The organism is Faecalimonas sp., assembly GCA_029264305.1.
Classification (GTDB): domain Bacteria; phylum Bacillota; class Clostridia; order Lachnospirales; family Lachnospiraceae; genus Faecalimonas.
Genome location: JARICA010000013.1, coordinates 1 through 105,549 on the forward strand (window position 1 = coordinate 1; position 105,549 = coordinate 105,549).

General features: G+C 34.4%; 101 protein-coding genes, 2 pseudogenes and 1 other annotated feature. Of the genes and pseudogenes, 85 read left to right on the plus strand and 18 right to left on the minus strand.

All coding sequences use genetic code 11. The annotated features are described in order from the left end of the window. The 3 genes and pseudogenes from ACY2U7_RS03475 to fucO form a co-directional block, all read left to right on the plus strand. A pseudogene (locus ACY2U7_RS03475) lies at positions 1-401 on the plus strand (hypothetical protein); the annotation flags it as partial. Positions 402-499: 98 nt separating this feature from the next. Continuing rightward, positions 500-1,570 (plus strand): substrate-binding domain-containing protein, encoded by a 1,071-nt coding sequence (locus ACY2U7_RS03480; RefSeq protein WP_461815882.1) that lies wholly within the window; start codon positions 500-502, stop codon positions 1,568-1,570. 137 nt (positions 1,571-1,707) lie between these two features. Further along, a complete protein-coding gene (gene fucO, locus ACY2U7_RS03485; RefSeq protein WP_461815883.1) occupies positions 1,708-2,856 on the plus strand; it encodes a lactaldehyde reductase in 1,149 nt (382 codons plus the stop codon). A 190-nt stretch (positions 2,857-3,046) separates the two neighbouring features. On the opposite strand, the pseudogene ACY2U7_RS03490 reads toward fucO, so the two are convergent. The 3 genes and pseudogenes from ACY2U7_RS03490 to ACY2U7_RS03500 form a co-directional block, all read right to left on the minus strand. After that, a pseudogene (locus ACY2U7_RS03490) lies at positions 3,047-3,293 on the minus strand (DUF5720 family protein). 12 nt (positions 3,294-3,305) lie between these two features. Beyond that, complete coding sequence (locus tag ACY2U7_RS03495; RefSeq protein ID WP_461815884.1) at positions 3,306-4,241, minus strand: ParB/RepB/Spo0J family partition protein; 936 nt, start codon at positions 4,239-4,241, stop codon at positions 3,306-3,308. Continuing rightward, a complete protein-coding gene (locus ACY2U7_RS03500) occupies positions 4,198-5,019 on the minus strand; it encodes a ParA family protein (RefSeq protein WP_461815885.1) in 822 nt (273 codons plus the stop codon). Before ACY2U7_RS03500 ends, ACY2U7_RS03495 begins: the two co-directional genes overlap by 44 nt. A 158-nt stretch (positions 5,020-5,177) precedes the next feature. Here ACY2U7_RS03500 and ACY2U7_RS03505 point away from each other — a divergent pair, with 158 nt between their 5' ends. From ACY2U7_RS03505 to ACY2U7_RS03550, 10 genes are all read left to right on the plus strand, one after another. Continuing rightward, on the plus strand, positions 5,178-6,692 hold the full coding sequence (locus ACY2U7_RS03505; RefSeq protein WP_461815886.1) for a recombinase family protein: 1,515 nt from the start codon (positions 5,178-5,180) through the stop codon (positions 6,690-6,692). A gap of 22 nt (positions 6,693-6,714) precedes the next feature. Beyond that, positions 6,715-7,008, plus strand: coding sequence for a hypothetical protein (locus ACY2U7_RS03510; protein ID WP_461815887.1), 294 nt, complete (start codon positions 6,715-6,717; stop codon positions 7,006-7,008). A gap of 291 nt (positions 7,009-7,299) precedes the next feature. After that, positions 7,300-7,506 (plus strand): helix-turn-helix domain-containing protein, encoded by a 207-nt coding sequence (locus ACY2U7_RS03515; protein WP_461815888.1) that lies wholly within the window; start codon positions 7,300-7,302, stop codon positions 7,504-7,506. Positions 7,507-7,549: 43 nt separating this feature from the next. Continuing rightward, the gene (locus tag ACY2U7_RS03520) at positions 7,550-8,161 is read left to right on the plus strand and encodes an ApaLI family restriction endonuclease (protein ID WP_461815889.1); all 612 of its coding nucleotides are present in this window, start codon (positions 7,550-7,552) and stop codon (positions 8,159-8,161) included. Then, the gene (locus tag ACY2U7_RS03525; protein WP_461815890.1) at positions 8,161-9,360 is read left to right on the plus strand and encodes a DNA-methyltransferase; all 1,200 of its coding nucleotides are present in this window, start codon (positions 8,161-8,163) and stop codon (positions 9,358-9,360) included. The genes ACY2U7_RS03520 and ACY2U7_RS03525 overlap by 1 nt, the downstream gene beginning before the upstream one ends. Before the next feature lie 369 nt (positions 9,361-9,729). Continuing rightward, positions 9,730-11,103, plus strand: a complete 1,374-nt coding sequence (locus ACY2U7_RS03530; protein WP_461815891.1) for a serine/arginine repetitive matrix protein 2 — start codon at positions 9,730-9,732, stop codon at positions 11,101-11,103. A gap of 69 nt (positions 11,104-11,172) precedes the next feature. Further along, on the plus strand, positions 11,173-11,808 hold the full coding sequence (locus ACY2U7_RS03535) for a CHC2 zinc finger domain-containing protein (protein ID WP_461815892.1): 636 nt from the start codon (positions 11,173-11,175) through the stop codon (positions 11,806-11,808). Further along, positions 11,738-13,162, plus strand: a complete 1,425-nt coding sequence (locus ACY2U7_RS03540) for a DNA primase family protein (protein WP_461815893.1) — start codon at positions 11,738-11,740, stop codon at positions 13,160-13,162. The genes ACY2U7_RS03535 and ACY2U7_RS03540 overlap by 71 nt, the downstream gene beginning before the upstream one ends. A 319-nt stretch (positions 13,163-13,481) precedes the next feature. After that, positions 13,482-13,649 (plus strand): TnpW family protein, encoded by a 168-nt coding sequence (locus tag ACY2U7_RS03545; RefSeq protein ID WP_461815894.1) that lies wholly within the window; start codon positions 13,482-13,484, stop codon positions 13,647-13,649. Between the two features lie 694 nt (positions 13,650-14,343). Continuing rightward, positions 14,344-14,631: a hypothetical protein gene (locus ACY2U7_RS03550; RefSeq protein ID WP_461815895.1), complete on the plus strand. Its 288-nt coding sequence runs from the start codon at positions 14,344-14,346 to the stop codon at positions 14,629-14,631. Between the two features lie 155 nt (positions 14,632-14,786). Here the strand turns inward: ACY2U7_RS03550 and hcp are convergent, their stop codons facing one another. Beyond that, positions 14,787-16,418 carry a hydroxylamine reductase gene (gene hcp, locus ACY2U7_RS03555; protein WP_461815896.1) on the minus strand — a complete coding sequence of 544 codons (1,632 nt, stop codon included), beginning with the start codon at positions 16,416-16,418 and terminating at the stop codon, positions 14,787-14,789. A gap of 50 nt (positions 16,419-16,468) precedes the next feature. Next, the gene (locus ACY2U7_RS03560) at positions 16,469-17,098 is read right to left on the minus strand and encodes an ATP-binding protein (RefSeq protein ID WP_461815897.1); all 630 of its coding nucleotides are present in this window, start codon (positions 17,096-17,098) and stop codon (positions 16,469-16,471) included. A gap of 90 nt (positions 17,099-17,188) precedes the next feature. On the opposite strand from ACY2U7_RS03560, the gene ACY2U7_RS03565 reads away from it, so the two are divergent. From ACY2U7_RS03565 to ACY2U7_RS03645, 17 genes are all read left to right on the plus strand, one after another. Further along, positions 17,189-17,836 (plus strand): Crp/Fnr family transcriptional regulator, encoded by a 648-nt coding sequence (locus ACY2U7_RS03565; protein WP_461812862.1) that lies wholly within the window; start codon positions 17,189-17,191, stop codon positions 17,834-17,836. Between the two features lie 134 nt (positions 17,837-17,970). Next, positions 17,971-18,969, plus strand: a complete 999-nt coding sequence (locus ACY2U7_RS03570) for a helix-turn-helix domain-containing protein (RefSeq protein WP_461815898.1) — start codon at positions 17,971-17,973, stop codon at positions 18,967-18,969. 188 nt (positions 18,970-19,157) lie between these two features. Next, on the plus strand, positions 19,158-19,652 hold the full coding sequence (locus tag ACY2U7_RS03575; protein WP_461815899.1) for an RNA polymerase sigma factor: 495 nt from the start codon (positions 19,158-19,160) through the stop codon (positions 19,650-19,652). Next, positions 19,649-20,659 carry a sigma factor regulator N-terminal domain-containing protein gene (locus ACY2U7_RS03580; protein ID WP_461812954.1) on the plus strand — a complete coding sequence of 337 codons (1,011 nt, stop codon included), beginning with the start codon at positions 19,649-19,651 and terminating at the stop codon, positions 20,657-20,659. The genes ACY2U7_RS03575 and ACY2U7_RS03580 overlap by 4 nt, the downstream gene beginning before the upstream one ends. Before the next feature lie 137 nt (positions 20,660-20,796). Beyond that, positions 20,797-21,390, plus strand: a complete 594-nt coding sequence (locus ACY2U7_RS03585; protein ID WP_461815900.1) for an L-2-amino-thiazoline-4-carboxylic acid hydrolase — start codon at positions 20,797-20,799, stop codon at positions 21,388-21,390. Positions 21,391-21,474: 84 nt separating this feature from the next. Continuing rightward, on the plus strand, positions 21,475-22,788 hold the full coding sequence (locus ACY2U7_RS03590; protein WP_461815901.1) for a hemolysin family protein: 1,314 nt from the start codon (positions 21,475-21,477) through the stop codon (positions 22,786-22,788). A gap of 57 nt (positions 22,789-22,845) precedes the next feature. Continuing rightward, positions 22,846-23,682, plus strand: a complete 837-nt coding sequence (locus ACY2U7_RS03595) for a hypothetical protein (RefSeq protein WP_461815902.1) — start codon at positions 22,846-22,848, stop codon at positions 23,680-23,682. A 210-nt stretch (positions 23,683-23,892) separates the two neighbouring features. Beyond that, positions 23,893-24,696: a zinc transporter ZupT gene (zupT, locus tag ACY2U7_RS03600; RefSeq protein WP_461813080.1), complete on the plus strand. Its 804-nt coding sequence runs from the start codon at positions 23,893-23,895 to the stop codon at positions 24,694-24,696. Positions 24,697-24,916: 220 nt separating this feature from the next. Further along, positions 24,917-26,689 carry an ABC transporter ATP-binding protein gene (locus ACY2U7_RS03605; protein WP_461815903.1) on the plus strand — a complete coding sequence of 591 codons (1,773 nt, stop codon included), beginning with the start codon at positions 24,917-24,919 and terminating at the stop codon, positions 26,687-26,689. Beyond that, a complete protein-coding gene (locus ACY2U7_RS03610) occupies positions 26,690-28,420 on the plus strand; it encodes an ABC transporter ATP-binding protein (protein WP_461815904.1) in 1,731 nt (576 codons plus the stop codon). A 147-nt stretch (positions 28,421-28,567) separates the two neighbouring features. Beyond that, the gene (locus ACY2U7_RS03615) at positions 28,568-29,059 is read left to right on the plus strand and encodes a methyltransferase family protein (protein ID WP_461815905.1); all 492 of its coding nucleotides are present in this window, start codon (positions 28,568-28,570) and stop codon (positions 29,057-29,059) included. Between the two features lie 99 nt (positions 29,060-29,158). Then, the gene (locus tag ACY2U7_RS03620; RefSeq protein WP_461815906.1) at positions 29,159-31,555 is read left to right on the plus strand and encodes a DUF7601 domain-containing protein; all 2,397 of its coding nucleotides are present in this window, start codon (positions 29,159-29,161) and stop codon (positions 31,553-31,555) included. Then, positions 31,552-32,049, plus strand: a complete 498-nt coding sequence (gene lepB, locus ACY2U7_RS03625; RefSeq protein ID WP_461815907.1) for a signal peptidase I — start codon at positions 31,552-31,554, stop codon at positions 32,047-32,049. The genes ACY2U7_RS03620 and lepB overlap by 4 nt, the downstream gene beginning before the upstream one ends. 50 nt (positions 32,050-32,099) lie before the next feature. Further along, positions 32,100-33,167: a DUF7601 domain-containing protein gene (locus ACY2U7_RS03630; protein WP_461815908.1), complete on the plus strand. Its 1,068-nt coding sequence runs from the start codon at positions 32,100-32,102 to the stop codon at positions 33,165-33,167. Then, positions 33,167-33,925, plus strand: coding sequence for a class B sortase (gene srtB / locus ACY2U7_RS03635; RefSeq protein WP_461815909.1), 759 nt, complete (start codon positions 33,167-33,169; stop codon positions 33,923-33,925). Before ACY2U7_RS03630 ends, srtB begins: the two co-directional genes overlap by 1 nt. Before the next feature lie 4 nt (positions 33,926-33,929). Further along, the gene (locus ACY2U7_RS03640) at positions 33,930-34,571 is read left to right on the plus strand and encodes a streptococcal pilin isopeptide linkage domain-containing protein (RefSeq protein WP_461815910.1); all 642 of its coding nucleotides are present in this window, start codon (positions 33,930-33,932) and stop codon (positions 34,569-34,571) included. Positions 34,572-34,583: 12 nt separating this feature from the next. After that, positions 34,584-35,006, plus strand: coding sequence for a hypothetical protein (locus tag ACY2U7_RS03645; protein ID WP_461813089.1), 423 nt, complete (start codon positions 34,584-34,586; stop codon positions 35,004-35,006). 417 nt (positions 35,007-35,423) lie between these two features. Here the strand turns inward: ACY2U7_RS03645 and ACY2U7_RS03650 are convergent, their stop codons facing one another. From ACY2U7_RS03650 to brnQ, 3 genes are all read right to left on the minus strand, one after another. Next, positions 35,424-35,840, minus strand: a complete 417-nt coding sequence (locus ACY2U7_RS03650) for a hypothetical protein (protein WP_461815911.1) — start codon at positions 35,838-35,840, stop codon at positions 35,424-35,426. Positions 35,841-35,909: 69 nt separating this feature from the next. Next, complete coding sequence (locus ACY2U7_RS03655) at positions 35,910-36,470, minus strand: TetR/AcrR family transcriptional regulator (protein ID WP_461813091.1); 561 nt, start codon at positions 36,468-36,470, stop codon at positions 35,910-35,912. Between the two features lie 113 nt (positions 36,471-36,583). Beyond that, a complete protein-coding gene (brnQ, locus tag ACY2U7_RS03660; protein ID WP_461813092.1) occupies positions 36,584-37,918 on the minus strand; it encodes a branched-chain amino acid transport system II carrier protein in 1,335 nt (444 codons plus the stop codon). 113 nt (positions 37,919-38,031) lie between these two features. Beyond that, positions 38,032-38,263: a binding site (T-box leader), on the minus strand. A gap of 184 nt (positions 38,264-38,447) precedes the next feature. On the opposite strand from brnQ, the gene ACY2U7_RS03665 reads away from it, so the two are divergent. Beyond that, a complete protein-coding gene (locus tag ACY2U7_RS03665) occupies positions 38,448-38,642 on the plus strand; it encodes a DUF6472 family protein (RefSeq protein ID WP_461813093.1) in 195 nt (64 codons plus the stop codon). A gap of 52 nt (positions 38,643-38,694) precedes the next feature. Here ACY2U7_RS03665 and ACY2U7_RS03670 read toward each other — a convergent pair whose 3' ends face one another. Genes ACY2U7_RS03670 through ACY2U7_RS03685 form a run of 4 tightly spaced genes read right to left on the minus strand, consistent with a single transcriptional unit; the run spans position 38,695 to position 42,726 of the window. Beyond that, positions 38,695-39,921 carry an NAD(P)/FAD-dependent oxidoreductase gene (locus ACY2U7_RS03670; RefSeq protein WP_461815912.1) on the minus strand — a complete coding sequence of 409 codons (1,227 nt, stop codon included), beginning with the start codon at positions 39,919-39,921 and terminating at the stop codon, positions 38,695-38,697. Next, positions 39,918-40,370 carry a 4Fe-4S dicluster domain-containing protein gene (locus tag ACY2U7_RS03675; protein WP_461813095.1) on the minus strand — a complete coding sequence of 151 codons (453 nt, stop codon included), beginning with the start codon at positions 40,368-40,370 and terminating at the stop codon, positions 39,918-39,920. The genes ACY2U7_RS03670 and ACY2U7_RS03675 overlap by 4 nt, the downstream gene beginning before the upstream one ends. Before the next feature lie 11 nt (positions 40,371-40,381). Then, positions 40,382-42,265, minus strand: coding sequence for an anaerobic carbon-monoxide dehydrogenase catalytic subunit (gene cooS / locus ACY2U7_RS03680; RefSeq protein ID WP_461813096.1), 1,884 nt, complete (start codon positions 42,263-42,265; stop codon positions 40,382-40,384). Between the two features lie 59 nt (positions 42,266-42,324). Further along, positions 42,325-42,726, minus strand: a complete 402-nt coding sequence (locus ACY2U7_RS03685; protein WP_461813097.1) for an RrF2 family transcriptional regulator — start codon at positions 42,724-42,726, stop codon at positions 42,325-42,327. Between the two features lie 161 nt (positions 42,727-42,887). Here ACY2U7_RS03685 and ACY2U7_RS03690 point away from each other — a divergent pair, with 161 nt between their 5' ends. The 4 genes from ACY2U7_RS03690 (at position 42,888) to ACY2U7_RS03705 (ending at position 45,841) form a co-directional block, all read left to right on the plus strand. After that, the gene (locus tag ACY2U7_RS03690) at positions 42,888-43,283 is read left to right on the plus strand and encodes a NifB/NifX family molybdenum-iron cluster-binding protein (RefSeq protein WP_461813098.1); all 396 of its coding nucleotides are present in this window, start codon (positions 42,888-42,890) and stop codon (positions 43,281-43,283) included. Then, the gene (locus tag ACY2U7_RS03695; protein WP_461815913.1) at positions 43,234-44,481 is read left to right on the plus strand and encodes a glycosyltransferase family 4 protein; all 1,248 of its coding nucleotides are present in this window, start codon (positions 43,234-43,236) and stop codon (positions 44,479-44,481) included. Before ACY2U7_RS03690 ends, ACY2U7_RS03695 begins: the two co-directional genes overlap by 50 nt. 12 nt (positions 44,482-44,493) lie before the next feature. Beyond that, positions 44,494-45,153 carry a PHP domain-containing protein gene (locus tag ACY2U7_RS03700; RefSeq protein WP_461815914.1) on the plus strand — a complete coding sequence of 220 codons (660 nt, stop codon included), beginning with the start codon at positions 44,494-44,496 and terminating at the stop codon, positions 45,151-45,153. Positions 45,154-45,490: 337 nt separating this feature from the next. Further along, entirely contained in the window at positions 45,491-45,841 is a 351-nt protein-coding gene (locus tag ACY2U7_RS03705; protein WP_461813100.1) for a hypothetical protein, read from the plus strand. 9 nt (positions 45,842-45,850) lie between these two features. On the opposite strand, the gene msrC is transcribed toward ACY2U7_RS03705, so the two are convergent. Continuing rightward, positions 45,851-46,333, minus strand: a complete 483-nt coding sequence (gene msrC, locus ACY2U7_RS03710; protein WP_461815915.1) for a free L-methionine (R)-S-oxide reductase MsrC — start codon at positions 46,331-46,333, stop codon at positions 45,851-45,853. Positions 46,334-46,493: 160 nt separating this feature from the next. On the opposite strand from msrC, the gene ACY2U7_RS03715 reads away from it, so the two are divergent. The 5 genes from ACY2U7_RS03715 to glyA all read left to right on the plus strand — a co-directional run bounded on the left by ACY2U7_RS03715 (position 46,494) and on the right by glyA (position 51,076). Then, positions 46,494-47,126: an endonuclease III domain-containing protein gene (locus ACY2U7_RS03715; RefSeq protein ID WP_461813102.1), complete on the plus strand. Its 633-nt coding sequence runs from the start codon at positions 46,494-46,496 to the stop codon at positions 47,124-47,126. A gap of 26 nt (positions 47,127-47,152) precedes the next feature. After that, complete coding sequence (locus tag ACY2U7_RS03720) at positions 47,153-47,893, plus strand: peptidylprolyl isomerase (RefSeq protein ID WP_461813103.1); 741 nt, start codon at positions 47,153-47,155, stop codon at positions 47,891-47,893. Between the two features lie 13 nt (positions 47,894-47,906). After that, positions 47,907-48,293 carry a DUF3783 domain-containing protein gene (locus ACY2U7_RS03725; protein WP_461813104.1) on the plus strand — a complete coding sequence of 129 codons (387 nt, stop codon included), beginning with the start codon at positions 47,907-47,909 and terminating at the stop codon, positions 48,291-48,293. A gap of 73 nt (positions 48,294-48,366) precedes the next feature. Beyond that, positions 48,367-49,557 (plus strand): coenzyme F420-0:L-glutamate ligase, encoded by a 1,191-nt coding sequence (locus tag ACY2U7_RS03730; protein ID WP_461813105.1) that lies wholly within the window; start codon positions 48,367-48,369, stop codon positions 49,555-49,557. Positions 49,558-49,828: 271 nt separating this feature from the next. After that, positions 49,829-51,076 carry a serine hydroxymethyltransferase gene (glyA, locus tag ACY2U7_RS03735; RefSeq protein ID WP_461813106.1) on the plus strand — a complete coding sequence of 416 codons (1,248 nt, stop codon included), beginning with the start codon at positions 49,829-49,831 and terminating at the stop codon, positions 51,074-51,076. Between the two features lie 23 nt (positions 51,077-51,099). Here glyA and ACY2U7_RS03740 read toward each other — a convergent pair whose 3' ends face one another. Next, positions 51,100-51,309, minus strand: a complete 210-nt coding sequence (locus ACY2U7_RS03740) for a hypothetical protein (RefSeq protein ID WP_461815916.1) — start codon at positions 51,307-51,309, stop codon at positions 51,100-51,102. Positions 51,310-51,342: 33 nt separating this feature from the next. Continuing rightward, positions 51,343-51,816, minus strand: coding sequence for an NADH-quinone oxidoreductase subunit NuoE family protein (locus ACY2U7_RS03745; RefSeq protein WP_461813108.1), 474 nt, complete (start codon positions 51,814-51,816; stop codon positions 51,343-51,345). Positions 51,817-51,919: 103 nt separating this feature from the next. On the opposite strand from ACY2U7_RS03745, the gene ACY2U7_RS03750 reads away from it, so the two are divergent. Continuing rightward, positions 51,920-53,299, plus strand: a complete 1,380-nt coding sequence (locus ACY2U7_RS03750) for an MATE family efflux transporter (RefSeq protein ID WP_461815917.1) — start codon at positions 51,920-51,922, stop codon at positions 53,297-53,299. A gap of 21 nt (positions 53,300-53,320) precedes the next feature. Here ACY2U7_RS03750 and ACY2U7_RS03755 read toward each other — a convergent pair whose 3' ends face one another. Further along, a complete protein-coding gene (locus ACY2U7_RS03755; RefSeq protein WP_461815918.1) occupies positions 53,321-54,193 on the minus strand; it encodes a shikimate dehydrogenase in 873 nt (290 codons plus the stop codon). A 122-nt stretch (positions 54,194-54,315) separates the two neighbouring features. Between ACY2U7_RS03755 and aroD the strand changes: the two genes are divergently transcribed. The 40 genes from aroD to purD all read left to right on the plus strand — a co-directional run bounded on the left by aroD (position 54,316) and on the right by purD (position 99,240). Then, entirely contained in the window at positions 54,316-55,077 is a 762-nt protein-coding gene (gene aroD / locus ACY2U7_RS03760; protein WP_461813111.1) for a type I 3-dehydroquinate dehydratase, read from the plus strand. A 19-nt stretch (positions 55,078-55,096) separates the two neighbouring features. Further along, the gene (gene aroB / locus ACY2U7_RS03765; protein ID WP_461813112.1) at positions 55,097-56,101 is read left to right on the plus strand and encodes a 3-dehydroquinate synthase; all 1,005 of its coding nucleotides are present in this window, start codon (positions 55,097-55,099) and stop codon (positions 56,099-56,101) included. Then, positions 56,098-57,114 (plus strand): 3-deoxy-7-phosphoheptulonate synthase, encoded by a 1,017-nt coding sequence (gene aroF / locus ACY2U7_RS03770; protein ID WP_461815919.1) that lies wholly within the window; start codon positions 56,098-56,100, stop codon positions 57,112-57,114. The genes aroB and aroF overlap by 4 nt, the downstream gene beginning before the upstream one ends. 139 nt (positions 57,115-57,253) lie before the next feature. Further along, positions 57,254-58,138 (plus strand): ComEC/Rec2 family competence protein, encoded by an 885-nt coding sequence (locus ACY2U7_RS03775; protein ID WP_461813114.1) that lies wholly within the window; start codon positions 57,254-57,256, stop codon positions 58,136-58,138. Positions 58,139-58,210: 72 nt separating this feature from the next. Continuing rightward, positions 58,211-58,888, plus strand: coding sequence for a response regulator transcription factor (locus ACY2U7_RS03780; protein ID WP_461813115.1), 678 nt, complete (start codon positions 58,211-58,213; stop codon positions 58,886-58,888). After that, complete coding sequence (locus ACY2U7_RS03785) at positions 58,888-60,363, plus strand: HAMP domain-containing sensor histidine kinase (RefSeq protein ID WP_461813116.1); 1,476 nt, start codon at positions 58,888-58,890, stop codon at positions 60,361-60,363. The genes ACY2U7_RS03780 and ACY2U7_RS03785 overlap by 1 nt, the downstream gene beginning before the upstream one ends. A gap of 24 nt (positions 60,364-60,387) precedes the next feature. Further along, positions 60,388-61,062, plus strand: a complete 675-nt coding sequence (locus ACY2U7_RS03790) for a uracil-DNA glycosylase (protein ID WP_461815920.1) — start codon at positions 60,388-60,390, stop codon at positions 61,060-61,062. 117 nt (positions 61,063-61,179) lie between these two features. After that, complete coding sequence (locus ACY2U7_RS03795; protein WP_461815921.1) at positions 61,180-63,372, plus strand: heavy metal translocating P-type ATPase; 2,193 nt, start codon at positions 61,180-61,182, stop codon at positions 63,370-63,372. Positions 63,373-63,564: 192 nt separating this feature from the next. Further along, a complete protein-coding gene (locus tag ACY2U7_RS03800) occupies positions 63,565-63,924 on the plus strand; it encodes an ArsR/SmtB family transcription factor (RefSeq protein WP_461813119.1) in 360 nt (119 codons plus the stop codon). Positions 63,925-63,935: 11 nt separating this feature from the next. Further along, positions 63,936-64,457, plus strand: coding sequence for a tetratricopeptide repeat protein (locus tag ACY2U7_RS03805; protein WP_461815922.1), 522 nt, complete (start codon positions 63,936-63,938; stop codon positions 64,455-64,457). A 4-nt stretch (positions 64,458-64,461) separates the two neighbouring features. Continuing rightward, entirely contained in the window at positions 64,462-65,709 is a 1,248-nt protein-coding gene (hflX, locus tag ACY2U7_RS03810) for a GTPase HflX (RefSeq protein ID WP_461813121.1), read from the plus strand. A gap of 60 nt (positions 65,710-65,769) precedes the next feature. Continuing rightward, a complete protein-coding gene (mnmM, locus tag ACY2U7_RS03815) occupies positions 65,770-66,330 on the plus strand; it encodes a tRNA 5-(aminomethyl)-2-thiouridylate-methyltransferase MnmM (RefSeq protein WP_461815923.1) in 561 nt (186 codons plus the stop codon). A gap of 10 nt (positions 66,331-66,340) precedes the next feature. Beyond that, entirely contained in the window at positions 66,341-69,673 is a 3,333-nt protein-coding gene (locus ACY2U7_RS03820; RefSeq protein ID WP_461815924.1) for a PD-(D/E)XK nuclease family protein, read from the plus strand. A 2-nt stretch (positions 69,674-69,675) separates the two neighbouring features. Further along, the gene (gene addA / locus ACY2U7_RS03825; protein WP_461815925.1) at positions 69,676-73,269 is read left to right on the plus strand and encodes a helicase-exonuclease AddAB subunit AddA; all 3,594 of its coding nucleotides are present in this window, start codon (positions 69,676-69,678) and stop codon (positions 73,267-73,269) included. A 114-nt stretch (positions 73,270-73,383) separates the two neighbouring features. After that, positions 73,384-73,707: a PadR family transcriptional regulator gene (locus ACY2U7_RS03830; protein ID WP_461813125.1), complete on the plus strand. Its 324-nt coding sequence runs from the start codon at positions 73,384-73,386 to the stop codon at positions 73,705-73,707. Next, positions 73,704-74,369 carry a DUF1700 domain-containing protein gene (locus tag ACY2U7_RS03835; protein WP_461813126.1) on the plus strand — a complete coding sequence of 222 codons (666 nt, stop codon included), beginning with the start codon at positions 73,704-73,706 and terminating at the stop codon, positions 74,367-74,369. The genes ACY2U7_RS03830 and ACY2U7_RS03835 overlap by 4 nt, the downstream gene beginning before the upstream one ends. Next, a complete protein-coding gene (locus ACY2U7_RS03840) occupies positions 74,369-75,187 on the plus strand; it encodes a DUF4097 family beta strand repeat-containing protein (RefSeq protein WP_461815926.1) in 819 nt (272 codons plus the stop codon). Before ACY2U7_RS03835 ends, ACY2U7_RS03840 begins: the two co-directional genes overlap by 1 nt. A gap of 17 nt (positions 75,188-75,204) precedes the next feature. Continuing rightward, complete coding sequence (locus ACY2U7_RS03845; protein ID WP_461813128.1) at positions 75,205-75,387, plus strand: PspC domain-containing protein; 183 nt, start codon at positions 75,205-75,207, stop codon at positions 75,385-75,387. 171 nt (positions 75,388-75,558) lie between these two features. Beyond that, complete coding sequence (locus ACY2U7_RS03850; RefSeq protein ID WP_461813129.1) at positions 75,559-75,780, plus strand: alpha/beta-type small acid-soluble spore protein; 222 nt, start codon at positions 75,559-75,561, stop codon at positions 75,778-75,780. 66 nt (positions 75,781-75,846) lie between these two features. Then, positions 75,847-76,530 (plus strand): WecB/TagA/CpsF family glycosyltransferase, encoded by a 684-nt coding sequence (locus ACY2U7_RS03855; protein WP_461813130.1) that lies wholly within the window; start codon positions 75,847-75,849, stop codon positions 76,528-76,530. Between the two features lie 113 nt (positions 76,531-76,643). After that, complete coding sequence (locus tag ACY2U7_RS03860; RefSeq protein ID WP_461815927.1) at positions 76,644-77,729, plus strand: PucR family transcriptional regulator; 1,086 nt, start codon at positions 76,644-76,646, stop codon at positions 77,727-77,729. Positions 77,730-77,750: 21 nt separating this feature from the next. Beyond that, on the plus strand, positions 77,751-78,422 hold the full coding sequence (gene ftsE, locus ACY2U7_RS03865; protein WP_461813132.1) for a cell division ATP-binding protein FtsE: 672 nt from the start codon (positions 77,751-77,753) through the stop codon (positions 78,420-78,422). A gap of 4 nt (positions 78,423-78,426) precedes the next feature. Next, positions 78,427-79,332: a permease-like cell division protein FtsX gene (gene ftsX, locus ACY2U7_RS03870; protein ID WP_461813133.1), complete on the plus strand. Its 906-nt coding sequence runs from the start codon at positions 78,427-78,429 to the stop codon at positions 79,330-79,332. Positions 79,333-79,348: 16 nt separating this feature from the next. After that, complete coding sequence (locus ACY2U7_RS03875) at positions 79,349-80,482, plus strand: murein hydrolase activator EnvC family protein (RefSeq protein WP_461813134.1); 1,134 nt, start codon at positions 79,349-79,351, stop codon at positions 80,480-80,482. Between the two features lie 13 nt (positions 80,483-80,495). After that, positions 80,496-81,671: a S41 family peptidase gene (locus ACY2U7_RS03880; RefSeq protein WP_461813135.1), complete on the plus strand. Its 1,176-nt coding sequence runs from the start codon at positions 80,496-80,498 to the stop codon at positions 81,669-81,671. Positions 81,672-81,764: 93 nt separating this feature from the next. Next, the gene (locus ACY2U7_RS03885) at positions 81,765-83,054 is read left to right on the plus strand and encodes a dihydroorotase (RefSeq protein ID WP_461813136.1); all 1,290 of its coding nucleotides are present in this window, start codon (positions 81,765-81,767) and stop codon (positions 83,052-83,054) included. Positions 83,055-83,066: 12 nt separating this feature from the next. Next, positions 83,067-83,993: an orotidine-5'-phosphate decarboxylase gene (gene pyrF, locus ACY2U7_RS03890; protein WP_461813137.1), complete on the plus strand. Its 927-nt coding sequence runs from the start codon at positions 83,067-83,069 to the stop codon at positions 83,991-83,993. Positions 83,994-84,005: 12 nt separating this feature from the next. Continuing rightward, positions 84,006-84,776, plus strand: a complete 771-nt coding sequence (locus ACY2U7_RS03895) for a dihydroorotate dehydrogenase electron transfer subunit (RefSeq protein WP_461813138.1) — start codon at positions 84,006-84,008, stop codon at positions 84,774-84,776. Continuing rightward, the gene (locus ACY2U7_RS03900) at positions 84,776-85,678 is read left to right on the plus strand and encodes a dihydroorotate dehydrogenase (RefSeq protein ID WP_461813139.1); all 903 of its coding nucleotides are present in this window, start codon (positions 84,776-84,778) and stop codon (positions 85,676-85,678) included. Before ACY2U7_RS03895 ends, ACY2U7_RS03900 begins: the two co-directional genes overlap by 1 nt. A 244-nt stretch (positions 85,679-85,922) precedes the next feature. Next, on the plus strand, positions 85,923-90,962 hold the full coding sequence (locus tag ACY2U7_RS03905) for a discoidin domain-containing protein (RefSeq protein ID WP_461815928.1): 5,040 nt from the start codon (positions 85,923-85,925) through the stop codon (positions 90,960-90,962). 399 nt (positions 90,963-91,361) lie between these two features. Further along, positions 91,362-91,715, plus strand: coding sequence for a hypothetical protein (locus ACY2U7_RS03910; protein ID WP_461813142.1), 354 nt, complete (start codon positions 91,362-91,364; stop codon positions 91,713-91,715). A gap of 154 nt (positions 91,716-91,869) precedes the next feature. After that, entirely contained in the window at positions 91,870-92,550 is a 681-nt protein-coding gene (gene pyrE, locus ACY2U7_RS03915; protein WP_461815929.1) for an orotate phosphoribosyltransferase, read from the plus strand. A 17-nt stretch (positions 92,551-92,567) separates the two neighbouring features. After that, a complete protein-coding gene (locus ACY2U7_RS03920; protein ID WP_461815930.1) occupies positions 92,568-92,717 on the plus strand; it encodes a hypothetical protein in 150 nt (49 codons plus the stop codon). 15 nt (positions 92,718-92,732) lie between these two features. Beyond that, complete coding sequence (locus ACY2U7_RS03925; protein WP_461813145.1) at positions 92,733-93,197, plus strand: VanZ family protein; 465 nt, start codon at positions 92,733-92,735, stop codon at positions 93,195-93,197. Next, positions 93,184-93,567, plus strand: a complete 384-nt coding sequence (locus tag ACY2U7_RS03930; RefSeq protein WP_461813146.1) for a DUF6142 family protein — start codon at positions 93,184-93,186, stop codon at positions 93,565-93,567. The genes ACY2U7_RS03925 and ACY2U7_RS03930 overlap by 14 nt, the downstream gene beginning before the upstream one ends. Position 93,568: 1 nt before the next feature. Then, positions 93,569-95,620 (plus strand): aminopeptidase, encoded by a 2,052-nt coding sequence (locus ACY2U7_RS03935; protein WP_461813147.1) that lies wholly within the window; start codon positions 93,569-93,571, stop codon positions 95,618-95,620. Between the two features lie 139 nt (positions 95,621-95,759). Next, positions 95,760-96,272, plus strand: a complete 513-nt coding sequence (purE, locus tag ACY2U7_RS03940) for a 5-(carboxyamino)imidazole ribonucleotide mutase (protein WP_461813148.1) — start codon at positions 95,760-95,762, stop codon at positions 96,270-96,272. 40 nt (positions 96,273-96,312) lie between these two features. Further along, positions 96,313-97,338, plus strand: coding sequence for a phosphoribosylformylglycinamidine cyclo-ligase (gene purM / locus ACY2U7_RS03945; RefSeq protein ID WP_461815931.1), 1,026 nt, complete (start codon positions 96,313-96,315; stop codon positions 97,336-97,338). Further along, entirely contained in the window at positions 97,332-97,958 is a 627-nt protein-coding gene (gene purN, locus ACY2U7_RS03950; protein ID WP_461813150.1) for a phosphoribosylglycinamide formyltransferase, read from the plus strand. The genes purM and purN overlap by 7 nt, the downstream gene beginning before the upstream one ends. Positions 97,959-97,968: 10 nt before the next feature. After that, on the plus strand, positions 97,969-99,240 hold the full coding sequence (purD, locus tag ACY2U7_RS03955) for a phosphoribosylamine--glycine ligase (RefSeq protein WP_461815932.1): 1,272 nt from the start codon (positions 97,969-97,971) through the stop codon (positions 99,238-99,240). A gap of 49 nt (positions 99,241-99,289) precedes the next feature. On the opposite strand, the gene ACY2U7_RS03960 is transcribed toward purD, so the two are convergent. Further along, positions 99,290-99,979 carry a hypothetical protein gene (locus ACY2U7_RS03960; RefSeq protein WP_461815933.1) on the minus strand — a complete coding sequence of 230 codons (690 nt, stop codon included), beginning with the start codon at positions 99,977-99,979 and terminating at the stop codon, positions 99,290-99,292. 2 nt (positions 99,980-99,981) lie between these two features. Further along, positions 99,982-100,314 carry a PadR family transcriptional regulator gene (locus tag ACY2U7_RS03965; protein WP_461813153.1) on the minus strand — a complete coding sequence of 111 codons (333 nt, stop codon included), beginning with the start codon at positions 100,312-100,314 and terminating at the stop codon, positions 99,982-99,984. 162 nt (positions 100,315-100,476) lie between these two features. On the opposite strand from ACY2U7_RS03965, the gene ACY2U7_RS03970 reads away from it, so the two are divergent. The 4 genes from ACY2U7_RS03970 to radA all read left to right on the plus strand — a co-directional run bounded on the left by ACY2U7_RS03970 (position 100,477) and on the right by radA (position 105,214). Then, complete coding sequence (locus ACY2U7_RS03970) at positions 100,477-100,845, plus strand: GntR family transcriptional regulator (protein WP_461811054.1); 369 nt, start codon at positions 100,477-100,479, stop codon at positions 100,843-100,845. A gap of 27 nt (positions 100,846-100,872) precedes the next feature. Then, positions 100,873-103,326, plus strand: a complete 2,454-nt coding sequence (locus ACY2U7_RS03975; protein ID WP_461813155.1) for an ATP-dependent Clp protease ATP-binding subunit — start codon at positions 100,873-100,875, stop codon at positions 103,324-103,326. Positions 103,327-103,379: 53 nt separating this feature from the next. Then, complete coding sequence (locus ACY2U7_RS03980; RefSeq protein ID WP_461813156.1) at positions 103,380-103,793, plus strand: endosialidase; 414 nt, start codon at positions 103,380-103,382, stop codon at positions 103,791-103,793. Positions 103,794-103,861: 68 nt separating this feature from the next. Then, positions 103,862-105,214 (plus strand): DNA repair protein RadA, encoded by a 1,353-nt coding sequence (gene radA / locus ACY2U7_RS03985; protein WP_461815934.1) that lies wholly within the window; start codon positions 103,862-103,864, stop codon positions 105,212-105,214. The last annotated feature ends 335 nt before the right edge of the window (positions 105,215-105,549 follow it).

Below are 105,549 nucleotides of genomic sequence, written 5' to 3' on the forward strand. Positions count from 1 at the left end.
GCACAAGTGCTGCCGGCGGTGTTGCTTCCGTTATGGGTACCCTCATCGGTGCCATCATGCTGGTCGTGATCCGAAGCGGCTTGAACTTTGTTTTGGCACGCTTCAACCTCAACCTCAATGCGACCTATGTGACCTATGTGCTGACGGGCATCATCGTTGTGGGTGCGGTGTTTATGGACGTCATCAAGAACCGCAATGCCAGCCGCGTCACACCGCGCAGCATGAAGAAAAATATCAAGCAGGAATTTTGGGAGAAGCGCGAGGTACTGGAAAGCCAGATCGACGAGGTTTATGCAGATACCGGACTGAGCGCGAGCGAAAAACAACAGCGGCTGTCACAGCTTGAGACGCAGATCAAGACGCTGAAAGCCGAGCGTGCAGCGGCTCTGCAAGGGAAATAAATTGTTCCTTTGTACAAGAGCATAGACAGAGCATAATTGCTTTATACGGCAATCGATCATGTGTAAAAATCAATGATGAGTAAAGGTAGGAGATTCTGATGAAAAAGATACTTTCTGTTTTGTTGGCAACCGCACTTAGCACATCTTTATTGGCTGCATGTGGTGGAGGATCCCCCGATCAAGGCGGCGGAGGAGAGCAGTCGGCCTCTGGCGGAGATAAGGTCATCGGTGTTGTGGCAAAGGGCGAAAGCCATGCGTTCTGGCAGGCTGTTAAGTCCGGTGCAGAGGCTGCAGGCGAGAAATATGGCTATAAGATCACCTTCCGTGGGCCGGCATCGGAGAGCGCAAAGGATCTGCCGTCTCAGATGGAGATGGTACAGACCGCACTGTCTAACAATGTAAATGGCTTGGTACTTGCAACCATCGGCGAAGGATTTGCAGATATGCTGGGACAGGCAAAGGAGAGAGGGGTACCGGTCGTTCAGTTCGACAGCGGTATCTGGGAAAAGGACGTCGAGGCACTGAATGCAGGCAACAAGAACCCGATCGTTGCTTCCGTTGCAACCAGCAACCGTGCAGCTGCTGCCATTGCTGCCGAAAACTTGTTTGCATCTCTCAAAGAGGACATTGCAAAGGCGGATAAGTATGTTGTAGGTGTCATTCAGCATGACCAGACCCAGACAGGTATAGACCGTGCAGAGGGATTCATCGAGAAGTTTACGGAGCTCGCAGATGCAGAGGCCTCCACCAAGGGAAAATATGAGATCGTGCTGGAAGTCAAGGACGGCGACGCAAACAATGCGTATGTGACCGCTTTGGAGGCATTGTTCGAGAAGAAGGCACAGGCGATCTTCATGTGCAATGAGGGCGTTGTCAAGCAGGTTTCCGATGCGATCGCAGCATCCGGCGGCAAGTATGATGCGCTCAAGTTCTGCGGCTTTGACGCAGGCACCAAGCAGATCGAGTGGATCCGTGCACAGAGCGGCGCAAAGCTGATCGGTTCGGTTGCGCAGGATTCCTACAGCATCGGCTATAATGCAGTGGAACAGTGTGTCAAGGCAATCGAGGACAGTGCAAATGTTGAAGAAAAGGTAGACATCGCAGGTGTTTGGTATGATGCTTCCAACATCGACGAGATGATCAGCAAGAATCTGGTATATGAGGGCTGATGCCTCCCTTTTATGGTAAATATCCAAAATCATAAGTGATTATTATCTGTTTTGAGAGATCGTTCCTATCGACGATCGCCCCCCAATTCTAAAGTCTGCAAAATCAAAAATACTGTAAATCAGAAGGAGTAATTGCAATGGCAAATCGTATCATCTTGAATACCGTATCCTATCATGGAAAAGGTGCGATCGAAAATATCGTTCCCGAACTGACCGCACGCGGCTATAAAAAAGCATTCGTATGCTCGGATCCAGACCTTATCAAATTTGGCGTAAGCAAGAAAGTGACCGATCTGTTGGACGCAGCAGGTTTTGTATACGAGATGTATAGTGATATCAAGCCGAATCCCACGATTGCAAATGTGCAGTCCGGCGTCGCTGCTTTTCAGGCAAGTGGCGCAGACAGCATCATCACGATTGGCGGAGGATCTTCCATAGACACCGCAAAGGCAATCGGTATTATCATCAATAACCCAGAGTTTGCAGATGTGCGCAGTCTGGAAGGAGTTGCCCCCACCAAGAAGCATGCAGTCTTCACCATTGCAGTGCCGACCACTGCGGGCACAGCGGCTGAGGTCACCATCAACTATGTTATCACCGACGTGGAGAAAAAGCGTAAGTTTGTCTGTGTGGATGCAAATGATATCCCAGAAGTTGCGGTTGTAGATCCGGATATGATGAGCAGCATGCCGAAGGGACTCACGGCAGCCACGGGTATGGATGCACTGACCCACGCCATTGAGGGATACATCACAAAGGGCGCATGGGAAATGACAGACATGTTCCATATCAAGGCGATCGAGCTGATCGCCAAGCATCTGCGCGGCGCAGTGGAGAATACACCAGAAGGCCGTGAGGGAATGGCACTGGCACAGTATATTGCAGGTCAGGGCTTCTCTAACGTCGGTCTGGGTATCGTACATAGCATGGCGCATAGCCTGGGTGCTGTATATGATACGCCCCACGGTGTCGCAAATGCGATTTTACTGCCGACCATCATGGAGTATAATGCGCCCTGCACAGGGGAAAAATACCGCGATATTGCAAAGGCAATGGGGGTAGAAGGCGTAGATGCAATGAGCCTTGAAGATGCGCGTGCAGCTGCTTGTGCAGCGGTAAAGCAGCTCAGCATGGATGTAGGCATTCCGGCTGACCTGAAGCAGATCGTAAAGGAAGAGGATCTCCAGTTCCTCGCTGAGAGTGCATTTGCAGATGCCTGCCGTCCGGGAAATCCGCGTGATACCAGTGTAGAAGAGATCATTGATCTTTACAAAAAGCTGCTGTAATGCAGAACCGAAAGTGCTTGTGTGACAGCGGAAGGCAGTGCTCCCAGTAAAACAATGCCAGATCCCCTGGCTCCCTGTTTGTACAAGAAGCGTAAATGTAAAACCTGACAGGTCACAAGTCCGGCGTGGCTCCCAGTGGGGGCACGCCGGACTTGTTTTGTCCTGTAATTCAGCCGGAATGTTTCAGATCCTATAACAGATGGAATGGGGATCCCTGCACCAAATGCGATGCACGGTAGAAAAGGCTGGAATTTGGACTGTTCGGATAGCTCCTTGTATTTTGGTATTCCAGTGCATCATGATACACATCGTTTGTCAAAAAGAGACGCATTTCATCACCCATCTGGTGATCCCGCAATTCGATCCGTGTTATTGCTGAAACGCTCCACTGCTAAAATGTTATGTCCTTTCAGCTCTCTGGCTGAGCGATCTCTCATAGGCGGCTCCTTTCAACGCTCCTGATCTCTCTGACGTTTTTTCTGCCATGCCTCCAGCAGCTTGATGATGGTTTCCTGCATCCGCTGGGGCGTGTAACTCTTGGGAAAATACTTCCGCAGGGTATCCGAGGACAGCGTGACCTTATCCAGTTCACTTTTCTTTTCCTCACCCATGATGGCTCGCATCACATCAATGGACAGATGCCCCTCCTGACTGAATTTCTTGAGCCGCTGTGCTTGAGATAGAGAAGGGGTAGACTGTTCGCTCTCCATCGCATCCAAAAGCTGAATCTGTTCCTCTGGCTTGAGGAAGGACAGCTCATAGGCTGGATTGAAGGCAATCTTCCTCTCATCCACCATATCCAGCAGTTCGGGAATCAGCTCTGTCAGGCGGATATACCGAGAAATTTGATTGCGGCTTTGACCAACTTGTTCTGCAAGAAGTTCTCTGGATTCTTTACCCTCAAAATTCCGCCCAACTTGGGCGGAATTTCTTGAAGGTCTGCCAGCCTGCCTTTTCATGGCATCCAGTTTCATCTTGTAGGCAAAGGCTCGTTCGCTGGGGAGAAGGCTCTCACGCTGTAAGTTACTGTCAACCATAATGATGGTGGCGGCGTCATCGTCCAGATCACGGACAATAACAGGCATGGTTTCCATGTCAGCCAGTTCACTGGCTCTGTGCCGTCTGTGTCCTGCTACCATCTCATAGCCGCCATTGGGGTCAGGTCTTGCAATCGCAGGAACCAGCACACCATATTGCTTGATGCTTTCGGCGGTGTCCATCATTGCTTCGTCATCCTTGACTTTGAAAGGGTGGTTTTTGAAGGGGTGCAGCTCCGAAAGAGGGATTTCCTGCACTCGCTCTCTCTGGTCATCCGCACGGCTTTCCTCAGTGGAAAACAAATCATCTACCGATGCCAGCTCTATTTTTTTCACGCTGCTTTTCAAGTTTCAACACCTCCTTTGTCAGAGATTGATATGCTTCTGCCACCTTGCCATTAGGGTCATGGGCAAAGATACTTTTGCCTTCGGCACTGATTTCCTTTGCCCGAACAGAATGGGGGATCTCCGCACCAAACACTTTGATTTTGCTGCCATAGGTATCTCTGAGTAATGTGCTGATGTCTTTGGCAAAGTTGGTACGGTTGTCTACCATTGTCAGCAGGATACCATCAATCTGGAGCTTTGGATTGATCTGCCGCTTTACTTTACTGACAGTGGTAAGCAGCTGCTCCAGACCTTTGGCGGGCAGATATTCTGCCTGTACAGGGATTAAAACCCTGTTTGCAGCAGCCAGAGCGTTGACGGTGAGCATACCCAAGGACGGCTGGCAGTCGATCAGGATATGGGAGTATTGTTCCTTCAGCGTGTCCAGATACTGCCGCAAGATGGTTTCACGGCTCATGGCGTTTACCAAGGATACCTCCATGCCGGAAAGCTCAATGTTGGCTGGCAGCAAATCCACACCTTCCGGGTGATGCAAGATGCCTTCTCCGGGAATGATAGGCTGATCGGTGAGGATTTTCGCCATTGCATCGGATAAGGTGAAGGACAGCTTATCCGGCTGTGGATTGCCTAAGCTGATGGACAGGCTCCCTTGTGGGTCGCTGTCAATCAGCAGGACTTTCTTTCCTGCCTGTGCCAAACCAATCCCCAAGTTGGCACAAGTCGTTGTCTTGCCAACGCCGCCTTTCTGGTTGGCGATGGCAATAATTTGCGTGTTCATAACAATCACCTCTGTTCTGAAATAGAAAAAGGGAGAATGTGACATAAATCAACATTCTCCCAGAGAAACAATATGTGATTGTGAGTTTTTACGCTGTTTCAGAGATTTTTTGTTGAGAGCCATCTCGTCGCAAACCCGCATGAATACTGGATTTATGCTTGTTTGTTTTTCCCTTTCCCGAACAAACTCTGTTCAATGAATGGTATGCAAAAGATACTAGTAAAAAGATTAAATCAGTCTTTCAAGCAAAAGGGAAAACAGGAAAACATGTTACAAGCAATCCACCTTATGGCTATCTGAAAGACAAAGATGATCCACAGCAATGGATTATTGATGAAGAAGCTGCGAAAGTAATTAGACGCATTTTTCAAATGACAATAGAGGGCAGAGGTCCTTTTCAAATCTGCCAAGCATTGAAAGAGGATAAGGTGGATATGCCTGCTGTTCATCAGCAAAAGTTGGGGATTGGATTATATAGGACACGCAAAATCCCAGATCCATATAATTGGACCAGTTCAACAGTTGCGAGTATTCTGGAACGTAAAGAATATCTAGGGCATACAGTGAATTTTAAAACTAAAAAGCACTTTAAAGATTCTCATAGTCGATATGTTGATGATGATTTATGGGTTGTTTTTGAAAATACGCAAGAGCCTATCATAGATCAAGAAACTTTCGATATTGTTCAGAAAATTAGAACTAACGTGAAACGTTGGCCGAATGGTTGGGGGCCAGTTCATCCATTAACAGGATTGGTCTATTGTCCAGATTGTGGTGGTAAATTGTATTGCCACAGAACCGATAATGGGGTAAATAGAGAAGTCTTTTGTTGTGGTAACTATCCCTTAAAGAAATGTGAAACAGGGCATAGAATCAATGCTGATGACCTTGTAGAGCTTGTTTTAAAAAGTTTAAAGGCTATCAGAGATTATATCCAAGTGGATGCAGATAAATTCATAAATACAGTTCAAGAAGCTGTAGATTCTCAGCAATCGGTGGATGAAAAGGCAAGCATCAGACGATTAGAAGAATGTCAAACTCGAAATGATGAGTTAGAGAAGTTACTCTGTAAAATCTATGAGGATAATATTCTCGGAAAACTTCCAGACAAACGATATGAATATCTTAGCAATCAGTATGAATCAGAATTAGCTGAGATTGGAAAGGAAATAGATAAGTTACAAGAAACAATTGCAAGTTATAAGGTGGAAACAAAAAATGCTCGTAAATTTATGAGTCTGATTGCAAAGTATAAAGACTTTGATGTCTTAACAAATGCGATGGCAAATGAATTGATTGATAAAATCCTAGTATTCAATCGAGATCGAAAGGGTAGTATTCAATCAACTCAAAGGGTTGATATTTATTTCAACTTTATTGGAAAATTTCAAGTACCAACAGAACCTATTGATCCAGAGGTACAGAAAGCTTTGGAAGAAGAAAGAGCGAAAATAGAAGCAAAAAGAGACAAACTTCATCAGAATTACTTGCGACGAAAAGCAAATGGTAAACAGGCTGAATATGAAGCACGATATGAGCCAAAACGTAAGAAGCGTATGGCAGAAAAAAGGGCACAACTTCCCCAATATGGACTCGTAAAAACAGAGTATGAGGAATATCGCAAGGAAATACGAACTGAGCAAGATATACCAGATGCATTACTTGTAAAATAAGTGATAGATAGGGGGCAGAACAATGATTGTAGTGAAATTAAAAATAGTGTTCATACCGATTGTTCTTATACTATCTTTTATAAAATGGTTTGGAGTTTTTATAACAACTATGTCCAGTATTGTTTTTTATCTATTAGCGGGAATTATTTTCGTAACAGGTATTTTAGGTTATGGATTTGGATTGGAAACAGGAAGGGAGTGCTTAAGAATTTTGTTGTGTGGTTTTATCGTATTTATGTTACCAGTAATAGTAACAGGAGTTATTAGTGGTATTGCTTGTATTCAAACTATATTGATAGATTTTATCTGGTCATGAACTGGATATTTCTAAAAAAATTAATAGTAACTATTTAATCTAAAACGATGTTTTATCCGTAATAAGTGATAGACATCGTTTTTTTCGTCAAAAAGGACAGAAGATGCAAGTGAACATGTGAAAAAGCATGGTCTGAATCATATAATAAGCATGTCATAGGAAATGGATAAAATCATGAATTTTCACATGCTATTTTATATCTAAATTCATTTATATACTTAATTATTGTGACCGATAGTCCGTTGACTTATAAGAAACATTTTCTGATAATTAACATGGAGGTTAGATGCTATGATTACAGAAAAAGTGGGATTAAGAATTAAGCAACTTCGTTCACAACAAGGTATTAGTCAAGAGAAGCTAGCACTTAAAGCGGAAATTGATAGGACATATCTTGCAGGTGTGGAGCAAGGAAGAAGAAATCCTTCAATTAAAAGTCTTGAAAAAATCATAAATGCTTTAGAAATATCATTTTCAGATTTTTTTAAAGGAATATAATTGTTGACTATGAGTAACATTTTTTGTATGATGGAGGTACACAATGAATAGAGATGAACGTTTATTGAATTTGATTTTAAAATACAGAGAGGAATTAAAAGAAAAGATTGAATTAAGAGAAGAAGAGATGCAGAGCGACAATAATGAACATTATATTTTGTACAATGCATTAGGTTTTACAAATGAAGAAGGTTATCAAGTTGATTATCAACAAAATGTGGGACGATTTTTATATAAGTATTCAGGTTCTTTAATTGAAGAATTAGCTATTAATTGCTTTAAATTGGCATATCCTAATGCTGAGGAGAAAGTAAAATTAAGGAATACTATTGATCAGAGTCCTAAAACTGTGGAAATTGATTGTTTGATAGGAAATAACGCATATGAAATTAAATGGAAGGATGCAACTACAGATGGTGACCATATAAAAAAAGAACATAAGAGAGTCAAAATAATTAAAGATGCAGGCTACAAGCCCATCAGAATTATGTTTTTTGAACCCAATAGAAGTCAAGCAATGCGAATTCAAGCTAGATTAAAAGATTTATATGAAGAAATCGGTGGAGAATATTATTCTGGTCAGGATGCATGGGATTACTTGGAATCCAAAACAGGAATTAATTTAAAAAATATTTTAGAAAGAGCAGCAAAATAATGTTAAATATAAATGACATAATACTAGGCGATTGTTTGGAAGAATTAAAACATTTAGAAGAAGAATCTGTCGATATGGTTTATTTGGATCCGCCTTTTTTTACACAATATACACAAGTGTTATCAGATAAGGAAGGTAACACATATGAGTTTGAGGATTCTTGGAAATGTATCGATGAATATCTTGAATATATATCCGAAAGGTTAATTGAATGTAGACGAGTACTAAAAAAAACAGGAAGTATATTCGTACATTGTGATAGAAATGCATCACACTACTTAAAAGTAGAAATGGATAAAGTGTTTGGGATGAATAATTTTCAAAGTGAAATTGTTTGGAGTTATAAAAGATGGTCAAATTCAAAAAAAGGATTGTTGAATAATCATCAAATTATCTTATTTTATAGTAAGACAAAAGATTTTCAGTTTAACACTTTGTATACTGATTATTCTGAAACAACAAATGTAGACCAAATTATGCAAGATAGGATAAGAGATAAAGACGGAAAAGCAAAATACAAGTTGGACGAAAATGGCAATACTATAATGGGACAAGCTAAAAAGGGAGTTCCACTATCAGATGTTTGGGAAATACCATATCTTAATCCTAAAGCCAAGGAGCGTGTTGGATATCCTACACAAAAACCAATAATTCTTCTTGAACAGATTATAAAGTTATCTACAAAAAAAGGAGATATTGTTTTAGATCCTTTTGCAGGTTCCGGTACAACATTGGTTGCCGCAAAAATATTAGATAGAAATTATATAGGAATAGACAGATCAAAAGATGCGGTTGAGTTGGCAAAAAAGAGGATAACAGAACAGATAAAAACCGAATCTGGTTTGTTGAAAAAGGGAAAAAAAGCTTATCAAAATCTTGATGAAAAAAGCCTTTCAATTATTAAAAGTATCAATGCGATACCAGTTCAACGTAATTCTGGTATAGATGGATTTTTAAAAGAGTATATTGAAGACGGAATGATTGCGATTAGAGTTCAACGAGATGAAGAAACTTTAAATGAAACTATTCAGAAGATTGAAAAAGCATGTAGAAGAAAACCATGTCCTTATAGGGTTGTAATAAGAACACATTCTGATTTTATAGATACGGTTAATTCTAGTAATTTAGATTCAAAATTAATAATAATAGACCAGTATGATTTACAGATAATGAATAAAATAAGTGAAAGTAAGAACTAAATATAAATTTCATAATGATTAAGTTAAAAGCTCTCAACCGTGAAAATGTTGGGAGCTTTTGTTTTGCTCATTTGCAAAATTTTGATTTATGCATAAATGGAAAAAAACAGCTGAAGCCGTTGTGATTGATTGAAGGATAAAATCAATTACTTCGGCTTCGGATGTCAAGGAGTGCAGAGGACAGAATGTCCTTTGATGGGGTTAAGGGGCAAAGCCCATTATCGGGTTAAGGGTGAAACGCCTTGCCCAGTTAAGAGGCGTTTCGCCACTTAGTACTGGGTACTATTCGTAACGGTAATCCCGAAATAATGCCCTCGCTTCGCTCAGATTCCCTTCGGGAAAATTTCAAAGAAAGGAAAAAGATAGCCTATGAGAGGAACAAGACACAACGGAAGATCTGGAAAATATGGAGTTTACGATCCTAAGCATAATGACAGAAGATTTAATGTTGAGAACAGTGATCATATTCGTCAAAAGGAAGTTTGGAAAAATATTTATTGGGATTATAGCCAAGGATATACGCAAGATCCACAATTAGAAAGAAACGTAGAATGTCACTCTTTTAATGAAATTGAATTGGATTTTTATAAAAAATATTTTGGTGGTTATGTAAAAGCACAAAACGAAAGACATATAAAAGCAAGGCATCCAGACAGATGTAAGACGGTTGAAGATGTGCTAAAAAATAAAAAGACCTGTCCAGAAGAAACAATTTTTCAGTTGGGCACAATGGATAATCATGCATCATCGGATTTGCTTGTTAAGGTTTTTGAAGAATTTAAAGATGAGTTTGCATTGAGATTTGGTAGTCATATTCAAATTTTGGATTGGGCCTTGCATATGGATGAAGGTACTCCTCATATTCATGAAAGACATGTATTTTTTGCAGAGAACAGATATGGAGAGCTTGAACCAAAACAAGAAGAAGCATTAAAGCAATTAGGTTTTGAATTGCCAGAACCAAACCAGAAACGATCTAGAAATAATAATCGAAAAATGGTTTTTGATTCTGCTTGTAGAGTTATGTTTCTTGATATTTGCAAAAAACATGGATTGCAATTAGAAGAAGAACCCACGTATGGCGGGAGAGCATATTTAGAAAAACAAGATTATATCCGAATGAATCAAAAATTGGAGATTCAAGACAACAAAGAAATAATGGAGGTCCAAGAATATGGAATTAAAAAAAGAAGTGAGATAATGACCAAGCAAGATGAAGAGATTGAAGAAAAAAAGGATCAAATTGAAAGACAAGGAGCAATCATTGAATTTCAAAATAACAAAATCTTAAATGCATCCAAGGAATTAGAGGAATTAACTCTTGAAATTGATGATGTAGAAGCAATGCTACAAGATGTTACAGATATCGCATATGAAACAGCAGTAGAAGAAGTTACGAAAGAGGTGATGATAAAAACCAGACAAGATGATATTCGACTAATTGAAGGAACTAAGAATTGGATTGATCAGCCAGAACGCAAAGCATCAAGGAAGGAAAAGAGTTATGCGAAAGATCGTTTGGATGGTGTCATTAAAAAAATTAAAAATGCAATGTCATCTATTCAAGTAATCACAGATTCTTTGATGCAACCAAAAACAAAAGCTAGAGTGGTTGAAGAGATTAAGGATAAGACAAGACCTTCGATTTTAAATCGTTTGACACAAAAGAAAAATGCATTGGCTGAAAGAGAACGAAGTAAAAAGAAAGATTTGAAAAAATCATGGAATAGAGATGACAGATAATGAGCATTCCGTTGTATTCACTATTGAATCAATGAGAATGCTTTTTTATTTTCTCAGAAAGGAGCAAGTATGAAATTATTTGAAGCAGTAAAAGAAGCTATCACGACAAGAAGTGCAGCTGAATTTTATGGAATTAAGGTTGGAAGAAATGGGATGGCTCTCTGCCCGTTTCATCCAGACAAAAATCCAAGCATGAAACTTGATAAAAGATATCATTGCTTTGCCTGTCAAGCAGATGGAGATGTGATCGACTTTGTAGCTAAGTATTTTCATCTTTCTGCAAAGGAATCAGCAGAGAAGCTGGCAAAAGATTTTTCAATACCTTATGAAAAATATCAAGGGCATTATAAGGCGAGAGATCGTCCTAAAACCAAGGAGCGGAAACAGACATTAGATCAATTCTTTCACGAACAACAGACTCGTTTTTTTAGAGCCTATAGTGAATATTTTCATCTTTTAGACAAGTGGAAAGTAGAGTATGCACCAAGAATTGAAGATGATGATTGGCATCCATTGTTTGTTGAAGCAATGGAGAAATACTCGCTGATTCAATACAAGATGGATATTCTTCTTAGTGGTTCTTTGGAAGATCGTGCAAGGTTGATCTTGGATTGCCAAGAGGAGGTGAATCATATTGAGCAACGAATTAAGGAAGAATCTTCCAGAGGATTTAGTTGCTTGTCTGGAAGCTCTCCAGAAAAGTGAAGAAGTAGCCAAGGAAGATAAGGATGAGAAAAAAGTCCCAACAATGGAATTGCCGATCTGGTTCGATGGCAAGAATATCAATGAAATTCTATTGTATCAGACGATCTTGCAACACCATGAAATCAAATGCATCAATGGAAAATTATATGATATAGATCGAGAAATTCCAGATGATGAAATGGAAAAGGAAATCTTAGATATCATTAAACTTTATTGGACTAGAAATATTTCATCCAAAATAACAGCGATTTTAAATGGATTCAAGATATATACAAGATCAGCTCCATTTCCTATGAAAGAGGACAGGATTCATTTCATGAATGGAACGTATTTTGTAAATAAAGGGTTTACAAACCAGAAAGAATGGATCAGAAATCGTTTGACCGTCAATTACAACGAGGATGCACTGAAGCCTGAGAAATGGTTGGCATTTTTGGATGGTCTACTAGAGAAAGATGATATTGCTTGTTTGCAAGAATTTATGGGATATTGTTTCATCCCCAGCAATAGAGGGCAAAAGATGTTGCTGATCATTGGGAAAGGTGGCGAAGGTAAAAGTCGAATTGGAAGAGTCTTAAAAAGAATATTTGGTTACAACATGAACTCTGGAAGTCTTCAGAAATTAGAAAATGATAGGTTTGCTAGAGCCGATCAAGAAGGCAAGCTGTTGTATTTGGATGATGATATGAAAACAGAAGCATTACCATCAACAAATATGATTAAGACCATTGTTACTGCTGAAGAAGAAATGGATCTGGAAAGGAAAGGGAAACAAAGTTACCAAGGAAAGCTTGTTTGTAGGATATTGGCATTTGGGAATGGAACATTAAAGTCACTCTTTGACAGGAGCAAAGGATTCTATAGAAGGCAAATTATTCATGAAACAAAGGACATTCCCCCAGATAGAGTTAATGATCCTTTTTTAGCTGACAAGATGATTGAAGAAGTGGAAGGTATCGTTTTATGGTGCATTGAAGGATTGGAAAGATTACTTCAAAACAATTATCAGTTTACTATTAGTGATAAATCTCATTTATTGATGGATGAGATGCAAAAGGATGATGACAATATCATATCGTTTCTGGAATCGACAGGATATATCAGACTTGAAAAAGGCACTCATGCCACTTCAAAGAGTTTATATGTTGCCTACTGCAAATGGTGTAACGACAACTTAGATACTCCAGTAAGCGAGAGATCATTTTCAAAACGCTTCAAAGACCGATCTGCTGATTATGGAATGACCTATGACAAGAATATTCCAGTTGGCAATGGTAAATTTTGTCGAGGATTTCGAGGAGTCCATGTCAAAGTGAGGACAGATGATTTCAATTATCAATCCTATAAAAAGTAGCAACAGGCACTAAGAGTGCCCAGATTTTATTCTCTGGAAATATATGTGTTTTATATGTATATATTTTTTCCTTATTAAATTAAAGAATAAAGTGCCTTAGTGCCTAAAGTATGATAAATAAAGGAAAATTTGATGTTTCTAAATGCCTACGGAGTGCCAGAAAACTGCCGATAAATCGGATCTAAGTGCCTTCTCCTTGTCGGGCATACCTTAAAAAGGCAAGATGATGTTGCTGTTGTCATCGTCATTATGCCAGACAGGGAAGAATGGTAGGCATTAAGAAACAATCAGCATCAAAAATTTTGAAGGAGGTTCGCCTATGTGTGAAATTAAAAATAAATCGCAATCAACTATGAACATTCAGCTTGGAAAGAACACTTATATTGTTGGCATCAATTTCAAACAGGATGCCAAGGAAACATTGGATGAAAAGTTGAATCGGTTGATAAAAAGAGATGTGATGGAGAGTTTATATGAAGAAAACTAAAAAAATTTAAAGAAATGTTTAGGATGTACTTGACAAGTGGCTACTGGGTGAGCCAGTAAAACGTAACAAGTAAAACAAGCCCTTTAGGGCTTAGTAGGTAAATGATGTTGCAATTGGCGATACTGATTCGATGGGTCTTTAGACTCCAGAGCCGGTAATAGACCCTTATAGGGTCAAAGCAAGCCACCGGCTAAGCCGGTGGTCTTGACTTTCCAACTGTCAAAGATGGGAATATAATTCATATGTAACACATTTTCAACTTTATGATGCAACAAAAAGTAGAATAAAGTCATTGAAGATACTTGTGCCAATGTTCAAGTCTCTTACAAAAAAATGGGATGTCAATAAATCTCCACTATATCGTTATATATAGACAAAAGAAGTCGATAAAACATTTGGTCCAAAACTTCAAAAAGCTCTTCTTCAATCCATTAAGAGTGATGAAGAAATCACATATTTAAAAGAAAATCAAGAACTACAAGATTTAATAAAACAGATAGATATTGAATAGTTAGTAGAATAGTAATATATTTAGAAAAGGAATTTTTCTAGTTGTTTTACTATGTTGGGATATGTATTTGACTCTAAGTCAATAGTGGGGGTGGGATTTTCTTTTTATTAAGAGTGAACGTGTCTTTGGAAGATTATAATGTGGTTGTGGAATATGTCAAATTATTAAAAGGGGAGTAGAGAAATGAATGACATGAAAACTTTTATAAAAATAGTAAAGGAAGAGAACCGAAAAAGAAAAGCAAAACCAAAAACGAAAGCGGAAGAATTAAAATGTAGAATGTTACAAAGAACAACAAATGACGAATACTTAAAATTGCAGCAGGAAGTAAAAAAATTTTTTGAATCAGACGCATCAGAAGAAGAAAAGGAGATGCTTTCAGGATATACAGAGTCTTTAAATATGATTTGTTCAGCTATAAAAGAGAATAGATTGTTAGAAAATGCAGTATATGAGGAAATTATAAAATAAGTTATTTTATCCGACAATTTTTCATAAATCAGAGGAGGAATGATAAAATGTTTATAAATGAAAGCAGTTGTATAGATACCACCCATTCGTAAGAGTGAGTGGTATCTTTATAAAACAACTCCCAACTTTTTGGAGGGAACTTATATTATATCATCTTACATAAAAAACAGTTTTAAATCATCTTCTACCGTACCTATTCCTGCAATACCGAAGTTTTCAATCAAAACATTAGCTACGTTTGGGCTTAAGAAAGCAGGAAGTGTAGGACCAAGGTGAATATTTTTGACGCCAAGATACAAAAGCGAAAGTAAAACGATAACTGCTTTTTGCTCGTACCATGCGATGTTATAAATAATTGGAAGATCATTGATATCGTCAAGACCAAAGACTTCTTTGAGTTTCAATGCAATTACGGCTAGAGAATAGGAATCATTGCATTGACCGGCATCTAATACACGGGGGATGCCATTGATATCACCTAAAGGTAATTTATTATATTTATATTTTGCACAGCCTGCAGTTAGAATTACAGTATCTTTTGGAAGGGCTTTGGCAAATTCTGTATAATAATCACGGCTCTTTGCACGTCCATCACAGCCTGCCATAACTACAAATTTTTTGATTGCGCCAGTTTTTACTGCATCTACGATTTGATCTGCCAAAGCAAGTACTTGTTCATGGGCGAATCCACCAATAATTTCCCCGGTTTCAAGTTCTTTTGGAGAAGTAGATTTTTTAGCATGTGCGATAATTGCAGAAAAATCTTTTGGTTCACCTATTTTTCCTGAAATATGGGTACAACCCGGATATCCAGCTGCACCAGTTGTATATAATCTCTCTTTGTAACTTTCCTTTGGTGGTACGATGCAGTTAGTTGTCATTAATATTGGTCCGTTAAAGGATTCAAACTCTTCTTTTTGCTTCCACCATGCATTTCCGTAATTCCCAACAAAATTTGGATATTTTTTGAATGCAGGATAATAGTGGGCAGGAAGCATTTCAGAATGTGTGTATACATCTATTCCAGTACCTTGTGTTTGCTCAAGTAGGAGTTCTAAATCGTGCAAATCGTGACCGGATACTAAAATACCAGGGTTCTTTCTCACACCAATATTCACTTTTGTCATTTCTGGATTTCCATAGTTTTCTGTATTTGCTTTATCCAACATTTCCATACCAGCTACTCCGTATTTTCCAGTTTCCATTGTAAGTGCAATTAAATCATCTATGCTAAGAGTATCATCAGTTGTAGCTGCCAATGCCCGTTGAAGAAATGCATCAACATCATCATTATTATGAAGAAGAGCATTTGCATGTTTAGAATAAGCAGAAAGTCCTTTTAGTCCATAAGTAATAAGTTCTCGCAACGAACGAATATCCTCGTTTTCAGTAGAAAGTACTCCGACTGTCTTAGCCTTTTTTTCCCAGTCGCCAGTTCCATCCCATATCGCTGCATCTGGTAGAGAAGAAATGTTTTTTATTTGAAGAAGCAAAGAATCTTTTGCTTTTAAAGTAGTGCGAATTCTTTCTTCAATGCTTTCTTTATCGAAATTTGCATTGGTAATTGTGATAAATAGGTTCAAGGTAATTAAATGATTGATATCAGCAGATACTTCCTTTCCTTCTTGGCGAAGAAGAGTTGTAATAGCTGAAATTCCTTTTGTGACATATACAAGCAGATCCTGCATAGCTGCTACATCTGGTTTTTTCCCACAGACGCCAGATATAGTACAACCTTTACATCCTGCAGTTTCTTGACATTGATAGCAAAACATTTTTTGTTCCATAATCTTTACCTCCTAAAATTTAAATATATAAAACGTTTTGAAATTTTCTTTTATTCTAAAAGTCTTCCATCCATAGAAATGGTAACTACTTGCCATGGAATAAATTTTCCACTTATTTGCAATGCTTTTTTTGTTGCGAATTCTAACCCACCACAACAAGGAACTTCCATTCGTACAATAGTTACACTTTGAATAGCATTATTTTGAATGATTTGTGTTAATTTCTCACTGTAATCTACTTGATCAAGTTTAGGGCAACCGATAAGTGTAATTTTGCCACGCATAAAATCATCATGCATTTTAGCGTAGGCATATGCACTGCAATCAGCTGCAATGAGCAGTTTAGCGTCATCAAAATATGGAGCATTGACAGGAACTAGTTTTATTTGACAAGGCCACTGACCAAGTTGTGAATCTGTAGAAATAGGAGTCGATTTTTCCTTTTTCTGCATATGTTCTAGTACAGCTTTTTCATCATAGGCTATCGCTTCTCGTTCTACAAATGAGATGGCTTTAGTTGGACAGGTTGGAAGACAATCTCCTAAACCATCACAATAGTCATCACGTAGTAGTTTGGCCTTACCATTTATCATGCCAATTGCCCCTTCGTGACAGGCAGAAGCACATATTCCACAGCCATTACATTTTTCTTCGTCTATTTGAATAATTCTTCGAATCATTTTCATATCATCCTTTCTATTGTGTTTCTAAAATAAATATATTATAATTAAAAATGAAAGTCTATTGTTATAACAACAAAAGGAGAAAAAATGAATTTATCAAATACACAGTTGTTTTATGGAATAAAAGAAGATGAAATCACATCACTTTTAAGTTGTTTAAATGCTGAGAAACGTAGTTATAAAAAGGGAGATATCATTCTTTCAGAAGGAAGTATTACGGAAAATTTAGGAATTGTACTGTCGGGGATGGCGATGATATCTTTTTGTGATATTTGGGGAAATAATAGTATATTGGGAAATGTTGCTCCTGGATCGATATTTGCTGAAGTATATGCTTGTATTCCGGGGCAACCAATGTTAGTTACGGTGACAGCTGCAGAAGATACTTCTATATTATTTATAAATGTGGGACATATTTTGACAACCTGCACCCATGCTTGTCCTTTTCATACTAGACTAGCTAGAAATTTATTGAATGTTTGCGCCCATAAAAATCTTCAACTTTCTCAAAGAATGCAACATACCAGTTCTAAATCTGTGAGAGGGAGATTGATGTCATATTTTTCAGAATGTGCAAAACATGAGGGGAGTAATTTATTTTTCATTCCGTATAATCGTCAACAGTTGGCAGATTATTTAAATGTGGATCGTAGCGCTATGTGCAATGAACTTTCTAAAATGCAAAAAGACGGTATAATTAAGTATGAGAGAAATCGTATTCTATTGAAAGAGTGATAAAATCTCATAAAAAACAGAATGTAAACTGTTGGTTGACACATTTCAAGGTGTAAATGCTTGTTTGCAACCGTTAAATTTGCTATGTTTAAGATGCTTAAGAGAGTGAAGAAGTGTATGAAGGAGGGAGAAGCATGATTTTAGCAGATAAAATTGCAGATTTACGAAAGAAGAATGGTTGGTCACAAGAAGAACTTTCAAATCAGTTAGGAGTTTCAAGGCAAGCTGTTTCAAAATGGGAAAGTGCATCGACGATTCCAGATTTGGATAAGATCATTAAGATGAGCAATATTTTTGGTGTGAGTACAGATTATCTTTTAAAGGACTCTTTTGGAGATGAAAAAGAGGAGGAAGTTATAATAGAAAACAGTTTAGAAGATAGTATAGAAGAAAATATACAGACAGTGTCTATAGAAACTGCGAATGAATATTTGAATCTTTTGAAAAATGTTACTTCTAAAATTGCATTGGGTGTGTCCATTTGTATTTTATCACCAGTGCTTTTGATTGGGCTTGCAGGATTATCAGATGAGGCGGGCGGATATGCCATTTCCGAAACATTTGCAGTGGGAGTTGGTGTAACAGTACTGTTAGTAATGGTTTCAGTGGCAGTTGCTATTTTTCTGACGTATGGAAGAAAGTTGGGAATGTATGAGTACCTTGAACGTGAACCTATAGAACTTGCTTATGGTGTAAGGGGAATGGTGGAAAAAGAAAAATACAAATATGAGGGCACACATAGTCGAAAACTTGCGATTGGTATTGTTCTTTGTATTCTCAGTGCAGTTCCTATTATGGTGTTAGGAATATCGAGTAAAAGAGAAATGTTAGTAATAATTGGTGTTGACCTTTGCTTAATTTTAGTTGCAGTAGGAGTATTCTTAATCGTTTCTACAGGAATAATCTATGGTGGTTTTCAGAAACTTTTAGAAGAGGGCGATTATACAAGAAGAAAGAAACAAGAAAACAAGAAAAATGATGTATTGGCTACAATTTACTGGTGTACCGTGACTGCAATCTACTTAGGATGGAGTTTTATTACTAGAGCTTGGGAAAAAACATGGATTATTTGGCCAGTTGCAGCAGTATTTTATGGTGCAGTTATTGGAATCAGTTCAGTGTTTCGAAAATGATTTTTAAATAGAGTTAAATAAGGTTAAAAGAATAACATCCAAAGAGCATATACAGCCCTTTGGATGTTGCTGTATAATCGGAAATATACATATTTTTTATAAAATGATAAAAAACTGTCACAAAATGTTAATGTAAGCGTTTTATTAGTAAAAGACGTATAAATAAAAAATAAAAGGGGGGAAAGTGTATGGATCAAAGAGAATGGAAGCGAATTTACAAGTTATATTACAAACCAATGTTTTTATATGCACTTTCTCTTACGACCAATGTGCAAGATGCGGAGGATCTTCTTCAGGAGACTTTTGTTAAATTTTTTCTTTCATATGAAAACACAGGAAGTTTAAAAGCTTGGTTAATTAAAGTATTAAGAAATGAATTGATTAGTATGTTGAGAAAACGGAAGAAGGAATCTCTATTAGGAGATGAACAACCATTTTTAGAGAAAAAAAGTGAAGATGATGAAATTTTGGAACAGATTATTCAAGAGGAAGAACGAAGAAATCTATTTTTGGCAATACAAAAACTACCTATAAAACAAAAAGTCATATTGATGGAGAGCGTTTATTTTCACTTGTCTGATGAAGAGATTGCGCAGGAACATTGCCTGACAAAAGAAAATGTACGTCAGATTCGATTCAGAGCAAAGAAACAGTTACTTCAAATAATAAAGGAGGAATTATGATGATCGAAAAAAATAAAAATAATTTAACAGAAAAATTACTTGATCAAGAATTAGAAATGCTTGTAGAATCTGTTCCAGAACAAGAGATGGATTTTGAAAAAAAGATAGAGAAATGCATTAATAAAAAAATCAGAAGGATTACAGCCAAAACGGTGGCGGCTATAGTTGGTGTCTTAGTGATTCTATTTTTGTTAATTAGTCCGTGTATGAATACTTTTTATTTGAATCCTCAAAAATTGCAAAAAGATCAAACTTTTCTTTCCGTTATGCGAGACTATTATGATATTACTAGACCTTATATTGAAATCAATAATATTCAAGTGGAGAAAAAAGGTTTTGGAAGATATAGATTGGGAATTTCTGCCACAGATAATTTTAAAAAACGTGAAATTGGAGTTGAAAATGTGTGGGTGGATTTGGAACAGGGAAAATATAAAAATTGGCAAGATCCAGAAAGGCTTTTGATTACTAGATTAGGTGAGTTTGAGAATGTTAAAACAAAAGAAGAGATAGAACAATTGATTCAAGAGATAGAAAAATTACCAAAATCAGCAGAGATTAGTCTTGCTATCTCAGAAAATAGGGAAAGAGATGTGGAAGAATTGAGGAAAGAAAAGGTTAGATTAGATTGGATTGAAGTATATCATCCGAATAAGAAAGGATTTCAAGGTGGGTTAAATCTTTGGAGAACAGCAATGTTTGAAGCATCTGATGATCGAGAAAAGATGGATGAGGAGAAACTTTTGAAAGTTTATGTGAAAAATCTAAAGAATCTTGTGAATCATCCAGATATATGGAATTCACTTGAACTTCCATATCGTTCTACAGTTTGGGCAGATGGAACTGAGGAAATAAAAGCGTGTTATGAAGATGCTAAAACACTTAAAAAGTTGCAAACAAAAGCATACTATATTTCAGGGCAGAAAGATGACATTTTAGAATATATAAAAAAGACAACGATCAAAACAGTATCGGTATATAGTGTGAAATCGAATGTTTGGGAATAAAGATATACACAGAACTAGGAATGAATTGAAAAATGTGGGATTATATGATACGATGCAGTTAGGTTTTACTAACTACATCGTATTTTTTATATTCGATAATATAGGGAGTTAAATTTAGAAAATAGGAGGAAAAGTAAATGAAACAAAATTTATCCACACAACTTATGGGAAAATTTTTCTTTCAGATAGGGAAGGAGAAGCTGACACGTCCATGTAGACTAGAAATTTTGTCAGAATATAAACGTATTTTGGCTAATGCAAAAGATATCGGGAAAAAGAATACTTTATTAAGTGTTTATGTATTAGCAGTATGGTTTATTGCTATGAATCGGGTGGATAAGCTTTCGCCAGAGGAAAATATTGCCATTTTAATTGAAGGATTGCGTAATAGTCGAATATTTTGCATCATTATGGGAGATGCAGACCACTATCTTTCTCCTAAGAGAATTGAAAAACAAAAAAAGTGGGCAGAGAGCACCAAAGAACGTCACTATGAAAATGATTGGGTAGTAGAATTACTTCCTGGAAATGATGAATATGATTTGGGGTATGATTATTTAGAATGTGGGATTTGTAAACTTTGCCAAGATGAAGGTTGCCCACAATTTGCAAAATATCTTTGCAGATTGGATTATATGTTTGCAGAGACTATGGGGCTGCGTTTGGAGAGAACATCTACTTTAGCTGAAGGTGGAAATAAATGTGATTTTCGATTTTCCAGAGAGAAATAAAGTTTATAAAAAATATATTGAATATTCTAAAAGGGAATGCTATAATCCATCTTAAAAATTATTTAATTTAGGAGGAAATATTCAATGGACACAGACCCTGACGGGACACAAATTTTCACACAATTAATTATCTTAGTAATTCTAACGTTAGTAAATGCTTTTTTTGCAGGAGCTGAATTAGCGGTTGTTTCAGTGAATAAGAATAAGATTCACCGATTGGCTGAAGAAGGGAATAAGAAAGCATTACTAATCCAGTCACTATTTACGGATTCTACAAAATTTTTATCTACAATTCAAGTTGCTATTACATGTGCAGGTTTCTTTTCTAGTGCGTCAGCAGCAACAGGAATTTCGAAAGTATTGGGCGAACGGTTGCAGCAGATACAAGTACCGTATGCCGATACAATTTCTTTTTTTGGTGTTACAATTATATTAATGTATTTCAATTTAGTTTTTGGAGAACTTGTTCCTAAGCGAATTGCGTTACAAAAGGCGGAAGCATTTTGCTTTCTAACAGTAAAACCGATATATTATATATCTAATATTCTATCTCCATTTATATCATTACTTTCAGTATCTACAAATGGATTTATGAGACTGATAGGTATGAAAACGGAGGAGGAAGAAGAAAATATTTCAGAAGATGAAATTAAGTCTTTAATAGAAAAAGGTCGAATGACAGGAGTTATTGAAGAACATGAAAGTGAAATGTTAAAATCCGTCTTTTCTTTCGATGATAAATGTGCAAGAGATATTATGACTCCAAGAAGAGAAGTATATGCAATTGATCTTAAAGAATCTATTGAAGAGCAAGTTGTTGAAATATTAGAATCTAGACACTCTAGAATTCCAATCTATGAGGGAAATATTGATAATATAATCGGGATTTTACATATAAATGATTATATGATTGCAAAGGAAACAGGAAACTCTGAGAAGGATATATGTGCTCTTTTACAAAAACCTTACTTTGTTCCAGATAGTAAAGCGGCAGATGAGTTGTTTATAGAAATGCAGAAAAATCAAAAGAGAATGGCTCTTTTACTAGATGAATATGGGGGATTATCTGGGATTATTACAATTGAAGATCTTGTAGAAGAAATTGTTGGAGATATCAATGAAGAGAATGATTGTGTACAGCCTGAAGTGATTGAAGTAGAAAAAAATCATTATTTAGTTGATGGTAAAATGTTAGTGGAAGATTTGAATAATAAAATGAATTTAAATCTTCAAACAGAAAACTATGATACAGTATCGGGATTTTTGATTGAAAGATTCGGATATATTCCAGATGAGTCGGCTAAAGACAAAATAGTTATTGAGAATATATCTTTTCAAATATGTGAAATGAAGCAGAAAAGGATAGAAAAGATTTTATTAGTGCTGGGAGAAGAATAGGATTTAGAATCTTTAGTTGCAAAAAATATTTTGGATTTTCTTTCTTCAAACGAGCTTATGACAATTTTTACGGAACGTTCACGCCAAGAAGAACCAGATATTATGGCTCTTGATCAGTATGGAGATTTGTATATTTTTGAACTGAAAAGATGGAGTGGAAAACAAGAAAATCTTTTACAAGTACTTCGATATGGACAATTATTTGGGAGAAGTAACTATGATGATTTGAATGGTTTTTATCAAAAATTTCAAAAATCATCTCAAGCAAATTTGCTAGAAGATTTTAAGTGTTATTTTGCAAAAGAAATATCGGAGGAAATGTTTAATCGAAAGCAACATTTTTTGATTTTGACAAATGGGCTTGATCAAGCAACGGTGGAATCTATTGTTTATTGGAAAAAGTGTGGACTTAATATTGATGCGATTATTTATTGGATTTTTGAAATTCATGGGGAACCCTATATTGAATTTCAAACATATTCTAAGACAGAAGATTATCTTGAATATGAAAATAATTGCTATGTATTAAATACTAATCTTAGGAAAAGTGAAAAATATACTAAAGAGATGTTAGAGGAACGCAAGGCAGCTGCGTATTATCCAGGGTGGAGAGAAAAAATTCAAAAATTTCAAAAAGGAGATATTGTTTTCTTATATAAAAGTGGAACTGGTATTATTGCTTATGGGTATGCGAGTGGTACATTAAATAAAAAAACTTGTGATGGATACCCAGAGTATGAATATAATATGCCTCTTGATAATTTTGTTGAATTAAAAGAACCTATTTCAGCTTCAAGAATGAAAGAAATTACAGGATATGGATTTAATTTTAGGCAAACCTTGTTTTCTATTTCTGAAGAGGCTGCGAATAAAATTATCGAAGTTGCAAAATAAATTATTTTTTAGGTAGGCAGAAGGTTTTTAAAACTTTCTGTCTTTTCTTTCTTGAAGAATAGTAAATAGTGTGATATACTGCACAAAAAGAGTTAGTTAAAACTAACTAACGATTATATGATTACAAATAAGGAGAATAATTTAGAGGGGAGGAAAGAAAACGTTTTATCATAATATATAATAATTATTAAATATTGTAGGAGGTGTAATTTGGATCATACAGTTTATTGGGCGTTCTTTTTAACGCTTTTAGCAGGAATAAGTACGGGGATAGGAAGTTGTATTGCTTTTATATGTCGTCACACAAATCGAAAATTTCTTTCAGTTTCACTTGGGTTTTCAGCGGGTGTTATGATATATGTATCTATGATTGAAATATTTTTTAAAGCAAAAGAATCGCTGGTTGCTCAGATGGGAAATAAATTAGGCAGTTGGGCTACGGTAGGCGCCTTTTTTGGTGGAATATTGTTTATTGCAATTATTGATAAATTAATTCCTTCAGCAGAGAATCCACACGAAATAAAAACGATCGAATCATCAGAAGAGGACCATGTGCAACCGAATCGTTTAATGCGAATGGGAATATTTACTGCTTTAGCCATTGCAATTCACAATTTTCCAGAGGGACTTGCAACTTTTGTTTCGGCTTTGCAGGAACCAAGTGTAGCTATTCCTATTGTAGTAGCCATTGCAATTCATAATATTCCAGAAGGAATTGCTGTTTCTGTGCCAATTTATCAAGCAACTGGTTCTCGTCAAAAAGCATTTTTATATTCCTTTCTTTCAGGTTTAGCCGAACCAGCAGGAGCATTGCTAGGTTGGCTAGTGTTAAGACCGATTATGAATGATGTCGTATTTGGATTACTTTTTGGTGGAGTAGCGGGAATTATGGTATTTATTTCATTTGATGAATTACTTCCAGCAGCAAGGGAGTATGGTGAACATCATTTATCTATTTATGGATTGATTTCAGGTATGGCCGTAATGGCAATAAGTTTATTGCTGTTTTTATAAAAGTTTTCTAAGAAACAAATGGATTGTTTACAAAAGAGAGTACTTAGCTTATTTGGATATATTAATATAGAGGAAAAAGTAAATAATATTGACAAAGTATGTTATGGAGCAAGAATGCTCTCTATTTTTTACAAGTTGGTTAGCGATAACTAACTTAAGGGATAAACAGGGAAGAAAGGGATCCTGTTTATTAGAAAAGGAATAAAAAGGAGGGATTTTTTTGAAAAAACAATCAAATTTATCACGTTTACTTTCTATCGCAGGCAAACATAAGTACTTTACATATGCTTCATGGGTATTTGCGACAATTAGTGCTTTGTTTGCATTATTACCTTATTATTACATTTGGTTAATAATGAAAGAAGTGTTAGAGGTTGCACCGAATTTTAGACAGGCACATAACTTAAAGCAGAATGGGTGGATGGCTTTGTTATTTGCAGTGATAGCAGTATTATTTTATATTGCTGGCTTGATGTGTTCCCATCTAGGTGCTTTTCGTATTGCAACTAATTTACGAATTCAAGTAATGGAACACATTGTGAAATTACCATTGGGTTTTGTAGATCATTTTGGAAGTGGAAAACTTCGTAAAATTGTCAATGAATCTAGTGCGGCAACAGAAACGTATCTTGCTCATCAACTTCCAGATCGTGCTGTTGCGATTGCGACTCCATGTGGACTTTTAGTATTATTATTTGTATTTGATTGGAGATTAGGAATACTAAGTTTAGTTCCTGTTGTGTTGGGATTTCTTGTTATGATGTCAATGACAGGGAAAAAGATGCAGGAACGTATGAAAGAATACCAAGATGCTTTAGACGATATGTCAAATGAAGCTGTAGAGTATGTTAGAGGGATACCCATTGTTAAAACATTTGGTCAAACTATTTTTTCATTTAAAAAATTCAAAAACTCAATTGATCGATATCAAAAATGGGTAATTGCTTATACAAAAGAATTACGTACACCAATGTTATTTTATACGGCTGCAATTAATGGTGTTTTTGTATTTCTTATAGTGGGTGCGCTTTTGCTTACACGAAATGGAATAACAGATGAATTTGTATTAAATATTATATTTTATATTATTATTACACCGATTATTGCTGTCACTTTGACAAAAATAATGTTTCAAAGTGAAAATGCTATGATTGTGAATGATGCATTGGAAAGGATTGATAGTGTTTTGCAGTTGAATCCTTTGGAAGAAACATCTAAAGTACAATCTCCAAAAGATAGTTCTGTAGAATTGTCAAATATTCATTTTAGTTATGATGGAAATAAAAAAGTATTGCAGGATGTTTCGCTTTCTATTTCTGCTGGGCAAAAGGTGGCATTTGTAGGACCATCTGGTGGTGGAAAAACAACACTGGCAAACATTATTTCTAGATTTTTTGATCCACAAAATGGGATAGTAAAAATAGGTGGGGTAGATGTTAAGAATATTGCAAAAGAAGAATTAATGAATACAGTGTCTTTTGTATTTCAAAATAGTCATTTAATCAAAGCCTCTATTTTTGAGAATGTGCAGATGGGAAAGCCAGATGCTACTCGTGAAGAAGTAATAGAAGCACTAAGAAATGCTCAATGCATGGATATTATTGAAAAATTACCTCAGGGAATTGATACTGTTATCGGAACAAAAGGAGTATATTTATCTGGTGGAGAGCAACAAAGAATTGCTATTGCTCGAGTTATGTTGAAAGATACCCCTATTATTATACTAGATGAAGCAACTGCTTTTGCTGATCCGGATAATGAATTAAAAGTGCAACTTGCTTTTTCAAAACTTTCAAAAGGAAAAACGGTTATTATGATTGCACACAGACTTTCTACAGTGGCAGGAGTAGATAAAATTTTTGTAATTAAAAATGGTGCGATTGTAGAAAATGGTACCAATCAAGAACTTATAGAGAAAAAAGGTTTATTCTATCAAATGTGGAATGATTATCAGACATCTGTAAAGTGGAAGGTTCAAAAGGAGGGGATATAAATGATAAAAAAATTGCAAAAACGATATGCTCTTTCTGAGCAGGGAGCAAAAGATTTGGTAAAAGGATGTATTGCTTGTGTTTTACAAAATATTTCTTTTATGTTTCCGATAGGATTATTGTATGTACTTGTTAGTGATTTGTTAGGGGATGGAATAGCGAAAGAAAGAGTTCTGTTTTATGTTATTGGGTGTATGGCGTGTGTTGGATTTATTTTTCTTACAACATATTTTCAATATAATGCAACATATTTTGCGACTTATGTAGAAAGTGGAGTGCGTCGCATCACACTTGCAGAAAAGTTACGTAAAATTCCATTGTCATTTTTTGGAAAAAAAGATCTTGCAGATTTGACAAGTACAATTATGGCGGATTGTACATTTTTAGAGCAAAGTTTTTCACATTTCATTCCAGAACTTGCCGGGTCTATTATTTCAACATTGTTTATTTCTATAAATTTGTTTTTCTTTGATTGGAGAATGGCCTTAGCCGCTCTTTGGGTGTTGCCAGTTTCATTTGCTATTGTTGGATTTTCAGCAAAAGTGCAGGAATATTTAAGCAGAAAGACAATGGATGCTAAAATGAAGTGTGCAGATGGAATTCAAGAGTGTATTGAAACTGTACGGGATTTGAAGGCAAATAATGCAGAAAAGAAATATATGGTAGGATTAGAGAAAAAAATTCGTGCTGTTGAAAAACGTTCGATTATCAATGAATTTGGATTGGCGACATTTATTGTATCTGCTTCTCTCGTTTTAAAATTAGGTATTGTTACGGTTTCACTAGTGGGTTCTATGTTATTGATCGATGGAACGCTTGATATTTTGACATTTTTTATGTTTTTACTTGTAGTGTCAAGGTTATATGATCCTTTACAAGGAGCACTTCAAAATCTAGCAGCTATTATTACTACACGTACCAATATTGCACGTATGAATGAAATTTTAGAACATCCTATTCAGCAAGGCGAAAGTGAATTGACAAATAAGGGGTGCGATATTCACTTTGAACATGTTGGCTTTTCATATAACACTGGAGAAACAGTTTTAAAAGATGTTTCATTTACAGCAAAACAAGGAGAAGTGACCGCTTTAGTTGGACCGTCGGGAGGTGGAAAAACAACAATATCTCGCCTTGCATCTCGATTTTGGGATATTGGTAAAGGGAAGATTACAGTAGGTGGTATGGATATTTCTAAGATAGATCCAGAAGCACTTTTATCTCTTTATTCTATTGTATTTCAAGATGTTACTTTATTTGATAATACTATTTTGGAAAATATTCGAATTGGAAATAAAGAGGCTACCGATGAGCAGGTGCTTGTAGCAGCAAGACTTGCAAACGTGGATGAATTTGCAGAGAAACTTCCGGAAAAATGGAATACAAATATTGGAGAAAATGGATGTGAATTATCCGGTGGAGAGCGACAAAGGATTTCTATTGCACGTGCTTTTTTGAAAGATGCGCCAATTATTTTATTAGATGAGGCAACTGCTTCTTTGGATGTGGAAAATGAAACATTAATTCAAACAGCCTTATCTCGCTTAATTCAAAATAGAACAGTTCTTGTTATTGCACATAGAATGCGCACTGTAGCGGGTGCAGATAAGATAGTGTTACTCCGTGATGGGATTGTTGAAGAGGAGGGAACACCAGATGAATTATTAACACAAAAGGGATTATATTTTCATATGGTAAAATTACAGATGGAAAGTCAAAAATGGAAAATGTAAATTAAATTAATGTATAAACAAAAAACACAAGGCATAATATAGTTTTACCTTGTGTTTTTTGTATGAGACGAATCTTGAAAAAGTATATTCTATATGATAATTTTAAGTTAGATACAACTAATTTTTATTTGTAAAGGAGGGAAGGCTATGAAAGAAGAGCATTTACCGATTTATGGTGTTGGACCGTTTTGTGTAGCATCTATGTTGCTGTTGTTTGTCGGGGGTGTACTATTACATTGTTTTGGATATTTGGATTCCGGAAAAATAGAAAGATTTAGTATTCTAATGTTTATTATAGGCATAATATTCATTATGCTTGGGATTGGGATTTGGATACAGGCTGTTATTATTACAAAGATTGAACGAGCAATCATAAATAATCAATTAGTAACAACAGGTATTTATGCGTGGGTGCGTAATCCAATTTATACAGCAATTGCTATGACACTAATAGGAGTGGCTTTATTATTTACAAATCTTTGGCTTGTTTTGCTTGCTCCTCTTTTTTGGTTAGATATTACTATTTTAATAAAAAATACAGAAGAGAAATGGTTGCTAACACAATATGGAGAAGTTTATTTAGACTATTGTCAGAGGGTGAATAGATGTATACCATGGATTCCCAAAATCAAAAAATAAATTAAGTATTTTTGGGAAAAAAATCAAAAAAATAAATGGTATAGTATAAAATATACTTTCCACAAAAGGTGTATAAAAAAATATGAAAGGACAGTGACGATGAAAAGAAGTTTAAAAATCAAACGCGTAGTTGTATTTTTGTTGTTTTTTTCCATCCTAATTTCTAATTTGCTTTCTATATCAATTTACGCAGAAAACGATATTTTTATAGGTGCAGAGGATACTACTATAGCAGAAAATACGATGTTTGATTTATTGGAAGGGGTAATGGCTCAAGACCCAAGCGGACAGAAGTTAAGTGTTTCTGTATCTAATGTTCGTTGTGAAAATGATCCGACATTTCTGTATGATGGTTCAAATTTTTTGAATGTAGGTAGAGTTGGATTAAATTATACAGTTGAGTATAGCGCATATTCTTCTGAGGAACCTACAGAGACATATACAGTTACAAGAAAAATCACAAGTATGAAGAACATGGATCCAGATAAGGAGAGTGTGGATAAAGAAGAATTATCAGAGAAAAATGAGCCATATCATGAGAACAAACCATCTGTTAAAAAGGGTCTATCAATTATACATAAGGATGGGATGCATTATATTAGAGATCCAAAGTACTTAGATAGAGAAATTTTGATATACTGCATGAACAATAAATTGAAATGGCCACATATAGGGAATGGAGCACCTCAGGTACCAAATTATGAGGAAGGATATTTAACACCGGATATGTTTGTATCGCAGGAAAAATATAATGAATGTGTTCAGAAACTGAAAAAATTATTGTTTGCAGGGTATCCTTATAATGGTGAACGATTTTACAAAATTGTTTCAAAAGAAGAATTGCATACACCTACAATAGATGAATTTAATGAAATGTTAGTTTTACCACCTCAACTAAAAAAGGACTTTCCTTATTTGGCTCAATACCATTTTAGTTTGGATACTTTAAATAATAAAACATATTATGAGGCATTAGTGAGATTTATGGGAGAAGTTAGAGCGTTGTATCCCGATAATGTCACACAACATGGATTGACGCATGAGGATATTACAATTATGCCTTTTTATAAAGCGGCCAATAGTGTGACTTTTCATGGATATGGGGCTACAGAAACTCAAGTATTACAAATATTCGCACAATTATATTCGGATTCCTATTTTGTTACAGAACAACAGGCATATAATGCTACGCAAGATGCAATATGGAAATTGTTATATGATTATGGAGTCCCAGATAATGAAATGCAAGAATTAAGTCACAGCCCACTTGCTATGGTATTATGGAAGTATTGTCAGAAAGGAAATTTATTAGAAGAGGAACCAAATAGTGAAGCAATCAAAGTGGATGGAAATTTAAAATTCACATATCATTCTAAAGACAATATGTGGCATAGTGGAAAGTTAAAAATTAATGAGCCACAAGAATACAATGGATTATATAAATTAATCTTACCGCAAGGAGTAACAAGTAGTAATGGACGTACGTATGTTTACGGAAATCAAGAATATGAATTAGTATCTAAAAGCAAACCAGATGCGACAAGCCAGTTCCGAATAGAAGCAGGAATTGATTGGTTACAGGAAATGAAACAGTACTCTCCAATTAATGATAATACATTTCAACATATGGTTGGTGCAGTAGTTAAAAAAACACCAATAGCAAAAACAATATTGTATACTTCTGAGGAAGAAGGAAGATTAGAAATTACTAAAGAGGTAGTAGGAGATGAAGAGGATTTAAAAAAGGATTTTTCCTTTATTTTAGAGTTACCAAACAACAAAATTAATGGTAATTATGGAGATTTTTATTTTAAAGATGGAGTGGCATCATTCACATTAAAAGCAGGGCAGAAAAAAATAGCAGAACATCTTCCAGCTGGAGTGAAATATAGTGTTAGAGAAAAGGAGAATGGAACGTATTTTGTTACTTCGAATAATGCAGAAGGAACCATTTTAGCAAATCAAACCATTACTGTATCTTTCCTTAATGAGAGAAAGATGGAATTGTCACTTGGTAAATTAGTAACTGGAAATATGGGAGATAAGACGGAGAAATTTACATTCAATATAAGCCTTACAAAAAGAGACGGTACCCCTTTTGAAGGAGAGGTCAAATATACTGCTAGTGTGATGCCTGGATATGAAGCAGAGTCCGCTCCATTAGAGTCTGGAATACTTAAATTTAGTGGTGGAAAAGCAACGATAGAACTTTCACATGGTCAAAGAATTACAATACATGATTTACCGTTTCTGTGTAAATATGCAGTTCAAGAACAGGAGGAAAATCAAGGTCACTATACAACAACATATAATGATCAAAAAAATAGTCCAAATGGGATCTTAGATAAAAATGTAGAAATTTGTGTTAAGAATAATAAAGAAACGATTCCAGAAACAGGTATTCAACATACAAGTATGCAGGTTTGGGGACTCTTGATTGGAATTTTACTTGTGGGCAGTTGCATTTTATATTTGTGTAAAAGGGTAAAAAAATGAAAGACACATTAAAAGAGGATATTTTGTTCCTTATATTGAAAATTATTTTATTTGTGGTTTTGATAGCAATCTTATTTTTATTTGTTTTTGGTATTTACAGATGTAGTGATAATACAATGAATCCGGCAGTAAAAGACGGAGATTTGGCAATATATTATCGTCTACAAAAGAAGTATAACATATCAGATGTTGCTGTAATTGAAAAAAATGGCGAAAAACAAATTAGGAGAATTATTGCAAAAGAAGGGGACAAAATCGATATTACAGAAGAAGGATTGGTAATTAATGGATATCGACAGCAGGAAAGAGAAATTTATACAGAAACATTACCATATGTAGAAGGGATTACCTTTCCGTTTACAGTGGGAAAAAATGAATATTTTGTGTTAGGGGATAATCGCCCTAATGTAAAAGATAGTCGAATCTATGGAGTAGTTAAACAACAAGAAATGAAAGGTGTTGTGATTACGATTCTTCGCAGTAGAGGAATATAGATTATGTTGCTTTTTAAATAAAATTTTGTAGTATAAAGGAGAAGAAAAAGATGATAAATAAGAAAAAATTAATCACATTATTATTAACAGGAACAATTTTGATGGGAATGAATACAACGGTATTAGCAGAAAACATACCAACTGTTGGAAATGGTACAGAAGGAAAAGATGCAACAGTATCTATTACAAAAGAGTTAGAACTAGCAGAAGGATTGGCTGTTCCTAATACGAACTTTACTTTTATTGCAACACCAAAGACAGAGGGAGCACCAGAAGCAACGATCTCTGATATTACTTACAATGCCGGAGAGGCTGTAGGAAACTTAGAGAATGGGAAATATACGATTTCAAAAACATCTAAAATCGTATTTGGTAAATTCCCACATGCTGGACAATACGATTATACAGTAACAGAGAAAAAAGGTGATATGGCTGGAATGACATATTCATCAAAAACATATACAATGCGTGTATATGTGGCAAATAAACAGAACAATTCCGGAGAAACCTATATTAAAACAATAACAGCTGAAGAATCAGGAACAAAGACAGCTAAAATAGTGTTTACAAACACATACACAAAAAATGCGGCTTTATCTATTGAGAAAAATACAATAGGTGAATTAGCAGATAAAACAAAAGACTTTGCATTTACAATTACATTTATAAAATCAGCAACTTCAACTCAGAGCGAGTTTGTAGGACATATTGGAACGGAAATGGTTACTTGCGAAGTAGGAAAAGAAAAAGAATTTATGTTACATGATAAAGAAAAACTTATATTTGATAATCTTCCAGTCGGTACAAAGTATGTTGTAAAAGAAAAAGGAGTGTTAGATGACGGATATACACCAAGTATTCATGTTGTTGAAAACAATATAGTAACAGTAGATAATCAAAAAGGCAATGAGAAAGATGATTTATCCTCAGCAAATATTGGTTCAAATAACTTAGTAGGGGAAGGTAAAAATGAGGTTGTATTTACAAATACATATAAGGATATAGCTATTACAGGAATTATTTTTAATAACCTTCCGTTTGTTTTGTTAATTAGTGTAGCAATTTTGGCATTTGTTTCATTGGCTGTGATTAAGAGAAGCCGAAAAATTAAAAGATAGTGAATAAGTGGAAAAAGAGAATTCAGATAGCAGATCAGGTGGTTAACTTGTTAATCGTTTTATGTTTTCTACCTATTCTGCTTTATGCTGGCTATACGTTATGGGATGTTCAACATATTTATCAATCAGCAGAAGCTTCTTTATATGAAGTATATAAACCCACTGCAACAAATAAGGTGTCTCTTGAAGAATTACAAAAGAAGAATCCAGAGGTGGTTGGCTGGTTGACGGTAAACGATACGCACATAGATTATCCATTCGTACAGTCATCTGATAACTCAAAATATGTGAACACAGATATTGAAGGGAAGTTTTCGCTTTCGGGAAGTATATTTTTGGATTATCGAAACAAGAAAAATTTTTCGGATATGAATAATATCATATACGGACATCATATGGATAAACAGGTAATGTTTGGAGAAATAGAGTATTTTGAAAAAGAAAAGTACTTTGAGTCACACCAATATGGAAAAATATATTTTGACGGAACGTGGCATGATATAGAATTTTTTGCTTTTCTTCATGCCGATGCTTATGATTCTGTGCTATATAATACAGAGTTACAAAGAGAAAAGGATATTCAGCAATATGTAAAGCATATAAAGAAAAATGCTAAAATTTTTAAAGAATTGGCATTTGATAAAGATGAACATTTTATTACGTTATCTACTTGTACTTCAGATTCAACAAATGGAAGACATCTTCTTATAGGGAAAATCAGGGATACTTCTAGAAGTAATGTAGATGAAGGAGATTAGTTGTATGGTAAAAAAACTATTAAAAAAGCAGAGTGCTTGGCTTATATTATTATTTGCGTTGTTGATAAACAATAATGTATATGCTTCTAATAATTGTGTAGAGGTGCCTCTTGTAGTAGAACAATTTTTTGATGTTGCGGAAGGAACTGAAAAGGAAGTAGATTTCATAGGGGAATATGTATTAAAAGGTTTAAGTGAAAATGCTATTCTTCCAGAAAGTACTAGTCAGGATAGATTTGTTTTTCGATTAAATGGCAAGAAAAAGGATATCAGTATTCCATTGAGTTATGAACGTGCAGGAGTATATTGTTATGAACTCGAACAGACAACAAAAGATAAAGAAAATTATATTTTTGATAGACAGACATATAAGATAACAGTATATGTTAAAAATGGAGAAACAGGTAAATTACGAGCGCAAGTTATTGTAGAAAATCAAGAGGGGAGAAAAAGTGGAAAAATAGAGTTTTGTAATCGTTATTTGTTGAAAAGTACATCTAGTTCACAACAGAATTTAGTAGTAAAAACGGGAGATGAACAAAAGGTATATATCTGGTATTTAGCAGCAAGTATTTCGGTATGTATTATTCTAGCAATGATTGTTATGAAAAGGAAGAGAGAGAAATTCAATCAAGTTGAGTTTTAAAATGAGGTAAAAATGATAAATATAATTTTAATTGTTTTAGTAATTGTTTCTATAATACTTTTTATGGTAGCAATAGTTTCTGGCATAAAAGATACAAAAAAGAAAAAATATTATATTAAATGTGTAGGTAGAATTGATCGAATTTATAAACGTAAAGTAATTGGAAGTAGACAAGAAAATAGATATGTTATTTCTCCAGTTATTCTTTATACAGTTAGAGGAAATCAATATGAATTAATAGGAACATATTATTCAAAAAATATGAAAGTAGGACAGGAAGCAACCATTTTGTATGAGGAAAATAATCCCAATAAAGCAATTATGGAAAAAGGATTATACAGAACGTCATTCGTTACAGGAATTGTAGGGATAGCTTTTATAATTGCATTTAGTATAATAGCGGTTTTGAAATATGTAGGAGGAATTCGTTTTTAAAAGGTTAGATTATAAAAGAGGCTATCTATTTTTCGATAGCCTCTTTTTCTTATGCAGAGTAAATTCCCTCAACAATAATTTTTTTGAAAAAGCGAGATAATCCGAGGTGTACAGTATCGTCTGCTCTTTCAGGTATGCGGCGAATAAGAACTTCACCTAATTCGGTTGGGAAACTTTTAAACTTTTCTGTTTTCAAAATTTTTAGTTCATCTTCATCAACAAATCTTGCTGATATCTCTAAACGAGAACCACCTCAAGTATGACACATCATAGGGGCAATTAAAATATGTTTGAGTTGGTTTTCTTGCATATAATTAACAAGTCTTTCGTCTAATTGTATATTTGTCATTTGATTTCTCTCCTTTATATTTGATAATCTTATTATTACCGAATAATTAGAAAAGTTCTGTAATAAAGTCACAGAAGAGAGTCATATTGCAAATAATTTTTTCCGAAGAGTATTCCAGCTAAAAAGAGAGATGCTCCTAGACCAGAGTAAAATACTGCAATAAAGCGTTCAGGAGCAATTCCAGAAGAACGAAGCCAAATACCTCCTGTCATCATAAAAGCCATAATAAAAAAAGACTTTATATCAAAAAAATGTAGAAAGAATTGTTTTGTTTCTGTATAACTTGCAATTCTTCGAGTATGTTTTTTTACTAATTTCCCAAATATAAAATATTGAAAAATTGAAAATACAATTATAGAACAACTTAAATTTATCAAAGATATATAGTTTTCATAAGATGAAATTCCAATACGCAATATATTAAATCCAGCAATTCCCCAAACAATACAAGCAATTAGCAATAGAGTTTTTTTGTTTACTTTCATAGATAAATCTCCTTTCTTGAACAATGTTCAGTTTGGTGTATAAAAAACGTCCATATATGGACATTTATTTTAATTATAAATAGTTCTTTGAATAACTTCTAGAAGAACAGAAGCATCATAATCTTGTTTCATTAGAGAGGAAACGATAAAGGAAAATACAAAGTTTACAAATCTTTCAGGAGTAAACAGTTCGTTGAAACAATCTTGTCGAACATTTTTATCGTGAGTAAGAATATAGCAAAGTTGTTTTTGAATATGTTCTAGAGATTGTTGCATTAGTTGTTGCCCTTTTAATTTATCTTTTTCCAAAAAGCTTACAGAATGAAGAGTAAAAAAATCAGGATAAATATTGTTCCCATATTCCATTCTTGTATAAATCCATTGAATGCAATGGATAAAATCGTTAAAAATAGTTTCATCTTTTGGAAAATGAAAAATGCTACACCAAACACTCTCTATAGTAGCTCCAATTAAATCTGATTTGGAATGAAAATAATTATAAATAGAGCCCACAGAAACATTGCAAGCGGAAGCAACAGAACGTATATTAACAGCATTCCACCCACTTTTTCTGATTAAGTCTTTGCTTACTTTTAAAATTTCTTCTCTAGATGTAATAACATGATTCATAGTCATTTTCCTTTCACTTGAACAATGTTCAGTTTAATAAAAATAAAATGTTTTGTCAATAAAAAAGAGAACATTTCAATCATTTATAAATAAAAGAAATGTTCTCAAATTCTTTATTCTATTGTAGGAACAGTTTGTGCATTAAATGCTTTTTTTACAGCGTAGACAATAGAACAAAGTGCCATAACAACAACAGCGACAACAACCCATCCAAGACCAAGGGAATATAATGGAAGAGAGTGACAAAGCTTATTGATGAAGCCAAATTTTACACCGACCTTTTCAAGAGCATAGATGACACTGGTTATTCCAACAAATCCGATTGTGCAAGGATAAATATACGGGTTACGTTTTAACCATGTATCACAAAGTCCAAGTACAATTAACATAATTGAGATTGGATAAATTGCATCTAACACAGGTACAGAAATACTTAAAATCATGTTTAATCCTTGATTGCATACAATAAATGAAAATCCAACAATAGTACACACCCATTGACGATAAGAAAACTTAGTTGTTAGGGTTGAAAAATATTGTGAAATCGAAGTGATAAGACCAACACAAGTTGTTAAACATGCCAATGTAAAAATTGTAGCTAAAAGGATTGCACCTGTATCACCAAAAAGTTCGTGGACAATACAACGAAGTGTCCAAGCACCATTTTCTTGGATTTCAAAAACACCAGAAGAACTCATTCCCATGTAGGCAAGCATTAAATATACGGTTGCTAAAATTGTTCCTGCAAAAATACCAGTTGTAATAGTATAATGCATGACACTTTTTTTCTCTTTTACACCAAAACTTCGGATCGTTGTTGCAATTACAAGTCCAAAATTTAGTGCTGCAATAGTGTCCATTGTTAAGTATCCTTCTAAAAATCCTTTTACCATTGGATTTGCATGGTAACTTTCTTGTGCAGGTGCAACATTAACAGTTCCCTTAAATAAAAAGGTGAAAAATAGAAAGAGTAATAAACAAAGTAAGGAAGGTGTTAACACTTTTCCGATACGTTCAACCAACTTGTTAGGTGTCATTGCTAGCCAACCAGCGATTAAAAAGAATACAAATGAAAATGCAAGCATGGCTAGTGTCAAGTTTGTTCCTTTTGGCAGGTAAGGTGATACAGCCATTTCAAAAGGAAGAGAAGCAGCACGAGGAATACCAAGTCCAGGTCCAATAGATAGATAAATTAAAATCGTAAATACGATAGCAAATTTAGGATTTACTTTTCGAGAAAGTTTTTCCAATCCATTAAAACGTGCTACAACAATAACTCCTAAAACAGGGAGAGCAACTGCGGTAATTAAGAAAGTTAAAATTGCTAATGGGGTGAGTTTTCCAGCATTTTGCCCTAAAAATGGTGGGAAAATCAAATTTCCTGCTCCAAAAAACAGTGAAAACAACATAAAACTTACGAGTAAAACTTGTCTTTTTTTCAATTTCATCGTTAAATCCTCCTCAAAATAAAATAATTGCATTTGATACAATCTTCGTTATGACGGGGAGCGTAATTAATTGTGTTTCCACTGATAATTGAGTATAAAAAAAATCGTCCTATAAAAAGGACGATTGTTAATCGTGGTACCACCTTAATTCCCAAGTCTAAACTCAGCTCATATCACATCATCTAATGCGTGTCACCTATAACGGGGCTTAACTCCGGCTTGCTTACTTATGTTCAGCGTGCTTCTCAAAGATGATTTCATCATTCAGGTTCATTAGTAACTCACACCAACCGTTACCTCTCTGAAAATCCACTGAAGATTACTTGTTCTTATCGACGAATTTATAATATGAGTGTATTATATTGGATTTGTTAGAAAATTGCAAGTGTTTTTTGGAAAAATTTTAAATATCTATTTAAAAATAATTATGATACAGTTTATATGATGTCTGATCAATAAAAAATACTATAGGTATTGCCAACAAAAGGTGTTATACTGTACAAAGAAATGAAAAGGAGAGGACAAAAAAATGAAACAAAAGAAAAGGAACGTGTCCAATTGTGAAAGTTGTATGAACTATGAATATGATGAAGAATACGAGTATTATGTTTGTACAAAAAATTTAGATGAAGATGAAATGTATCGATTTGTTAAGGGAGAATTTAGAGATTGTCCTTATTATCAGTTCGGTGATGAATATAGAATTGTTAGAAAACAGATGTAAAAAGTCAATTTGGGGACATAGCAAAAGTTAAAAAGGCTACGTCCCCAAATTACTATTTTATCTCATAATAATATTTTCCTTTTTCGTCGATACCGTAAAAATCAGCAAAAGAAAGATGAAAACTATCTTTGGTAAAGTGAGAAAGTTCTATTTCGTTTTTTATTAGATATTGGTAAATACCAGCATAGTCAATACAACCTTGAAGTAAGATACTATCTAGTTTTCCATTTCGAATAATGGCACGTTTATAGTTTCCTTTATCTTCTTGTTCTAAGACAGTATCTCCTTCTTCTACAACTCCACGACCAAGAGAAAGTGTAACAAGACCATAAAAATTCATCGTGTTTTTCATGGCATAACTGTCTGTATAATGAGTTTCTATTCCACACATATTAAGTCCTGCCACTTGTCCTTGCTTCATTGCATTTGGCCAAATTCCTGATAATCCAGTGACATCTCCAGCAGAGTAAATATCATCACAGTTTGTTTTCATTGTGTCATCAACTTGAATAAAACGGTCAATATGTATTTTAGAATTTTCTGCGCATGCAACAGCAGGACGGACTCCAGTAGCCAAGACAATTAAATCACAGTTGATTTTTGTACCATCATCAAGAATCACAGCATCGATATAACCGTTACTGTTCATGTGTGTATCACAAGCCTTTTTCCCGAAAATAAATTTACAACCGTGCTCTTCAAAAAGTTTTTGGTATGGTTTTCCAGCAGTTTCATTTAATTGGATTGGGAGAATTCTATCTGCCATTTCAATTACGGTTACTTTTTTTCCTTGTTCTAAAAATGCATATGCAGCGTCCATTCCTACAAGCCCTGAACCAACGATCAGAATGTGGTTTGCAAGGTCAGCCAATGGTCGGATTTGTTGAGCATCTGATAAATGGCGAAGTCCAAATACATTTTTAGCTTCTCGAAATTGTGCGATTGGGGGAATAAAACTATTAGCCCCTGTTGCAATCAGTAATTTGTCGAAGAGATAATCTTCTTGATTTGAGAGGCAGACTTTTTTTACGTCTACATCAATTTTCTCTACAGTTACACCTTTTACCCAGTGAATATTGTTGGCGGTAAAGAAATCTTTATCTATAAAAGAAAGTGTTTCCTCATTACGCTCATGACTTAAATAGCGATGTAACATGCAACGAGAATGCACAAATTCATCTGTAGAAATCATCGTGATCTCAGCGTCTTTATCTGTTTTTAAAATAGTTTGGGCAGCGGTAATTCCAGCAGGCCCTACGCCGATAATAACATATCTCATAGTGTTACCTCCTCTACATAAATTGCATTTTTAGGACAGGCTTTTACACAGTTTGGTTCGCTGTTGTCTTGTAAACAAAAATCACATTTGATTACTTTTGTGTGCGTGGCAGTATCTGCCTTTAAAACGCCGTATGGGCAGTTCATTACACACATAAAACAAGAACCACATTTTTTTTCATCATAAGAAACAATTCCGGTTTTTGTATCTTTTGTTAAAGCGCCACTCATGCAAGACATGACACATTCAGGTAAATCACAGTGTCGACAAAAGATAGGTCGATAACTACCATCGGGCATTTTTTCAATATGATTGCGAGATTCATTATGAATATCAGTTAAATCTAAATCATAAATTGTACCAGGGGTTTCACGGTGTGCTTGCATACAGGCAACCGTACAGTTTTTACAGCCATCGCATTTGGAGGCATTAATCATAATCCGTTTCATAGATATCCCTCCTATATATGTAAATGATTACGTTTTTCCTCAATAATCTTCTCTAAAATAGTAGCGGTTTCTTGTGCATCTCCGTTGATGATAACCTGTCCACCAGTTAATTCTTTCATGTCTTCTGTCATAACTTTCACGGCAGTTTTGCTTCCTGTGATAAAAGGAGGCAATCCTAAATGAAGAGGAAGTCCAAGTGCAAGACCAAAACATCCGTCTGCAAGAGCTTGTTCTTCAAGCCATTGCGCAGCAGAAAGTACAAGAGGAAGCTCAGGAAGATCCACACCGAGTTCTCTTGCAATTTCTGTAGCAACAATTTCTAGTCGTCCAATTGCAAGACAAGGGCCAAAGTTTAATACAGGAGGAATATTTAATTTTTCACATACTGCACGAAGTTTAGGACCAGCTAATTTTGCTGCTTCAGGTGTCATTAAACCACAATTTTCGATTCCACCTGAAGAACATCCAGCTGTGAGAACGAGAATATCTTTTGCAATTAATTCTTTTGTTAGTTCAACACTCAAAACATCATGTCCGCCAGCAGTTAAGTTTGAACATCCTACTACACCTGCGATTCCCTTAATTTCTCCAGATACAATTAATTCAATAAGTGGAGTCCACTTTCCACCGAGAAAATCTTTTAAAGATCCCTCACTAACGCCTGTTAATGTACAGTCATTTCCATGGTCTTCGAAAAGATTCATAGGAACTACACCACGACGTTCTTTGTAAGCGGCAATTATTTTATCGATAATGATTTCACTTTGCTCTTCCCGGTTTTCAAAAGAAAATTGCATAAGTTCTGCATTTGCTTTTTTGGCAACATCATCAAGGCAAATTTGTTTGATTTTTAATTCATCACAAATTGGTTCAATTCCTGGAAGAGTACAATTAAATTCAGAAAGAACAACATCGATTGCACCAGTTGCAAGAATTGCTTCACTTGTATAGTTGTTTCCAGCATGTCCGTCAAATACTTCTGTGTAATGAGCACCACGAAGTTGTAAATCTTGTCCTACACAAGTACAACCAACTAGCTTAAATCCTTTTGCACCAACGGCCTGTGCTTTAGCTTTCGCTTCATCAGAAATAAGACGTTCTTGTAAATCAACAAAAATGGTATGTTGATGTCCTGTAATCATAATATTAATGTAATCAGGATCAATGACGCGAAGCCCAACAGGAGCAAGGCGAAGCTCTGGTTGTCCTAAAAGTACATCGTTTAACAGGTTTGTTAATGTTAAACCGTAAACACCTGTAGAAATACCTAATTTCAAACAATCCGTAAGCATATCTACAGGATCGGAATTTAAGTTTGTTGAGCATTTTACTACACCCTTAAATACTTCTGCTTTTGCACCACCTGGCATAATTCCAAGTTCTTTCCAACGCTTTACACGAGGAGCATAAGCAATTTTTTCAACAAGATTTGCAGAAACATATTCCGGTTTATAAAGATCTTCGAGAACTGCATCAGCTACTTTTTCTGCTTTTGTGTAGATATCTTCATCGGTAATACCAAAAATTTCTGCAAGATGATCAAGAGATTGGAGCCCTTTTAATTCACCTTTTGTTTGAGCAGTTTTTTTCAGGTTTAAAGCAGTATTTTCTACAATATGGATGTAGCAACCACTTCCTGATGCAACTGCACGTAAGAAGTTGCGAGTAACAATTGTGTCAGCATTTGCACCACAAATTCCTCGAGGAGCATTTGGGGTAATACGACAAGGCCCATTGGAACAAAGTCGACAACAGACGCCTTGTAATCCAAAGCCACATTTTGTACTTTGTCCTTCTACACGATGATGGGAAGTTTCCATCGGAAGTGAACGGATATAATTTTCTAAAGGTTTATCTGCACTTTTACAAGTGTTGCAACCGTAACATTGATTCATTTTAAATCCTCCTTATGTTATAAAACTCTACTAAATTAGTATAGATTTGGGTAAAAATTTTATTTACGGAATAATTCTGCCAAATTTTTTTTCTGTAATTCTTGTAGAAGAATATGTTGGATTCGACAAAATTCATGATGTACGAGGCAAGGCGTAGATTGCGTGTTCATGGAACAGTGGTAATCTTTTTTCATACATTCTAATATGAGGATATCAGGATCAATAATAGAGCAAACATCATAAATTGAAATGTTTTGCAAAGGTTTATTGAGCGCATATCCTCCATTTGCACCACGAAGACTTTTTAGAAGACCGCCTTTTTCTAGTTTTCTAGTAATTTTATATGCCATTGCAGAGGAAAGATTTTCCGTTGTGCAAATAGTAGATACGTTAACAAAGTCGCCTGAAGATAACGCACGCATAATTCGAATGGCATAGTCACATTCTTTCGTAAATAACATAAATACCTCCTTGATAAATTAAATATATAATACTATACCGAAATAGTCAAGAATCGTTTTGCACATATTTTATAAGAGAAAAGATTTCAACTTTGCACAATTAGCAAAAAAGGGGTATAATACAAAAAGAAGCAATAGTCAACAGAAAGGAGATCATTAAAATGAAAGTTGCGGTAACTTATGAAAATGGACAGGTGTTTCAACATTTTGGACACACAGAACAGTTTAAAGTATATGAAGTAGAGAATGGACAGGTTTCTAATTCTAAAGTAGTAGATACAAATGGAAGTGGGCATGGTGCCTTGGCAGAAATTTTGAAAAATTTAGAAGTGGATGTGCTAATCTGTGGAGGAATCGGTGCAGGAGCACAGCAGGCTTTAACTGAAGCTGGAATCCATTTTTACGGTGGAGTAGCAGGAAGCGCAGATGATGCGATACAAGCATTTTTGAATGAGACACTTTCCTATAATCCAGATGTAAGATGTAGTCATCACGATGAACATGAGCATGGAAAATGTGGTGAACATGGTTGTGGGGAAGGACACTGTTCCCACTAAAAAGATGAAAATATTAAATATTACAGCGCAAAAGCCTCATAGTACGGGCAGTGGCACATATTTAACAGAATTGGTGCAAAATTGGAATGCACAGGGACATGAGCAGGCGGTCATCACAGGAATTTATGCAGATGACCGCCTATATTTTCCAAAGGAAATAAAAGTATATCCTATTTATTATAAATCTAAAGCATTACCGTTTCCTATATTTGGAATGTCAGATGAAATGCCTTATGAAAGTATGAAATACAGCGATATGGATGAGAAAATATTACAAAAATTTTCACAAATATTTCGAGAAAAAATAGAGTTAGCGATGCGGGAAATGAAACCAGATGTTATTGTATGTCATCATTTATATTTACTTACAGCCCTTGTAAGAGAATGGTATCCTGATAAAAAAATATACGGCATCTGTCATGGTTCGGATTTAAGACAATTTTTGAAGAATACGTTAAAAAGAGAGTGGATTCGAGAAAAGATAGGAAAGTTAAATGGTGTGATTGTTTTGCATGAGCAACAAAAACAACTTGTACAAGAAATATTTCAAATACAGCAGGATAAGATTTATATTGTAGGAGTTGGATATAATCAATCAATTTTTTGGAAAAGAAAGGAAAAAAAGACAAATAAAAAACAGATTGTCTTTGCTGGAAAAGTAACAGAAAAGAAAGGCATTTTCAGTCTCTTGCATGCTTTGGAAAAATTGTCGTATAACGAAAATGAGTTGGCAATTAAGATTGCTGGTGGAATAGGTACAGAAAAAGAGTTTAGAAAAATTCGAGAGTTAGCAGAAAAAAGTAGATATCCGATTACTTTTTTGGGAATTTTAAATCAAGAGGAATTAGCAAAACTATTTAGCAAAAGTGATGTTTTTGTTTTGCCTTCTTTTTATGAAGGATTACCGTTGGTTCTTTTAGAGGCAATGGCTTGTGGATGCAAAATTGTTTGCTCAAATCTTTTTGGGGTAAAACAATGGATTGCAGAAAATGTGCAAGGAGAGGAAGTAGAGTTCATAAAGCTTCCTTCCATGAAAAATACGGATGAACCAGTTGAAGAAGAACTTCCACAATTTGAAACTAGATTAGCTGAAGGAATTTATAAAAAATTGGAACAATATAGGGAAGAAAAGCCAGATTTATCTAGGGTTTCATGGGAAGGAATAAGTTTACGAATTTTAGAAGTATTTACAGAATAGAAGGAGAAAGAGATGTTTATCGATATGCACATGCATGAATGCACATATTCAAAAGATAGTTATTTAAAACTTGCGGATATGGTGGAAATAGCGAAAAGGCGTGGATTAGATGGGATTTGTATTACAGATCATGACGATATGGGGTTAAAGAAATATGCAGAAGAATATGCTAAGAAAGTGAACTTTCCAATTTTTGTTGGAATTGAATTTTTTTCTTTGCAAGGAGATATTGTCGCATTTGGTATAGAAGAATATCCAAAAGAAAGGGTAAGCGCACAAGAATTTATTGATTTGGTAAAAAAACAGGGTGGAATCTGTTTTAGTGCTCATCCATTTCGAAATAATAACAGAGGGTTAGGAGAATATTTAAGGTTAGTACATGGATTAGATGGGGTGGAAGTTTTAAATGGGAGTACATTGCCTGAAGCGAATAAGAAAGCAGCAGATTATGCAAAAGAGCTAGGGGTTATTACGGTTGGTGCAAGTGATTGTCATATTATTGAAAAAATTGGATTTTTTGCAACGTATTTTCCAGAAAATGTGCAAACAATGGAAGAATTTCTTCAGGTATTTAAAAGTGGAAATTGTAAACCGGCATATTATACAGAGGAAGGGTATCAAATATGGGATATGGAAACACCTATTCATAAACCGTATTTGCTTAAAAATTAGTAAGGTGTTCTTATGAAAATCTTTAGATTTTTAACAGTTCTTTAGTTTTTTTGTCACAGTTTTTACATAAATATCTTCTATAATAAAAATATCAAAGAAGACAACGGTTATATTTAAAAGAGTTATTTATGGCTGTTGGACTTCGACTAACAATTACGTTTTTTAAACGTTTATATATATCATAAATTTTCTCCTTTCGACCGACAGAGTACTGTCGGTTGTTTTGATATAAGGCGTGTTTAAAGGGGAATATTGTACATTGTGATTTTAGAAAAATTTTAAATTTGTTATAGTAATGTTATAATAAGTAATAGATCTGTAGATAAGGGAGAATTAAATGATAAATAAAAAGAAGGAAAAATTGGAAAAACTAGGAATAGAAGTGGGAAAGGGAATAGAGGAACTAGGTGAAGAAGTGTATTTATTAGAATTATCTGCTTTTGTAAAAAGTATGGATTTTATGAAAATAGGACGAGCAGTGTCAGCTAAGCAATGGCCTCTTGCAATGATTACTTTAAGAAGAATGATGCAAAAAGGAAAAGAACTGAAAATCAAAAATATGGAAATGGTTTTTCTACGTTTGAGAAAAGAAATTGGTGAAAAAAATGGGGTAGCAGTAAAAAATACATTAGCGTTGTTAACACAAAAACGTGTACAAATGATAAAGATTTTGCAGGAAGAGGGATAGAGGAGATGTTTAAAGCATCTCCTCAAGTACTTTTACAAGCATTTCTAATCCTTTTTTATCCTCTTCATCAAACCTTGAAAAAATTGGACTATCAATATCAAGTACTCCAATAATTTTATCATCTGCATGAATTGGAATAACAATTTCTGAATTGGATGCACTGTCACAGGCAATGTGACCTGGAAAATCGTGTACGTTTTCTACAAGGATTGTTTTATTTTGGGCAACAGCAGTTCCACAAACTCCATTCCCTATTTTGATTTCTATACAAGCTGGTTTCCCTTGAAATGTACCAAGTACAAGTTGGTTTTCTTTTATGAAATAAAATCCAACCCAGTTAATATCGGTGAGAGCCTGATTTAAAAGAGCTGAGGCGTTAGAAAAATTAGCAAGCACATGTGGTACACCGTCTGTTAGAGCGATGAGTTGTGTTTTAAGTAAAGAATAAAGTTTCTTTTTTTCTGTTGGATAAGTTATATTAACGTGTTTCATTCTATTGACCTCCGTATTCTAATAGTGATTGTGCAATATAAAAGCACAGTTACACTTAGCAAATATTATATCATATTTAGTAAGATTTCTTAAAAAATTTTGATTTGAGAACGTTGTTATCTATAAAAAATAATGTTAAAATGGCAGAGAGGTAAAAAACATGAGAAAAAAAGCATTAGCATTAGAAGTAATTGAACGGTTAAAAAAGGAATATCCAGTTGCAGAATGCACTTTAGATTATGATGAGGCATGGAAATTACTTGTGGGAGTTCGTTTGGCAGCTCAGTGTACTGATGAGCGTGTGAATATTGTAGTAGAAAAACTATATAAGAAGTTTCCAGATGTAGAAGCTTTAGCCAATGCACCGGTTGAGGAAATTGAAGAAATTGTAAGACCGTGTGGACTTGGAAAAAGTAAGGCAAGGGATATAAGTGCTTGTATGAAAATTTTACATGAGAAATATGAGGATCAGATTCCAACGACCTTTGATGAGATTTTAGCACTTCCAGGAGTAGGAAGAAAAAGTGCGAATCTAATTATGGGTGATGTTTTTGGTAAACCAGCAATTGTAACAGACACACACTGTATACGTTTGGTAAATCGTATTGGATTAGTAAAGGGAATTAAAGAGCCTAAGAAAGTGGAGATGGAATTATGGAAAATCATACCACCAGAAGAGGGAAGTGATTTTTGCCATCGCCTTGTATTTCATGGGAGAGAAGTATGTACAGCAAGGACAAAACCGTATTGTGACAGATGTTGTTTAGCCGATATCTGTGCAAAAAAGATATGATAAGAGTAGAATGAAGGAGAAATAAAATGAACGAAAAAGTATTAGCAACTGTTGCAGGAGAGAAAATTACAGAAGAAGAATTACAGGCATTTTTAAATAATGTTCCAAGAGAACAGCAGCCATATATTAATAATCCAAAATTTAGAGAACAATGTTTGGAACAATTAATTTCTTTACATTTATTTGCACAAATGGGAGAAGAAATGAAATTAGAGGAAACAGAAGAATTTCAACAGATTCTTAAAAACGCGAAAAAAGATATTTTAGCACAGTTAGCAATGCGTGAGACAATGAAAGATGTGGAAGTGTCTGAAGAAGAAGTGCGTGCATATTATGATGCAAATAGTCAACAGTTTAAAAAAGGTGCTACAGTAAATGCAAAACATATTTTGACAGACTCAGAAGAAAAATGCCAAGAAATTTTGGAATCTATTTTAAGTGGTGAAAAAACATTTGAAGATTCTGCGAAAGAGTTTTCTACTTGTCCTTCAAGCGCAAGAGGTGGAGATCTCGGTCAGTTTGGTAGAGGACAAATGGTAAAAGAATTTGAAGATGTAGCCTTTACAGCAGAGATTGGAGAGGTAAAAGGACCTGTAAAAACACAGTTTGGTTATCATTTGATTAAAGTAGAAGATAGAAACGAAGAATCAATAGCTTCTTTTGATGAAGTAAAGGCAGTGATTCAAAGAAATCTTGTACAACAGAAACAAAATGCAAAATATATGGAACAGGTAGATGTATTAAAAGAAAAGTATTTAGAAAAATAGGAAAAAGAAAACGATGCGAGAAACGGTATTATTAATTAATTTTCAAGATGCGAAACAATTACGCGAGATTAAAATGATGCTTCTCTCTATGAAAATCAAAATGAAAATGGTTGAGAAGAAGGACTATTTACAGAAAATTGGTTATTTAGCAGGTATGAAAGAAATAGAATCTACAGAAGAAGTATATGTAGGAGAAGACTTAGAAAAAGAAATGATGATTTTTTCTAATTTACGAGAGTCACAATTGGAACAGATTTTATATCGCATGAGAAAGAATGGAATAAGAAAAGTAGACTATAAAGCAGTGCTTACAGATACAAATAAAGAGTGGACAATTCCTGAACTATATAAGGAACTTGCTGGAGAACACGAAAAAATGCAAAAAAATAATGTACAATAATAACATTTTATATTATAATAGATAGGTGGCAAAGACATACTATATTATTTTATAAAAAAGAAAAGGGATAAAAATGGAAAGAAAAGTAGGAACAATTTCAAGAGGAGTTCGTTGTCCAATCATTAGAGAAGGCGACAATTTAGCGGACATCGTGGTAAATAGCGTATTAGATGCGGCAAGCAGTGAAGGATTTGAATTAAGAGATAAAGATGTAATCTCACTTACAGAATCGATTGTTGCAAGAGCACAGGGTAATTACGCTCCAATTAGTGCAATTGCAAGTGATGTAAAAGCAAAATTAGGCGGAGAAACGATTGGAATTATTTTTCCGATTTTATCAAGAAATAGATTTTCTATCTGCTTAAAGGGAATGGCTATGGGAGCAAAAAAAGTTGTTCTTATGCTTAGTTATCCAAGTGATGAAGTTGGGAATGAACTTGTGTCGCTTGATAAATTAGATGAGGCAGGAATCAATCCATACAGTGACGTATTAACTTTAGAAAAATATAGAGAATTGTTTGGAGAGAACAAACATCAATTTACAGGTGTAGATTATGTAGAATATTATGGGGAACTTATTCGTGAAGCAGGAGCAGAAGTAGAAATTATTTTTGCAAACAATCCAAAAGTGATTCTTGATTATACAAAGAATGTAATTCACTGTGATATCCATACAAGAGCAAGAACACAAAGAATCTTAAAGGCAAATGGTGCTGAAAGAGTATTTGGTATGGATGAAATTTTAAATGCATCTGTTGATGGAAGTGGATTCAATGAAAAATATGGTTTGTTAGGTTCTAATAAATCTACAGAAGAAAGTGTAAAACTTTTCCCAAGAGAATGTTTTGGATTAGTTGAAGAAATTCAGAAAAGTATTTTAGAAAAAACAGGAAAACACGTTGAAGTTATGGTTTATGGAGATGGTGCTTTTAAAGATCCTCAAGGGAAAATTTGGGAACTTGCGGATCCAGTTGTTTCTCCAGCGTTTACAGAAGGACTTCGTGGAACACCAAATGAAGTGAAGTTGAAATATTTAGCAGATAATGATTTCAAAGATTTGAGTGGAGAAGCTTTAAAAGAAGCTATTTCTAAACGTATTAAAGAAAAAGATGATAATCTTGTAGGAAACATGGTTTCTCAAGGAACAACACCTAGACAACTTACAGATTTGATTGGTTCTTTATGTGACCTTACAAGTGGTTCTGGAGATAAAGGTACTCCAGTTGTACTTGTACAGGGATATTTTGATAACTATACAAATTAATAAAAGAGCATAGACTCAACAAATTATGGCTCTAAGTCAATAGTTGGAGGGAGGATTTTTGAATCTCCACCATCATTGGCTTAGAGCTATTTTAATAAATATTGAGGATATAATTTAGTAGAGAATGAGTGATATTTTAAAATGTATTATACGCAATGTAGCAGTCACATTTTGATAAAAGATAATATATTGAAGCATAATATAAACTATGTTATGATGACCTCAGATAGAACATAAAACGGACAAGAACAAAGATAAAGGAGGGTAAGATATGGTAAATGAAATAATGAAACATATTACAATGTATGATGAGAAAGTTGGACAAGCTATTCAAGCAGAATGTAATAGGCAACGCAGGAATTTGGAACTTATTGCGTCTGAAAATATTGTTTCTAAAGAAGTAATGATGACCATGGGAACGGTATTGACAAACAAATATGCAGAAGGTTATTCTGGAAAAAGATATTATGGTGGGTGTGAACAAGTAGATGTAATTGAAACGATTGCTATTGAACGTGCGAAGAAACTATTTGATTGCGACTATGCTAATGTACAACCTCATTCAGGAGCACAGGCAAATATGGCAGTTTTGATTGCAATGTTGAAACCTGGAGATACGATTATGGGAATGAATTTGGAACATGGTGGACATTTGACTCATGGAAGTCCAGTGAATTTTTCGGGAATGTATTTTCATATTGTTCCATACGGAGTAAATGCGGAGGGATTTATTGATTATGATGAAGTGGAAAGACTTGCTTTAGAGGCAAAGCCAAAATTGATTATTGCTGGTGCGAGTGCTTATGCAAGGAAAATTGATTTTAAAAGATTTCGTGAGATTGCTGACAAAGTTGGTGCATACTTAATGGTAGATATGGCGCATATTGCGGGGCTTGTAGCAACTGGGTTACACCAAAGTCCTATGCCATATGCAGATGTAGTGACAACAACAACTCATAAGACTTTGCGTGGACCAAGAGGTGGAATGATTTTAGCGAACAAAGATGCTGCAGAAAAATTTTGTTTAAATAAGGCTGTTTTTCCAGGAACGCAAGGTGGTCCGTTAGAACACGTTATTGCAGCAAAGGCAGTAGCCTTTGGGGAAGCATTACAACCAGAATTTAAGAAATATCAAGAACAAGTAGTAAAAAATGCAAAAGTTTTGTCAGAAGCATTACAGAGAAAAGGCTTTGATATTTTGACAGGAGGAACAGATAATCATCTTATGTTACTCGATTTAAGAAATTTGGAGTTATCTGGAAAAGAGTTACAGAGACGTTGTGATGAAGTATATATTACATTGAATAAGAATACAGTTCCAAATGATCCTAGAAGTCCTTTTGTCACTTCTGGAGTTCGTATTGGAACACCTGCAGTTACTTCTAGGGGAATGAAAGAAGACGATATGGAAAAAATTGCGGAACTAATTTGGCTTACAGCTATGGATTTTGAAGAAAAAGCGGATGAGATTCGCAAAGAAGTAGAGAAACTTTGCGAAAAATATCCGATTTATGAATAAAAGCATACGGGGGATAGCAATTGCTATCCCCTCAATTCTTGTAAAAGCTCAATATCTTCTGGTTTGATTTTTAAATTAGATGAATAAGATTTTCCGTCAGGCGTGGTAACAGTTATTTCAATTAAAGTTCCTTCGGAAAGAGCATTTTTTGAAATTGCTTTTAGAAAATGTGGAAATTTAGGGTGATTTTTTGAAAATTTCCCCCATGCATTTTTATATTTTAAAATTGACATTGGAGTTATCATATAAATATTCCTTTCGTAAATTTATAATAAAAGTGTTTTTAGTTTTTCTGAATCTATGTTATGATATATGGCGTCGCCAATCATAAGGTTAGGGCCTTTTTTGCATTGTTTCATACAAGGCTTAGTAGTTAATTTATATCTTCCGTCTTTTGTTACTTGTCCAGGGCGGATTTGTAAAAGTGTCTGAATTTCAGAAAGTAATTTTTGTGCGTTTTTTGAAGAACAAGAAGCACCTGAACAGACAATAATCTCTGTCTGAAATTTTTCATTAGTTAAACTTGGATATATGGAAATGATTTTATCAATAATGATTGTACTCATTTTCATAATTTCACTGATTCGTGTTTTTGCATCAGCTGGAATACAACCGAAAATTTCTTGTGTTTCCTTTAAAAATTGTACAAGTGTTTCTTGATCATTGGTTACTTGTAATGATTGATAATATCTTGCGGTTTCTTCAAAGAGCAAGAGGTTATCTTCTATATTATTTGTCATAATTTATAATCCCTTCTAAAAGAATTTTAATCATAATGAATAATCATACTATGAGAAAAAAGTTTATGCAAGGGAAAATATGAGAAAAGGAGAGATGTTGGACATGAATAAAACTCAAAATGTAATGGGAACAAAACCAGTGTTTCCTCTTTTGATGTCAATGGCCATTCCGCCGATGGTATCAATGTTGATTCAATCTATGTATAATGTTGTAGATAGTATTTTTGTTGCACAACTTGGGGAAGATGCCTTGACTGCAGTTTCTCTTGCTTTTCCACTTCAAAATCTTGTGCTATCTGCGGCCGTAGGAATGGGAATAGGATTGAATGCGGGAATAGCGAGAAATATTGGTGCGGGAAAACAAGATATGGTAAACAAAACTGCTACACATGGAATAGTTTTTACAGCAATTCATACGATTATCTTTATTTTAATTGGATTGTTTGGAGTTAAACCATTTTTCCGTTTTTTTACAGATGATCCGACGGTTTTTCGATGGGGATGTCAATATACGTATATTGTTATCTGTCTTTCTTTTGGATGTTTGTTCCATATCGCTATCGAAAAAATGTTTCAAGCAACTGGTAAAATGGTTATGCCAATGATTATACAAGCAGTTGGAGCAATTATTAATATTATTTTAGATCCGATTTTAATTTTTGGATTATTTGGTTTTCCAGCATTAAAAATACAAGGGGCAGCAATTGCAACTGTTGTTGGACAAATATCTGCTTGTGTGTTATCTATTATTTTCTTTTGTAAGAATAGTGGAGGAATTTATTTGAAATTTAAAAATTTCAAATTTGATAGACAGATTACAAAGCAGTTATATATGGTAGCGATTCCATCTGGTATTATGACTTCTATGCCATCTATTCTTGTTGGTGTTTTAAATGGGATTATTTCAGCGGTATCGGGAACAGCAGTTGCAGTTTTGGGAATTTATTTTAAGTTGCAAACATTCGTATATATGCCTGCTAATGGAGTGATTCAGGGAATGAGACCATTGATTAGTTATAATTATGGAGCAGGTTTACATCACCGCTTAAGGCAGGTGTTGAAAGTAAGTGTTATGGTGTCGGGAACGATTATGATATTTGGAACAATATTGTTTGTTGGCATTCCAGAACAAATTTTAGCGATGTTTAATGCGAATGCAGAGATGATGAGAATGGGTGTGCAAACACTTCGCATTATAGGACTTGGATTTATTGTATCTACAATTGGTATAGTGTATTCGGGTGTGTTTGAATCATTAGGGAGAGGGATAGAATCGTTAATGATTTCATTGCTTCGTCAATTAGTTATTATTGTACCATTATCCATAGTTTTCTTAAAATCATTTGGTATTGCAGGTGTATGGGCAACGTTTCCAATAGCGGAGACTGTATCTGCAATTATTGCTATTTTTTTATTAAAACGAACAATGAAAAAAATGTCAATTAATTTCATAGATCAATCAGAAAAAGTGGGACGTAGTTAAAAGACTATGTCCCATTTTAGTTTATGGAGTTGAAAAATATTTTTGTGTGATTATTTCTATAGGCATTTCTTTTCCTGTCCATAGTTTAAAAGCTTCTGCGCCTTGAAACAATAACATAGAAAGACCGTTAAGTGTGTGGCATCCACATTCTCTTGCTAAGTGAAGGAGCTTTGTTTCCCGTGGATTATAGATCACATCAGAAACAATTAAATCTTTGTGGAAGATTTTACTGTCAGTAATAATGGAGGCATCTGTATGTGGAGCCATACCAACAGAGGTTCCGTTTGTTAATAAGGTGCTTTCGGAAATTTCCCGTTTGAGTATTTTTTCATCGGAATAGTCGTATAAGTGAATTTGGCAATCAGATACAGTCTTTAATTTTTCGATTACTTTTTCCATTCGAGTAAAAGAGGCACTTCTATGGTTAAAAACAGAAATTTCTTTTACACCATCAAGGGCAGCCTGCACAAGTATAGCAGTAGATGCTCCGCCGGCCCCAAGAAGTGTCATTTTTTTGCCAATAATAGTATGACCAGCCCTTTTTAACGATTGCATATATCCTATACCATCTGTGGTATGTCCGATAAGAATACCATTATCGTTTACGACTGTATTCACAGATCCACTGATTTTAGCAGCGGGAGATAATTTGTCACATAATTTACACATTTCATTTTTATTTGGCATGGTTAGATTAAAACCTCGCACATTTAATGCTCGTAAACCGTTTACTGCTGTTTCTAGTTTATCTGTGGTGACATCGAATGCGAGGTAAATATAATTTAATCCTAATTGACGAAAGGATTCGTTATGCATAAATGGTGAAATGCTATGAGCAACAGGGTTTCCAAGCAGACCAGTTAAAATAGTGTGTCCATCAATTTCTTTATTCATTATAAAATCCTCCTGTATTTTTATAGACTAAAACCCTTTTGGGAAGAAGTCAAGAAAATCCTTTTTATAAAGGGGAAAAGTGTGGTAATATAAATATAATTTAGTTTTTTTGGAGGAATTATATGGAGAGTGTGAGGGTGAGAGACATTGTTATAGGGAAGGGCAAGCCTAAGATTGTCGTGCCAATTATAGCAAAAAGTGAGAGGGAAATAGAAGAACAATTACAGAAGATTGTGCAAAGGGAAATAGATATAGTAGAATGGCGTGGAGATTGGTTTGAAGGTATTTTTGATTGTAAAAGGGTAGAAGATATACTGAGATGGATGAGAAGCTATGTAGGAGAAATCCCTATTCTATTTACTTTTCGCACAGCTAAAGAGGGTGGGGAAAAGGAAATTTCCCAAGAAACATACAACAAAATAAATATAAATATATCTAAGATGCAATTGGTAGATTTGATTGATGTAGAAGGATTTGGGTTTTCAGATGCAGAATGGCTTATTAAACAGTTAAAACAGCAAAACATAAAAGTCATTATTTCACATCACAATTTTGAAAAAACTTTACCTAAAAATGAAATGATAAAAAAATTATGTAAAATGCAAGAGATGGGTGCAGATATTATCAAAATGGCGATGTTACCGAAATCGACAAAGGATGTATTAGAGTTATTAGATGCAACAGAAGAAATGAATAGATTATATGCAAAACAACCAGTTGTGACAATGTCCATGACAGAAAAGGGATTGATAAGTCGGTTGGCAGGGGAATTTTTCGGATCAGCATTGACTTTTGGAGCAGTTGGTAAAACATCTGCACCGGGGCAAATTGATGTGGGAGAATTAAATTTTATATTGACAACGATACATAATCAGTTAAGATAGAGAAAATGGGGTGAGAAAAATGGAGATGAATATTCAATTGGCAGAGAATGTGAGTCACATATATATAGAAAGAGATTGTCGTCTAAATTTGGAAAAATATATTTCTTTAGATTGTAAGGTGATGATTATTACAGATGAAGGAGTGCCAGAGAAATATCATAAAGAAGTTTTAAAACAATGTAAGGAAGGATATCTTTTTATTGCAAAACAGGGAGAGGAATCAAAAAGTCTTGAGGTTTATGAACAGGTTTTGCAGAAGTTACTTGAATTAGATTTTTCAAGAAAAGATTTAGTAATAGCTCTTGGAGGCGGTGTGATTGGAGATTTAAGTGGATTTGTAGCTGGGACATTTAAAAGGGGAATGAGATTTGCATCTATTCCAACTACAACACTTTCGCAAATTGATTCTAGTATAGGTGGAAAAGTAGCTGTGAATATGGGAAATGTAAAAAATGTAATTGGCACATTTTACCATCCAGAAGTAGTATTAATTGATTTGAACACATTAGTTACGTTACCGAAAAGACATTATTATAATGGACTTGTTGAAGCTGTAAAAGCAGGGTTAATCGGTGATGTGGAGTTGTTTGAACTTTTTGAAAAGAGTGAAGATATAGAAGAAAATATAGAAGAGATTATTGTACATGCTTTGCAAGTAAAGAAAAATGTAGTTGAGAAAGATGAGAAAGAAGAACATTTACGTAAAATTTTAAATTTTGGACATACAATTGGTCATGCTATTGAAAGCATTTATCATTTGGAAGGGTACTATCATGGAGAATGTGTTGGAATTGGCATGATGATGATTTTGGAAAAAGAAGAAATTCGGGAACGACTTCGAAAAGTTTTATGTAAATTAAATGTTCCTTTGTCTGCTGAATATGATGTGGAAGAAGTTATACATTTTATTAAAAAAGATAAAAAGGCAAATGGAAAATATGTTACTGTTGTGCAAGTAGATAATGTGGGAGAGGCAAAACTTCTTCCAATAGAAATAGAAAGTTTAAGAGGGAATAAATTATGATTATTACATGTAGAAAAAATGCTCCGCAAGAAGAAGTAGATAAGGTTGTTAAAAATTTTGAAGAACAAGGATTAGAAGTGAATTTTATTCAAGGTGCAAATTATAATGTTTTTGGTATTGTTGGAGATACGACCGTTGTAGATGAAAGAAAAATTCGTGCAAATACATGGATTGAAGATGTGACGAGAATTGGGGCACCTTATAAGAAAGTAAATCGTTTGTTTCATCCAGAAGATAGTGTTATAGATGTGGCAGGAGTAAAAATTGGTGGAAAAGAGAAAGTAGTTGTTATAGGAGGACCGTGTTCTGTAGAAGGAAAAGAAGAAATTTGTAATTTGGCAAAAAAAGTAAAAGAGGCAGGAGCGGATATGCTTAGAGGTGGTGCATATAAACCACGAACATCGCCATATGCGTTTCAAGGGCTTGGAACAGCAGGAATAGAAGCTATGGTTGAGGCACGAAAACAGACAGGGCTTCCAATAGTATCTGAAATTATGAGTGCAGATAAGATTGATGAGTTTGTAGAAAATGTAGATTTGATTCAAGTTGGCGCAAGAAATATGCAAAATTTCGATTTGCTTAAAGCGTTAGGAAAAATTCGCAAACCGATTTTATTAAAACGAGGATTAGCGAATACGATAGAAGAATGGCTTATGTCTGCCGAATATATTATGGCAGGGGGAAATAATCAAGTTATTCTTTGTGAGAGAGGAATTCGTACATTTGAAAAATATACGAGAAATACGTTGGATTTAAGTGTTGTACCAATTATTAAACGAAAAAGTCATTTACCAATTATTATTGATCCATCTCATGCTACAGGTGATTGGGAACTTGTTGAAGCTATGAGTCTTGCAGCAGTAGCAGCAGGTGCAGATGGTCTAATTGTAGAGGTACATGATAATCCAGAATGTGCATGGAGTGATGGGGCACAATCATTAAAACCAGAGAAATTTAAAACAATGATTGATAAATGCAAAGTTGTAGCAGAAGTAATAGGTAGAAGCATGTAAGAAAAAGAGCAGGAACAAAAAAGATAGTTCTTGCTCTTCGTATTATGTGGAATCTGATGTAAAAGACTACCCAAATATGTTGCCGACGAATAATTTATTCTTAAAATGTGGCACACTACTGATGAAGGAGGTGTGTGGCATGAATAAGAAAAAGAATTTACATTGGATAAATATAGGGATAATATTCAGTTGTTTGATGATAGCTTTCTTTTGTTTTCAAAAAAAGTGGGAAACAAGAACAGTTTTACGGGATACTTCTAGTGATTTAAAAGTACACTTCATGAATACAGGGCAATCAGAATCAATTTTAATACAGTCCTGTGGAAAAACTTTACTTATTGATGGTGGGACAAATTTCACAGGTGGAAAAGTTGTTGAATATCTTCGCCGCAAGGGGATAACTTATCTCGATTATGTTGTAGGAACGCATGGTCATGAAGATCATATTGGTGGAATTGATGCTATTTTATATAATTTTCGAGTAGGAGAGTTGTTTTTGCCTAGGCAAGAATATAATACACACTCATATAAAGATGTTCTAGAAATAGCGAAAGCAAAACAGATACCAATTACTGTGCCAGAATGGAAAGAAAAACGTATACTTGGAGATGCAAAGATAGTGTTTTTATCACCTGAACCGAATAAAATATATGAAGATATTAATGATTCTTCACTTGCTTTAAGAGTAAGTAATAGGAAACATAGTTTTCTGTTTTGTGGAGATATTAGCAAGAAAATGGAAAAAAGAATATTGAAAACAGGTGTATATTTAAAATCGGATGTATTAAAATTAAATCATCATGGCAGTAATAATGCAAATTCTATGAAATTTTTAAAGAAAGTTTCTCCACAATATGCTGTTGTTTGTTGTGCAAAGGGAAATGCGTTTGGTCATCCTCATAAATCTGTGCTAAAACGTTTAGAAAAAAGGAAAATACGATTGTTTCGAACTGATGAGCAAGGGGAAATTTTATTTACAAGCGATGGAAAAACTTTGATGAGCAATGTGAAGCCAATAAGATGAAATTGATAATTTTCACAAAAGAAACATATTTTTTTGCTAATCTTAGAAAGACAATTAATGAGGAGAAAGATTATGGAACGATTAAAAATATTAGTAGTAGATGATGAAAGTAGAATGAGAAAGTTGGTAAAGGACTTTTTGGAAAGAGATGGATTTACTGTGCTTGAAGCAGGCGACGGAGTAGAAGCCATGGATGTTTTTTATGAACACAAAGATATTGCGCTTATAATACTGGATGTGATGATGCCAAAGATGGATGGATGGCAAGTTTGCCGAGAAGTGCGGCAAATTTCCCAAGTCCCAATTATTATGTTGACAGCAAGAACAGATGAAAGAGACGAATTACAAGGATTTGACTTAGGAGTAGATGAGTACATTTCCAAACCGTTTAGTCCGAAAATTTTAGTGGCAAGAGTGGAGGCAATTTTAAGGAGGACAAATGTCTTGTTTTCAGAAGAATCAATTGATGCAGGTGGAATTATAATAGATAAAACGGCGCATCTTGTTAAAATTAATAATGAACCAGTGGAATTAAGTTACAAGGAATTTGAATTATTGACATATTTTGCTGAAAATCAAGGAATTGCGCTTTCAAGAGAGAAAATTTTAAATAATGTATGGAATTATGATTATTTTGGTGATGCCCGAACCATTGATACACATGTGAAAAAGTTGAGAAATAAACTTGGAGATAAAGGTGATTATATTAAAACCATTTGGGGAATGGGTTATAAATTTGAGGTGTCATAATGAAATATTCAATTAAACGTCAGATGGCAACGGTATTCATAGGAATTGTTATTTTTATTCTTCTTGCAGTTTTTATCATGAATGGTAGATTTTTAGAAGAATATTATGTACAAAATAAAATGCAAGTACTAACAAATATATATATGTCTCTTGACAAATTCTTGGAGCAAGATGGGGAAATAGATGCAGAAAATTTGAATAAGACTTTAGGACCTTTAGTAGAAAAAAGTAATGTTTCGCTTATTGTAACAGATGCGACAGGAAGCATTAGAATCAAAATGCGTACGGATGCAGAAAATGAATCACTAAAAACTCGTCTAGTAGGATATCGCTTTCAAATTAATCAAAAAGAGAGCAAATTATTAAAAGCAAAAGAAAAATATGAACTTAGAAAAGCAAAGGATCCACGTAACAAGATGGAATACTTGGAAATGTGGGGGGACTTTTCTAATGGATATGTGTTTTTATTTAGAACTCCATTAGAAAGTATTCGGGAAAGTGTGCTGATTTTTAACCATTTTCTTATGTGTATAGGTGTAGGTGTTATTCTTGTGAGTATTTTGATTATATGGTATTTTTCGAAAAAGATTACAGATCCGATTTTAGAATTGGCTATGATTTCAGAGAAAATGGCAGATTTGGATTTTGATGCGAAATATACAAGTGGAGGAAAAAATGAAATCGGGATTTTAGGTTGCAATTTTAATAAAATGTCGGAAAAATTGGAAACAACCATTTCTGAATTGAAAAGTGCAAATAATGAATTGCTGAAAGATATAGAGAAAAAAGAACAGATTGAGACAATGCGAACAGAATTTTTAGGGAATGTTTCTCACGAATTAAAAACGCCGATTGCACTTATACAAGGATATGCCGAGGGATTAAAAGAAGGAATTAATGATGATGCAGAAAGTCGAGAATTTTATTGTGATGTAATCATGGATGAGGCAAATAAAATGAATCAAATGGTAAGAAATCTTTTGACATTAAATCAGTTAGAGTTTGGTAAAGAAGAGATAACATTTGAACGTTTTGATATTGTAGAGTTGGTAAAAGGTGTTATTCAGTCATGTGAGATTTTAATTCAGCAAAAAAATGTAAAAGTGAATGCTCTTATGGAAGAGTCTGTGTATGTTTGGGCCGATGAGTTTAAAGTGGAACAGGTTATCCGAAATTATATAAGTAATGCCTTGAATCATGTGTCGGGAGAGAATATAATTGAAGTAAAGATTGTGAAAAAAACGGAAACAGTTAGAGTTTCTGTATTTAACACAGGATTTCCGATTCCAAAAGAAGATATAGCACATATTTGGGACAAATTTTACAAAGTAGATAAAGCACGTACAAGAGCATATGGAGGAAATGGTATCGGACTTTCTATTGTGAAAGCAATTATGGAATCCTTACATAAGGAATATGGTGTGAAAAATTATGATAACGGTGTAGAATTTTTTATGGAATTGGATTTGAAATAAGGAAATAAAGAAGGAGATACCAACATGGGAGAAATTAATAATGATTGGTTAGATGTATTGAAAGAAGAATTTAAAAAACCGTATTATGCACAATTGCATAAAAAAGTATTGGAAGAATATAAGACAAATCTTATTTTTCCGCCGGCAGATGATATTTTTAATGCATTTCATTTGACACCATTAAAGAACGTAAAAGTAGTTATATTGGGGCAAGATCCATATCACAATGTAAATCAAGCACATGGGTTATGTTTTTCTGTGAAGCCAGAGGTGGACATTCCGCCTTCACTTGTCAATATTTATAAAGAGTTACATGATGATTTGGGGTGTGCGATTCCAAGTCATGGATACTTGACAAAATGGGCGAAACAAGGTGTGCTTATGTTAAATACAGTGTTAACTGTTCGAGCTCATCAGGCAAATTCTCATAGAGGAATAGGTTGGGAAGAGTTTACAGATGCAGCACTTCGTGCAGTTAATGAACAAGATAGGCCGATAGTATATATTTTATGGGGAAAGCCTGCACAAGCTAAGAAGTCTATGTTGACAAATCCGAAACATTTAATTTTAGAAGCACCACATCCAAGTCCATTATCAGCTTATCGAGGATTTTTTGGGAGTAAACCATTTAGTAAAACAAATACATTTTTAAAAGAACATGGAGTTGAGCCAATTGATTGGCAAATTGAGAATCAATAAGAGAGGTTTTACCTCTCTTTTTTAGTGTTATATTTTCTATTTTTCTATTGACAAATCAATGAAAATATGGTTACATGAACATATGAACAGTTATTCATATAAAGGAGGTAGAAAACAGTGAAAAAGCAGATAAAACAATGTAATTGCGAACACGAACATCATGAGTGCTGTTGTGGACATGAACATCATCATGTTGAAGAAGAGAGAAAAGAATTAAAGAGTCATGGGAAAAAAGTAGTATATACAATAGAAAATATAGATTGTGCAAATTGTGCGAGTAAAATTGAAAAGAAAATGAATGCTTTACCAGAAGTAGAAGAAGCTATTTTAACTTTCGCAACAAAACAGTTGCAAGTGGCTTCAAATTCTAACGAAGATTTACTTCCGCTATTACAAGAGGTTTGCGATTCTGTGGAAGATGGAATTGTAATTACGCAAAAAAATCAAAGTATTAAAGAATTGCGTGAAGCAAAAAAAGAAAGCAAAAAAAGTGAAATTATTAGTATTGGAATAGGTGCATTTTTGTTTGTGAGTGGAATGATTTTAAAAGAGAGAATAGAAGTTTTCTCATCTATTTTATTTATTCTTTCCTATCTTATACTTGGTGCGGAAATTGTTCTTGCTGCAGGGAAAAATATTTTAAAAGGAAAAGTGTTTGATGAAAACTTTTTAATGAGTATGGCAACTTTATCAGCCTTTGCTATAGGGGAATTTTCAGAAGCTGTTGGCGTTATGCTTTTTTATCGTATTGGAGAATTGTTTGAACAGATTGCGGTAGAACGAAGTCGTTCGCAAATTATGGAAGCAGTTGATTTAAGGCCAGAAGTTGTAAGTAGGGTAATTGGAGAAACAGTAGAAATAATTCCATCTGAGGAAGCAAAAGTAGGAGATATTGTCCTTGTGCGTGCAGGTGATAGAATTCCACTAGATAGTATTATTGTCGAAGGGAAGAGTCAAATAGATACTTCAGCCGTAACAGGAGAACCTGTTCCTGTTCAAGTAAAAGAAGGAGAAAGGGTTACTTCAGGATGTGTTAATTTAACGGGTATGTTGAAAGTGCGAGTGGAAAAGATGCTAGAAGATTCTATGGTCAGTCGAATTTTACATTCGGTAGAAAATGCAGCATCAAGTAAACCTAAAATTGATCGGTTTATTACAAAATTTGCAAGAATATATACCCCATTTGTAGTTATACTTGCGTTGGCAACAGCAATTATTCCTTCTGTAATTACAGGAAACTGGGAACATTGGATTTATACAGCGATCACTTTTCTTGTTATTAGTTGTCCTTGTGCATTGGTTTTGAGTGTTCCACTTGCATTCTTTTCTGGAATAGGTGCTGGGTCTAAAAAAGGAATTTTATTTAAGGGCGGTATAGCATTAGAAGGACTAAAAGATGTAAAACAGGTTGTTGTAGATAAAACAGGAACAATAACAGAAGGAAACTTTATATTACAAAAATGTGTTGCTTTGTCTGGAACAGAAGAAGAATTACTTTATTTAGCAGGTAATTGTGAAATGATATCTACGCATCCGATAGGGAATAGTATCGTTATGGCAGGAAAAGCAAAAGGTTTGCAGTTAGAACGTCCGCAAAAAGCTGAGGAAATTTCTGGAAAAGGTATTCGTGCTACGTTGAAAGAAGGAGAAGTCCTTTGTGGGAATCGTTCTTTAATGGAAGAAAATCAAATAAATTTACAACAGTATGAAAAGAAATCCTATGGAACAGAAGTATTAGTTGCATTAAACAGAAAATTTATTGGTTATTTGGTGATTGCAGATACCATTAAGGAAGATGCCGAGTCAGCGGTTTGTAAAATAAAAGAAGAAAAAATAGGTATTACCATGCTGACTGGAGATACAAAGAAAAGTGCAGATGCTATTGCAAGAAAAGTTGGAATTCAGGACGTTTACGCACAACTTCTTCCACAAGATAAATTGGAAAAATTACAACATATTCGCAAAGAAAAAGGAAGAGTTATGTTTGTAGGTGATGGTATTAACGATGCGCCTGTTTTAGCAGGAGCTGATGTAGGAGCAGCGATGGGAAGTGGAGCAGATGTAGCTATAGAAGTGGCAGATGTTGTATTTATGAATTCGTCTGTGGAATCAATACCGACAGCGATTCATATTGCAAAGCAAACGGGAAGAATTGCTATGCAGAATGTGATTTTTGCTTTGGTAATAAAGATACTTGTAATGGTACTTGGACTTTTGGGATTTGCAAATATGTGGTTGGCTGTTTTTGCAGATACAGGAGTAGCAATGCTTTGTGTATTAAATTCAATACGAGTTCTATATAAGAAATAAATATCTTAAAAAAGAAGATAGGAACTTATTCTCTTAAAGTCTCTGAAAATATCCGTTAAGGGATGTTTCAGAGATTTTTAGATTTTATATCGAATATAATTGTTTGCAAAAATAAAGGAATGCAATAGAAATCTTGACCGATAGAGGAAATCAGTTATAATAAGTTTAGAATATTTAGAGAGGAAGTATTGTATGGAAAAATTAGAAATAGAATGTTGCGGATCGATACATCTTCATACAAAAGCAATTCATCAAGTGAAAGATCATATGCCAAAAGAAGATAAATTAACTGATTTAGCAGATTTCTTTAAGGTGTTTGGTGATCCCACAAGAATAAAGATATTGTATGTTTTATTGCAATCAGAAATGTGCGTGTGTGATTTGGCAGAAGTTTTGGAGATGACACAGTCAGCTATCTCCCATCAACTTCGTGTATTAAAACAAGCGAAGTTAGTTAAGAATAGAAGAGATGGAAAAACGGTATTTTATTCTTTGGCAGATGGACATATACAAACAATTTTAAATCAAGGAATGGAACATATTTCAGAATAAGGAGAAGTAAAATGAAGAAGAAACTATCTGTATTGTTGTGCATGGCCTGTGTGTTTTTATTGACAGGTTGTACTGGGAAAATAGATAAAGGAGTAAAACATTTAGAGAAAAAAGAATATAAAGAAGCAGTAGAGAGTTTTGCTAAGGCAATTGATGGAGGAGAAGAGGTTGCAGAGGCATATCATGGACAAGGGATCGCTTATTGGGAAATGAAACAGTATGATGAAGCGAAAAATGCGATGCTAAATTATTTGAAGGAGAATGGGAAACCAACTGCAACAGTGTATCAGATTTTAGGAGATTCTGAAATGGAGTTAAAAAACTATGAAGAAGCTATTCAGCATTATTTAAAGGGAATGAGCTGTGAAGGACTTAATGAAAAACAGCTACAAGAAATGTCTTATAATGAAATTATCGCTTATGAAAAACTTCATGATTGGAATAGTGCAAAAGCAAAAATCTCAGCATATGTAGAAAAATATCCTGATGATAAGGAAGCAAAAAAAGAAGCAGAATTTTTGGAAACGAGATAGAGATATGGTAGAAATGATAGAATTATCAAAAGAAATTGAAAAAGTTATTTTAGTTGGAGTGAGTGTAGAAGACGATGATGATACGGAAAAATCTTTAGATGAGTTAGAAGAACTTGCAAGAACTGCAGGAGCGGTTACAGTGGGAAGAGTGATACAAAATCGCGAACAAATTCATCCGGCTACTTATGTAGGAAAAGGGAAAATAGAAGAAATCAAAGAACTTTTATGGGAAACAGAAGCAACAGGTATTATTTGTGATGATGAGTTGTCTCCTGCACAACTTGGAAATTTACAAGATGCACTAGATACAAAAGTGATGGATAGAACCCTTATTATTTTAGATATATTTGCAGAGAGAGCATCTACAAGTGAAGGGAAAATTCAAGTTGAACTTGCACAGTTAAAATATCGTCAATCAAGGCTTGTTGGTTTGGGAAAATCACTTTCAAGACTAGGTGGTGGAATAGGAACGAGAGGCCCAGGAGAGAAGAAACTGGAGATGGATAGGCGATTAATTAAAGGAAGAATTGCTCAGTTAAATAGAGAATTAAAAGAAGTGAAGCGTCATAGGGAGGTAACAAGGGAACAGAGAAATCGAAATCATTTACCAGTAATTGCTATTGTGGGATATACAAATGCTGGAAAATCTACTTTGTTAAACAAATTGACAGGAGCATCTGTACTTGAAGAAGATAAACTTTTCGCAACATTAGATCCAACAACAAGAGGATTAAAATTGCAAAGTAAGCAAGAAATTTTATTGACAGACACAGTTGGATTTATTCGTAAACTGCCACATCATTTAATAGAGGCATTTAAAAGTACTTTGGAAGAAGCAAAGTATGCAGACATTATTTTGCATGTTGTAGATGCATCGAATCCACAATTAGATGAGCAGATGCACATTGTGTATGAAACTTTACAACAATTAGAAGTAGTAAATAAACCAATTATTACAGCATTTAATAAACAGGATAAAGCAGATGTGGAAATGATAATAAGAGATTTTAAGGCTGATTATCTTGTGAAGATTTCTGCGAAGACAGGAATGGGTTTGGATGTTTTGCTAGAGACGATTGAGGAAGTATTGCGTCAGCAAAAAGTTATGGTAGAAAGAGTATATCCATATAAAGAGGCTGGGAAAATACAGTTGATTAGAAAATATGGGGAGCTTCTTACGGAAGAATATAAGGAAGAGGGCATTTTTGTAAAAGCCTATGTTCCTGTGGAACTTTATGGAAAAATTCAATAAGAAAAGGAAAACGGAGAATTTCAGGGGAATTCTCCGTTCATTATATCATAGGAGAGAAAAATGAAAAAATATCAGATAACAGAGTGGTGTCATCATTTTATAAAAAATCATGTTGAAAATGGAGAAGTTTGTATTGATGCTACAGCAGGAAATGGAAATGATACGTTACTTTTAGCAGAACTTGTAGGAGAAAAGGGGAAAGTGTATGCTTTTGATATACAAGAACAAGCATTACAAAAGACGAGGGAAAGGTTAGAAGAAAAGGGATTAGACAATCGTGTAGAACTTATTCTAGAAAGCCATGAAAAAATGGAACAATTGGTAAAAGAAGAAGTGTCTTGCGTTGTATTTAATTTTGGTTATCTTCCGGGAGGAAATCACTTTCTTTCTACAAAGACGGAAAGCAGTATAAAAGCCATTCAAGGTGGTTTGTCTTTGTTAAAAAAAGGTGGAATGATGAGTCTTTGCATTTACAGTGGAGGAGATAGCGGATTTGAAGAAAAGGAAGGGATTTTGCAGTATTTACATAGGTTGGATAGCAAAAAATATCTTGTGATTGTTAGTCAGTATTATAATCGTCCAAACAATCCACCCATTCCAGCAATCATCATAAAATTATAGGAGGGGAAAAATGTCATTACAATTTATATTTGGTAGTTCGGGAGCAGGAAAATCATATTATTTACAGAAATATGTTGTGGAAAAATCGTTAAAATATCCTACGGAAAATTATTTTGTCATTGTACCTGAGCAATTTACTATGCAGACACAGAAAGATTTGGTTATGGCACACGAAAGAAAAGGAATCATGAATATTGATGTGTTGAGTTTTGGGCGACTTGCCCATCGCGTTTTTGAAGAAGTAGGAGGAAATCAAAGAACTATTTTAGATGATACGGGGAAAAGTTTGATTTTGCGAAAAATTGCTGGGGATTATGAAGACGAATTAAAAGTATTGCATGGAAATTTAAAAAAACACGGTTATATAGGAGAAATGAAATCAGTTCTTTCTGAATTTGCACAATACAATATCAATGGGGAAACCTTAGATAAAATGATAAATTCAGTAGAAGAGGGGACGTATTTTCAATGGAAGTTAAAGGATATTGCTAAAGTTTATGAAGGGTTTTCAAAATATCTTTCAGATAAGTATATTACAAATGAAGAACTTTTAGATGTACTTTGCGATGTGATTGGGAAATCGAAGATTTTAAAGGACAGTGTTATTGCATTCGATGGTTTTACGGGATTTACACCAGTACAGGACAAAGTGATGAAAGAACTCCTTCGTGTTTGTAAAAAGGTGATTGTAACTGTCACAATAGATGAAAAAGAGAATCCATATATATTTTCACATCCATATCAGTTATTTGCTTTAAGTAAACGTATGGTTACGGGGGTAGTTGCACTAGCGAAAGATGAAAAGGTGGAAATAGAAGAGTCTGTTTGTTTGTCGCAAAATCCTGTATATCGTTTTCGTGAAAATCCACCGATGAGATTTTTGGAGAAAAATTTATTTCGTTATACGACGGAAGTTTTTCCGGAAAAACAGGATAATATCTCTCTTCATTCTACAAAAATGCCGAAAGACGAGACAACGTTTGTTATGCAAGAAATACGTCATTTAGTTCGTGTACAGGGATATAGATACAGAGATATTGCAATAATTGCAGGAAATATTTCGACTTATGCGGACTATATGCAAAAAATAGCAAGAATGTATGATGTTCCACTTTTTATGGATTATAAGAGAAGCGTTTTATTAAATTCTTTTGTTGAATATATTAGAAGTCTTTTGACGATGGCAGAGAAAAATTTAACTTATGAAAGTGTATTTAGATTTCTTAGGACAGGACTTACTCAATTTTCAAGAGAAGAAATAGATATTGTAGAAAATTATGTTATAGCAATGGGGATCAAAGGATATAAAAAATGGAATGAAAACTGGGTGAGGACTTATAAAGGACTATCTGAAGAGGAACTGGGGAAAATAAATGAAATCAGAAGCATATTTGTGGATAAGATACAAGAAGTGATGGGAGTCCTAAAGAAACGGAGAAAGACAGTCAAAGAAATTACTCTCGCTTTACATGATTTTTTTGTACAAGAAAAGTTGCAAGAAAAATTGGTGAAATATGAGGAAAGATTTCAAGAAGAAAATGAGCCTGCATTGGCGAAAGAGTACGCACAGATTTATCGAATTGTAATTGAGATATTTGATAAGTTTATTGAACTTTTAGGTGATGAATATTTGTCATTAAAGGAATATTCAGAATTGTTAGATGCTGGATTTGAAGAGGCTAAAGTTGGTGTTATTCCGCCGGGGATCGACGAGGTTATTGTCGGTGATATGGAGAGAACAAGATTAAAAGAAGTAAAAGTTCTATTTTTTGTTGGAGCAAATGATGTCTTCATTCCTGGAAATCAAGTGGGGAGTGGACTTCTTTCTGAACAAGATCGAAAGATATTTGAGGAGCAGAAAATTCCTCTTGCCCCTAATGGAAAAGAGAAAATTTATATACAGAAATTTTATCTTTATATGAATCTAACGAAACCGAGTGATAAAGTCTACATCTCTTATAGTAAAATCAGTGCTGAGGGAAAAGGAATTCGTCCAGCATATTTTTTGCAGGATTTAAAAAGGATATATCCTGCAATCAAAATTCAGGATGAAGAAGAAAAGGAATTTACAGAATTAGAGTTAACCAAAAAAGCAGGAATTTTTCATATTATTTCTGGTTTGCAGAGAAGAAGAGAAGAAATTACGGCTGAATGGTTGGAATTATATGCAGCCTATAGACGAGATGAAAAGTGGGAGAGTGTTATTGACAATTTAATTGAAGCTGGTTTTTATAAAATGCCAGAAGATAGAATATCAAGACAAATGGCTGAAAAACTCTATGGGGAAAAGATCGAAGGAAGTGTGACGAGATTAGAAAGATTTTCAGCTTGTGCATTTGCACATTTTTTATCATATGGTTTATGCTTGAAAGAGAGAAAGGAATATCGATTTGAAGCAGTTGATTTGGGAAATATTTTTCACCGAGCAATTGAAATATTTTCACGAAACCTTGTGAAAAGTGGATATACATGGACAACTCTTTCGAAAGAAAAAGCAGAACAAATGATAGAAGAAAGTGTGGAAATGAGTATTGTAGATTATGGAAATACAGTTCTCTATAGTTCTGCAAGAAATGAATATATCATTACTCGTATTAAACGAATGATGAAGAGAACGGTGTGGGCTTTATCAAAACAGTTGGAAAAAGGAGATTTTATTCCAAGTGGTTATGAAGTTTCTTTCGGAAAAGGAAAAATAGATCGCATTGATATTTATGAAACAGATTCCAAAGTGTATGTAAAAGTGATTGATTATAAAACGGGCACGAAAACATTTAGTCTTGCATCACTGTACCATGGATTGCAGTTACAACTAGCGATATATATGAATATGGCGGTAGAATTGGAGAGAAGAAAACAACCGGAAAAAGAAATTATTCCAGCAGGATTATTTTATTATCAAATGAAAGATCCGGTCATAGATAAAGTAGATGAGGATAAAAGAGAGGAAACTATTTTATCGAAACTTCGATTGGATGGAATTGTAAATGCAAACGAAGAGGTAATTAGTCATTTAGATAAGAATTTTAGTGGTAATTCATTGGCGATTCCAGTTGGGAAAAATAAGAATGGAAGCCTTTCTAAAACATCAAAAGCGTTTTCGGAGAAGGATTTTTCTGTTATTTCCAGATATGTAGATAAGGAAGTAAAAGAAATTGAAGGACGAATGCAAGATGGGGAGATGCAAGTTGCTCCCTATGAGATGGGAACAAGTCGTGGATGTGATTTTTGTCAATTTAAAGGGGTATGTCATTTTGATGAAAAAATTGATGGATGTGAGTATAGAAAATTTGGAAAATTAAGTGATGAAGAAGTATTGAGAAGAATGATGGAGGAATTGTAATTATGGGAGTGAATTGGACGCCAGAACAGAAAAAGGTTATTTCGTTGAGAAATAGGAATATTCTTGTTTCGGCTGCAGCTGGATCTGGGAAAACAGCGGTCTTAGTAGAACGTATTATTACAATGTTGACAGAAGATAATCCACCACTAAACGTGGATGAACTTCTCAGTGTAACTTTTACGGAAGCGGCAGCAGCAGAAATGAAGGAAAGAATTTTATTAGCGATTGAAAAAAAATTAGAAGAAAATCCAAACAATATACATTTGCAGAAACAGTCTACTTTAATTCACAGTGCAATGATTACAACGATTCATAGTTTTTGTTTGTCGGTTATACGGGAATATTTTCATACAATAGATTTGGATCCAAGTTTTCGTATTGGAGAAGAGGGGGAATTAAAACTTTTACAAAAGGAAGTCTTGCAAGAATTATTGGAAAAACAGTATGCAGAAAAAAATGAAAAATTTCTTTCTTTTGTGGAGCGATTTGCTACAGGAAAAGATGATAAAAAATTAGAAGAGATTATTTTACAATTATATACGTTTTCAGAAAGTTATCCAAACAGTGAAAAATGGCTTGATTCGTGCGTACATACATATGATGTGCAAACATGGGAGGAATTTTCATGTACTGAGTATTATAAAAAAGCGATTCAAAATATAAAGAAATATGCAGTTGATGCAATTCGTTTATTAGAAACTGGAGTTTCTGCATGCGAAAATCCAGAAGGGCCGTATATGTATAAGGAAACTTTGGAAAATGAAATAGAGGGATGGAAAGCGTTTCTTCAGTCAGATAGCTTAATACAGTTTTATGAGAAAAGAAAGTATCCTGAAGGAGAAAGATTAAAACCAAATAGAGATAAAACTGTGTCAGAGGAACTTTCTACTTTTGTCAAAGAAGTAAGAAAGCAAACAAAAGAAATATTATCTGATATTATTAAAACATATTTATTTCAGCCGATGGAAGAGATGATACTAGATATGTCAAAGACAAAGGAAATGATAGAAGAATTAACTTTCCTTGTGAAAGAATTTTCCGGTTTATATGCGGAGGAAAAAAGGAAAAGAAATTTAATTGATTTTGGCGACATGGAACATTTAGCATTGCAGATTCTTACAGTCGAAGAAGGAGATGTACTTTTGCCTTCTCCTGTGGCAAAAGAATATCAGAAAAGATTTAAAGAAATTATGATTGATGAATATCAGGATAGCAATTTGATTCAAGAGGCTATTCTTACAAGTGTATCTACAATGAGTTGTGGAAGAAACAATATTTTTATGGTGGGAGATGTTAAACAGAGTATTTATCGTTTCCGGTTGTCCCGCCCAGAATTGTTCATGGAAAAATTCGATACATATGATATAGAAGATAGCGATAAACAACGTATAGATTTACATAAAAATTTTCGAAGTAGAAAAGAAGTGCTAGATAGCACAAATTTTATTTTTGAACAGATTATGACAAAAGGGCTTGGAAAAGTAGAGTATGATGACAGAGCAGCTTTATATGCAGGAGCAGATTATAAAGAAAAAGAGGGAAATGAGGCAGAAGTACTTATTATTGACGTGGAAAAAGATGTAGAAAGTGAAGAACAGGTTGAAGAAACGGTAAGAGAACTTGAAGCAAGAGCAGTGGCAAGAAGAATTAAGGAGTTAATGGCAGAACATCAAGTACAGGATAAAGTGACTGGGGAATTACGTCAGATATGTTATAAAGATATTGTTATATTGACTCGAAGCTTAAAAGGATGGACCGATGTATTTGCGAAAATATTGAATCGCGAAGGAATTCCAACGTATACCGGAAGTAAAGAGGGGTATTTTGAAACGCAGGAAATACAAACCATTCTTAATTATTTGCGTATTTTAGATAATCCAAATCAAGATATACCACTTACATCTGTTCTTACATCAAGAATAGGAAAATTTTCAGGGGAAGAATTGGCAGAAATTCGCATTTTAGATAAGGAAATTCCTTTTTATTGCTGTGTTAAACGCTATATAAAAGAAGGCAATAATCTTCAAGTAGTAAATCGATTGAAAAAAATTTTTGAACAAATAGAATATTTTAGGGAAATGATACCATATACAGCTATTCATGAATTACTTTGGAGAATAATTGAAGAAACGGGATATGGATATGAGATTTCAGTTATGGCTGGGGGAGAACAAAGGAAAGCAAATGTAGAGATGTTATTAGAAAAAGCGAAAGCATTTGAGGGAACAAGCTATAAGGGGTTGTTTAATTTTGTTCGTTATATGGAACAATTAAAAAAATATGATGTGGATTATGGTGAGGCGAATATTGCAGATGAACAGTCAGATGCAGTTCGTCTTATGAGTATACATAAAAGCAAAGGCCTAGAATTCCCGATTGTGTTTGTATCGGGAATGAATAAACGATTTAATAAACAAGATATTACAGGTGAGATTATAACACATGCGGAACTTGGAGTAGGTTTAGATAGAATTGATTTAGAAAAACGTATGAAATCACCTACATTTTTAAAAAAAGTAATTCAAAGAGAAGTTATGCTAGAAAATATCGGCGAGGAATTGCGCGTACTTTATGTAGCTCTTACTCGAGCAAAAGAGAAGTTGATTATGACAGGAACTCTTTCGCAGGTAGAGAAAAAGTTGCAGGGATATGAGGTGTTGGGAAATAACAGAGAAAAACAGTTACCGTTTACAATGCTTTCGAAGGCAACAAGTTATTTTGATTGGGTACTTCCTGCTATTTTGAGATATCCAGAGAATAAAAGAATAGGAAAAGTAAAAGTGATTAGTTTAGAAGATCTTGTGCAAAAAGAAGCACAAGAAGAAATAGGTGCAACATATACGAAAGAGAAATTGCAGAATTGGGATATAAATCAAGTTTTTGTTCCAGAATTTAAAAGAAAATTAGAAGAACAATTTGCTTATCAATATCCTTATGCAAATGAAAATAATTTAAAATTAAAATTTACTGTATCTGAATTAAAAAAACGAAAAAATTTTCAGGAAGAAGAAGGAGAACTTCTTATTAAGGAAGAGGAGATTGTTCCGATTTTACCAAAAGTTTTGATGGAAGAGGATGGTGTAAAAGGAGCTTTAAGAGGAACAACTTATCATAAAGTGTTGGAATTTATGGAGTTTTCCAAACAATATACATATGAAAGTATGGAAGTGTATTTGGAAAATCTTGTAAAGTGTGGGAGAATTTCTAAGGAGATGAAAGCATGTGTTCGTATTGAAGATTTACTTTGTTTCTTAGAAAAAGATATTGCAAAGAGAATGAAAAAGTGTGATGAAAAAGGGAAGCTTTTTCGAGAACAACCGTTTGTTCTTGGCGTTTCGGCAAAAGAAATTTATCCAGAAGAAGAAACAAATGAAACTCTTCTTATTCAAGGAATTATTGATGTTTGGATGGAAGAAGAGGATGGTCTTGTTGTAGTGGATTACAAAACGGATAGAGTAAAAAGTATAGGAGAATTAAAAGAAAAGTATGGAAGTCAATTAAAATATTATGGGGAAGCATTAGAAAAACTTACAGGGAAAAAAGTAAAAGAAAAAATAATGTACTCCTTATTTTTACAGAGAGAAATATATGTTTAAAAATAATGCAATAAATCTTCATAATTTCTTAAATAATATTATATTGCACAACTATATTATACGGTATATAATATAGTTAATAAAACAATATTATTTGAGAAGGGAAGTGGGAAAATGATATTTAATACAGGAGCAGCACTTTTAGATGCGATTGTATTGTCAGTTGTTTCGCGGGAACAACAAGGAACATATGGATACAAGATTACGCAAGACGTTCGTCAAGCATTAGACGTTTCCGAATCCACTTTATATCCTGTTCTTAGGAGATTGCAGAAAGATGAATGTCTAGAAGTATATGATATGCAGTTTGATGGGAGAAACAGACGGTATTATAAAGTGACAGAAAAAGGAATGGCACAGTTAAATCTATATCGAATAGAATGGAAAAATTATTCAAAAAAGATTAATGAGATGTTTGAGAGAGGTGTAGAAGTATGAATCGGATAGAGTTTATGACAGAACTAGAAAAGCTTCTAAGAGAAATATCACAGGAAGAAAGAAGAGAAGCATTGCAATATTATGAAGATTATTTTGCTGACGCGGGAATTGAAAATGAACAACACATTATTGACGAATTAGAAAGTCCGAAAAAGGTTGCCCAGACAATAAAAGAAGGACTTTTAGGAAAAGAAGACAGTAGTGAGTACAGAGAAACTGGATATGTGGATACAAGATTTGAGGAGAAAGAAATTCCGGCAAACAGAGAAGTTGGGCGAAAAACAAATAATAATTGGTTAAAAATACTTTTTATTGTTGTAGTAACTATTTTTGCACTGCCAATTTTATTACCTCTTATATTTGCCGGGATTTCAATTGTATTTGCAATAGCTGTTTCGGGATTTGCTGTTTTGGGAACACTGGTGTTATTGGCAGTTGTAGTCATGATATGTGGAATTGCCATAACAATATGTGGGATAATAGAATTATTTCATTTTCCAGCGTTGGCACTTGTTATTATGGGAGGGGGGATTTTGGCCTTCGTTGTAGGACTTGTTGCAACTGTACTCATGATAAAAGCGTGTATGACTGTATTTCCTATTCTATTTAGAGGACTAGTAAATATTTTTAGAAAATTTGTGCATAGAAAGGAGAGAGGATAATGAAAAAAGGTTGGAAAATATTTGGAATCATATGTGCTAGTTTGGCAGGTCTTGGAATTGTTTTATGCGTTGTTGGATTTACAATAGGGGCAACAGATAAAGATGTTAGAAGTGCACTGCGCAAAGGAGCTAGATTTGTTCGCGATAAAGATTTTTACGATGAAATAGATCAAACAGATATACAGGTGACAAGTAGCATGGATTTGCCAAGTACAAAGGAAATAAATGTGGAAGTTGATAAAATGTTAGTAGAAGTTGTTCCTACGGAAGATAAGAAAATTCGCATGGAAAATTTAACCACAGAAGAAGTTCAACTTATAGCAAACGAAGATGAAGAGTCAGTAGAGATTAAAACAACAGGAAAGATAAAGAAGGCAACTGATGGCGGGAAATTGATTCTGTATATTCCAAAAAATCTACAATTGCCAGAAATAAGTATACATGTTGGCGACGGAAAGATCAATTTAAATGGTGTACAGACAAAAGAGTTGGACTTAGAATTAGAACGAGGAGAAATAAATGCATTCGATTTTGAAGTAGAAGAATTGAGCGTTTCTTGTGGTCTAAGTGTAGCAAATGTAAGAGGCATTGTGCAGAAAAATGTGGATTTAGATTGTGGAGCGGGTGTGATTAATTTTGAAACAAAAGGAACACAGACGGATTATAATTATGAAATAGAAGCAGGAATGGGAGAACTACGTCTTGGTGGGCAAAAGTTTTCGGGAATAGCAGTAGAAAAAACCATTAATAATCATGCTAAAAAAGAGATGGAAATTGATTGTGGAGCAGGAAAAATAAATGTTAAATTTGTTAGATAACATAGGAGGGAAGAACAATGAAAAAGTTATATCGTTCATCAACAGATAGGAAAGTATGTGGAGTATGTGCAGGAATAGCAGAGTATTTTGAAATAGATCCAACAGTAATAAGGTTGGGAATGGTATTAGCAGCTTGTTTTAGTTTCGGAGCAATGGTTTTTGGTTATTTTATAGCCGCAGTTATAATGCCGGAGAGATAGAAAATGAAAATTGGGGACGTAGCATTTTTATAAAAAGCTATGTCCCCAATTTTCGTTAACTGTGTCCCTAATTCTTGTTAAAATAGAAATTAAGATAGTAGAAAAGGTATTTTTTGAATAACATAAAAATTATTGGAAACCCTTACAATATAAACTGAAAGGGGTAGTATTATGGGAAAGAAAGAGAAATTGCCGATTGTACTAAGTGAAATTGAGGCAAAAGATAAATTAAAATACGAAGTTGCAGAAGAATTAGGGCTTTTAGATAAAGTTTTAGAAAAAGGATGGAAGTCGTTAACCTCTAAAGAAACAGGAAGAATTGGTGGGTTGATTACGAAGAAAAAACGTATGCAAAAAGAATCTGATAAGTGTGAAAGTATGAACAATTTGTAACGTGGGTTGAAAAATCACAATAAGTCTGTTATAATCCTTCAATTGAGGAAGATAACGGAGAGGGTTATGAAAAGTAGAGTAAATGTGTTAGAAATTGAATTGAATAATAATACGGCGAAAGAAGCCATGCAGAAGGTTATGGAATATATGCGGACGGAACCAATGAATATTGTTGAGTTTATCAGTGCAGACACTTTAGTAAAAAGCAAGGAAGATGAGACCCTTAAGGATAACATTGCACAAGCAGATTTGGTTCTTGCAGGAGAACAAGCAATATTAGAGGTTGCGGAAATTACAGAAGGAAAGAAATTACAAGAAGTAGGTTCACATCTCTTTGTGAAAATGCTTTTACGCTATTTTCATAAAAATCATAACAGAATTTTTCTTTTAACAGAGTCAGAAGAAGAAGAACAACATCTTATAGAATATTTGAAAGAGAATTATCGGGGTATTCAAATAGTAGGACAAGAAATTGTTCCGACGGATTCCTCAGCAGATGATATGATTTTAAATAATGTAAATGGTGCGGAGGCGGATTGTGTAGTATCTATGATTTCATCTCCGTTTCAAGAGGCATTTGCAGTGAGAAACCGCATTTTATTAAATACACGTATGTGGTTAGGATTAGGGAAAAATACACCTCTTCCGCTTGGCAAGAAAAAAGGTAAAAAGCCGATAAGGGAGTTTATGATTAAACGTTTCCTAAAGCGAGAGGTAGAAAAAGAAAAGCAAAAAAGAGGAAATGTATAAAATTGAACTATTTCCTCTTTCTTTTTTTGGTTAATTGTATTAAAATGTAGAATGAATATACAGTTTTTTAATGGAAAACTACTGTTAAAATTTAAAAGATAAGGAGCAAAAGTATGATATCAAATCAAATACTTCAGAACACAATTGAAGGATTGAAGGCGATTACAAGAATAGATTTATGTATTCTGGGGATAGATGGAAAAGTGTTAGCAAGTACATTTGTAGAACAGGAACATTATGAGAATTCATTGGATTCTTTTGTAGAGTCGCCAGCAGACAGTCAGGTTATTCAAGGATACCAGTTCTTTAAAATTTTTGATGAACACCAGTTAGAGTATGTATTGGTAGTAAATGGCAGTAGTGATGATGTTTACATGGTGGGTAAGATTGCTGCTTTTCAGATTCAAAATTTGTTAGTGGCATATAAGGAACGTTTTGATAAAGATAATTTTATTAAAAATTTATTGTTAGATAATCTTTTATTAGTGGATATTTATAACCGTGCCAAAAAACTACATATTGAAACAGATGTACGACGTGTAATCTTCGTTGTTGAAACAGCACGTGAGAAGGACACAGGTGCAATGGAGCATATCCGCTCATTACTGGGAATGAAATCAAAAGATTTTGTGACCGCAGTTGATGAAAGAAACATTATCATTGTAAAAGAGCTTGGTGTTAATGAAGGGTATCCAGAGATGGAGAAGGTAGCCGATGAAATTTTGGCGATTTTAAAGGATGAGGGAGAAGAAGTACATATTGCATATGGGACAATTGTAAATGATATAAAAGAAGTATCCAAATCGTATAAAGAAGCGAAACTTGCGTTAGATGTAGGAAAAATTTTCTTTGATGAGAAAAATATTGTGGCATATAGTACGCTTGGTATAGGAAGATTAATTTATCAACTTCCTCTTCCACTTTGTAAAATGTTTATTCGAGAGATTTTTGAGGGGAAATCTCCAGACGAGTTTGATGAAGAAACATTGACAACAATTAATAAATTTTTTGAAAATAGTTTAAATGTATCAGAGACGTCAAGACAGTTATACATACACAGAAATACACTTGTGTACAGACTAGACAAGTTACAAAAAAGTACAGGATTGGATTTGAGAGTATTTGAAGATGCTATCACATTTAAAATTGCACTAATGGTTGTGAAATACATGAAGTATATGGAAACACTGGAGTATTAGTAGTTAATTTAGGAGGAACATATGATTGAATTAAAGGATGTCACAAAGGAATATTCCAAAGGTGCTGCAGCCTTGAATGGAATTAATTTAAAAATTGAACAGGGAGAGTTCGTGTTTATTGTAGGTGACAGTGGTTCGGGCAAATCTACGTTAATTCGTCTTTTGATGAAAGAATTAGACCCAACATCAGGTACAATCATTGTAAATGGAATCAATCTTAATAGGATGAAACATAGACATATTGCAAAATATAGAAGACATTTAGGTGTTGTGTTCCAAGATTTCCGTTTATTGAAAGATAGAAATATTTATGAAAATATTGCTTTTGCCCAAAGGGTAATTGAAACTCCTACACGTGTGTTAAAAAAGAAGGTTCCAGCAGCACTTTCACTTGTAGGATTAGCACAGAAATATAAGGCTTATCCAAAACAGTTATCAGGTGGAGAACAACAAAGAGTGGCTATTGCAAGAGCTGTTGTAAATGAGCCGGCTATTTTACTTGCAGATGAACCTACAGGAAACCTCGATCCGACAAATGCATGGGAAATTATGAAACTTCTTGAAGAGGCAAATGAAAGAGGTACTACAGTAATTGTAGTTACACATAATCACGAAATTGTAGCAGAAATGAAGAAACGTGTCATTACAATGCAAAAGGGAGTCATTGTCAGCGACGAGAAAGAGGGCGAGTAGAAAAATGAGAATAAGTACAGTAGGATATACAATGAAACAAGGGGTAAAAAATATTGGTAGAAATAAGATGTTCTCCCTTGCATCTATTGCAACAATGTCAGCTTGTATTTTTATGTTTGGATTGTTTTTCTCAATTATCGTAAACTTTCAGAACATTGTAAAAAGTGCTGAAGAAGGAGTTGCAATTACTGTGTTCTTTAATGAAGGAACAGAGCAGAAAGATATTGATAAAATTGGAAAGTTAATTAAGGACAGGAAAGAAGTTTCCAGAGTAGAGTATACATCTGGTGAACAAGCATGGGAAAACTACAAGAAGAAATATTTTGGCGATAAAGAATATCTTGCAGAAGGTTTTGCAGATAACCCACTTGTGAACTCAGATAATTATCAAGTATATATGAAAGATGTTTCTAAACAGAAAGATTTAGTAAAATATGTAAGCGGTCTTGAGGGAGTACGTCAAGTAAACAAATCGGATACAGTTGCCAAGACATTATCTGGAATTAACAAATTGATTTTATATGTATCAGGAGCGATTATTATTATTTTGCTTGCTGTATCTGTTTTCTTGATTAGTAATACAGTTACAATGGGGATTTCTATTAGACGGGAAGAAATTGCAATTATGAAATATATAGGAGCAAAAGATGCTTTTGTTAGAATGCCATTTATCATAGAAGGTCTTTTGATTGGTCTTGTAGGAGCGATTATTCCACTTACAGCGTTATATTTCATGTATGAAAAAGCTGTAGGATATATTTTGATTAAATTTAAAATATTAAACAATCTTCTTACTTTCCTTCCGGTAACAGAAGTTTATAAGACATTGTTGCCAATCGGAATTGCACTCGGAATCGGAATTGGTTTTGTGGGAAGTTTCTTAACAATTCGTAAGCACTTAAAGGTATAATTTAAGAGGTAATAGAATGACAGGGAAAAAAGTAATCAGTTTAATTTTGGCGACAGTTTTTGTTGTGGGAAGTGTTTTTAGACCGGTTCAAGCAACTGGCATTCGTTCAACAGAGGAAAAAGGTCAACAGTTAGAAAAACAAAAAAAACAGGCAGAAAAAGAGCAGGTATCTTTGAGTGAGCAGTTGAATAGTATTATAGCAGAGATGGAAACAGCTCAGTCTAATGTAGAGAAAAAGGAAGACGAAATTGCAGTGGCTGAGGATGAACTTGTAGAGGCTCAAATTAAAGAAAATAAGCAATATGATAGTATGCTGATTCGCATTAAATATGTATACGAAAACGGTAATTCAAAAATGATGGAAATATTGTTTGAAGCAGAAAGTATGGCAGAGTTTCTTAATGATACCGAGTATGTGGAGCAAGTTTCGCAATATGATCGAAAGATGCTTGACCAATTTGCAAAATTGGTAAAAGAAGTGGAAAAGAAAGAGAAGACTTTAAAAAAAGAGAAAGAAAGTCTTACTTCGCTTCAAAAAAGCCTAGAAGAAAAACAAAAAGAAGTGCAAAATCTCCTTGCAACTAAAAAGGAAGAAATTGCAAAGTTGGAAACGCAAATTGGTGAAAACACAAAAACGTTGAATGCTTTGATTGCAAAGGCAAAAGAAGCGGAAAGAAGAAAGCAGGAAGCAGAAAACGCAAATAAGAGACCATCGGGAAATGCAGGAAGCAAACCATCAAGTCCTGTGATTACAGGTGGCACAGGATATTTGTCTAATCCATGTCCGGCAGGGAGAATTACAAGTGAGTTTGGACCACGTAAAGCGCCAGTTCCTGGAGCAAGTACATTTCATCAAGGAAGAGATTATGGTGCACCATCAGGAACACCAATTTACGCAGCAGCAGAAGGAACTGTAATTCGTACAGGGTATCAGGCGGTTCGTGGAAATTATGTTGTCATAAGACATCCAAATGGACTTACAACATGGTATCAACATTGTACAAACATTTTTGTTAGACAAGGTCAAAAAGTTGATAGAGGACAAAATATTGCAACAGTAGGAGCAACGGGCCGAGTAAGTGGACCTCATTTGCATTTTATTGTAGAAGAAGCCAGTGGGAAATTGGTAGATCCAAGAAAATATTTATAGATAGGACTCATATATGGGAAATAAAAAAAGATTTTTAAAGGGGGTGCTTTGTGGCACCCTCGTTACTTTAATGATTGTAGGGACAGCGGGACTGTATTGGAAAAATACTGGAGATAAAACGCTAATTAATAAAAAAACCGCAGATAAGTTAGAGAAGATAAGATATCTTATTGATGAAACTTATTTAAAAGAAAATGAAATAAAAGAGAAAGATCTAGAAGAGTATTTACTTAAAGGATATGTGGAGGGATTGAAAGATCCATATTCGGTATATTATAATGAAAAAGAAACAAAAGAACTGTATGAGACAACAGAAGGAGCATACAGTGGAATTGGGGCAGTTATGTCGCAAAATCTTGAAACAGGAATCATTACAATGGTAAATGTATATAAAGATTCTCCGGCAGAAAAAGCAGGTTTTAAAAATAATGATATTCTTTATAAAGTAAATGGAAAGGATATTTCTACAGAAGATATTAGCAAGGTTGTTAATAGAATCAAAGGTAAAGAAGGAACAGAGGTAACGATAACAGTTCTACGAGATGGAAAAGAAGTTGAAGCAACGGCAGTTCGTGAGAAATTGGAGGCACATACAGTTGAATATAACATGAAAGAAAATAACATTGGCTATATTCGTGTGACTGAGTTTGATAAAGTTACATATACACAGTTTGTGGAAGCAATCACAGATTTGAAGAAGCAAGGAATGAAGGGAATGATTGTGGATCTTCGTGGAAATCCTGGAGGAAATTTATCCACTGTATGTCAGATGTTAGATTATATTTTACCGAAAGGTTTGATTGTGTATACAGAAAATAAGGATGGTAAACGTGAAGTGATGACTTCAGATGAAGAACATAAATTGGAAATGCCAATGACTGTCCTTGTGGATGGAAGAAGTGCTAGCGCATCAGAAATTTTTGCGGGTGCAGTTCAAGACCATAAGGTTGCTAAACTTGTTGGGACAACGACTTATGGAAAAGGTGTTGTACAACAATTGTTTGATTTAAAAGATGGAACTTGTCTAAAATTAACTATCGCGGAATATTTTACGCCAAATGGAAGAAATATTCATGGAAAAGGAATTAAACCAGATGTAGAAGTAGAATATAAATATGATAAGAATAATGCTGATGCAGATAATCAACTAGATAAGGCAATAGAAGTATTAAAACAAGAAATTAAATAGTACTGGAAAGGAATGCAAATTTTTGCATTCCTTTTTTTGTTAGCCTATGGTAAAATAAAACTATATGTAATTTTGCAGAAAGGTTGTAAAATAATGAGAATATTAATTAAAAATGGTCATGTGTTAGATCCTAAAACACAATATGATGAAATTTCAGATGTGTTGATTGAAGGGGAAAGAATTGTAAGAGTAGATAAGGAAATTTCTGATGATGTGGACAAAATAGTGGATGCATCAGGATGCTATGTTATGCCAGGGTTTATTGATTTGCACGTTCATTTAAGAGATCCAGGGTTGGAATATAAAGAAACATTGCAAACTGGTGGAATGGCAGGTGCAAGAGGAGGAGTTACTACTATCTGCGCAATGCCAAATACAAAACCTGTTATAGATACAGGGAAAAAAGTAGAAGAAGTACATGGACGAGCTAAAGTCGAATCACCAGTGAACATTATTCAATTAGGTTCTATTACTGTAGGGCAAAAAGGGGAAGAGTTAGCAGATATTGCAGGAATGGCTAAAGCAGGTTGTCATGCAATAAGTGAAGATGGAAAATCTGTTATGAATGCATCTTTATATCGTCAAGCAATGAAACAAGCGAAAGAGAGCAAAATTTCAATCTTTGCTCACTGCGAAGATATCACAATGGTAGAGGGCGGAGTGATGAATGCAGATGAGAAAGCAAAAAAATTAGGGCTTAAGGGAATCACGAATGCAGTGGAAGATGTAATTGTGGCAAGAGATATTTTACTCGCTAAAGAAACGGGAGTACAGTTACATTTATGTCATTGTTCTACAGCAGACAGTGTGAAAATGGTTGAAGAAGCAAAGAAGGAAGGACTTCCAGTGACAGCTGAAGTTTGTCCGCATCATTTTATTTTAACAACAGATGATATACTTGAAGATGATGGGAATTATAAAATGAATCCACCTCTTCGCAGCAAAGAAGATGTCGAAGCGTTAAAGGAAGGGTTGAAAAACAATATTATGGATGTGATTGCTACAGACCATGCGCCACATTCTGCAGAAGAAAAAAATAAATCTATGAAGGATGCTATGTTTGGGATTGTTGGTTTAGAGACATCGGCAACTCTTACTTATACAGAATTGGTAGATAAGGGCATTTTAACACCGATGCAAATGGCAGAAAAAATGAGTTATAACCCAGCAAAAGTACTTGGAATTGAAGAGGAAAAAGGTTCTATTTCAGAAGGGATGATTGCTGATATTGTTATTTTTGATCCCAAAAGAGAATATCGAATTGATACAACTACATTCTTTTCAAAAGGGAAAAACACACCATTTCAAAATTATCCGGTAAAAGGAGATGTGCGTTATACGTTTGTTGACGGAAAAATAGTTTATGAAAATACAACATATTAGGAGGAAGAAAAGATGATTAACAAATTAGTAGAAAATATTAAAAGAACAAAGGCACCGATTGTAGTAGGTTTAGATCCAATGTTGAACTACATCCCACAACATATTCAAAAGAAAGCATTTGCGGAGTTTGGCGAAACATTAGAAGGTGCAGGCGAAGCAATCTGGCAATTTAATAAAGAAATTATTGATAAGACATATGATTTAATTCCAGCAGTGAAACCACAGATTGCTATGTATGAACAGTTTGGTATTCCTGGACTTGTTGCATTCAAAAAGACAGTAGATTACTGTAAAGAAAAAGGATTAGTTGTGATTGGAGATATTAAAAGAGGAGACATTGGTTCTACTTCTTCTGCATATGCTGTAGGACATCTTGGACGTGTGCAAATTGGTAGCAAATCTTACGTTCCATTTGATGAAGATTTTGCCACAGTAAATCCATATTTAGGTTCAGATGGAATTAATCCATTTATTGATGTATGTAAAGAGGAAAATAAAGGATTATTTATTTTAGTAAAAACATCTAATCCATCAAGTGGAGAATTTCAAGATAGACTTGTAGATGGAAGACCGTTATATGAATTAGTTGGTGAAAAAGTGGCACAGTGGGGAGAAAACCATATGGGTGATGAATACAGTTATATTGGTGCTGTTGTTGGTGCGACTTATCCAGAAATGGGAAAAGTTCTTCGTAAAGTTATGCCAAAATCGTATATTCTTGTTCCAGGATATGGAGCACAGGGTGGACAAGGCAAAGACCTTGTACATTTCTTCAATGAAGATGGATTGGGAGCAATTGTAAATTCTTCAAGAGGAATTATTGCTGCGTATAAGCAAGAAGCATATGCAGAATTTGGAGAAGAACATTTTGCTGATGCATCAAGAAAAGCAGTTGAAACAATGATTGCCGATATCAATGGCGCATTGGAAAATAGATAAAGGGGAATGAAAATGGAAAAGAGAGAAAAAGAAAGAGCAGTTGTTGTCTCACAGGAACAGATCGCAACAGATATTTATAGTTTATGGCTTCGTGCGGATGCTGCTATTTCAGCAAAGGCTGGACAATTTATTTCCATGTATACAAATGATAGTGGGAAATTACTTCCTCGTCCAATTAGTATCTGTGAAATCGACAAAGAGAATAAACAATTAAGAGTTGTTTATCGAGTAACGGGGGAAAAGACAGGAACAGAACAATTTTCTAAGTTGGTAGCAGGAGATGAAATTGAGATTTTAGGTCCGCTTGGAAATGGTTTTCCATTGAAAGATAAAAAGGCTTTTTTGATTGGAGGCGGGATTGGTATCCCTCCAATGCTTGAACTAGCAAAACAATTGAATGTAGAGAAACAAATTATTGTAGGTTATCGTGATGAGTTGTTTTTGACAAAAGAACTTTCAGAAAATGGAACAGTATATGTTGCGACAGAAGATGGAAGCGTAGGAACGAAGGGAAATGTATTGGATGCTATCAAAGAAAATGAATTGTCAGCAGATATTATTTATGCTTGTGGACCTACACCAATGCTTCGTGCATTAAAAGCATATGCAGAAGAAAATGATATTGAATGTTATATTTCTATGGAAGAAAAAATGGCTTGTGGAATTGGAGCTTGCCTTGCTTGCGTATGCAAATCTAAAGAGAAAGATCATCATACAAATGTACATAACAAACGAATTTGCAAAGATGGACCAGTCTTTTTAGCAACGGAGGTGGATTTATAATGAACACAAAAATAAATATTGCAGGTGTAGAATGGAAAAATCCTGTAACAACAGCTTCTGGAACATTTGGTTCAGGTGCAGAATTTGCAGAGTTTGTTGATTTAAATAAAATTGGTGCAGTAACAACAAAAGGTGTAGCAAATGTTCCGTGGGAAGGAAATCCAACACCTCGTATTGCAGAAACATACGGTGGGATGATGAATGCTGTAGGATTACAAAATCCAGGAATTGATGTTTTTTGCGAAAGGGATATTCCTTTTTTGCGTCAGTATGACACAAAGATTATTGTAAATGTATGTGGAAGAACAACGGAAGATTATTGTGAAGTAGTGGAACGCCTATCACATGAAGATGTAGATATGTTAGAAATTAATATTTCCTGTCCAAACGTAAAAGAAGGTGGAATTGCTTTTGGACAGAATCCAAAATCTGCAGAAGAAATCACAAAAGAAATTAAAAAATATGCAAAACAACCTGTGATTATGAAATTAAGCCCCAATGTAACTGATATTACAGAAATGGCCAAAGCAGTAGAAGCTGGAGGAGCTGATGCAGTTTCTTTGATTAATACATTGACAGGAATGAAAATCGATGTGCATAAGAGAGCATTTGCACTTGCGAATAAAACAGGTGGAGTATCTGGTCCAGCAATTAAACCGATTGCAGTTCGTATGGTTTATCAAACAGCAAATGCAATCAAACTTCCGATTATTGCAATGGGAGGAATTGCAACACCGGAAGATGCGATTGAATTTATTTTAGCCGGTGCAACAGCAGTTGCAGTTGGAACAGCTAATTTTATTAATCCATCAGTTACTATGGAAATTGCAGAAGGAATAGAAAAATATATGGAACGTTATCACTTTGAAAACATAAAGGATATGGTTGGATTAGTGAAATAGAGATGAATAAAATTAAACTAAGTTTATTTAAAGATGGTGCAGTATGTTAAAATTTCATACTGCACCATCTTTTTATGTAAATTTAAGAATTTTAATATGGTAGAAGAATGGAGTGGAGAGTGTTTCAATAAAGAAAAGTTTCTAATAAAAAATCATACTAATAAAATAAAAATTCCTACATACTTCAATATATGACTAAGATAAAATAATAAATAGTAATGTATACATTAAGGAGGTATGAGATATGAACAGAAGGGTAGTGGCATTGCTTACTGCATTGAGTTTGCTTGTGGGAATGGTCAGTTCAAATGGTATTTTGAGCGTACAGGCTGCACCAAAAGCAAACTTGAAAAAAGAAGAAGTGCAGAATGTGGGGCGAAATATTATTAATTTTAACACAGACTGGCATTACAAAAAAGGAGATGTATTAGGAGGTGAAAAGGTTGATTTTGTTGATGATAAATGGGTGTATGTAAATTTTCCTCATACAACAACATTTTATACGGCGGAAAATAAGGAGGCATATCTTGGAGTCAGTTGGTATCGAAAACATTTTCAGGTAGATAATAAGCTGAAAGGGAAAAAATTAATGCTTACATTCGAGGCGATAATGCAAAAAGCAGAAATATACATTAATGGACAAAAAATAAAAACTCATGCTGGGGGATATATTCCGTTTGTGATTGATATTACAGATAAAGTGAATTACGGAAAAGAAAATACAATTGCATTAAAAATAGATAGCCGACCTGATAGAAATGTTGCACCAGGAAAAGATAAACCGGATTTTCAGTATTTTGGAGGAGTTTATGGAAATTCATATATCACTGCAACAGAACAACTGCATATAACAGATGCAGTGGAAGCGAATGAAACAGCAGGGGGAGGAGTATTTATCACCTCGCCTGAGGTTAACAAGGAAAAGGCTACAGTTAAAGTCAAAACTCATGTGGAAAATGAGGGAAAAGAAAACAAAGAAATGACGATGCTTACACAAATTGTGGATTCAAGTGGAAAGATAGTTGCATCAAAAGAAGATAGAGGAGTTATAGCAAGTCATGAAAAAAAATATTTTCATCAGTCCTTGTATGTGACTAATCCGAGGTTATGGTCACCAAATACACCTGAATTATATACGGTACGTTCTCTAGTTAAAGCAAATGGAGTTGTACAAGATAGTGTAGAAACAACATATGGTATCCGTAAAGTGGAGTGGAAAAGAGAGGGACTTTATATTAATGATAAAAAGACAGAGGTAGAAGGTGCTAATCTTCATGGGGAAACATATATGCTTGGAAATGCGATGCCAGACAATGCGATTTATGAGGAAATAAAACGTTTTAAAGAAAATGGATTTGATATTGTAAGAATGTCCCATTATCCACATCGACAAGCATATTATGATGCTTGCGACAAATACGGAGTTATGGTTGTTGAATGTGCATCGGGCTGGCAATATTTTGATAATTCTCAAGCATTTAAAGAAAGTACTTATGCAGAATTACATACGGATCTTAGACATAAGAGGAATCATCCATCTGTGGTTGCATGGGAATCTAGTCTGAATGAGAGTAGTTATAGTAGAGAATGGGCAATAGAAATGAATAAGATTGTAAAAGCAGAGTACCCTAAAGATGTAGAATCCTATGCTTATACAGCAGGTTGCTATCACTGGGATGTGTGGGATATAGGTCTTTCCACTCCTCAGGCAGGAATTTTTGGTGCTGGAAATGAAGGTGCGGAAAATCCAAAATATAAAGATAAACCCATGATTATCGCTGAATACGGCGACTGGACATATGGTGGTTCAAGTTCAACAACCCGTGTAACAAGAGAAGATAAAAACGATGCTAGAAAAAAAGGCGGAGATGAAGGAATGTTAATTCAATCAGATAACGCCCAGGAAAGCGTACAGACAATTCGTTCACGCGGGAAAAACTGGTTGGGTGCATCTATGTATTGGGATTATGCAGATTATGCAGGTTTTGATGCAGGTATGCTGACATATTGTGGAGTTGTGGATGTACACAGAATTCCAAAACATAGTGCATATTTTTATCAGAGTCAAAAAGATGCAAGTATAGATATGAGTGAGTACGGAATTAAAACTGGACCAATGGTATATGTTGCAAATACTTGGGATACAAAAGCGAAAAAAGAAGTTCGTATTTTCAGTAATTGTGATACTGTAGAATTATTTTTAAATGGAAAGAGTCTGGGAGAAAAAGGACACGACAAAACAATTTGGGGTCCTCACGGAGATGTAGATCCAAGTCAACATCCTTCAGCAAATTCAGGGAAAAAAATAAGTGCAGAGTCAATAAGAAATGCACCAATTACTTTTGATTTAGAAAAATATGAAAAAGGTGAATTAAAAGCGATTGGAAAAATTAAAGGGAAAGCGGTAGCAGAATATGTAAGAAAATCTCCTGAAGCGGCATCGCGAATTAAACTTCGTCCGGAAAGTAACGCAAAAGTTGCATTGGACGGAAGTAGTGCGAAATTGGTTTGGGTTGATATTACAGATGAAAATGGTACAGTTGTACCGAGTGCCTACACGGATGTAAAACTGGAAGTGGAAGGACCTGGACTTGTGGTCGGTCCGAAAACAATTACAACAAAAGGCGGACAACTGGCTGTATGGGTAAGAAGTAAAAGGGGAGAAGGTAATATTACATTAAAAGCATCAGCAAAAGGTTTGCAAACTGCTACGATTGTAATTCCTACAAGTAAAGTAGAAGGGATGCCTATACCTGTAGTAGGCTCAGATGCAGATGAATATGAGTATAATAAAACACACGAAGAGATAGAGGAAAACAATATTTTCTTAAACAAATCATCTAGAGCAAGCACGGAAAATATTGAAAATGGAAAGAATGAAGTGAAGGAAAATGCAAATGATGGAAACGATAATACAAAATGGTGTGCAAACAGCGGCTCGTATCCTCAGTGGTGGGAAGTTGATTTAGGAGCATCATATAATTTGGATACAATGAAATTGTCGTTTGAAACAGTAGGAAGTGCTTATCACTATACAATAGCCATTTCAGAAAATCCGATGACAGATGAAACTTATGAGAAACGTATTGTGGTGGACAATAGCAAAGGAAGTACAAATACAGAACTGGCATTTGAAAAAGGAAAAGTGAAAGGACGTTATGTGCGTGTGACATTTACGGAAGCAACTAACAAAGAATGGGCAGTATTGCGAGATGTTTCAGGAACAGGAGAAACAGATAATATCGCATTTGGCAAGCCGGTAAAAGCAAGTAGCGTAAATACAGGTCAAGGTGGTAAAGTGGAAAAGGCAGAGTATGCCGTTGATGGAAAGAAAGACACTTGGTGGTGTGCAAAAGGTGGAGCAAATACAAAAAATCACTGGATACAGGTAGATTTAAAGGATACTTACAAACTTTCAGAAGTAAAACTGGCATTTGAGAAAGCGGATGCTGCTTATAAATTTGTCGTACAGGGTTCAACAGACGGGGAACACTATGTAGATTTGAAAGACTTTAGAAATGGAGAAGGATGTGGAAAAGAAGTTACAATTTCTTCCGATGAGTATGTAAGATACTTGAGAATACAGGACATTATAACAAAAGATATGGTAAATCAATGGCCGGCAGTATGTGAAATCGAAGCATACGGAGAAAAAGTAGATTACACACTTTCTAGTGTGTCAAGGGAAAAAGAAGCATTTGCATCTTCATGCAAAGAAGGCACAGAAGCAGGACACGGAAGTAATGGTGTTCCAGGTTGGTATTGGTATCCGGCAACAATAGGGGATGAATGGTGGTATATTGATACAAAAGGTATTTATGACATTGATAATGTACAGATGACATGGAATGCTGGAGAAACACATAAATATTTCATTGACATTTCCACAGATGGAAAGAATTGGACAACGATAGCAGACAGAAGTAAAGAGGGAACAAAGGAAATTAGACCATACGAATCTGTAAGCAAAATAGCACGTTATATTCGTGTTCGTTTGCCAAAGGGAAGAACCAATGAACAAGGGTTTGGTTTATTTGATGCATATGCACCTGTTCCAACAGGACGTCAGGTAAAAGAAGTGAAAGCAACTGAAAAAATAACTGCTTTTGTCGGAACAGAATTTGGAGAATTACAGTTGCCAAAAGAAGTAGATGTAGTATTAGAAGACGACATTAAAACGACACTTCCGATAAAATGGAATGAGGCAGACTATGATAAGACAAAAGAAGGTGAAACAACAATCAGCGGAACTCTTACAGAAATCGAAGGAGTAAAAGTAGGAGAAGAGTTGAAAAATACAACAGTTGTTGTAGAACTGAAAAAAGACACGGAAACTCCGGTAATTACAAAACAACCTAAGTCACAGACTGTAGAGGTTGGAGAAAATGTTACATTTACAGTGGAGGCTGAAACGAATGACGGTGGAAACCTGACTTATCAGTGGCAGGTAAATAACGGTACAGATTGGCAGAATATTGAGGGAGCAACAACTTCATCTTACACAAAAGAAAATGTATCGTTAGAAGAAAACGGTATGAAATTCAGATGTCTCGTTGTAAATACAAAAGAAGGTATGGAAGCAAAGCAGGTGATTACAGACGAAGCGGTATTGACGATAACAGAAAAACCAATTCAGGTAAATGAGATTGTATCGGTAGAAACAATCCAAGATAAAGAAGTAGAATTTGGAACACCTGTATCTGCACTTGAACTTCCACAGACAGTAAAAGTACAGTTAGATAATAACGAAGAAAGAACACTTTCAGTACAGTGGGATACATCTTCGTATAACGGAAATGTAGCAAACACATATAAACTGTCAGGAGAATTGGATTTAACTGATGGCATTGTAAATACAAAAGGTTTGAAAGCGACTGTTGAGGTAACTGTAAAAGAAGAACCTGTAAAACCGGAAGTTGACAAAGAGGAATTGAAAGATATTATTGCACAGGCAAAAGATAAAGCAGCATCAGGAAAATACACAAACGAATCGGTATCTGCTTTAAATGAAGTGATTGCAAAAGCATGGGAAATTGTCGAAGACAAAGAGGCTACTGAGGAAGAGGTGCAGCAGGCAATCAAAGATGTAGAAGAAGCAATGAAAAACCTTAAGGAGAAAGAAACTGACGATAACAACAATGAGGGAAACGACAATGAAGGTGAAGACCAAAATGGTCATGGCAATGGAACGAAAGTGCCGAAAACTTCTGATGATTTCCATATTCTTATTTGGTTAGCGGGAATGCTTGGAGCAATTAAAGTAATCAGCGGAAGAAAAAAATAAATATAGGGTTTAATCAGAAAACAGGGAGATTGTCGTGTGGAAATCTCCCTGCAATATGTTGGGAAAATGTACTTTTTTGTATGGTTTATTAAGAAATCAAAATTATAGAAACACATAAATATTCTTACAATAAAGTTATAAATAAATAAAAAACAAAATATATAAAAAAAAGATAAAAATAACTTGAAAAAAATGTTTAAAAAGATAAAATGAAAGTAAAGAATAGGTTGGAATAAATTTACAAAGGAGGTGTTTCCAACGACATATAAGGATTATTGGGTAACTGGATATGGTTATCGAATAAGTGGAGGAACAGTCTATGCTATTGTGAATGATTGATATGGAAGAACAGGGGTTTCTCTTAACTTGACAAATGCTGATTACATAGTGTGGTAGGAGGTGAGTGATATTTTCAAATTTATCAAAAAAGTTTGTACCATAGTTGCAATATTTTCTATTTCTTGTTTAGTATTGGCTTGTAATAATGAAAAAAAGAATGAATATTTTGATGGCGAAGTGATAAAGAAAGAAGATACTTATATTATAGTTGAACCATTTGATAGTAAGGTGCGCGATGATTATGATGATAAAATTTATGTGCCTATTGATGATTTAACTTCTCCGCCAAGTGTCGAGACATTGGCAGAAGGACAGGAAGTAAGGGTTTTATATAGTAAAATATCAAAGAAAGATAAGAAATTTAAGGTTGAAAATACATTTTCAGTTTTAAATCTTTCGGATGTAAAAGAATGACAGGGGAACTTAGGGGACAAACCTTAAAGTTCCCCTTTTTCCTTAATTGAAATAACCTTAAAATTGTGATAAAATTGAGAAGATTTAATAGGTATCTTCGGATAAAAGAAAATAAAAAGAAAATAATGATATACAAATGGAGGTTTAAAAAGAAATGGAACAATACAAGAAAGAATTTATTGATTTTATGGTAGAAAGTAAAGTACTTAAATTTGGAGAATTCACATTAAAAAGTGGTAGAAAATCTCCATTTTTTATGAATGCTGGAGGATATGTAACAGGTTCACAGTTAAAGAAACTTGGAGAATACTATGCAAAAGCAATTCACGATAAATATGGGGATGATTTTGATGTTTTATTTGGACCAGCCTATAAAGGAATTCCACTTGGAGTTGTAACTGCGATTGCCTATAGTGAATTATATGGAAAAGAAGTACGTTATTGCTCAGATAGAAAAGAAGAAAAAGATCATGGTGCAGACAAAGGAAGTTTCCTTGGAAGCAAATTACAAGATGGTGATCGTGTAATTATGATTGAAGATGTAACAACATCAGGAAAATCAATGGAAGAAACAGTACCAAAAGTAAAAGGCGCTGCAGATGTAGAAATCATTGGACTTATGGTTTCGCTTGATCGTATGGAAGTTGGAAAAGGTGGAGAAAAATGTGCATTAGAAGAAGTAAAAGATCTCTACGGATTTGAAACAAATGCGATTGTTACAATGGCTGAAGTTGTAGAACATTTGTATAATAAAGAATGCAATGGAGAAATTATTATTAATGATACGATAAAAGCAGCAATCGACGCATACTATGAAAAATATGGTGTGAAATAGGCGAAAGGAAGTTAAAAATGGAAAAGTTATATAAAACAACAGGAGCAGTCGGAGCAGGTAACATTGCACTTGGAATTATTATGATTGTGACAGGAGTTGTTGCAGGAATACTTACTATCGTGGGTGGCGGAAGACTTTTAGTAGGAAGAAAGAAAATAATGTTTTAGAGAAGGAATACAGAATTGAAAGCGAATAATAAAAAACGCATCAAAATATTTGGAAAAGTATTCTTTATATTATACATCGTATTTATTTTTTATTTTCTTCTACTTTCGGATTGGTATGGAAGAGGACAAGAAATGAAAGTATACCACTATAATCTCGTGTTGTTTAAAGAAATTAAACGATTTTGGAATTATAGAGAACAACTGGGAATTATGGCGGTGATGGAGAATCTGTTGGGCAATGTAGTTATTTTTGTTCCGTTTGGTTTTATTATGCCAATAGGAAGCAGATTTAGAAGTTTTCTTGTAACTACATTTTATGGATTTGGAATTAGTCTATGCGTAGAACTTTTTCAACTTGTGACAAAAGTAGGATGTTTTGACGTGGATGATTTGTTGTTAAATACAGTCGGAAGTGGTTTGGGTTATATGCTGTTTATACTATGTGATAGGATAAGGAGAAAATTTAGTGCGAAAAAATAAAGAAAAAGACAGAAAAAAGGATAAAGAACGAGATAGAAAAAAAGACAAGAAAAAATGTGGGAATCGAAAATATGGGCAGGCAAAATTAAAGCATTCAAAAAAAGGAATTACTTCTTGTGTGATTGCTGGGGCAGTTGCATTTGTAATTCTTTCATCTATTGTCATTACGTATTTGTATAAAGGGAAGGCAGCAGGATATATCGGAGGACTTGGTGTGAGTGCGCTATTTTTTGCAGGAGCTGGAATTATGCAAGGAATTCGAGGATTTAGGGAACGTGATAAAGATTATCGTACTTGTAAAGTCGGAATTGTGTTAAATATATTCTTTTTGATTAGTTTATTGGTATTCTTTTTAGGAGGTTTTTTATAAGATGGAAAAACAAATTCAAGAACGTTACACACTTTCAATAGAAAGAATTAGAAATATTGAAACAGAAAAAACAGTAGGAGAAAAGTTTCAAAAATTTTTCTCAAAAGTTGCTAGCTTTTTACTTGAAATTGACCGAGTAAATCAAGTGTTAAAAAATGATGAATGGAAAAATTTATCATTTGAAGAAATGCAAAAAGAAAATCAAAAGTTGTATGAAGATATTTTGCCAGAAAATTATGAAAGAAGTTATGCAAACCCCAATTATGCAGTAGAAATGCTTGGAGAAGAATATGGAAAAATTCTTGCATTTTTATATACAGAAATGCGTGGAGAAATCGCTTACGTATTTGAAAGAAAAGAACTGTATCTCACAATTTGTAATGAATTATTTATTGAAATATACAACTGTTTTGAAGGGGAAGAACCTTCTTACGATTCATTAAAAGAAATTGTTTATTGGTATGCGAGCGATTATGCAGATGTATTTATGGCAGATAGAATCGTTGATCAGATTGATTGGAAACAGGATTTTGCAACAAGAATTATTATGGAAAGTGATTTGAAAGATTTGCGTTATCTGTATTCTTATGGAGAATATGTTTCTGAGAATGAAAGAAGAACAGCAGAACATATGAATGAACTTTCAGAGGAAACGATTTGTAAGATGGCAGACACATATACAGAAGGATATCGTATGTGTTTTGTGAATGGTAGAAAAGATTTATCTAAAAAAGGATCAGTAAATGTACGCTATACATTAGGATTTGAAAGAGTTGTTAAAAAGGCTATTGAAAACTTTGAAAAAATGGGATTGAAACCAGTTATTTTTCGTGCAGGTGTAAGTGTTTTGACAAAGCGTAAACATTTTAAGACAGGGTACTATGGAGCAATCGCTAATAAACAATACGAGTATGATCATGGAGCAGATGCAGGATTGTTTTTAGACAAGAAATTTGTAGAACGAAAATTGGAAGTGTTAAAAAACACCTATGAAAAACATAAAGAATTAGCAGGACAAATGGCTGGACCAGCAGTTATGGAAGTGTTCGGAGAAGCGCCATTTGCACCACAAAGCAAAAAAAATGCTGTTCATTTAACAGAGAAACAGGAACAGTTGGAACTTTTGTATGATAGCAAGTCAGGTCAGATTACAAATGAATATATTAAAGGTGAAGAAAGAGGATTTACAATTATTGCATATCCTGTTCCAGAAATTGCAGATAATTACGAAGAAATTTTTGATGAAGTTATTCGTATTAATACATTAGATGCAAGCTTATATGAGAGAGTACAACAGACTATTATTGATGCACTTGACCAAGGGGAATATGTTCATATTCTTGGAAAAGGAGAAAATAAAACAGATTTAAAAGTGCAATTGTATAAATTGGAAAATCCTGAAAAAGAAACAATTTTTGAAAATTGTGTAGCAGATGCCAATATTCCTGTAGGAGAAGTGTTTACCTCTCCAGTACTTGAAGGAACAGAAGGTACTTTATATGTGAGTAAAGTTTACTTAAATGAACTTCAATATAGAGATTTAGAAATTACATTTAAAGATGGAAAAATCCAAGAGTATACTTGTAGTAATTTTGAAGAAGAAGAGGAAAACAAAAAATATATTCATACGAATATTTTATATAATCATGAAACATTGCCGCTTGGTGAATTTGCTATTGGTACAAACACAACAGCATATGTTGTGGCAAAAAGATATGGAATTGAAGATAAAATGCCAATTTTGATTGCAGAGAAAATGGGACCACATTTTGCAGTGGGAGATACGTGCTATAGCTGGAGTGAAGAAAATAGAATTTACAATCCGAATGGCAAGGAGATTGTGGCAAAAGATAATTCTGTCTCTATTTTACGAAAAGAAGATGTAAGTAAAGCGTATTTGCAATGCCATACAGATATTACGATTCCATATGAAGAATTGGAAGAAATTTCTGTTGTAAAACCAAATGGTGAGAAAATCATTATTTTGAAAGATACAAAATTTGTGTTAGAAGGAACAGAAATGTTAAATGAACCTTTAGCTGAATTGAATTAATTGTTATAAGTATTTATAATCAGTAATTCAACGTTCATGTGTTGACATCTTATAAGCGGATAAGTAAAATAACTTATAAATAGAAAAGATTTATTTATGAAACTTATAAATAATATATTGCACAGAAGGGAAGAAAACTATGGCAAAAGTAGGAATTGTAATGGGTAGCGACTCAGATATGAAAGTGATGAGTAAAGCGGCCGATATGTTAGAAAAACTTGGTGTAGATTATGAAATGACCATTATTTCAGCACATCGTGAACCAGATGTATTTTATGACTATGCGAAATCAGCGGAAGAAAAAGGTTTTAAAGTAATTATCGCGGGAGCAGGAATGGCTGCACATTTACCAGGAATGTGTGCTGCAATTTTTCCAATGCCTGTTATTGGGATTCCAATGTCAAGCAAAAATTTAGAAGGTGTAGATGCACTGTATTCTATTGTACAGATGCCACCAGGAATTCCAGTTGCTACAGTAGCAATCGATGGTGGGGCTAATGCTGCTATTTTAGCAGCGAAAATTCTTTCTACATCAGATAAAGAATTATTAGAACGATTGAAAGCTTATACACAGGAAATGAAAGAAACAGTACAGGCAAAGGCAGAAAAACTTGAAAAATTAGGACATAAAGAATATTTAAAACAAATGTAAAGCATAGTTACGAATGAGATGAAATAAGTGGAGGTATATCATGGATTACAAGAATGCAGGCGTTGATATTGAAGCTGGTTATAAATCAGTAGAATTGATGAAGGAACATGTAAAGAAGACAATGCGTCCAGAAGTACTTGGAGGACTTGGTGGATTTTCAGGAGCGTTTTCTTTAGAAAAAATCAAACAGATGGAAGAGCCGGTATTGCTATCTGGTACAGATGGATGTGGAACAAAAGTAAAACTTGCAATGATTTTAGATAAACACGATACAATCGGAATTGATGCAGTAGCAATGTGTGTAAATGATATTGCTTGTGCAGGTGGAGAACCATTATTCTTTCTTGACTACATTGCCTGCGGGAAAAATGAACCAGAAAAAATTGCTACAATCGTAAGTGGTGTAGCAGAAGGATGCCTTCAATCAGGGGCAGCTTTAATCGGTGGGGAAACAGCGGAACATCCAGGACTTATGCCTGAAGAAGATTATGATCTTGCAGGATTTGCAGTAGGTGTATGTGATAAAAAAGAGATGATCACAGGAGAGGATTTAAAAGCTGGAGATGTTCTTATCGGTATGGCATCATCAGGAGTTCATAGCAATGGATTTTCATTAGTTCGTAAAGTGTTTGAAATGAGTGAAACATCATTAAATACATATCATGATAGATTGGGATGTACACTTGGAGAAGCTTTGTTAGCACCAACTAAAATTTATGTGAAAGCACTTAAATCTATTAAAGATGAAGGAATTCGTGTGAAAGCATGTAGCCATATTACAGGTGGTGGTTTCTATGAAAATATCCCTCGTATGTTAAAAGAAGGAACACATGCTGTAGTGAAAAAAGATAGTTATCCTATGTTGCCAATCTTCCCAATGTTAGCAGAACATGGGGATGTTGCGGAAGAAATGATGTATAATACATTTAATATGGGACTTGGTATGATTGTAGCAGTAGATGAAAAGGATGTAGAAGGTACATTGAAAGCAATTCAGGCAGCAGGAGAAGAGGGATATGTAGTCGGACATATCGAGTCAGGAGATAAAGGAGTAACTTTATGCTAAAAGTAGTTGTATTGGTTTCGGGTGGCGGAACAAATCTGCAAGCGATTATAGATGCAGTCGAAGCGAAAACAATTACAAATACGGAAATTATAGGGGTAATCAGTAATAATAAAAATGCATATGCGCTCGAAAGAGCAAAACAGCATGGGATTTTTGGAAAATGTATTTCCCCAAAAGAGTATGATACAAGGGAAGCGTTTAATGATGCTTTCCTTGAAGAAGTTAATGGGTTAAATCCGGATTTGATTGTTCTTGCAGGTTTTCTTGTTGTTATACCGGAACAAATGATAAAACAGTATGAAAATAAAATTATTAATATTCATCCATCCTTAATTCCAGCTTTTTGTGGAAAAGGATATTATGGTTTGAAAGTACATGAAAAAGCATTGGAACGTGGTGTGAAAGTTGTAGGAGCAACAGTGCATTTTGTAGATGAAGGAACAGACACAGGACCAATTATTTTACAGAAAGCGGTATCTGTTCAGCAAGGTGATACACCAGAAATTCTTCAACGCAGGGTAATGGAAGAAGCGGAATGGAAAATTTTACCAGAGGCAATACATTTAATTGCAAATGGAAAAGTAAAAGTAGAAAACAGACAGGTTCAAATTGAAGGATAAGGAGGATATGATGAAAGTATTAATCGTTGGTAGTGGCGGAAGAGAACATGCAATTGCATGGAGTGTGGCAAAAAGCGATAAAGTAGATAAAATTTATTGTGCACCAGGAAATGCAGGTATTGCGGAATATGCTGAATGCGTAAATATCGGAGCAATGGAATTTGATAAATTAGTGCAATTTGCAAAAGAAAAAGAAATCGATTTGACGGTAATTGGTATGGATGATCCTTTGGTAGCAGGAATTGTAGATGCGTTTGAAAAAGAAGGACTTCGTGTATTCGGACCAAATAAGGCGGCTGCAATATTGGAAGGATCAAAAGCATTTTCAAAAGACTTAATGAAAAAATACAATATTCCAACAGCAGGATATGAAAATTTCGATTCTGCAGAAGATGCACTTGCATATTTAGAAACAGCTAAATTCCCAATTGTATTAAAAGCAGATGGACTTGCACTTGGAAAAGGTGTTCTAATTTGTAATACACTAGAAGAAGCAAAAGATGGTGTAAAATCTATTATGTTAGATAAAAAATTTGGAACCGCTGGAAATACAATGGTTATCGAAGAATTTATGACAGGACGTGAAGTGTCTGTACTTTCTTTTGTAGATGGAAAAACAATTAAAACAATGACCTCTGCTCAAGACCACAAACGAGCAAAAGATGGAGATGAAGGGCTTAACACAGGAGGAATGGGCACATTTTCACCAAGTCCTTTCTATACAAAAGAAGTAGAAGAATTTTGTGAAAAATACGTATATCAGGCAACTGTAGATGCAATGAAAGAAGAGGGAAGAGAATTTAAAGGGATTATTTTCTTTGGCCTTATGCTTACAGAGGACGGACCAAAAGTCTTAGAATACAATGCACGATTCGGTGATCCTGAAACACAAGTTGTATTGCCAAGAATGAAAACAGATATTATTGATGTATTTGAAGCTTGTATTGATGGTACATTAGATAAAATTGAATTGGAGTTTGAAGATAATGCTGCGGTTTGTGTTGTTTTAGCATCAGATGGATATCCATTGAGTTATGAAAAAGGATTTGAAATTACAGGATTAGAAGAATTTAAAAACCATGATGGTTACTATTGTTTTCATGCTGGAACAAAGTGGGAAGATGGAAAAATAGTAACAAATGGAGGACGTGTACTTGGTGTAACTGCGAAAGGTACAAATTTAAAAGAAGCAAGAGCTAATGCTTATAAGGCAACTGAGTGGATACAGTTTGCAAATAAATATAAGAGAAATGATATCGGAAAAGCAATTGATGAAGCATAAATTATATTTGAGGACGTAGTAATTTTACTACGTCCTCAATTTTTAGTTATTATTCTGCCCATCGTTTTTGCGAACTTATCTTTTGGATATACTTGTTTTGCAATATGGTAAGAATGAGCCATAGCACTACTAAAACTACACAAAAGAATATATTAGGAATATGCAATGTAACAAAAGATATACTTTCTTTCATGTTATATGCGATTAGTATAGAAATACCGATAAATATAAAGTAAATAGAGAAGGTTCTTAAAAGTTTTTGATTTAATTTTGGTGTAAAAAATCTGTTTCGATATTTATCGCTAGTAATACATTTTAAGTAAATAAACCATATTCCGAAGAAAATAGTTATTCCTAAGAAATTTGCAAGTGTAATTTCTTTCCAAAGTGTTCCACAAATAAGATACATAATAGTTAGAGAAATAGAAAAGCAACCGATTATATTTCTGAAATCAAATAACAGATAATCTTTCACAGATTTTTTTGGACAACTCTGTAAAATATCTTCTGTAACAGCCTGCATATTTTCGCCAAAAAATTCTTCTAAATTACTTCCTTCTAAGTCTTTTTGCAAAGCAATTCCTATTAGCTCTTTACAACATAATTGAAAATCATAAGGATTTACATCTGAGAATTTTGCATATGAAATCCATTTTTGTAAAGCGTTCAAACTTTTGGTGGATAAGCATGACGATCTGAGTATATTTTCTTTTTTTAATAATTTTAATTGGTTTTGCATCCCTATTCCTCCTTCTCATTGGAAAAAACAAAATTGACTAATTGTGTAACTTCTTTCCAGGCTAAGACAAATTCTGCAAGATAGGATTCTCCTAAGCTTGTAATTTGATAATATTTTCTTGAAGGCCCTTTCTCAGAAACACGGAAACAGGAAGAGATATATCCATTTTTTTCTAAGCGAAGAAGCAAAGGATATATAGTGCCTTCTTTTATAGAGTCGAATCCTTTTTTTTGTAGGGTGGTAACTATTTCATAGCCATAAGTTTCTTTTGTATGAATGATTTGCAATACGCACCCTTCTTGTAATCCTTTTAATAATTGTGCTTTATCGTACATTTTATCACCTACTTTACATAACATAATACCTTGCATAACATAGTAGTTAAATAGATTAAAGCATATAAGAGTTAAAAAGTCAATAGAGAGAAAACGTTGACAAGAGAGAACCTGTGTTATAATATGAATATAACAAAAATACAGCAGAGAAAGGGTGAGTATATGCTGATTGAGATTGATTTTAATAGTGATGAGGCAATTTATATGCAGTTGAGAAATCGAATTATTATAGGAATTGCAACAGCAGAGATTCAGGAAGGTGATAGCCTTCCATCTGTCAGACAACTTGCCGAAAATATTGGGATAAATATGCATACAGTGAATAAGGCATACTCTGTTTTGAAACAGGAAGGGTTTATTCAGTTAGACAGAAGAAAAGGCGCTGTTATTTCATTAGATGTGAATAAAATGCAGGCGTTAGAGGATATGAAAAATCAACTTCGCATTATTTTAGCAAAGGGACGGTGCAAAAATATTACAAAAGATGAAGTACATGAGCTTGTGGAGGAGATTTTTAAAGAATATTGCTAATTATTATAGAAAGAATAGGAGAATGCAATGCAAGATTATTATACAAAACAGGCAGAAGAAGTATTAAAAGCTGCTAGAGCACTGGCAAAGAAAATGGGAAACAGATATGTAGGAACAGAACATTTGCTTGTGGCATTGAGAAAAGTATATCATGGAGTTGCTGGGCAAGTTTTAGCACAGAACGGAGTGGAGGAAAAAGATTTACTTAAAGTTGTCAATGAACTTGTTTCTCCAGTTGGAGAAAAACAAGAAACAATGAAATTGGAGGAAAGTCCACGATTAAGTTATATTTTAGATAATAGTAAAGCACAGGCGATTAGATTACATGCAAAAAAAATCGGGACAGAGCATATGCTTTTGGCGATTTTAGAAGATGCAGAATGTGTCGGTGCGAGAATTTTAGCAACACTAAATATACAATCACAAAAGATTATACAAGATATTTTACAGGCGATTGGAGCAGAACCTGAAGAATATAAACAATTTCAAAATGGAGAAAAAACGCAGTCAAGCGTTTTAGAACAGTATAGTACAGATTTAACACAACAGGCTTTAGAAGGGAAATTGGATACAGTTATTGGGCGTGAAGAAGAAATTGCCCGAATTATGCAGATTTTAAGTAGACGTACAAAGAATAATCCATGCCTCATTGGGGAGCCGGGAGTTGGTAAGACAGCTGTGGTAGAGGGACTTGCTTTTCGTATTGCCAATGGACTTGTTCCAGAAGTGATGAAAAATAAGAAACTTTTAACTCTTGATTTGGCAGGAATGGTTGCTGGATCAAAATACAGAGGTGAATTTGAAGATAGAATGAAAAAACTGATTCAGGAAGTGAAAGCAGTTGGTAATGTTATTCTATTTTTAGACGAAGTACACACAATTATTGGAGCAGGTGGTGCAGAAGGGGCGATTGATGCATCTAATATGTTAAAACCGTCATTGGCGAGAGGAGAAATTCAGCTAATTGGTGCGACAACGATTACAGAATATCGTAAGCATATTGAAAAAGATGCTGCGTTAGAAAGACGTTTTCAACCAATCGATGTAGAAGAACCTACAAAAGAACAGTGCATGGAAATTTTGGAAGGAATTAAATCGAAATACGAAGCACACTATGGAATTGTCATTGAACAAAAGGCATTAGAAGTCATTGTAGAATTATCTCAACGATACATAACAGATCGAAATCTTCCAGATAAAGCGATTGATATTTTAGATGAAGCGTGTTCAAAAGTCAGTTTAGCTGGATTTAAAGTACCAGAACGCATTCACGAATTAGAAAAGACATTAGAAAATCTAGCGAAAGAAAAAGAAGATGCCGTTAGGAACGGACAGATGCAAGAAGCTTCTCTTTTAAATCAAGAGCAAGGGGAAGTGAAAATAAAATTAGAAAATGCAAGAAAACATTTACAACGTACAAATAAAAAGAAGAAGATTTGTGTTACTGAAGAGGCAGTAGCAGATGTGGTTTCTGCATGGACGAAAATTCCAGTTCAAAAATTAACGGAAAGCGAAACTTCTCGTTTACAAAAATTAGATAAAATACTTCACAAAAGAGTTGTTGGACAAGAAGAGGCTGTTACAGCAGTGACAAAAGCAGTGAAACGTGGAAGAGTAGGCTTGAAAGACCCAAATCGGCCAATCGGTTCATTTCTCTTTTTAGGTCCGACAGGAGTAGGAAAAACAGAATTATCTAAAGCACTGGCAGAAGCATTATTTGGAAATGAGGAAGCGCTTATCCGCGTAGATATGTCTGAATATATGGAAAAGCATAGTGTTTCTAAAATGATTGGATCACCACCTGGGTATGTGGGACATGAGGACGGAGGACAATTGAGCGAAAAAGTTCGTCGAAATCCATATTCGGTTATTTTGTTTGATGAAATCGAAAAAGCGCATCCAGATGTATTTAATATTTTACTGCAGGTACTTGATGATGGACATATTACAGATTCCCAGGGAAGAAAAGTGGATTTCAAGAATACGGTTATAATTATGACATCCAATGTAGGAGCAAAAGCGATTATAGAACCGAAAAAACTTGGATTTATTACTACCGAAGATGCAGAAGGTGATTACAAAAAAATGAAATCAAATGTAATGGATGAAGTAAAACAACTATTTAAGCCAGAATTTTTAAATAGAATAGATGAAATTATTGTATTCCATGCATTGAATAAAGAAGAAATGAAAAAAATTGTTACACTTATGTGTAAAGAATTTATAGAGAGAGTACAAAAACAGTTGAATATCAAATTAGTAATTCGAGATTCGGTGAAAAAGGAAATCGTTGAAAAGGGAACAGATTTAAAATATGGTGCTAGACCATTAAGAAGGGCAATGCAAAATATTTTAGAAGATAAAATGGCAGATGCAATTTTGAATGGAGAAATTGGATCAGGTAAGCAAGTAGAAGCGGGGATGTCAAAAAAAGAAATAAAATTTATTGTGAAACCAGATAAAGAACTAGAAAAACAATAAAAGTTATTATATAATGAAGAAACAACAAAAGAATACCATAGGAGGATTTACAAATGGCTGCGGTGAAAGAATTATTGCGTGTAGAAGAAGATGGAACTCTTAGTTTTGGAGATTACACATTAGATAAGAAGACAAAGCTAGAAGGGTTTGAATTTCAAGGAGATTTATATAAGGTGAAAACATTTGCAGAAATCACAAAGTTAGAGAGAAATGGAATGTTTTTATATGAATCTGTGCCGGGAACAGCTGTAGAACATTTAAAAGTAACTGAAGACACAGTGTCTTTTGAGGTTTCAGGGAAACAAGACGTTCAGTTTACTTTAGAATTAGAAGCGGATACAGAATATACGGTGTATATGAATGATACAAATGTTGGAAGGATGACAACAAATTTAAGTGGGAAATTAAGCATTAGTACAGAACTCACTGAAAATGCACCAGTAGAAATTAAAGTAGTAAGAGTATAGTAAGAGTGTATAAGGAAGAGCTGCAAGACGGTTTGTAGCTCTTCTTTCTTATAATGAAAGGAATAAATATGGCCAAAGGAAAGAAAAGTGTATTCTTCTGTCAAAATTGTGGGCATGAAGAAAAAAAATGGCTTGGACAATGCCCAATGTGTAAGGAATGGAATACATTTGTAGAAGAAACTGTTTCAGAAGGAGTACGTTTTTCTAAAGCAGTTAGTCATGCGGAAGTAGTTACATTATCTAGCGTGAAAACAGATTCTGAAGAGCGTACGAAAACAGGAATAGAAGAATTAGATAGAGTGCTTGGTGGAGGAATCGTACAAGGATCACTCATTTTGGTTGGAGGGGATCCTGGAATTGGAAAATCGACACTTCTCTTACAAGTCTGCCAAAAACTTTCACAAAAAAGGCATCAAGTTCTTTATATTTCTGGAGAAGAGTCACTTAAGCAGATTAAATTGCGAGCAATGCGAATGGGAGAATTTACAGATGAATTAACTCTTTTTTGTGAGACAAATTTAAATACAATACGCGGAGTGATCGAAAAACGAAAACCAGAGATGGTTATTATTGATTCTATACAGACAATGTATAATGAAGATGTTACATCAGCGCCGGGGAGTGTTTCTCAGGTGAGAGAATCTACAAATGTGTTAATGCAATTAGCGAAAGGGTTAAATATTTCTATTTTTATTGTAGGGCATGTAACGAAAGAAGGAACAGTGGCTGGTCCACGAGTGTTAGAACATATGGTAGATACAGTTTTGTATTTTGAAGGGGATCGACATGCATCATATCGCATTTTGCGTGGAGTGAAAAATCGTTTTGGCTCTACAAATGAAATTGGTGTTTTTGAAATGAGGCAGACGGGGTTAGAAGAAGTAAAAAATCCATCTGAATTTATGCTAAATGGAAAACCGGAAGGAGCATCTGGTTCGGTCGTTGCTTGTTCTATGGAAGGAACAAGACCTATTCTTTTGGAAATTCAAGCACTTGTTTGTCAAAGTGGATTTGGAATGCCAAGAAGAACAGCAGCAGGAACAGATTACAATCGAGTGAATTTATTAATGGCAGTTCTAGAGAAGAGAATGGGGCTACCACTATTTAATTATGATGCGTATGTAAATATAGCTGGTGGAATAAAAATGAATGAGCCAGCGATTGATTTGGGCATTATATTAGCAATTGTTTCAAGTTATAAAAACAAACCGATTGGTGATCAGGTAATCGCTTTTGGAGAAGTTGGATTAAGTGGGGAGGTTCGTGCAGTTAGTATGCCAGAACAACGAGTATCAGAAGCAAAAAAACTTGGATTCCAGACGTGTATTTTGCCAGCAGTATCTGTAGAAGCAGTAAAAAATATAAAAGGGATAGAAATTGTAGGTGTCAAAAGTATAAACGAGGCAGTACAATTCATTTAGTAAAGCAAATAAAAATTATGATAAGGTAAGAGAGCATCCATAGCCCGTTTCATTAGGGAAATAGATGCTTTTTTGCTCTATATTATAGAAGAAAAGAAAAAAAGTAAAAAAAATGAAAAAAGATGTTGACATATGTAGAATAGAATGATATTATAGACAAGCACTCGAGAGATGAGCCAACAAGTCAAAAACAAATTTCAAAAAAATGAAAAAAGTTGTTGACAAAGAGAAAAAGATATGATATTATAATATGGCTGTCGCAAGAGAGCGAACAAGAAACAGAACATTGATAATTAAACAATAGACAACAAACCTGAAAATTTCTAAGAGAAATA

Coding starts and splice junctions, on each gene's coding strand:
- ACY2U7_RS03480 (WP_461815882.1), top strand. CDS start 500: ATGAAAAAGATACTTTCTGTTTTGTTGGCAACCGCACTTAGCACATCT.
- fucO (WP_461815883.1), top strand. CDS start 1,708: ATGGCAAATCGTATCATCTTGAATACCGTATCCTATCATGGAAAAGGT.
- ACY2U7_RS03500 (WP_461815885.1), bottom strand. CDS start 5,019: ATGAACACGCAAATTATTGCCATCGCCAACCAGAAAGGCGGCGTTGGC.
- ACY2U7_RS03510 (WP_461815887.1), top strand. CDS start 6,715: ATGATTGTAGTGAAATTAAAAATAGTGTTCATACCGATTGTTCTTATA.
- ACY2U7_RS03515 (WP_461815888.1), top strand. CDS start 7,300: ATGATTACAGAAAAAGTGGGATTAAGAATTAAGCAACTTCGTTCACAA.
- ACY2U7_RS03520 (WP_461815889.1), top strand. CDS start 7,550: ATGAATAGAGATGAACGTTTATTGAATTTGATTTTAAAATACAGAGAG.
- ACY2U7_RS03525 (WP_461815890.1), top strand. CDS start 8,161: ATGTTAAATATAAATGACATAATACTAGGCGATTGTTTGGAAGAATTA.
- ACY2U7_RS03530 (WP_461815891.1), top strand. CDS start 9,730: ATGAGAGGAACAAGACACAACGGAAGATCTGGAAAATATGGAGTTTAC.
- ACY2U7_RS03535 (WP_461815892.1), top strand. CDS start 11,173: ATGAAATTATTTGAAGCAGTAAAAGAAGCTATCACGACAAGAAGTGCA.
- ACY2U7_RS03545 (WP_461815894.1), top strand. CDS start 13,482: ATGTGTGAAATTAAAAATAAATCGCAATCAACTATGAACATTCAGCTT.
- ACY2U7_RS03550 (WP_461815895.1), top strand. CDS start 14,344: ATGAATGACATGAAAACTTTTATAAAAATAGTAAAGGAAGAGAACCGA.
- hcp (WP_461815896.1), bottom strand. CDS start 16,418: ATGGAACAAAAAATGTTTTGCTATCAATGTCAAGAAACTGCAGGATGT.
- ACY2U7_RS03560 (WP_461815897.1), bottom strand. CDS start 17,098: ATGATTCGAAGAATTATTCAAATAGACGAAGAAAAATGTAATGGCTGT.
- ACY2U7_RS03565 (WP_461812862.1), top strand. CDS start 17,189: ATGAATTTATCAAATACACAGTTGTTTTATGGAATAAAAGAAGATGAA.
- ACY2U7_RS03570 (WP_461815898.1), top strand. CDS start 17,971: ATGATTTTAGCAGATAAAATTGCAGATTTACGAAAGAAGAATGGTTGG.
- ACY2U7_RS03575 (WP_461815899.1), top strand. CDS start 19,158: ATGGATCAAAGAGAATGGAAGCGAATTTACAAGTTATATTACAAACCA.
- ACY2U7_RS03580 (WP_461812954.1), top strand. CDS start 19,649: ATGATGATCGAAAAAAATAAAAATAATTTAACAGAAAAATTACTTGAT.
- ACY2U7_RS03585 (WP_461815900.1), top strand. CDS start 20,797: ATGAAACAAAATTTATCCACACAACTTATGGGAAAATTTTTCTTTCAG.
- ACY2U7_RS03590 (WP_461815901.1), top strand. CDS start 21,475: ATGGACACAGACCCTGACGGGACACAAATTTTCACACAATTAATTATC.
- ACY2U7_RS03595 (WP_461815902.1), top strand. CDS start 22,846: ATGACAATTTTTACGGAACGTTCACGCCAAGAAGAACCAGATATTATG.
- ACY2U7_RS03610 (WP_461815904.1), top strand. CDS start 26,690: ATGATAAAAAAATTGCAAAAACGATATGCTCTTTCTGAGCAGGGAGCA.
- ACY2U7_RS03615 (WP_461815905.1), top strand. CDS start 28,568: ATGAAAGAAGAGCATTTACCGATTTATGGTGTTGGACCGTTTTGTGTA.
- ACY2U7_RS03620 (WP_461815906.1), top strand. CDS start 29,159: ATGAAAAGAAGTTTAAAAATCAAACGCGTAGTTGTATTTTTGTTGTTT.
- lepB (WP_461815907.1), top strand. CDS start 31,552: ATGAAAGACACATTAAAAGAGGATATTTTGTTCCTTATATTGAAAATT.
- ACY2U7_RS03630 (WP_461815908.1), top strand. CDS start 32,100: ATGATAAATAAGAAAAAATTAATCACATTATTATTAACAGGAACAATT.
- ACY2U7_RS03640 (WP_461815910.1), top strand. CDS start 33,930: ATGGTAAAAAAACTATTAAAAAAGCAGAGTGCTTGGCTTATATTATTA.
- ACY2U7_RS03645 (WP_461813089.1), top strand. CDS start 34,584: ATGATAAATATAATTTTAATTGTTTTAGTAATTGTTTCTATAATACTT.
- ACY2U7_RS03650 (WP_461815911.1), bottom strand. CDS start 35,840: ATGAAAGTAAACAAAAAAACTCTATTGCTAATTGCTTGTATTGTTTGG.
- ACY2U7_RS03655 (WP_461813091.1), bottom strand. CDS start 36,470: ATGAATCATGTTATTACATCTAGAGAAGAAATTTTAAAAGTAAGCAAA.
- brnQ (WP_461813092.1), bottom strand. CDS start 37,918: ATGAAATTGAAAAAAAGACAAGTTTTACTCGTAAGTTTTATGTTGTTT.
- ACY2U7_RS03665 (WP_461813093.1), top strand. CDS start 38,448: ATGAAACAAAAGAAAAGGAACGTGTCCAATTGTGAAAGTTGTATGAAC.
- ACY2U7_RS03670 (WP_461815912.1), bottom strand. CDS start 39,921: ATGAGATATGTTATTATCGGCGTAGGGCCTGCTGGAATTACCGCTGCC.
- ACY2U7_RS03675 (WP_461813095.1), bottom strand. CDS start 40,370: ATGAAACGGATTATGATTAATGCCTCCAAATGCGATGGCTGTAAAAAC.
- cooS (WP_461813096.1), bottom strand. CDS start 42,265: ATGAATCAATGTTACGGTTGCAACACTTGTAAAAGTGCAGATAAACCT.
- ACY2U7_RS03685 (WP_461813097.1), bottom strand. CDS start 42,726: ATGTTATTTACGAAAGAATGTGACTATGCCATTCGAATTATGCGTGCG.
- ACY2U7_RS03690 (WP_461813098.1), top strand. CDS start 42,888: ATGAAAGTTGCGGTAACTTATGAAAATGGACAGGTGTTTCAACATTTT.
- ACY2U7_RS03695 (WP_461815913.1), top strand. CDS start 43,234: ATGGAAAATGTGGTGAACATGGTTGTGGGGAAGGACACTGTTCCCACT.
- ACY2U7_RS03700 (WP_461815914.1), top strand. CDS start 44,494: ATGTTTATCGATATGCACATGCATGAATGCACATATTCAAAAGATAGT.
- ACY2U7_RS03705 (WP_461813100.1), top strand. CDS start 45,491: ATGATAAATAAAAAGAAGGAAAAATTGGAAAAACTAGGAATAGAAGTG.
- msrC (WP_461815915.1), bottom strand. CDS start 46,333: ATGAAACACGTTAATATAACTTATCCAACAGAAAAAAAGAAACTTTAT.
- ACY2U7_RS03715 (WP_461813102.1), top strand. CDS start 46,494: ATGAGAAAAAAAGCATTAGCATTAGAAGTAATTGAACGGTTAAAAAAG.
- ACY2U7_RS03720 (WP_461813103.1), top strand. CDS start 47,153: ATGAACGAAAAAGTATTAGCAACTGTTGCAGGAGAGAAAATTACAGAA.
- ACY2U7_RS03725 (WP_461813104.1), top strand. CDS start 47,907: ATGCGAGAAACGGTATTATTAATTAATTTTCAAGATGCGAAACAATTA.
- ACY2U7_RS03730 (WP_461813105.1), top strand. CDS start 48,367: ATGGAAAGAAAAGTAGGAACAATTTCAAGAGGAGTTCGTTGTCCAATC.
- glyA (WP_461813106.1), top strand. CDS start 49,829: ATGGTAAATGAAATAATGAAACATATTACAATGTATGATGAGAAAGTT.
- ACY2U7_RS03740 (WP_461815916.1), bottom strand. CDS start 51,309: ATGTCAATTTTAAAATATAAAAATGCATGGGGGAAATTTTCAAAAAAT.
- ACY2U7_RS03745 (WP_461813108.1), bottom strand. CDS start 51,816: ATGACAAATAATATAGAAGATAACCTCTTGCTCTTTGAAGAAACCGCA.
- ACY2U7_RS03750 (WP_461815917.1), top strand. CDS start 51,920: ATGAATAAAACTCAAAATGTAATGGGAACAAAACCAGTGTTTCCTCTT.
- ACY2U7_RS03755 (WP_461815918.1), bottom strand. CDS start 54,193: ATGAATAAAGAAATTGATGGACACACTATTTTAACTGGTCTGCTTGGA.
- aroD (WP_461813111.1), top strand. CDS start 54,316: ATGGAGAGTGTGAGGGTGAGAGACATTGTTATAGGGAAGGGCAAGCCT.
- aroB (WP_461813112.1), top strand. CDS start 55,097: ATGGAGATGAATATTCAATTGGCAGAGAATGTGAGTCACATATATATA.
- aroF (WP_461815919.1), top strand. CDS start 56,098: ATGATTATTACATGTAGAAAAAATGCTCCGCAAGAAGAAGTAGATAAG.
- ACY2U7_RS03775 (WP_461813114.1), top strand. CDS start 57,254: ATGAATAAGAAAAAGAATTTACATTGGATAAATATAGGGATAATATTC.
- ACY2U7_RS03780 (WP_461813115.1), top strand. CDS start 58,211: ATGGAACGATTAAAAATATTAGTAGTAGATGATGAAAGTAGAATGAGA.
- ACY2U7_RS03785 (WP_461813116.1), top strand. CDS start 58,888: ATGAAATATTCAATTAAACGTCAGATGGCAACGGTATTCATAGGAATT.
- ACY2U7_RS03790 (WP_461815920.1), top strand. CDS start 60,388: ATGGGAGAAATTAATAATGATTGGTTAGATGTATTGAAAGAAGAATTT.
- ACY2U7_RS03800 (WP_461813119.1), top strand. CDS start 63,565: ATGGAAAAATTAGAAATAGAATGTTGCGGATCGATACATCTTCATACA.
- ACY2U7_RS03805 (WP_461815922.1), top strand. CDS start 63,936: ATGAAGAAGAAACTATCTGTATTGTTGTGCATGGCCTGTGTGTTTTTA.
- hflX (WP_461813121.1), top strand. CDS start 64,462: ATGGTAGAAATGATAGAATTATCAAAAGAAATTGAAAAAGTTATTTTA.
- mnmM (WP_461815923.1), top strand. CDS start 65,770: ATGAAAAAATATCAGATAACAGAGTGGTGTCATCATTTTATAAAAAAT.
- ACY2U7_RS03820 (WP_461815924.1), top strand. CDS start 66,341: ATGTCATTACAATTTATATTTGGTAGTTCGGGAGCAGGAAAATCATAT.
- addA (WP_461815925.1), top strand. CDS start 69,676: ATGGGAGTGAATTGGACGCCAGAACAGAAAAAGGTTATTTCGTTGAGA.
- ACY2U7_RS03830 (WP_461813125.1), top strand. CDS start 73,384: ATGATATTTAATACAGGAGCAGCACTTTTAGATGCGATTGTATTGTCA.
- ACY2U7_RS03835 (WP_461813126.1), top strand. CDS start 73,704: ATGAATCGGATAGAGTTTATGACAGAACTAGAAAAGCTTCTAAGAGAA.
- ACY2U7_RS03840 (WP_461815926.1), top strand. CDS start 74,369: ATGAAAAAAGGTTGGAAAATATTTGGAATCATATGTGCTAGTTTGGCA.
- ACY2U7_RS03845 (WP_461813128.1), top strand. CDS start 75,205: ATGAAAAAGTTATATCGTTCATCAACAGATAGGAAAGTATGTGGAGTA.
- ACY2U7_RS03850 (WP_461813129.1), top strand. CDS start 75,559: ATGGGAAAGAAAGAGAAATTGCCGATTGTACTAAGTGAAATTGAGGCA.
- ACY2U7_RS03855 (WP_461813130.1), top strand. CDS start 75,847: ATGAAAAGTAGAGTAAATGTGTTAGAAATTGAATTGAATAATAATACG.
- ACY2U7_RS03860 (WP_461815927.1), top strand. CDS start 76,644: ATGATATCAAATCAAATACTTCAGAACACAATTGAAGGATTGAAGGCG.
- ftsE (WP_461813132.1), top strand. CDS start 77,751: ATGATTGAATTAAAGGATGTCACAAAGGAATATTCCAAAGGTGCTGCA.
- ftsX (WP_461813133.1), top strand. CDS start 78,427: ATGAGAATAAGTACAGTAGGATATACAATGAAACAAGGGGTAAAAAAT.
- ACY2U7_RS03875 (WP_461813134.1), top strand. CDS start 79,349: ATGACAGGGAAAAAAGTAATCAGTTTAATTTTGGCGACAGTTTTTGTT.
- ACY2U7_RS03880 (WP_461813135.1), top strand. CDS start 80,496: ATGGGAAATAAAAAAAGATTTTTAAAGGGGGTGCTTTGTGGCACCCTC.
- ACY2U7_RS03885 (WP_461813136.1), top strand. CDS start 81,765: ATGAGAATATTAATTAAAAATGGTCATGTGTTAGATCCTAAAACACAA.
- pyrF (WP_461813137.1), top strand. CDS start 83,067: ATGATTAACAAATTAGTAGAAAATATTAAAAGAACAAAGGCACCGATT.
- ACY2U7_RS03895 (WP_461813138.1), top strand. CDS start 84,006: ATGGAAAAGAGAGAAAAAGAAAGAGCAGTTGTTGTCTCACAGGAACAG.
- ACY2U7_RS03900 (WP_461813139.1), top strand. CDS start 84,776: ATGAACACAAAAATAAATATTGCAGGTGTAGAATGGAAAAATCCTGTA.
- ACY2U7_RS03905 (WP_461815928.1), top strand. CDS start 85,923: ATGAACAGAAGGGTAGTGGCATTGCTTACTGCATTGAGTTTGCTTGTG.
- pyrE (WP_461815929.1), top strand. CDS start 91,870: ATGGAACAATACAAGAAAGAATTTATTGATTTTATGGTAGAAAGTAAA.
- ACY2U7_RS03920 (WP_461815930.1), top strand. CDS start 92,568: ATGGAAAAGTTATATAAAACAACAGGAGCAGTCGGAGCAGGTAACATT.
- ACY2U7_RS03935 (WP_461813147.1), top strand. CDS start 93,569: ATGGAAAAACAAATTCAAGAACGTTACACACTTTCAATAGAAAGAATT.
- purE (WP_461813148.1), top strand. CDS start 95,760: ATGGCAAAAGTAGGAATTGTAATGGGTAGCGACTCAGATATGAAAGTG.
- purM (WP_461815931.1), top strand. CDS start 96,313: ATGGATTACAAGAATGCAGGCGTTGATATTGAAGCTGGTTATAAATCA.
- purN (WP_461813150.1), top strand. CDS start 97,332: ATGCTAAAAGTAGTTGTATTGGTTTCGGGTGGCGGAACAAATCTGCAA.
- purD (WP_461815932.1), top strand. CDS start 97,969: ATGAAAGTATTAATCGTTGGTAGTGGCGGAAGAGAACATGCAATTGCA.
- ACY2U7_RS03960 (WP_461815933.1), bottom strand. CDS start 99,979: ATGCAAAACCAATTAAAATTATTAAAAAAAGAAAATATACTCAGATCG.
- ACY2U7_RS03965 (WP_461813153.1), bottom strand. CDS start 100,314: ATGTACGATAAAGCACAATTATTAAAAGGATTACAAGAAGGGTGCGTA.
- ACY2U7_RS03970 (WP_461811054.1), top strand. CDS start 100,477: ATGCTGATTGAGATTGATTTTAATAGTGATGAGGCAATTTATATGCAG.
- ACY2U7_RS03975 (WP_461813155.1), top strand. CDS start 100,873: ATGCAAGATTATTATACAAAACAGGCAGAAGAAGTATTAAAAGCTGCT.
- ACY2U7_RS03980 (WP_461813156.1), top strand. CDS start 103,380: ATGGCTGCGGTGAAAGAATTATTGCGTGTAGAAGAAGATGGAACTCTT.
- radA (WP_461815934.1), top strand. CDS start 103,862: ATGGCCAAAGGAAAGAAAAGTGTATTCTTCTGTCAAAATTGTGGGCAT.